The organism is Nonomuraea pusilla, from assembly GCF_900109355.1.
GTDB classification, from domain to species: domain Bacteria; phylum Actinomycetota; class Actinomycetes; order Streptosporangiales; family Streptosporangiaceae; genus Nonomuraea; species Nonomuraea pusilla.
In genome coordinates this window covers 111,280-224,057 of the sequence record NZ_FOBF01000007.1, presented here as the reverse complement: position 1 = coordinate 224,057, position 112,778 = coordinate 111,280, and the positions used below count along the sequence as shown (strand labels likewise).

At 72.8% G+C, this 112,778-nt stretch carries 102 protein-coding genes and 2 pseudogenes (1 of these 104 running past the window's edge); 47 read left to right on the top strand and 57 right to left on the bottom strand.

What is annotated here, in order from left to right:
- Together BMX74_RS17395 and BMX74_RS17390 are read right to left on the bottom strand one after the other, a co-directional pair.
- Positions 1 to 85 carry the start of an ABC transporter permease gene (locus tag BMX74_RS17395; protein WP_256256998.1) on the bottom strand. 1,061 nt of this gene lie to the left of the window's left edge, so 85 of the gene's 1,146 nt are visible here — the first part of the coding sequence; its start codon is at positions 83 to 85; its stop codon lies off the left edge, out of view.
- A 12-nt stretch (positions 86 to 97) separates the two neighbouring features.
- A complete protein-coding gene (locus BMX74_RS17390; protein WP_091101443.1) occupies positions 98 to 1,675 on the bottom strand; it encodes an ABC transporter substrate-binding protein in 1,578 nt (525 codons plus the stop codon).
- 107 nt (positions 1,676 to 1,782) lie between these two features.
- On the opposite strand from BMX74_RS17390, the gene BMX74_RS17385 reads away from it, so the two are divergent.
- The gene (locus tag BMX74_RS17385) at positions 1,783 to 2,421 is read left to right on the top strand and encodes an Lrp/AsnC family transcriptional regulator (RefSeq protein WP_337959852.1); all 639 of its coding nucleotides are present in this window, start codon (positions 1,783 to 1,785) and stop codon (positions 2,419 to 2,421) included.
- Between the two features lie 119 nt (positions 2,422 to 2,540).
- Here BMX74_RS17385 and BMX74_RS17380 read toward each other — a convergent pair whose 3' ends face one another.
- Positions 2,541 to 2,891 carry an avidin-fold protein gene (locus BMX74_RS17380; protein ID WP_236714642.1) on the bottom strand — a complete coding sequence of 117 codons (351 nt, stop codon included), beginning with the start codon at positions 2,889 to 2,891 and terminating at the stop codon, positions 2,541 to 2,543.
- A 242-nt stretch (positions 2,892 to 3,133) separates the two neighbouring features.
- Here BMX74_RS17380 and BMX74_RS17375 point away from each other — a divergent pair, with 242 nt between their 5' ends.
- The 8 genes from BMX74_RS17375 (at position 3,134) to BMX74_RS17340 (ending at position 13,429) form a co-directional block, all read left to right on the top strand.
- A complete protein-coding gene (locus BMX74_RS17375; protein WP_055502586.1) occupies positions 3,134 to 3,892 on the top strand; it encodes a bestrophin-like domain in 759 nt (252 codons plus the stop codon).
- A gap of 2 nt (positions 3,893 to 3,894) precedes the next feature.
- On the top strand, positions 3,895 to 4,686 hold the full coding sequence (locus BMX74_RS17370) for a hypothetical protein (RefSeq protein WP_091101440.1): 792 nt from the start codon (positions 3,895 to 3,897) through the stop codon (positions 4,684 to 4,686).
- A gap of 186 nt (positions 4,687 to 4,872) precedes the next feature.
- The gene (locus BMX74_RS17365; RefSeq protein ID WP_055502584.1) at positions 4,873 to 6,051 is read left to right on the top strand and encodes a sensor histidine kinase; all 1,179 of its coding nucleotides are present in this window, start codon (positions 4,873 to 4,875) and stop codon (positions 6,049 to 6,051) included.
- Positions 6,048 to 6,716, top strand: coding sequence for a response regulator transcription factor (locus tag BMX74_RS17360; protein WP_055502583.1), 669 nt, complete (start codon positions 6,048 to 6,050; stop codon positions 6,714 to 6,716). Before BMX74_RS17365 ends, BMX74_RS17360 begins: the two co-directional genes overlap by 4 nt.
- Positions 6,717 to 7,148: 432 nt before the next feature.
- Positions 7,149 to 10,295 (top strand): efflux RND transporter permease subunit, encoded by a 3,147-nt coding sequence (locus tag BMX74_RS17355; RefSeq protein ID WP_091101437.1) that lies wholly within the window; start codon positions 7,149 to 7,151, stop codon positions 10,293 to 10,295.
- A 24-nt stretch (positions 10,296 to 10,319) separates the two neighbouring features.
- Positions 10,320 to 11,132: a phosphotransferase gene (locus BMX74_RS17350; RefSeq protein WP_091101434.1), complete on the top strand. Its 813-nt coding sequence runs from the start codon at positions 10,320 to 10,322 to the stop codon at positions 11,130 to 11,132.
- Positions 11,133 to 11,214: 82 nt separating this feature from the next.
- Positions 11,215 to 12,279, top strand: coding sequence for an FAD-dependent oxidoreductase (locus tag BMX74_RS17345; RefSeq protein ID WP_091101432.1), 1,065 nt, complete (start codon positions 11,215 to 11,217; stop codon positions 12,277 to 12,279).
- 163 nt (positions 12,280 to 12,442) lie between these two features.
- Positions 12,443 to 13,429, top strand: a complete 987-nt coding sequence (locus tag BMX74_RS17340; RefSeq protein WP_177227383.1) for a coiled-coil domain-containing protein — start codon at positions 12,443 to 12,445, stop codon at positions 13,427 to 13,429.
- 79 nt (positions 13,430 to 13,508) lie between these two features.
- On the opposite strand, the gene BMX74_RS17335 is transcribed toward BMX74_RS17340, so the two are convergent.
- A complete protein-coding gene (locus BMX74_RS17335; RefSeq protein WP_143078683.1) occupies positions 13,509 to 14,927 on the bottom strand; it encodes a hypothetical protein in 1,419 nt (472 codons plus the stop codon).
- 184 nt (positions 14,928 to 15,111) lie between these two features.
- Here BMX74_RS17335 and BMX74_RS43050 point away from each other — a divergent pair, with 184 nt between their 5' ends.
- Positions 15,112 to 15,516, top strand: coding sequence for a hypothetical protein (locus BMX74_RS43050; protein ID WP_143078682.1), 405 nt, complete (start codon positions 15,112 to 15,114; stop codon positions 15,514 to 15,516).
- Positions 15,507 to 16,091, top strand: coding sequence for a hypothetical protein (locus BMX74_RS17325; RefSeq protein WP_091101425.1), 585 nt, complete (start codon positions 15,507 to 15,509; stop codon positions 16,089 to 16,091). Before BMX74_RS43050 ends, BMX74_RS17325 begins: the two co-directional genes overlap by 10 nt.
- A gap of 17 nt (positions 16,092 to 16,108) precedes the next feature.
- Here the strand turns inward: BMX74_RS17325 and BMX74_RS17320 are convergent, their stop codons facing one another.
- Positions 16,109 to 17,590 carry a sugar ABC transporter ATP-binding protein gene (locus BMX74_RS17320; RefSeq protein WP_256256997.1) on the bottom strand — a complete coding sequence of 494 codons (1,482 nt, stop codon included), beginning with the start codon at positions 17,588 to 17,590 and terminating at the stop codon, positions 16,109 to 16,111.
- A gap of 74 nt (positions 17,591 to 17,664) precedes the next feature.
- Positions 17,665 to 18,465: a DeoR/GlpR family DNA-binding transcription regulator gene (locus BMX74_RS17315; protein WP_256256996.1), complete on the bottom strand. Its 801-nt coding sequence runs from the start codon at positions 18,463 to 18,465 to the stop codon at positions 17,665 to 17,667.
- Positions 18,466 to 18,628: 163 nt separating this feature from the next.
- Between BMX74_RS17315 and BMX74_RS17310 the strand changes: the two genes are divergently transcribed.
- The 5 genes from BMX74_RS17310 to BMX74_RS17290 are packed head-to-tail and all read left to right on the top strand — an operon-like array spanning position 18,629 to position 25,818.
- Complete coding sequence (locus tag BMX74_RS17310; protein ID WP_218153981.1) at positions 18,629 to 21,139, top strand: PA14 domain-containing protein; 2,511 nt, start codon at positions 18,629 to 18,631, stop codon at positions 21,137 to 21,139.
- Positions 21,140 to 21,155: 16 nt separating this feature from the next.
- Positions 21,156 to 22,223, top strand: a complete 1,068-nt coding sequence (locus BMX74_RS17305) for an ABC transporter substrate-binding protein (RefSeq protein ID WP_055502578.1) — start codon at positions 21,156 to 21,158, stop codon at positions 22,221 to 22,223.
- A gap of 1 nt (position 22,224) precedes the next feature.
- Complete coding sequence (locus BMX74_RS17300) at positions 22,225 to 23,931, top strand: sugar ABC transporter ATP-binding protein (RefSeq protein WP_256256995.1); 1,707 nt, start codon at positions 22,225 to 22,227, stop codon at positions 23,929 to 23,931.
- Positions 23,924 to 24,853 (top strand): ABC transporter permease, encoded by a 930-nt coding sequence (locus BMX74_RS17295; protein WP_091101418.1) that lies wholly within the window; start codon positions 23,924 to 23,926, stop codon positions 24,851 to 24,853. The genes BMX74_RS17300 and BMX74_RS17295 overlap by 8 nt, the downstream gene beginning before the upstream one ends.
- The gene (locus BMX74_RS17290) at positions 24,850 to 25,818 is read left to right on the top strand and encodes an ABC transporter permease (RefSeq protein ID WP_055502576.1); all 969 of its coding nucleotides are present in this window, start codon (positions 24,850 to 24,852) and stop codon (positions 25,816 to 25,818) included. Before BMX74_RS17295 ends, BMX74_RS17290 begins: the two co-directional genes overlap by 4 nt.
- Before the next feature lie 65 nt (positions 25,819 to 25,883).
- Here BMX74_RS17290 and BMX74_RS17285 read toward each other — a convergent pair whose 3' ends face one another.
- The 3 genes from BMX74_RS17285 to BMX74_RS17275 all read right to left on the bottom strand — a co-directional run bounded on the left by BMX74_RS17285 (position 25,884) and on the right by BMX74_RS17275 (position 28,864).
- Positions 25,884 to 26,798, bottom strand: a complete 915-nt coding sequence (locus BMX74_RS17285) for a pirin family protein (protein ID WP_091101416.1) — start codon at positions 26,796 to 26,798, stop codon at positions 25,884 to 25,886.
- Positions 26,799 to 26,856: 58 nt separating this feature from the next.
- Positions 26,857 to 27,987: an MBL fold metallo-hydrolase gene (locus tag BMX74_RS17280; RefSeq protein ID WP_177227381.1), complete on the bottom strand. Its 1,131-nt coding sequence runs from the start codon at positions 27,985 to 27,987 to the stop codon at positions 26,857 to 26,859.
- 88 nt (positions 27,988 to 28,075) lie between these two features.
- Positions 28,076 to 28,864: an SDR family NAD(P)-dependent oxidoreductase gene (locus BMX74_RS17275; protein ID WP_091101412.1), complete on the bottom strand. Its 789-nt coding sequence runs from the start codon at positions 28,862 to 28,864 to the stop codon at positions 28,076 to 28,078.
- 113 nt (positions 28,865 to 28,977) lie between these two features.
- On the opposite strand from BMX74_RS17275, the gene BMX74_RS17270 reads away from it, so the two are divergent.
- Positions 28,978 to 29,562 carry a TetR/AcrR family transcriptional regulator gene (locus BMX74_RS17270; RefSeq protein ID WP_218153979.1) on the top strand — a complete coding sequence of 195 codons (585 nt, stop codon included), beginning with the start codon at positions 28,978 to 28,980 and terminating at the stop codon, positions 29,560 to 29,562.
- Here the strand turns inward: BMX74_RS17270 and BMX74_RS17265 are convergent, their stop codons facing one another.
- The 3 genes from BMX74_RS17265 to BMX74_RS17255 all read right to left on the bottom strand — a co-directional run bounded on the left by BMX74_RS17265 (position 29,563) and on the right by BMX74_RS17255 (position 32,135).
- Positions 29,563 to 30,303: a DUF3152 domain-containing protein gene (locus BMX74_RS17265; RefSeq protein WP_091101410.1), complete on the bottom strand. Its 741-nt coding sequence runs from the start codon at positions 30,301 to 30,303 to the stop codon at positions 29,563 to 29,565. It lies immediately after the preceding gene.
- 40 nt (positions 30,304 to 30,343) lie between these two features.
- Positions 30,344 to 31,606, bottom strand: coding sequence for an NAD(P)/FAD-dependent oxidoreductase (locus tag BMX74_RS17260; RefSeq protein ID WP_091101408.1), 1,263 nt, complete (start codon positions 31,604 to 31,606; stop codon positions 30,344 to 30,346).
- Positions 31,607 to 31,703: 97 nt separating this feature from the next.
- Positions 31,704 to 32,135 (bottom strand): type II toxin-antitoxin system PemK/MazF family toxin, encoded by a 432-nt coding sequence (locus BMX74_RS17255; RefSeq protein ID WP_091101405.1) that lies wholly within the window; start codon positions 32,133 to 32,135, stop codon positions 31,704 to 31,706.
- Positions 32,136 to 32,318: 183 nt separating this feature from the next.
- On the opposite strand from BMX74_RS17255, the gene BMX74_RS17250 reads away from it, so the two are divergent.
- Positions 32,319 to 32,681: a VOC family protein gene (locus BMX74_RS17250; protein WP_091101402.1), complete on the top strand. Its 363-nt coding sequence runs from the start codon at positions 32,319 to 32,321 to the stop codon at positions 32,679 to 32,681.
- A 53-nt stretch (positions 32,682 to 32,734) separates the two neighbouring features.
- Here BMX74_RS17250 and BMX74_RS17245 read toward each other — a convergent pair whose 3' ends face one another.
- Together BMX74_RS17245 and BMX74_RS17240 are read right to left on the bottom strand one after the other, a co-directional pair.
- Complete coding sequence (locus BMX74_RS17245) at positions 32,735 to 33,661, bottom strand: helix-turn-helix domain-containing protein (RefSeq protein WP_082534784.1); 927 nt, start codon at positions 33,659 to 33,661, stop codon at positions 32,735 to 32,737.
- Between the two features lie 56 nt (positions 33,662 to 33,717).
- Complete coding sequence (locus BMX74_RS17240; RefSeq protein ID WP_091101400.1) at positions 33,718 to 34,830, bottom strand: epoxide hydrolase family protein; 1,113 nt, start codon at positions 34,828 to 34,830, stop codon at positions 33,718 to 33,720.
- A 110-nt stretch (positions 34,831 to 34,940) separates the two neighbouring features.
- Between BMX74_RS17240 and BMX74_RS17235 the strand changes: the two genes are divergently transcribed.
- Together BMX74_RS17235 and BMX74_RS17230 are read left to right on the top strand one after the other, a co-directional pair.
- Positions 34,941 to 35,885, top strand: a complete 945-nt coding sequence (locus BMX74_RS17235; RefSeq protein ID WP_055502566.1) for a helix-turn-helix transcriptional regulator — start codon at positions 34,941 to 34,943, stop codon at positions 35,883 to 35,885.
- A gap of 4 nt (positions 35,886 to 35,889) precedes the next feature.
- The gene (locus BMX74_RS17230; protein WP_256256994.1) at positions 35,890 to 36,657 is read left to right on the top strand and encodes a thioesterase family protein; all 768 of its coding nucleotides are present in this window, start codon (positions 35,890 to 35,892) and stop codon (positions 36,655 to 36,657) included.
- Between the two features lie 16 nt (positions 36,658 to 36,673).
- On the opposite strand, the gene gndA is transcribed toward BMX74_RS17230, so the two are convergent.
- Together gndA and BMX74_RS17220 are read right to left on the bottom strand one after the other, a co-directional pair.
- Entirely contained in the window at positions 36,674 to 38,098 is a 1,425-nt protein-coding gene (gene gndA / locus BMX74_RS17225) for an NADP-dependent phosphogluconate dehydrogenase (protein WP_091101398.1), read from the bottom strand.
- Positions 38,099 to 38,193: 95 nt separating this feature from the next.
- On the bottom strand, positions 38,194 to 38,886 hold the full coding sequence (locus tag BMX74_RS17220; protein ID WP_055502563.1) for an HAD family hydrolase: 693 nt from the start codon (positions 38,884 to 38,886) through the stop codon (positions 38,194 to 38,196).
- A 23-nt stretch (positions 38,887 to 38,909) separates the two neighbouring features.
- Between BMX74_RS17220 and BMX74_RS17215 the strand changes: the two genes are divergently transcribed.
- Positions 38,910 to 39,551, top strand: a complete 642-nt coding sequence (locus tag BMX74_RS17215) for an SDR family oxidoreductase (protein ID WP_055503939.1) — start codon at positions 38,910 to 38,912, stop codon at positions 39,549 to 39,551.
- Positions 39,552 to 39,656: 105 nt separating this feature from the next.
- Positions 39,657 to 42,158 carry an ATP-dependent Clp protease ATP-binding subunit gene (locus BMX74_RS17210; RefSeq protein ID WP_055502562.1) on the top strand — a complete coding sequence of 834 codons (2,502 nt, stop codon included), beginning with the start codon at positions 39,657 to 39,659 and terminating at the stop codon, positions 42,156 to 42,158.
- A gap of 925 nt (positions 42,159 to 43,083) precedes the next feature.
- Here the strand turns inward: BMX74_RS17210 and BMX74_RS17200 are convergent.
- The 6 genes from BMX74_RS17200 to BMX74_RS17180 all read right to left on the bottom strand — a co-directional run bounded on the left by BMX74_RS17200 (position 43,084) and on the right by BMX74_RS17180 (position 48,064).
- Complete coding sequence (locus tag BMX74_RS17200; protein ID WP_055502560.1) at positions 43,084 to 43,482, bottom strand: hypothetical protein; 399 nt, start codon at positions 43,480 to 43,482, stop codon at positions 43,084 to 43,086.
- Positions 43,482 to 44,291 carry a heavy metal-binding domain-containing protein gene (locus BMX74_RS17195; protein WP_055502559.1) on the bottom strand — a complete coding sequence of 270 codons (810 nt, stop codon included), beginning with the start codon at positions 44,289 to 44,291 and terminating at the stop codon, positions 43,482 to 43,484. Before BMX74_RS17195 ends, BMX74_RS17200 begins: the two co-directional genes overlap by 1 nt.
- A complete protein-coding gene (locus BMX74_RS44990; RefSeq protein WP_055502558.1) occupies positions 44,288 to 45,034 on the bottom strand; it encodes a heavy metal-binding domain-containing protein in 747 nt (248 codons plus the stop codon). Before BMX74_RS44990 ends, BMX74_RS17195 begins: the two co-directional genes overlap by 4 nt.
- Before the next feature lie 319 nt (positions 45,035 to 45,353).
- The gene (locus BMX74_RS17190) at positions 45,354 to 46,937 is read right to left on the bottom strand and encodes a succinic semialdehyde dehydrogenase (protein ID WP_091101394.1); all 1,584 of its coding nucleotides are present in this window, start codon (positions 46,935 to 46,937) and stop codon (positions 45,354 to 45,356) included.
- A gap of 28 nt (positions 46,938 to 46,965) precedes the next feature.
- Complete coding sequence (locus tag BMX74_RS17185; RefSeq protein ID WP_091101392.1) at positions 46,966 to 47,526, bottom strand: TetR/AcrR family transcriptional regulator; 561 nt, start codon at positions 47,524 to 47,526, stop codon at positions 46,966 to 46,968.
- A 7-nt stretch (positions 47,527 to 47,533) separates the two neighbouring features.
- Entirely contained in the window at positions 47,534 to 48,064 is a 531-nt protein-coding gene (locus BMX74_RS17180; RefSeq protein ID WP_177227379.1) for a hypothetical protein, read from the bottom strand.
- 93 nt (positions 48,065 to 48,157) lie between these two features.
- Between BMX74_RS17180 and BMX74_RS17175 the strand changes: the two genes are divergently transcribed.
- Complete coding sequence (locus tag BMX74_RS17175) at positions 48,158 to 49,510, top strand: flavin monoamine oxidase family protein (RefSeq protein ID WP_091101390.1); 1,353 nt, start codon at positions 48,158 to 48,160, stop codon at positions 49,508 to 49,510.
- A 132-nt stretch (positions 49,511 to 49,642) separates the two neighbouring features.
- On the opposite strand, the gene BMX74_RS17170 is transcribed toward BMX74_RS17175, so the two are convergent.
- Positions 49,643 to 50,305 carry a hypothetical protein gene (locus BMX74_RS17170; protein WP_091101387.1) on the bottom strand — a complete coding sequence of 221 codons (663 nt, stop codon included), beginning with the start codon at positions 50,303 to 50,305 and terminating at the stop codon, positions 49,643 to 49,645.
- Positions 50,306 to 51,040: 735 nt separating this feature from the next.
- Here BMX74_RS17170 and BMX74_RS17165 point away from each other — a divergent pair.
- Positions 51,041 to 51,663 (top strand): annotated as a pseudogene (locus BMX74_RS17165) (IS5 family transposase); the annotation flags it as partial.
- A gap of 482 nt (positions 51,664 to 52,145) precedes the next feature.
- On the opposite strand, the gene BMX74_RS17160 reads toward BMX74_RS17165, so the two are convergent.
- Positions 52,146 to 53,213 (bottom strand): flavin-containing monooxygenase, encoded by a 1,068-nt coding sequence (locus tag BMX74_RS17160; protein ID WP_091101385.1) that lies wholly within the window; start codon positions 53,211 to 53,213, stop codon positions 52,146 to 52,148.
- A 53-nt stretch (positions 53,214 to 53,266) separates the two neighbouring features.
- Between BMX74_RS17160 and BMX74_RS17155 the strand changes: the two genes are divergently transcribed.
- The 3 genes from BMX74_RS17155 (at position 53,267) to BMX74_RS17150 (ending at position 55,321) form a co-directional block, all read left to right on the top strand.
- Positions 53,267 to 53,608 carry an ArsR/SmtB family transcription factor gene (locus tag BMX74_RS17155; protein WP_055502552.1) on the top strand — a complete coding sequence of 114 codons (342 nt, stop codon included), beginning with the start codon at positions 53,267 to 53,269 and terminating at the stop codon, positions 53,606 to 53,608.
- Between the two features lie 116 nt (positions 53,609 to 53,724).
- A complete protein-coding gene (locus BMX74_RS44110; RefSeq protein WP_177227377.1) occupies positions 53,725 to 53,880 on the top strand; it encodes a hypothetical protein in 156 nt (51 codons plus the stop codon).
- A 25-nt stretch (positions 53,881 to 53,905) separates the two neighbouring features.
- Positions 53,906 to 55,321, top strand: coding sequence for an FAD-dependent oxidoreductase (locus BMX74_RS17150; RefSeq protein WP_091101382.1), 1,416 nt, complete (start codon positions 53,906 to 53,908; stop codon positions 55,319 to 55,321).
- Between the two features lie 90 nt (positions 55,322 to 55,411).
- On the opposite strand, the gene BMX74_RS17145 is transcribed toward BMX74_RS17150, so the two are convergent.
- Both BMX74_RS17145 and BMX74_RS17140 read right to left on the bottom strand, forming a co-directional pair.
- Positions 55,412 to 55,804: a MerR family transcriptional regulator gene (locus BMX74_RS17145; protein WP_091101627.1), complete on the bottom strand. Its 393-nt coding sequence runs from the start codon at positions 55,802 to 55,804 to the stop codon at positions 55,412 to 55,414.
- Between the two features lie 48 nt (positions 55,805 to 55,852).
- Positions 55,853 to 56,881, bottom strand: coding sequence for an NADP-dependent oxidoreductase (locus BMX74_RS17140; RefSeq protein WP_091101380.1), 1,029 nt, complete (start codon positions 56,879 to 56,881; stop codon positions 55,853 to 55,855).
- 197 nt (positions 56,882 to 57,078) lie between these two features.
- Here BMX74_RS17140 and BMX74_RS17135 point away from each other — a divergent pair, with 197 nt between their 5' ends.
- Complete coding sequence (locus BMX74_RS17135; protein WP_218153977.1) at positions 57,079 to 57,828, top strand: GNAT family N-acetyltransferase; 750 nt, start codon at positions 57,079 to 57,081, stop codon at positions 57,826 to 57,828.
- A 5-nt stretch (positions 57,829 to 57,833) separates the two neighbouring features.
- Here BMX74_RS17135 and BMX74_RS45685 read toward each other — a convergent pair whose 3' ends face one another.
- Positions 57,834 to 59,924, bottom strand: a complete 2,091-nt coding sequence (locus BMX74_RS45685; RefSeq protein WP_256256993.1) for a putative PEP-binding protein — start codon at positions 59,922 to 59,924, stop codon at positions 57,834 to 57,836.
- A gap of 667 nt (positions 59,925 to 60,591) precedes the next feature.
- Here BMX74_RS45685 and BMX74_RS17120 point away from each other — a divergent pair.
- On the top strand, positions 60,592 to 61,482 hold the full coding sequence (locus tag BMX74_RS17120; protein WP_091101376.1) for a D-alanyl-D-alanine carboxypeptidase family protein: 891 nt from the start codon (positions 60,592 to 60,594) through the stop codon (positions 61,480 to 61,482).
- 27 nt (positions 61,483 to 61,509) lie between these two features.
- On the opposite strand, the gene BMX74_RS17115 is transcribed toward BMX74_RS17120, so the two are convergent.
- The 5 genes from BMX74_RS17115 to def all read right to left on the bottom strand — a co-directional run bounded on the left by BMX74_RS17115 (position 61,510) and on the right by def (position 64,934).
- On the bottom strand, positions 61,510 to 61,863 hold the full coding sequence (locus BMX74_RS17115; RefSeq protein WP_055502547.1) for an MmcQ/YjbR family DNA-binding protein: 354 nt from the start codon (positions 61,861 to 61,863) through the stop codon (positions 61,510 to 61,512).
- A gap of 31 nt (positions 61,864 to 61,894) precedes the next feature.
- Positions 61,895 to 62,311, bottom strand: a complete 417-nt coding sequence (locus tag BMX74_RS17110) for a CBS domain-containing protein (protein ID WP_055502546.1) — start codon at positions 62,309 to 62,311, stop codon at positions 61,895 to 61,897.
- Positions 62,312 to 62,373: 62 nt separating this feature from the next.
- The gene (locus BMX74_RS17105; RefSeq protein ID WP_091101374.1) at positions 62,374 to 63,777 is read right to left on the bottom strand and encodes a pyridoxal phosphate-dependent decarboxylase family protein; all 1,404 of its coding nucleotides are present in this window, start codon (positions 63,775 to 63,777) and stop codon (positions 62,374 to 62,376) included.
- Positions 63,770 to 64,387, bottom strand: coding sequence for a helix-turn-helix domain-containing protein (locus BMX74_RS17100; protein ID WP_236714640.1), 618 nt, complete (start codon positions 64,385 to 64,387; stop codon positions 63,770 to 63,772). Before BMX74_RS17100 ends, BMX74_RS17105 begins: the two co-directional genes overlap by 8 nt.
- Before the next feature lie 7 nt (positions 64,388 to 64,394).
- Complete coding sequence (gene def, locus BMX74_RS17095) at positions 64,395 to 64,934, bottom strand: peptide deformylase (RefSeq protein ID WP_055503933.1); 540 nt, start codon at positions 64,932 to 64,934, stop codon at positions 64,395 to 64,397.
- Positions 64,935 to 65,094: 160 nt separating this feature from the next.
- On the opposite strand from def, the gene BMX74_RS17090 reads away from it, so the two are divergent.
- Positions 65,095 to 65,889 carry a class I SAM-dependent methyltransferase gene (locus tag BMX74_RS17090; protein WP_055503932.1) on the top strand — a complete coding sequence of 265 codons (795 nt, stop codon included), beginning with the start codon at positions 65,095 to 65,097 and terminating at the stop codon, positions 65,887 to 65,889.
- A 35-nt stretch (positions 65,890 to 65,924) separates the two neighbouring features.
- On the opposite strand, the gene BMX74_RS17085 is transcribed toward BMX74_RS17090, so the two are convergent.
- Positions 65,925 to 66,440, bottom strand: a complete 516-nt coding sequence (locus BMX74_RS17085) for a hypothetical protein (protein ID WP_091101369.1) — start codon at positions 66,438 to 66,440, stop codon at positions 65,925 to 65,927.
- A 26-nt stretch (positions 66,441 to 66,466) separates the two neighbouring features.
- Positions 66,467 to 67,393, bottom strand: coding sequence for a hypothetical protein (locus BMX74_RS17080; RefSeq protein ID WP_091101367.1), 927 nt, complete (start codon positions 67,391 to 67,393; stop codon positions 66,467 to 66,469).
- Between the two features lie 130 nt (positions 67,394 to 67,523).
- On the opposite strand from BMX74_RS17080, the gene BMX74_RS17075 reads away from it, so the two are divergent.
- The 3 genes from BMX74_RS17075 (at position 67,524) to BMX74_RS17065 (ending at position 73,163) form a co-directional block, all read left to right on the top strand.
- Complete coding sequence (locus BMX74_RS17075) at positions 67,524 to 68,453, top strand: GNAT family N-acetyltransferase (protein ID WP_055503931.1); 930 nt, start codon at positions 67,524 to 67,526, stop codon at positions 68,451 to 68,453.
- Between the two features lie 81 nt (positions 68,454 to 68,534).
- Entirely contained in the window at positions 68,535 to 70,400 is a 1,866-nt protein-coding gene (locus BMX74_RS17070; protein ID WP_055502542.1) for a propionyl-CoA synthetase, read from the top strand.
- A gap of 42 nt (positions 70,401 to 70,442) precedes the next feature.
- Positions 70,443 to 73,163: an NACHT domain-containing protein gene (locus BMX74_RS17065; RefSeq protein ID WP_091101366.1), complete on the top strand. Its 2,721-nt coding sequence runs from the start codon at positions 70,443 to 70,445 to the stop codon at positions 73,161 to 73,163.
- Here BMX74_RS17065 and BMX74_RS17060 read toward each other — a convergent pair.
- Entirely contained in the window at positions 73,148 to 74,305 is a 1,158-nt protein-coding gene (locus BMX74_RS17060) for a sensor histidine kinase (RefSeq protein ID WP_091101363.1), read from the bottom strand. The two genes, BMX74_RS17065 and BMX74_RS17060, sit on opposite strands and share 16 nt — an antisense overlap.
- The gene (locus BMX74_RS17055) at positions 74,302 to 74,958 is read right to left on the bottom strand and encodes a response regulator transcription factor (RefSeq protein WP_091101362.1); all 657 of its coding nucleotides are present in this window, start codon (positions 74,956 to 74,958) and stop codon (positions 74,302 to 74,304) included. Before BMX74_RS17055 ends, BMX74_RS17060 begins: the two co-directional genes overlap by 4 nt.
- Positions 74,959 to 75,205: 247 nt before the next feature.
- Between BMX74_RS17055 and BMX74_RS17050 the strand changes: the two genes are divergently transcribed.
- Together BMX74_RS17050 and BMX74_RS17045 are read left to right on the top strand one after the other, a co-directional pair.
- Complete coding sequence (locus tag BMX74_RS17050; RefSeq protein ID WP_256256992.1) at positions 75,206 to 76,093, top strand: hypothetical protein; 888 nt, start codon at positions 75,206 to 75,208, stop codon at positions 76,091 to 76,093.
- Positions 76,094 to 76,161: 68 nt separating this feature from the next.
- Entirely contained in the window at positions 76,162 to 77,094 is a 933-nt protein-coding gene (locus tag BMX74_RS17045) for a hypothetical protein (RefSeq protein ID WP_177227375.1), read from the top strand.
- A 201-nt stretch (positions 77,095 to 77,295) separates the two neighbouring features.
- Here the strand turns inward: BMX74_RS17045 and BMX74_RS17040 are convergent, their stop codons facing one another.
- Positions 77,296 to 78,750, bottom strand: coding sequence for a UDP-N-acetylglucosamine--N-acetylmuramyl-(pentapeptide) pyrophosphoryl-undecaprenol N-acetylglucosamine transferase (locus BMX74_RS17040; protein WP_337959851.1), 1,455 nt, complete (start codon positions 78,748 to 78,750; stop codon positions 77,296 to 77,298).
- Between the two features lie 4 nt (positions 78,751 to 78,754).
- Positions 78,755 to 79,539, bottom strand: a pseudogene (locus BMX74_RS17035) (formylglycine-generating enzyme family protein).
- A gap of 299 nt (positions 79,540 to 79,838) precedes the next feature.
- Between BMX74_RS17035 and BMX74_RS17030 the strand changes: the two are divergent.
- On the top strand, positions 79,839 to 81,062 hold the full coding sequence (locus BMX74_RS17030) for a cytochrome P450 family protein (RefSeq protein WP_091101360.1): 1,224 nt from the start codon (positions 79,839 to 79,841) through the stop codon (positions 81,060 to 81,062).
- A 42-nt stretch (positions 81,063 to 81,104) separates the two neighbouring features.
- On the opposite strand, the gene BMX74_RS17025 is transcribed toward BMX74_RS17030, so the two are convergent.
- The gene (locus tag BMX74_RS17025; RefSeq protein ID WP_055502536.1) at positions 81,105 to 82,301 is read right to left on the bottom strand and encodes an RNA-guided endonuclease InsQ/TnpB family protein; all 1,197 of its coding nucleotides are present in this window, start codon (positions 82,299 to 82,301) and stop codon (positions 81,105 to 81,107) included.
- 180 nt (positions 82,302 to 82,481) lie between these two features.
- On the opposite strand from BMX74_RS17025, the gene BMX74_RS17020 reads away from it, so the two are divergent.
- Together BMX74_RS17020 and BMX74_RS43040 are read left to right on the top strand one after the other, a co-directional pair.
- The gene (locus BMX74_RS17020) at positions 82,482 to 83,441 is read left to right on the top strand and encodes a Ppx/GppA family phosphatase (RefSeq protein WP_055502535.1); all 960 of its coding nucleotides are present in this window, start codon (positions 82,482 to 82,484) and stop codon (positions 83,439 to 83,441) included.
- Between the two features lie 58 nt (positions 83,442 to 83,499).
- Positions 83,500 to 84,195, top strand: coding sequence for a hypothetical protein (locus BMX74_RS43040; RefSeq protein ID WP_143078681.1), 696 nt, complete (start codon positions 83,500 to 83,502; stop codon positions 84,193 to 84,195).
- A gap of 156 nt (positions 84,196 to 84,351) precedes the next feature.
- On the opposite strand, the gene BMX74_RS17015 is transcribed toward BMX74_RS43040, so the two are convergent.
- Positions 84,352 to 84,783, bottom strand: a complete 432-nt coding sequence (locus BMX74_RS17015; protein ID WP_055502533.1) for an ATP-binding protein — start codon at positions 84,781 to 84,783, stop codon at positions 84,352 to 84,354.
- Between the two features lie 87 nt (positions 84,784 to 84,870).
- Entirely contained in the window at positions 84,871 to 85,416 is a 546-nt protein-coding gene (locus tag BMX74_RS17010; RefSeq protein ID WP_091101358.1) for a TetR/AcrR family transcriptional regulator, read from the bottom strand.
- A gap of 108 nt (positions 85,417 to 85,524) precedes the next feature.
- On the opposite strand from BMX74_RS17010, the gene BMX74_RS17005 reads away from it, so the two are divergent.
- Both BMX74_RS17005 and BMX74_RS17000 read left to right on the top strand, forming a co-directional pair.
- Positions 85,525 to 87,099, top strand: a complete 1,575-nt coding sequence (locus BMX74_RS17005) for an MDR family MFS transporter (RefSeq protein WP_055502531.1) — start codon at positions 85,525 to 85,527, stop codon at positions 87,097 to 87,099.
- A gap of 186 nt (positions 87,100 to 87,285) precedes the next feature.
- On the top strand, positions 87,286 to 88,215 hold the full coding sequence (locus BMX74_RS17000) for a GNAT family N-acetyltransferase (protein ID WP_055502530.1): 930 nt from the start codon (positions 87,286 to 87,288) through the stop codon (positions 88,213 to 88,215).
- Between the two features lie 12 nt (positions 88,216 to 88,227).
- Here BMX74_RS17000 and BMX74_RS16995 read toward each other — a convergent pair whose 3' ends face one another.
- The 5 genes from BMX74_RS16995 to BMX74_RS16975 all read right to left on the bottom strand — a co-directional run bounded on the left by BMX74_RS16995 (position 88,228) and on the right by BMX74_RS16975 (position 93,747).
- Positions 88,228 to 89,526 (bottom strand): AAA family ATPase, encoded by a 1,299-nt coding sequence (locus BMX74_RS16995; protein ID WP_256256991.1) that lies wholly within the window; start codon positions 89,524 to 89,526, stop codon positions 88,228 to 88,230.
- Positions 89,523 to 90,950 carry a hypothetical protein gene (locus BMX74_RS16990; protein ID WP_055502528.1) on the bottom strand — a complete coding sequence of 476 codons (1,428 nt, stop codon included), beginning with the start codon at positions 90,948 to 90,950 and terminating at the stop codon, positions 89,523 to 89,525. The genes BMX74_RS16995 and BMX74_RS16990 overlap by 4 nt, the downstream gene beginning before the upstream one ends.
- 67 nt (positions 90,951 to 91,017) lie before the next feature.
- Entirely contained in the window at positions 91,018 to 92,151 is a 1,134-nt protein-coding gene (locus BMX74_RS16985) for a hypothetical protein (RefSeq protein ID WP_256256990.1), read from the bottom strand.
- Complete coding sequence (locus BMX74_RS46300; RefSeq protein WP_091101354.1) at positions 92,148 to 92,945, bottom strand: hypothetical protein; 798 nt, start codon at positions 92,943 to 92,945, stop codon at positions 92,148 to 92,150. The genes BMX74_RS16985 and BMX74_RS46300 overlap by 4 nt, the downstream gene beginning before the upstream one ends.
- Before the next feature lie 109 nt (positions 92,946 to 93,054).
- The gene (locus tag BMX74_RS16975; protein WP_218153976.1) at positions 93,055 to 93,747 is read right to left on the bottom strand and encodes a class I SAM-dependent methyltransferase; all 693 of its coding nucleotides are present in this window, start codon (positions 93,745 to 93,747) and stop codon (positions 93,055 to 93,057) included.
- A 67-nt stretch (positions 93,748 to 93,814) separates the two neighbouring features.
- Between BMX74_RS16975 and BMX74_RS16970 the strand changes: the two genes are divergently transcribed.
- Positions 93,815 to 94,243, top strand: a complete 429-nt coding sequence (locus tag BMX74_RS16970; protein ID WP_091101350.1) for a hypothetical protein — start codon at positions 93,815 to 93,817, stop codon at positions 94,241 to 94,243.
- A 77-nt stretch (positions 94,244 to 94,320) separates the two neighbouring features.
- A complete protein-coding gene (locus BMX74_RS16965; RefSeq protein WP_091101347.1) occupies positions 94,321 to 94,977 on the top strand; it encodes a TetR family transcriptional regulator in 657 nt (218 codons plus the stop codon).
- Here the strand turns inward: BMX74_RS16965 and BMX74_RS16960 are convergent.
- The 6 genes from BMX74_RS16960 to BMX74_RS16935 all read right to left on the bottom strand — a co-directional run bounded on the left by BMX74_RS16960 (position 94,883) and on the right by BMX74_RS16935 (position 100,375).
- Complete coding sequence (locus tag BMX74_RS16960) at positions 94,883 to 95,731, bottom strand: ABC transporter permease (RefSeq protein ID WP_055502523.1); 849 nt, start codon at positions 95,729 to 95,731, stop codon at positions 94,883 to 94,885. The two genes, BMX74_RS16965 and BMX74_RS16960, sit on opposite strands and share 95 nt — an antisense overlap.
- Complete coding sequence (locus BMX74_RS16955; protein ID WP_091101345.1) at positions 95,728 to 96,447, bottom strand: ABC transporter ATP-binding protein; 720 nt, start codon at positions 96,445 to 96,447, stop codon at positions 95,728 to 95,730. Before BMX74_RS16955 ends, BMX74_RS16960 begins: the two co-directional genes overlap by 4 nt.
- A gap of 140 nt (positions 96,448 to 96,587) precedes the next feature.
- Positions 96,588 to 98,198 carry a monocarboxylate uptake permease MctP gene (mctP, locus tag BMX74_RS16950; RefSeq protein ID WP_055502521.1) on the bottom strand — a complete coding sequence of 537 codons (1,611 nt, stop codon included), beginning with the start codon at positions 98,196 to 98,198 and terminating at the stop codon, positions 96,588 to 96,590.
- The gene (locus tag BMX74_RS16945) at positions 98,195 to 98,404 is read right to left on the bottom strand and encodes a DUF3311 domain-containing protein (RefSeq protein ID WP_055502520.1); all 210 of its coding nucleotides are present in this window, start codon (positions 98,402 to 98,404) and stop codon (positions 98,195 to 98,197) included. Before BMX74_RS16945 ends, mctP (BMX74_RS16950) begins: the two co-directional genes overlap by 4 nt.
- A gap of 151 nt (positions 98,405 to 98,555) precedes the next feature.
- A complete protein-coding gene (gene mctP / locus BMX74_RS16940) occupies positions 98,556 to 100,166 on the bottom strand; it encodes a monocarboxylate uptake permease MctP (RefSeq protein WP_091101343.1) in 1,611 nt (536 codons plus the stop codon).
- Positions 100,163 to 100,375 (bottom strand): DUF3311 domain-containing protein, encoded by a 213-nt coding sequence (locus tag BMX74_RS16935; RefSeq protein ID WP_055502518.1) that lies wholly within the window; start codon positions 100,373 to 100,375, stop codon positions 100,163 to 100,165. Before BMX74_RS16935 ends, mctP (BMX74_RS16940) begins: the two co-directional genes overlap by 4 nt.
- Positions 100,376 to 100,598: 223 nt before the next feature.
- Here BMX74_RS16935 and BMX74_RS16930 point away from each other — a divergent pair, with 223 nt between their 5' ends.
- Positions 100,599 to 101,489: an SDR family oxidoreductase gene (locus BMX74_RS16930; protein WP_055502517.1), complete on the top strand. Its 891-nt coding sequence runs from the start codon at positions 100,599 to 100,601 to the stop codon at positions 101,487 to 101,489.
- 68 nt (positions 101,490 to 101,557) lie between these two features.
- Here the strand turns inward: BMX74_RS16930 and BMX74_RS16925 are convergent, their stop codons facing one another.
- Both BMX74_RS16925 and BMX74_RS16920 read right to left on the bottom strand, forming a co-directional pair.
- Complete coding sequence (locus tag BMX74_RS16925; RefSeq protein WP_091101340.1) at positions 101,558 to 102,571, bottom strand: helix-turn-helix transcriptional regulator; 1,014 nt, start codon at positions 102,569 to 102,571, stop codon at positions 101,558 to 101,560.
- The gene (locus BMX74_RS16920; RefSeq protein WP_055502515.1) at positions 102,553 to 104,142 is read right to left on the bottom strand and encodes a CocE/NonD family hydrolase; all 1,590 of its coding nucleotides are present in this window, start codon (positions 104,140 to 104,142) and stop codon (positions 102,553 to 102,555) included. Before BMX74_RS16920 ends, BMX74_RS16925 begins: the two co-directional genes overlap by 19 nt.
- 82 nt (positions 104,143 to 104,224) lie before the next feature.
- Between BMX74_RS16920 and BMX74_RS16915 the strand changes: the two genes are divergently transcribed.
- Positions 104,225 to 104,995 (top strand): SGNH/GDSL hydrolase family protein, encoded by a 771-nt coding sequence (locus BMX74_RS16915; protein WP_091101337.1) that lies wholly within the window; start codon positions 104,225 to 104,227, stop codon positions 104,993 to 104,995.
- A gap of 35 nt (positions 104,996 to 105,030) precedes the next feature.
- Here BMX74_RS16915 and BMX74_RS16910 read toward each other — a convergent pair whose 3' ends face one another.
- Positions 105,031 to 106,470: a glycosyltransferase family 39 protein gene (locus BMX74_RS16910; RefSeq protein WP_091101336.1), complete on the bottom strand. Its 1,440-nt coding sequence runs from the start codon at positions 106,468 to 106,470 to the stop codon at positions 105,031 to 105,033.
- Positions 106,471 to 106,750: 280 nt separating this feature from the next.
- Between BMX74_RS16910 and BMX74_RS16905 the strand changes: the two genes are divergently transcribed.
- From BMX74_RS16905 to thyX, 3 genes are all read left to right on the top strand, one after another.
- Positions 106,751 to 108,880 carry an anthranilate synthase component I gene (locus BMX74_RS16905; protein WP_055502512.1) on the top strand — a complete coding sequence of 710 codons (2,130 nt, stop codon included), beginning with the start codon at positions 106,751 to 106,753 and terminating at the stop codon, positions 108,878 to 108,880.
- A gap of 246 nt (positions 108,881 to 109,126) precedes the next feature.
- On the top strand, positions 109,127 to 110,323 hold the full coding sequence (locus BMX74_RS16900) for an amidohydrolase family protein (protein ID WP_091101333.1): 1,197 nt from the start codon (positions 109,127 to 109,129) through the stop codon (positions 110,321 to 110,323).
- Positions 110,324 to 110,458: 135 nt separating this feature from the next.
- Positions 110,459 to 111,241: an FAD-dependent thymidylate synthase gene (gene thyX, locus BMX74_RS16895; RefSeq protein ID WP_055502510.1), complete on the top strand. Its 783-nt coding sequence runs from the start codon at positions 110,459 to 110,461 to the stop codon at positions 111,239 to 111,241.
- Between the two features lie 77 nt (positions 111,242 to 111,318).
- On the opposite strand, the gene BMX74_RS16890 is transcribed toward thyX, so the two are convergent.
- Both BMX74_RS16890 and BMX74_RS16885 read right to left on the bottom strand, forming a co-directional pair.
- On the bottom strand, positions 111,319 to 111,630 hold the full coding sequence (locus BMX74_RS16890) for a ubiquitin family protein (RefSeq protein ID WP_055502509.1): 312 nt from the start codon (positions 111,628 to 111,630) through the stop codon (positions 111,319 to 111,321).
- A 3-nt stretch (positions 111,631 to 111,633) separates the two neighbouring features.
- Positions 111,634 to 112,713: a WD40/YVTN/BNR-like repeat-containing protein gene (locus tag BMX74_RS16885; RefSeq protein WP_091101331.1), complete on the bottom strand. Its 1,080-nt coding sequence runs from the start codon at positions 112,711 to 112,713 to the stop codon at positions 111,634 to 111,636.
- Positions 112,714 to 112,778 lie beyond the last annotated feature (65 nt).

The window sequence follows — 112,778 nt, the reverse complement described above, 5'->3', positions numbered from 1 at the left end:
CGGGGCCGGGGGACACCGGTTCACCGCCGCCGTCGAGTGGGGTGGCGGGGCGCGGCGGCAGCGCCGCGCCCTCCTGCTCCTGCACCTCGCCGGGCCCTTACTTCGCGCCCAGGTCGGCGACGTCGACCGTCCACACGGGGTGGTACTCGAGGCCGGTCACCGAGGCGGCGGTCACGATGTTCTGGCTCGGCTGGATCAGCGGGACGAACGGGCCGGTCGCGTTGAGCGCGGTCTGCATCTCGGCGTACGCCTGCTTGCGGGCGTCGTCGCCGATCGCGGCCGCCGCCTTCTCACCCGCGGCCTCGACGGCCTTGTCCGCGCCGGCCTTCCACCCGGCCCGCAGGCCGACCGTCTTGCCGGGCAGGAACGCCAGGTAGTCGCTCGGGTCCGGGTAGTCGGGGCCCCAGTACCACAGGCCCAGCTCCTCCTTGCCGTTGCGGTAGTTGTCCAGCGCCGTCGTGATGGGGGCGGGCTGGAGGTCCACCGTGATGCCGACCTCCTTGAGGTTGGCCTGGACGCGCTCGGCCAGCGGCTGGAACGACAGGCCGTTGACGGTCAGCTCGCTCGGGTACTCCAGCTTGACAGTCGGGTTGGACACGCCGCTGGCCGCGAGGGCCGCCTTGGCGCCCTCGACGTCCCGCTTGGGGGCCTGGGCCGGGTCGAGCGCGCCGAGCAGCTGCGACGGGATGATGCCCGGGGACTGCGTGGCGCCCTCGCCGGCCAGCTCCAGCAGGCCCTGGTAGTCGACGCCCTTGCGGACCGCCTCGGCGAACTTCGGGTTCGAGGTGGTCTTGCTGACGCCCGGGTCCTGGTTGGCGAGCAGGAAGATGACGTTGGCCGAGGCCGTCTTCTTGATCTGGAGGGTCGCCGGCATGCCGGCGACCTGGTCGCTCGACAGGTTCAGCGCCACCTGGCTGTCGCCGCGCTGCACGTTCAGCTTCTGCGTGGCGGCCTCGACGTTGCGGATGACCACCTTGTCGTACGTCGGCTTGGTGCCGTAGTACTTCGGGTTGGCCTTGAGCACGACCTGGCTGCTCACGTTGAACGAGTCGATGAGGTACGGCCCGGAGCCCGCCGAGTTGGAGTTGAGGTACTGCTCGGCCTTGTCCTGCGGGTCGGCGGTCGCGCCGTGCTCCTTGGCGACCTTGCTGTTGATGATGCCGAGGGCCGGGTTGGGCAGGATGTACGGCAGCGCCGGGTTGGCCGTCTTCGACGTCAGCGTGATCGTGGAGTCGTCGGTCTTGGCCACCTCGACGCCGTCCAGCAGGAACGACGGCGTGCCCTTCATGTCGCGCACGCGGGTCAGCGAGAACACCACGTCGTCGGCCGTCACCGGCGAGCCGTCGGCGAACGTCGCGCCCTTCTTCAGCTTCAGCGTCAACGTCTTGCCGTCCCCGGACAGCTCGTACGACTCGGCCAAGGCCGGGACCGGCTTGGTCACGTCGGCGCCGTCGAAGGTGAGGAGCGTCTCGTAGACCGCCTTGCCGACGATGAGGCCGGTCGGCTCGTACGTCCGGCCGGGGTCGGCGGTCTTCAGGTCGAAGGAGGTGTCGATGACGAGGGTCTTCCCGCCGCCCGACGCGGTGGAAGCCTGGGGGGTGCCGCCGCTTCCGCAGGCGGCGAGGGCGAGTGCACCGGCGAGCAGCACAGCCGCCGTCTGCGAGCGGGTCGCCATGGTTAGGTCCTCCAATTGGACGTTCGGAAGAAGGATGTCGAGGATTGTCAGGCAGAACGTCCAGGGTCTGTGCGCGCGCCGAGACGTATATTTACGGTCGAGAGGTAATGATGAGTGATATTTCCAGAAATGGTGGGGGTGGCGGCACTCCCCCTGGACGGATCGGCATCGGTCTCGAACTCGACGCGATCCACATGAAGATCCTGGAGATCCTGCGGGAGAACGGCAGGATCTCCGTCGCCGCGCTCGCCGAGCGCGTCGGCATCTCCAGGGCGAACGCCTACACCCGCTTCGAGGCGCTGCGCGCCGACGGCACGATCAAGCGCTTCACAGCAGAGATCGACCACGTCAGGGCCGGTCTCGGCATCACCGCGCTGATCTTCGTGACGGTGCGCCAGCAGATGTGGAAGCAGTTCAGGGCCGAACTGGCCAGGATGCCCGAGGTGGAGTACTGCGCCATCACCACCGGGCAGCACGACGCCATGATCCAGGTGCGGATGGCCGACGTGGCCGAGGTGCACGCCATGGTGACCGACCGCCTGGCCAACATCCCCGCCGTCAAGGCCACCGAGACCGTCTTCATCCTGGACGAGGTGCTCAGACGCCCGTACGTGCTGCCCAGCGACCGCGACCAGGCCCGCCCGTCCCGCCGCCCCCCGCAGGAGTCGCAGGGGGACGTGCCCCTGGGCAAGATGCGCTTCGTCGGCGCCGCCGAGGGCCGGGCCGCCCTCCGCAAGGACACCTGACCCGCCCCGCGACCCCCGATCCCCGGCCCGCTCGCCCGCCACCGGAACCCCCGCCCGACACCCTGTCCCGAACGCACGAGACGCCCCCGGCATCCGCCGGGGGCGTCCTTCTTCCCACGTCAGGAGGGGACGACCTCCCTGCAGACGCTCACATGCGGCGTGTCGTCGCCCTCGAAGCTGAACTCCTCCACCAGGCGCAGCAGCCCGTCCTCGCCGGTCTCGATGCGGCTGCTGCTCCGCCCGCCGGCCCGGCCGCCCGCCTTCAGGGCGTGCACGTACGAGATGGAGACCTGGTCGCCGTCCCTGGTGCCGACGAAACGGCCGGTGGTGACGGTGTCGCCGGTGTAGCCGCCCCACACCACCCCGTCCGACTCCCAGTACTCGAACTCCGTGGGACTCTGCTGGTCCACCTCGCTCGCCGTCGAGCTCACCATGACGAATTTACGGCCGTTCAGATTCACGTCAGTCATGGTCCCGAAACTTACCGACCTTCCGCACTCCCGCTGGACATATCGTGTGAAAGCCCAGCCAAGATCAACATTCCGTCCAGCCCGTGCGGGCGCGCCCCGGCTCGGCCCCGGTTCTCGGTCCAATCGCCCCGCTCCGGTCACGGGTGTCCCCGCCGCGCCGCGTGCGGGGAAAGGGAGCGCCATGGATGCGTAGTGTGATAGTTGTGTAACCCTACGTATTCAGTCAGGTTCGGGAGATCTCCATGCTGGCGTACACGCTCTCGGTCGTGGCGGCGGTGGGCGTGGTGGCCCTCGCCGCGCTCCTGTTCAGGAGCGGCGGCGAGGACCGCGACCCGGGCGGGCCGTCCGCCGGCCACGCGGGCGCGATGCTGTCCGCGCTGTTCCTGCTGGTGTTCGCCATCGCGATCATCGTCCCGTGGACCACCGCCGACGCGGCGCGGCAGAACGCCCGCGCCGAGAGCCAGTCCGCCGTCAACGCCTACTGGGCGGCCGACGGCCTGCCCGGCACGGCGCCCGAGGCGGTGCGGGCGGGGCTGCGCGACTACGTCACGTTCGTGGTCAAGGACGAGTGGCCGCTCATGGCCGACGGCAAGATGGACCCCGTCGGCGCCGCCCGCCTCGACGCGCTGCGCAGCCGCGTGACCGGCCTCAAGACCGAGGGCGACGCGGAGCAGGACGCGAGGAACTCCGTCCTCGACCACCTCACCGCGCTCGCCGACGCCAGGTCGCAGCGCGGCGCCGACGCCGCGGCCACCCCGCCCGGCGGCCTGATCGTCCTGACGGCCCTCACCGGCGTCGCCGTGATCGTGTTCCCGTTCCTGGCGGGGGCCAGGCCGCGCGGCATCACGCTCGCGCCGCTGGTGGCGATGGCCGCCATGCTCGGGTTCGGCGTCTACCTGACCTGGGACATGACGCACGCCTTCGCCGGGCCGCTCGCCGTGGGCCCCGAGGCGTTCGAGGGCGCGCTGCGGGAGTTCTCGCGCATCGCCGGGGGGATGTGACGGTGGGCGCCGCCCGCGCGCCGCTGCTGCTCGCCGGGGTGCTCGCCGTGGTCGCCACCGGCGGCCCGGCGGCCGCCGACAGGGAGCCACGGCCGGTCGTGTCCGAGCCGGGGGTGCGCGTGTGGCGTCCCCCGGCGCCCAGGGTGTCGGTGGCGCCTCGGGTCCGGCCACCCGCGTTCCCGCGCGTCCCGTCCCCGCGAGAGGTCGCGCCGCGGGCCCGCGTGCCGAGGACCGTCCCGGGCATCCCCAAGACGGTCCCGCGTGTTCCGAAGACGGTGCCGGGTGTTCCCAAGGCGGTTCTGCCGCCCGGCGTGCCCGACACGGTGCGGCGGCGGCTGCCCGCGCCCGTGCGGCCCCGCATCCCGCAGCCGGTCATGCCGGGGCAGGGGGTTCCAGGCCGAGGCGTCTCAGGACAAGGCGTTCCGGGGCCGGTCGTCCCGGGGGCGCCCGGCGGCCACCCGGCCCTGCCGCGGGTGCGGGGGAACGAGGTGTGGATTCCCGGCCTCGACGGGCCCGGGGTGCGCATAGGAGGCGCCTCCGTGTGCGTGGGCGGCGCCGTCCAGGTGGGGGCCTGCCCGCCGCCCGCCGCCCGGCCCGCTCCCCGGCGGGTACCGCTGCAGGCGCCCGCCGCCCGTGAGCCCGTACGCGCCGAGCCCACCCCCACGCCGTCGGCGGCCCCGCGGTCGCGCTACAGGCACGCCGTGGCCGCGCCCGCCCGCAGGACGAACCCCCTCACCACCGTGCTCGTCCTCGTGGTGCTGGTCACCGCCGTCGCCTTCGGCGGCTTCCGCTGACCCACCCGATCCAGCCCGTCGCCTCCGGCTCCCGGCAGCCGCCCCGCCCCGCCCCGCTCCGGCCGGCCGACCGCCCGAGCTGACCCGGCCGCCGGACGGCCGGCGGTGACCTTACCGCGAGCGCAGTAGGCCGGGCTCGTACCTGGGGAGGAAGAAGGAGCCGCAGGCAGGGCATACCGTTGAGGCGTGAGCGCGCTGACCGAGATGAGACGGAGGCTGCGCTCTCACCCCTGGCTCGGGAACGCGGCACTCGGGCTGACCCTCTACACGGGGACGCTGGTGTCCTGGTCGAAGTCGCCCGACCACGCGCCCTGGGCGTACGCGCCCGTGCTCGGCGCCCTGATCTGCGGCACCCTGCTGCTGCAGCGGCGGTGGCCGTGGGCCGCGCTGGGGGCGTCCGCGGCCGGGCTCGCCGTCCACTTCATGCTCGGCGGCCAGCGCAGCTCGCTCGACGCCGTCCCCGTGGTCGTCATGTACACCCTCGCCCTGCGCCTGCCGCGCCGCCGCGCCTGGGCTGTCGGCATGGGCGTCGCGCTCCTCATGGGCGCCGTCCGGGCGATCTCCTCCGGTCAGTCATGGCTGGCGCCCGACGTGCTCGGCCAGGTCGCCTGGTTCGGCATGGCGACCGCCATCGGCGACGCGACGCGCAGCCGCCGCGCGTACGTGGCCGCCGTGGAGGAGCGGGCCCGCCGCGCCGAGGAGACCCGCGAGGAGGAGGCGGAACGGCGGGTGATGGAGGAACGGCTGCGCATCGCACGGGAGCTCCATGACGTGCTGGCCCACCAGATCGCACTGATCAACGTGCAGGCGCAGGTGGCGGCGCACCTGCTGGACGCCGAACCCGAGCAGGCCCGCCAGGCCCTGGGGCACGTCCGCCACGCGGGCAGGGAGGCGCTGGGCGAGTTGCGCGCCACCGTCGGGCTGCTACGCAGGCCGGGCAGCGGCGAGGAACTCGTCGCCGAGCCCTCGCCCAGCCTGGACCGGCTGCCCGACCTGCTCGGCTCCTTCACCGGCGCCGGGCAGAAAGTGGACTACCTGCTGATCGGGGATGCGCGGCCGCTGCCGGCCCCCGTGGAGCTGGCGGCGTTCCGCATCGTCCAGGAGGCGCTGACCAACGTGAGCAAGCACGCGCCGGGCGCCGAGGCCGACGTCCGCATCACCTACGGCGCGGGGAAGGTGGTCGTGGAGGTGAACGACGACGGCGCGGGACGCGACGGCGAGATCGCCCTGGGCGTCGGCCACGGGCTCATCGGCATGCGCGAGCGAGCCCTGTCGGTCGAGGGGACCTTCCGGGCGGGCCCGCTGCGCGGGGGCGGCTTCCAGGTGCGCGCCGTCCTGCCGGTCCCCGGAGAGGAGGCGGCGTGAGCGTCCGCGTCCTGCTCGCCGACGACCAGGCGCTGGTGCGGACCGGGTTCCGCGTGCTGATCGACACCGCGCCGGATCTGGAGGTCGTCGGCGAGGCGGCCGACGGCGAGGAGGCGGTACGCCTGGCCCGGGAGACCGCCGCCGACGTGGTCCTGATGGACATCCGCATGCCCGGCACCGACGGCCTGGCCGCCACCCGGCAGATCACCGCCGATCAGGACATGGCCGGGGTCCGCGTGCTGGTCCTGACGACGTTCGAGATCGACGAGTACGTCTTCGCCGCGCTGCGGGCCGGTGCCAGCGGCTTCCTGGGCAAGAGCGTGGAGGCCCACGAGCTGCACGAGGCGATCCGCGTGGTGGCGCGCGGGGAGGCGCTGCTGTCACCGGCGGCGGTCAAGGGACTGATCAGCCGGTTCCTGGCGAGCCCCGGCGCGGGCGGCCACCCGCCGAAGGACCTCGCTGTGCTGACCGAGCGCGAGCTGGAGGTCATGACCCTGGTGGCGACCGGGCTGACCAACGAGGAGATCGCGGGCCGGCTGGGCATCAGCAGGATGACCGTCAAGACGCACGCCAACCGGGCCATGCTCAAGCTGGGCGCGCACGACCGCGCCCAACTGGTGATCATCGCCTACGAGAGCGGCCTGGTCCGCCCGCGCACCCTCTGAAGGCCGCGCGCCGTCTGAAGGCCGCGCGCCGTCTGAAGGCCGCGCGCCGTCTGAAGGCCGCGCGCCCGGTCACAGGCGTGGAGGGCGCCGGCCTGCCGCATGCGGGCGCGGTAGTGCGCCGCCGTGACCTACCGCGAGCGCCGTAAGCCAAGACCCTTCGCCGGTCGGAGGCCCGCCGCCCGGAGACCCGAGAGGCTTGAAACGCGTGTCCGGCGTGCCGCCCGCCCTGCTCCGAGCGGGGCGGCGTCGGCCGACTCTCCGGGGGCGAACGCGCCGGCACCTCGCCGGCGTGACACCCCCGGCGGCCGGCGCCGCGCCGGCGTCCCGCCCCCCTGGCGGCCGGCGCGCGGCCGCCGTCTTCCCGCCCACCGCATCAGGCGAGGGGCACCTTGGCAACCCGCGGCGATTCGCCGCCGGAGGAGAAACCCGACGATGTCGTTCCTGACCAGAGCGAGCCTCGCCAACCGCGGGCTCGTCGCGATCATCACGCTCGCGGTGGCCGCCCTGGGGGTGTTCACCATCCCGGCCCTCAGACAGCAGCTGCTGCCCTCGATGGACGTCCCCCAGGTGTCGGTCCTGGCCGTCTACCCGGGCGCCGGCCCCGAGATCGTCGAGGACCGGGTCACCGTGCCGCTGGAGGAGAGCGTCCGGAGGCTGGACGGGGTCACCGGCGTGACCTCCACCTCCCGCGACTCCCACGCCTCGATCGCGGTGGCCTTCGACTTCGGCGTCGACATCGAGAAGGTCAGGAGCCAGATCCAGCAGGCCGTCGACCGGGTCGCCCTGCCCGACGGCGTCGAGCCCAGGACCCTGGTGGGCGGCACCGACGATCTGCCGGTCATGCGGCTGGCCGCCGCCTCCGACCAGGACCAGCGGCAGCTCGCGGAACGGCTCGACAGCCAGGTGGTGCCCGTGCTGACGGGCATCGAGGGCGTCAAGGAGGCCACCGTCAGCGGCGTCCGCGAGCAGGTCGTCACCATCACCCCGGACCTGGACGCCCTCAAGGCCAAGGGCCTGGACGCCGGGGCGATCGCCGCCGTGGTCAGGAACGCCGGCGCCCCGATCCCGGCGGGCGCGCTGACCCAGGCCGACACCACGCTCAGCGTCCAGGTCGGCGGCGCCTTCACCTCGACCGCCGACCTCGAGAACCTCTACCTCACCCCCGCCGCCGGGCGGTCGCAGGGAGCGGGCGCCGAGGCGGGCGCGTCGGCCGCCGCGGCCCGGCCCAAGCCGGTGCGCCTGGGGGACGTGGCCGACGTGAAGCTGCAGCCCGCCGCCTCCACCACCCTGACCCGTACCGACGGCCTGCCCAGCCTCGGCGTGTCGATCACGATGACGCCCGACGGCAACGCCGTGTCGATCTCCCACGACGTCCGGGCCGAGCTGCCCGCTCTCGCCAAGTCGCTGGGCGCGGGAGCCGCGCTCACCGTCGTCTCCGACCAGGCGCCCGTCGTGGAGAAGGCGGTCGAGAGCCTCACCACCGAAGGTCTGCTCGGCCTCGCCATGGCCGTCCTGATCATCCTGGTCTTCCTGGCCTCGATCCGCTCCACCGTCGTGACGGTGATCTCGATCCCGCTGTCGGTGCTGATCGCCCTGATCACGCTGTGGGTACAGGACTACTCACTCAACATGCTCACCCTGGGCGGCCTGACGATCGCCGTCGGACGGGTGGTCGACGACTCGATCGTCGTGCTGGAGAACATCAGGCGCCACCTCTCCTACGGCGAGCCGCGCCGCCGCGCCATCGAGAACGCCGTACGCGAGGTCGCAGGAGCCGTCACCTCGTCCACCCTGACCACGGTCGCGGTGTTCCTGCCGATCGCCTTCGTCGGCGGGCTGGTCGGCGCGCTGTTCGGCCCGTTCTCCGTCACCGTGACCGTGGCGCTGCTGGCCTCCCTGCTGGTGTCGCTGACCGTGGTGCCCGTCGTCAGCTACTGGTTCATGAAGCCGTCCGAGGCCGGCGCGGGCCAGGACACGCGCGCCCAGGCCGAGGACAGGGAACGGCACAGCCGGATCCAGCGCGCCTACGTCCCGGTGATCCGCTGGGCCGTCCGGCGCCGGCTCAGCACCGTGGCGGCGGCCGTGGCGATTCTCGCGGGCACGTTCGCGCTGGTGCCCCGTCTGGAGACCGGCTTCATCGACGACGCCGGCGAGACCACCATCAGAGTCACCCAGACCCTGCCCGCCGGCACCTCGCTGGCGGCCACCGACGCCAAGGCCAAGCAGGTGGAGCAGGTCCTGGCCGGCGTCAAGGAGATCGACTCCTACCAGGTCACCGTCGGCGGCAGCGGCCCGGCCCTCCTCAACGGCGGGGAGGACGCCGCGCGCGCCGACTACTTCCTGTCCCTCAAGGAGGGCGGCGACGCCGCCGCGGTCAGAGCCACCCTGGGCGACCGGCTGAACGCCCTGCCCGGCATCGGCGAGATCACCATCAAGAAGACCGGCGGCTTCGGGGGCGACGCCCTGCAGGTCGTGGTCAAGGCCGACGAGCAGGAGACCTTGCGCACCGCCACCCGGGCGGTGCAGCAGGTCATGGCCGCGCTGCCCGCCGTCAGGGAGGCCACGAGCAGCGTCGCCGAGACCGCGGCCCGCGTCCAGGTCAGCGTGGACCGCAAGGACGCCACCGCGCACGGCCTGTCGGAGGTCGCGATCGGCCAGGCCGTCTCCCAGGCGTTCCGCGGCACCACGATCACCCAGATGTCCTTCGACGACACCACGGCCGACGTCGTCCTGCGGAACGGGGAGGCGCCCGCCTCGCTCGGCGAGCTTCGCGCGCTGGAACTGCCCGGCGGCGTGCGGCTGGACGACGTCGCCGACGTGCGGCAGGTCGACGGCCCGGTCTCGATCACCCGGATCGACGGCGCGCGCAGCGCCACCGTCTCGGCCACCAACACCGGCTCCGACCTGGGCGCCACCACCGCCGAGCTGCGAGCGCGGCTGGCCGGGCTGACCCTCCCCGCCGGTGCCACCTACTCCATCGGAGGGGTCAGCGCCGACCAGGCTGAGGCCTTCGGCAGCCTGGGGCTCGCCATGGGGGCCGCGGTGGCCCTGGTGTTCCTCGTCATGATCATCACGTTCCGCAGCGTGGTCCAGCCGCTGATCCTCCTGGTGTCGATCCCCTTCGCCGCCACCGGCGCCATCGCGCTGCTGCTGATCACCGGCACCTCGCTCGGCCTGGCGGCGATGATCGGCCTGCTCATGCTGGTCGGCATCGTGGTCACGAACGCCATCGTGCTGCTGGACCTGATCAACCAGTACCGCCGTCAGGGCATGCCGCTGCACGAGGCGGTCGTGGAAGGCGGCCGCAACCGGCTGCGGCCCATCCTGATGACCGCCCTGGCCACGATCTTCGCGCTGCTGCCGATGGCACTGGGCGTCACCGGCGGGGGCGGCTTCATCTCCACCCCGCTGGCCGTCGTGGTCATCGGCGGCCTGATCAGCTCCACCCTGCTCACTCTCGTCCTGGTCCCGACGCTCTACACGATGGTCGAGTCCCGCAAGGAGCGGCTCCGCGCCCGCAGGGACGGCCAGGGCGACCCGCGGCCCGCACCCGAACCGGCGGCCGGCGCTTCCCGGTGACCGTACGCGGCGGGAAGGGCGATCATGGGGGAGGAGGTGAGGCCGGTGGAGGTCGGGCGTGAGGAGGTTCTGGCCGGCGGCGGGGTCAATCAGGTGGTCAGGGCCGGTGACACCGTTCGCAGGCCCTCCGGCCGGTGGACGCCCGCCGTGCACGCGCTGCTCCGCCACCTGGAGACGGCCGGGTTCGCGGGGGCGCCCCGCTGCCACGGCCTGGACGCCGCCGGGCGCGAGGTGCTCGGTTTCGTGCCGGGGGAGGTGCCCGGCCACCCGGTGCCCGCGTACGTCCGCTCCGACGCCGCGCTGACGGCGGCGGCTCTGCTGCGGGCCTACCACGACGCCACGGCCGGGTTCGCCGCTCCCGGCGACGCCGCCTGGTACTTCCCGCCGCGCCGCCCGGCGCAGGTCGTCGCGCACGGTGATGTCGCGCCCTACAACACCGTGTTCCGTGACGGGCTGCCGGTCGCGTTCATCGACTTCGACACCGCCCATCCCGCGCCGCGCGTCTGGGACGTCGCCTATGCGGCGTACCGGTTCGTCCCGCTGGAGGATCCGGCGCGCGGTGCGGGGCGTCCCGTCGTGGAGCAGGCGCGGGGGCTGCGGCTGTTCGCGGACGCGTACGGGCTGGGCGCGGCCGACCGGCGCGCCCTGCCGGGCACCGTGATCGAGCGCCTGGAGCACCTGGTGGGGCACATGCGTGCGCGGGCCGGGGCGGGCGAGGAGGCGTTCGCCGCGCACCTGGCCAGGGGCGACCACCTGCTGTACGGGGCCGACGCGGACCACCTCGCCCGCCACCGGGCCACGTTCGAGCGCGCCCTCCTCGTGCCGTCCGGCGCCTGAAGGGGGAAGCCCGGCGGCCCAGGAAGCACGGGGGCAGTGAGCGGGAGGGAAGACGGGGGCGGCGGTGGCGGTTGGTCCGAACGTGGACGAGACCGATGTGGTGGTGATCGGCGCCGGGCAGGCGGGCCTGTCGAGCGCGTACTTCCTGCGGCGCTTCGGCCTCGGCCCGGTCGTGCTCGACGCGGCCGACGGCCCCGGCGGGGCGTGGCGGCACCGCTCGCCGTCGCTGACCATGGACAAGGTCCACGGCGTGTTCGACCTGCCCGGCGTCCGCAGGGAGGCGGGGCAGGAGGGCGGGCGGCCCGCCGCCGAGGTGGTGCCCGCGTACTACGCCCGCTACGAGCGCGACCTCGGCCTGGCCGTGGCGCGTCCGGTCAGGGTGACGGCCGTGACCGGCTCCGGCGACGGGCGGCTCGTCGTGTCGTCAGGGGCGGGGGAGTGGGCGGCGCGTGCCGTCGTCAACGCCACCGGCACCTGGACCCGCCCGTACTGGCCGTACTACCCCGGCGCCGGGCGCTTCCGCGGCCGGCAACTCCACTACGCGTCGTACCGGGGCCCAGGGGAGTTCGCCGGTCGGCGGGTGGTGGTGGTCGGCGGCGGGGCGTCGGCCCTGCACGTCCTGTCGGAGATCGCGGGCGTGGCCGCCGCGACCACGTGGGTCACCCGCCGCCCGCCCGTCTTCCGCGGCGACGACTTCGGCGAGGACGCCAGGCGCGCCGCCGTCGCCCTGGTGGAGGAGCGCGTACGCGCCGGGCTCCCGCCGCAGAGCGTCGTCGGCGTGACCGGCCTCGGCTACACGCCGGTGGTCCGCGCGGCCATGGCCAAGGGCGCGCTCGACCGGCTCCCCATGTTCAGCGAGATCACCGAGGACGGTGTCGCCTGGGCGGACGGCACCCGTCTGCCCGCCGACGTCATCGTCTGGGCGACCGGCTTCCGTTCGGCGCTCGACCACCTCGCGCCGCTGCGGCTGCGCGAGCCCGGCGGAGGCATCCGGGTGGACGGCACGCGAGCGGTCAGGGAACCGCGTCTCCAGCTCGTGGGGTACGGCCCGTCGGCCAGCACCGTCGGGGCGAACCGGGCGGGGCGGACGGCCGCGGCGAACGTCCGCGCCCTGCTGACGGGCGACGCGACCGCACCCGCCGCCTGACGCCCGCCCGGCCGCGCTGTCCCGCCCACCTGGAGCGCCAGATGGGATGTCCGATACGTACCCGGGGCCGTGATCCCCTACGATCGGCCCCTGAAAGAGGGCGTCCCCCGGCCTGGATAGCTGCTGACCGGAATGCGCCCTGAGGCTCGGGCGAAGGAGGAGCGTGGCGCTGGGGAAGACCGTACGGGTCAGGACGCCCCTCGCCGCCGCGCTCGCCGCGCTGGCGCTCGCCGGGCACGCGGCGCTCCCCGGGTGGGCCGCGCCGAAGCCCACGGTGAAACAGCTGAAGAAGGAGCTGGCCACGCTGCAGAAGGAGTCGGACAAGCTCATCGCCGACTACTACAGCAGCCGCATCGCCCACCAGAAGGCGGAGAAGGCCGCCAAGGCCGCCGAGGAGAAGCTGGCCGCGGCGCAGGAGGTGTTCGACAGGGAGTCGGCCGAGCTGCGCGCCATCGCCGTCGCCCAGTACACCGGGGGCGAACCCAACCAGGTCGCGCTCCTTCTCGGCAGCCAGGAGCCGTCCGCCGTGCTGGGCGGCATGGCGCTCACCCAGTACCTGATCAGCGAGCAGGCCGCGAGCCTGCGCGGCTACGCCCGCGTGCGGGACGAGCGGCAGCGGGCGCAGGACGAGGCGTCCGCCCGCGCCGAGGAACTGGGCACGGCCGTGGCCGGCCTGGGCGAGCGCAGGACGAAGGCCGAGCGGACGATCGAGAAGATCAGGGACAGGATCGACCGGCTGTACGTCGCGCCCGGCGCGCGGCCCGACGGCACGTTCGTGCCCCAGCTGCCCGACGGCGCCGACAACATCACGCCCCGCATGCGGCTGGTCAAGCAGCTCGTCCAGGAGCGGTTCACGGTGCCGTACGGCATCGGCTGCTACCGCACCATCCAGGACGGCGGCGAGCACCCGCTCGGGCGGGCCTGCGACTTCATGCTGAGCCGCGGCGGCGCGATGCCGTCGGCGGAGGAGATCAGGCGCGGGAACGCCATCGCCGAATGGGCGATCAAGAACGCCAGGCGGCTGGGCATCATGTACATCATCTACCGGCAGCGCATCTGGCACGTCAGGAACGGCGCCTGGCGCACGATGTCCGACCGCGGCGGCACGACCGCCAACCACTACGACCACCCGCACATCTCCGTCTACTGACCGGACGCCCGCAGTGAGGTGGGCGAAAGCCGTCGCTCCCGGCGGCCCGCCATGAGCGCACCGCCCCTGCGGGTGACGCTCAGCGGGGCGGGCGTGACAGCTCGCCCGTCCTCAGGTCGAGGGCGCGGACCCGGTCGCTCGGCTCCAGCCGCACGAGGAAGAGCCCGCCCCGCGTCCATCGGAGAGGGGCGAGGAGCTCGCCGGCAGGGAGCGCGGGGACGACCCGCGACAGCCGCTCACCGGTCCGCGGGTCGTAGGTCTCCACCCGCTCCCCTCCGCCCCGCACGGCCACCAGGCGCCCGCCGTCCGGCCTGAGACGGTAGTCGTCGCCGGACTTCCTCGCGTGGGGGAGGCTCATCCGAGTCCTGCCCCGGTGGTCGACCAGGAGCATCCGCGTGGCCGTGGCGACGACGATCCCGGCCGGATTGACGTCGTGCAGGTGCCGGGCGCCCGGCACCCGCACCGTGCTCCAGGTCCTCGTGTCGGTGATCCGCGCGCCGTCTCCGACCAGGGCGACGTACCTGTTCTGCCCGGCGAACGCCGGTGTGGGGACCTCGCCGTCGCTCAGCGCGCCGGTGAGGTGGTGGACGCCCTTGGCGTTCTCGTACACCATGCGGCGGTCGTGGCGGTCCAGATAGACGAGGGCCCTGCCGTCCGGGCTGGGCTGGAACGGCGCCGTGCGGGGCGGCTCGCCCTCGGCGACGACGTACGGCGCGGCCTGCGGGAACGGCTCGCCGTTGACCAGCCAGTGCCGGCAGGGGGCGTCGAACTCGTCCGTCCACGGGCAGGTGGGCCGGTCGTGGCCGCGCACCCTGGTGAAGGCGGGCCTCTCCTCGGCGAGATCCCCGGGCGCCGTGTAGCCGTGTGAGGCGGCGTCGAGCGGCTCGCGGGGCTCCCGGGCAGGGCCGAGGAAGGCGGCCGCCACGACGATCGCCGTCGCCGCGAGGTAGAGCTGCCGCGCCGACCACAGGCGCAGCGCCGCCCGGACGGGCGCCGTCTCGGGCGGCGCCGCAGGCTGCGCGCCGCGCAGGCGCCGGGCGGCGAGCGGCACGGCCGCCGCCACGACGGCCACGACGGCGGCGTGCGCCAGCCGTTGCGGGGTCGCGCCCTGCCCGAGCAGCGGGTGGCCGCACACGGTCACGGCCGCGATCATGGCGAGCAGCCACACCCTCCGGTACGTCGTCACGTCGTCGCCGGGGTCCTGGGGCTGGACCGGGCGTGGCCGGGCGTGCCGGAGGACGGGGGCCGCGCACCAGCCCACCACCAGGTAGAGCGGGTCGCCGGTGAGACCGGTCAGGGGCGCGGTGACGGCGAGGGCCGCCAGGCGCCACCGCCGCAGGCCGGTGAAGTGGCCGATGACGTACGGGGCTTCGGCCGCCGTGACGGAGAGGCGGGTGAACGTGACGAACCGGGTGAGCCGCTCCTGCGTGACCGGCAGCGCCGCCGCGAGCAGGGCGAGGCTCGCGGTCACCCAGGAGATGATCGGGACTGTCGTCACGATTGGTCACCATATATGGTGGCCAATCGTGAATTCAGGAGAAATATGGCGGCAATTTGGAATTGTCGCCTGGCGTGACCGGCGCACGCGATCCCTGTTGCACGCGGCGGTTCTCGGCTGCCTGTCACTCGTTGTCGCGGCGACGGCGCTCACGGGCTCGGGATCGCTCACTCCGCACATCCGCGTGAGCGCTGTCGACGTCCTCCTCGCCGGGGTCGGCCCTGGCGGCGCGCTGTCCTCCGGCTTGACCGGCGAGCTGGAGAACGAGGGGTGGGCCGCGTTCACCCTGACCGGCGTGTCGGCGGACGTGCCGGGCCTGCGTCTCATCCCGGAGGACGAGCTCACCGTCGAGGGCGGGAAGACGAGGACGTTCAGCGGGCGGGTGGTGGTCACCGACTGCGCGGCGGTGCCGCGTGAGCCGCGGTCGATCAGGTTCACGTACCGCACCTGGCTGTGGTCCGGGTCGGTGGAGGTGATCCCGGACTCCTGGCGCCTGCCGGGAACATCCGGGGAGCCCGTCCCCGTCGCCTGGCAGCGGGGCGTCGCCGTCGAGATGTGCAACAGGGCGGTGAGCTCGGATTGGTCCTGACCGGCCCGTCGGCCTCTCACGGGCGGCTCGGGGGAGGGCGGCCGCTCGCGTGGGTCGCCACCGGGTTCGTCCTCGCCTTCGCCGCCGTCCGCCTGAACGGCTTCGACCTGCTGCTCGACCCCCTCGGCTGGGGGCTGTGCGCGGCCGGTCTGTCGCGGCTGGGGCGGACCGGCGAGGACCCGTTCGGCCGCGCCCGCACCTTCGCCGTCGGCATGGTGTGGGTCTCGGCCGTCGCCCTGGCCGCGAGGGGCGCGCTGACGGAGGACCTGCCGATGGACTCGTCCGTTCTGCAGGTGGTGGAGCTGGCCGAGCGGGCGGGCTCCTCCATCACCGTCTGGGTGATCGCCGACGCGGTCATCGGGCGGATCCGCCTGTTCGGGCGGCATGGCCGCGCGGCCTTTCTCGACGTCCTGCGATGGGCCGTGGCCGCTTTCGGGATTCTCGTCCTGCCGCCCGCACAGGCTTACCTGAATGACGGATATATCGTACTTATTGCATGGTTAATGGCGCTTGTGGTGCTTGTTTTGGAGTTTTATCGGCTGTCGCAGTTTCCGCCTTTCCTGGCTGAGGGGTGACGTGCCGCCGGGCGGTGTCAGGAGCGGGCGAGGGCGGCCAGGAGGCGGTCCTCGGTCACCTCAGGGCCGGTGAGCTGCTCGGTGATGGCGCCGTCGCGCAGCACCACGACGCTGTCGCAGTTCTCCACCAGCTCCGACACGTCCGACGAGATGAGCAGGATGGCCAGGCCGTCCACGGCCAGCTCGTCCAGGAGGGCCTGCATCTCCAGCTTGGTGGCCACGTCCACGCCGCGCGTCGGCTCGTCGAGGAGCAGCACCCTGGGATGGGTGGCCAGCCAGCGCGCCAGCAGCACCTTCTGCTGGTTGCCGCCCGACAGCTCGCCCGCGGGCTGGCGCGGCGAGACCGCCTTGATGCCGAGCCGGCGCATGAAGGTGGCGACGATGCGGTCGATCCGCGCGTCCGAGACGATGCCGGCGCGCGACAGGCGGGGGAGCGCGGCCAGCGCGATGTTGTCGCGCACCGACAGGGCGGGGACGATGCCCTCCCCGGCCCGGTTCTCCGGCACCAGCCCGATCCCGGCCCGGACGGCGCTCCTGACGGACCACCTGCGCGCGGGCGCGCCCGCCACGGTCACCTGACCGGCGTCCACGGGGAGGGCGCCGGCGATGGCGCGGGCCGTCTCGCTGCGCCCCGCCCCGAGCAGCCCGCCGAGCCCGACCACCTCGCCGGCGCGCATCGCGAGCGACACCCCGTCGAGGACGTGCCGCCGGGTCAGCCCCTTGGCCTCCAGGACGGGCAGGTCGGCCGGCGGAGAGGGCTCGCCGGTGACGCGCGGCGGCTCCACCGGGTGGAACGGCCTGCCGAGCATGAGCGAGACGAGCCTGAGCCGGTCGAGCCCGGCGAGCGGCCCGGTGTGGACGACGCGGCCGTCGCGCAGCACGGTCACCCGGTCGCAGATCTCGTACAGCTCCTCCAGCCTGTGGGTGACGTAGACGACCGAGCGGCCCTCGGCGCGCAGCCGGGCGACGGCCGCGAACAGGGTCTCCAGGTCGGCGTGCTGCAGCGAGGAGGCGGGTTCGTCCATGACGACGAGCCTGGCGTCGGCGCTGGCGGCCCTGGCGAGGGCGACGATCTGGCGGGCGCCCTCGCCGAGCGTGCCGAGCGGCCTGCGCACGTCGGCGCGCAGGCCGTACCCGGCGAGCACCTGCTCGGCGCGGTCGTGGACGGCCGCGGCGTCGATCAGCCCGAGCCGGCCGCGCGGTTCCCTGCCGAGCAGCAGGTTCCTGGCGATGCTCATGGTCGGGACGAGGTTCGTCTCCTGGTGGACGGTCGCGATGCCGGCGCGCCGGGCGTCGGCGGGGCCGGCGAACCGTACGGGCGCGCCGAGGAGGCGGAGCTCTCCCGCGTCGGGCTGGAGCGCGCCGGACAGGATCTTGACCAGGGTGGACTTGCCCGCGCCGTTGCCTCCGACCAGCCCGTGGACCTCGCCGGCCCGGACGGAGAGGGTGACGTGGTCCAGGGCCGTCGTGCCCTGGAAGGTCTTGAGAACGCCTGCCACCTGTAGCACGGTTGCCTCCGCCTCGATCGTGGACGGGGAAGGAAACAATCCAGTAACGAACCCGTCACATTCGATCAGAACTGGGCGACGTGCAGGCGGACCCCGCGGGCGCTCAGCTCGTCGAGCACGTCGCGTGGCGCGGCGTCGTCGGTGACGAGGTGGTCGATGCGCTCGGCGGGGACGGTCTGCACCATGGTGTCGATGCCGATCTTGGTGTGGTCGGCCAGCACCACGACCTCCTCGGCGGCCGCGGCGAGCGCCCGGTCGACGCCGGCGACCTGCATGTTGGGCGTGGACAGGCCGCGCTCGGCGGTCAGCCCGTTGCCGGAGATGAACGCCCTGCGCACCCGCAGCCCGGCCAGCGACTGCTCGGCCACGCTGCCCACCAGGGCCAGGATCGGGCCGCGCAGGGTGCCGCCGGTCATCATCACCTCGACGCGGGGCGAACCGGCGAGCGCCTGGGCGACCAGCAGCGAGTTGGTGACGACGGCCAGCTCGGAGTGCCGGGTCAGGCGGCGCGCGAGCTCCTGCGTGGTGGTGCCGGGGCCGACCACGATGGCGTCGCCGTCCTCGACGAGGGCGCAGGCCAGGTCGGCGATGGCGGCCTTCTCCGCCGACTCCAGCGACACCTTGTGCGCGTACCCGGCCTCGCGGGTCAGCTCGCCGGGCAGGCTGGCGCCGCCGTGGTGCCGGTTGAGCAGGCCCTCGGACTCGAGGGCCCGCAGGTCGCGGCGGACGGTCACCTCGGACGAGTGGACGGCCTGGGCGAGCTCGCGCAGCGACACGGCGCCGTTGGCGCGCACCAGCTCCAGGATGCGCTGGCGGCGCTCGGCGGCGAACACCGGCCTGCGGTTGTCCCCCTGCGTGTCGCTCACGGCCCGATCATAGTGGAGGGGTCGGCTTGCGTTCAGCTCTGACCGTTTCAGAACGAATCTGATCGAGAATCTTGACCGGGTCGGTCCGGCGGTGCTTACTTGAGGGCGAGAAAGGGTCAAAAGCTGCCCGAACCTGATCGACCTCTTTCTGAAAGGACCCCCCGTGCGCAAGCTCCTCGTGATGCTGCTGGCCGTGCTCATGGCCGCGTCATGGCAGCAGCCAGCCCCCGCCGGAGCCGCCGCAGAGCGGCACGGGCTGCGCGGCGACTACTACCTCGCCTCCGGCCCGGGGAAGTTCGACTTCGGCGAGCTCAAGGCGAGCGTCGTCGATCCCGGCCTCGAACTGACCGACCTCAACCCCGTGTTCAAGCTGCTCACCGGCAGGGAGGACGACGTCACGGTCCGCTGGACCGGCCGGATCACGCCGGAGTTCTCCGAGACCTACACCTTCTCGATCGTCGGTGACAACGGCTTCCGCCTCTGGGTGGACGGCAAGCCCGTCATCGACCACTGGGTGGACGACTGGGACAGGGAGCAGACCGGCACCCCGATCGTCCTGCAGGCCGGGAAGGCGTACGACGTCAAGGTCGAGTACTTCGAGCACTTCGGGGGCGCCAACCTGCGGCTGCGCTGGCAGAGCCCCAGTCAGCCGAAGGAGATCGTGCCGATGGAGGCGTTCACGCTGCCCGACGGGTTCGACCCGCCGGGGCCGCGCGACGCGCGGGTCGCGGCGGCGGGCGACGTGGCGACGCTGACGTTCGCCAAGCCGCTCGCGGCGCTGCCCGCCGACGCCGCCGGCAAGGTGGTCCTCACCGTCGCCGGGACCAGATGGCCCGTCACCTCCGCCACCCTGAAGAACCAGGACTCGCTGGAACTCGCCCTCCAGTACCCCATCCCGGCCAAGGCGGGTGAAAGCGTCCGTGCGTCCTACGACGCCGGCCTGACCTACGCCGACGGCACGCCCGTCGAGGCGTTCCCGTACGCGCTCGTCCTGAACGGCTCGTCCTACGTCCTGCGCACCCGCTGGGCGGCGGACGTGGACAGGAACCGGCCGCTGCCCGAGTACCCGAGGCCGCAGCTCGCCAGGGACCGCTGGCGCAACCTCAACGGCGTCTGGCAGTTCGCCCCCGCCAAGGAGGGCGAGGCCGCGCCGATCGGCCGCGACCTGCCCGAGCGCATCGTCGTGCCGTACCCGGTGGAGTCGCAGCTGTCCGGAATCGGCAGGCACGAGGACCGCATGTGGTACCGCAGGACCTTCGAGGTGCCGCGCTCCTGGCGGGGCGAGCGGGTCCTGCTGCACCTCGACGCGGTGGACTGGGAGTCCACCGTCTACGTCAACGGCAGGCAGGTCGGCACGCACAAGGGCGGCTACGGCCGCGTCACCGTGGACGTCACCGCCGCGCTCAGGACGTCCGGCCCGCAGGAGCTCGTCGTCGGCGTCTCCGACCCGTCCGACCGGGGCGCGCAGGCCCTGGGCAAGCAGCGGCTCGCCCCTGGCGGCATCTGGTACACGACGAACTCCGGCATCTGGCAGACCGTCTGGATCGAGCCGGTCGCCCGCGACCACGTCGAGCGCGTCGACACCGTTCCCGACCTGCGCGGCGAGGCCGTGTACGTCACCGTCCGCGGCACCGGAACCGGCCCCGTGACCGTCACCGCGAGGGACGGCTGGCGCGTCGTCGGCACCGTCACCGGCCGGGTCGGGCAGGAGCTGCGGCTGCCGGTGCCCGACCCGAGGCTGTGGTCCCCGGACGACCCGTTCCTCTACCGGCTCACCGTCCAGCTCAGGAAGGACAAGGTCGAGTCGTACGTCGGGATGCGCTCCATCTCCCTCTCCGGCAACCGGATGCTGCTCAACGGGCGGCCGGTGTTCCAGCTCGGCCCGCTCGACCAGGGCTTCTGGCCCGACGGCATCTACACCGCGCCCACCGACGAGGCCCTGCGGTACGACCTGGAGCAGACCAAGGCGCTCGGCTTCAACGCGGTGCGCAAGCACGTCAAGGTCGAGCCCGACCGCTGGTACTACCACGCCGACCGGCTGGGCCTGCTCGTCTGGCAGGACATGCCCTCCACCGTGCGGGCCGACGACAGGCCGCAGTTCGAGGCCGAGCTGCGCGAGCTGGTGGACCAGCACCGCAGCAGCCCGTCGATCGTCATGTGGGTGCCGTTCAACGAGGGCTGGGGCCAGTACGACCAGGCCCGCATCGCCGACCTCGTCAAGAGCTGGGACCCCTCGCGCCTGGTGGACAACATGAGCGGGATCAACTGCTGCGGCGCCGTGGACGGCGGCAACGGCGACGTCAAGGACTTCCACATCTACCCGGGACCGGGCAACCCGGGCAAGCCGTCCGGCGCCCGCGCCAACGTCATCGGCGAGTACGGCGGGCTCGGCCTGCCGCTGATCGGCCACACCTGGTCGGGCGGCGGCTGGGGCTACGCCGTGGAGCCCGACCCCGAGGCGCTCACCACCCGGTACGTGGACATGGCCAAGGCCCTGGAGCGGCTGCACGCCTGCGACCAGCTCAGCGCCGCCATCTACACGCAGACCACCGACGTCGAGACCGAGCTGAACGGCCTCATGACGTACGACAGGGCCGTCACCAAGCCCGACGTCGGCCGCGTCCGCGACGCGAACAGGGCGCTCACCGGCGCGATCAACCCGCCCTGCGCCTGATAGGAAAGGAACCGCTATGACCCCCCACGTCCGCATGGCGTCGCTGGCGTTCGCCGTGCTGCTCACGGCGGCGGCCTGCGCCAAGGCCGAGGAGCCGCAGGCCGCGCCGTCCGCGGCGAGCACCGCGGGACAGCAGGTCGTGCAGACCCCGTCGGGCGCGGCCGGCCCGACGTGCACGCTGCAGCAGTTCGGCGGCACGCCGTTCGACCTCAAGACCGCCGTCGTCGGCTTCTCCCAGTCGGAGAAGGAGGCCAACCCGTTCCGCATCGCCGAGACCAAGTCGATCAAGGACGAGGCCGCGAAGCTCGGCATCACGAACCTGAAGGTCACCAACGCCCAGTCGCAGTTCTCCAAGCAGATCACCGACGTCCAGCAGCTCATCGCCCAGGGCGCCAGGCTGCTGGTGATCGCGCCGCTGAACTCCGACGGGTGGGAGCCGGTGCTCCAGCAGGCCGCCGCCAAGAAGATCCCCATCATCACGGTGGACAGGAAGATCAACGCCAAGCCCTGCAGCGACTACCTGACGTTCATCGGCTCCGACTTCTACGAGCAGGGCAAGCGGGCCGCCGACCGGATGATCGACGCCGTGGGCGGCAAGGGCAAGGTGGCCATCCTGCTCGGCGCCCCGGGCAACAACGTCACGACCGAGCGGACGAACGGCTTCAAGGACCGCGTCAAGGAGAAGGCGCCCGGCATCCAGATCTCGTTCGAGCAGACCGGCGAGTTCGCCCGCGAGAAGGGGCAGCAGGTCACCGAGCAGCTCATCCAGTCCAACCCCGACATCAACGGCATCTACGCCGAGAACGACGAGATGGCGCTCGGCGCCGTGACCGCGCTCAAGGGCGCGGGCAAGGAACCGGGCGACATCAAGATCGTGTCGGTGGACGGCACCCGCAGCGCCGTCCAGGGCATCGTGGACGGCTGGCTGCACGCGGTGATCGAGTCGAACCCCCGCTTCGGGCCGCTCGCCTTCGAGACCGCGGCGAAGTTCCTGGACGGCGGCCAGATCCCCGACAAGGTGATCATCTCCGACCGTGACTACGACCAGGCCAACGCCAAGGACTCCCTGGGCGAGGCGTACTGACGTGGATCCGGTGCTCGAGGCCAAGGGGATCAGCAAGCGCTTCCCCGGAGTGCTCGCGCTCGACGGCGTGTCCCTCGCCCTTCACCCGGGCGAGGTGCACGCCCTCGTCGGGGAGAACGGCGCGGGGAAGTCCACGCTGATCAAGGTCTTCACCGGCGTGTACGCGCCCGACGGCGGCGAGCTGAGCTTCCAGGGCCGGCCCGCCGCCTTCGGCACGCCGCTGGAGGCGCAGCGCGCCGGCATCTCCACCATCTACCAGGAGGTCAACCTCGTCCCCATGATGAGCGTGGCCCGCAACCTGCTGCTGGGCCGCGAGCCGCGCGGCCGCCTCGGCGTGATCGACGCCGCCGTCATGAACGGCGAGGCCGAGCGGATCCTCGCCGGCTACGGCGTCGAGACCGACGTCAGGCGGCCCCTGCGGACGCTCGGCGTCGGCGCCCAGCAGATGGTCGCCCTGGCACGGGCCGTCTCGGTCGACGCCAGGGTGGTCATCATGGACGAGCCCACCTCGTCGCTGGAGCCGCGCGAGGTGGCCACCCTGTTCGAGGTGATCAGGCGGCTGCGCGCGGCCGGCATCGCCGTCATGTACGTCAGCCACCGGCTCGACGAGCTGTACCAGGTGTGCGACCGGGTGACCGTGCTGCGTGACGGCCGCGTCGCGCACACGGGCCCGCTCGCCGGGCTGGAGCGGCTGACGCTCATCTCGCTCATGCTGGGCCGCGAGCTGGACGAGGTCCGCTCCCGAGGCCTGACCAGCTTCACCCGCCGCCGCGCGGGGGCCGGGACGCCGGAGCCGGGCACGGAGCGGGCGCCGGAACCGCGCATGGAGCGGGCTGCGGAGCCGGGCACGGAGCGGGTGGCGGAGCCGGGCATGGAGCGGGTGAACGGGCAGGCGCCGGTGGTCGAGGCGCGCGGGCTCACCAGGCGGCACGTCCTGAGGGGCGTCGACGTCACCGTCCGTCCCGGCGAGGTGGTCGGGCTGGGCGGGCTGCTCGGCGCCGGCCGCACCGAGACCGCCAAGGCCATCGTCGGCGCGCTCCCGCTGGACGGCGGCCGGGTGCTCGTGGCGGGGCTGCCGCTGCGCGGCGGCTCCACGGCGGCGGCCATCAGGGCCGGCGTCAGCCTCCTGCCGGAGGACCGCAAGGCCGAGGGCATCGTCCCGACCCTGTCGGTGCGCGAGAACATCGCGCTGGCCGCGCTGCCGGCGCTGGCGCGGGCGGGCGTCGTGTCCGAGGCGAGGATCGACAGGGTGGTCGAGATCTTCATGCGCAGGCTGCGGATCAAGGCGGCCTCGCCGCACCAGCTCGTCTCCGAGCTGTCCGGCGGCAACCAGCAGAAGGTCCTGCTGGCCCGCTGGCTGGCGGTCCGCCCCAAGGCGCTGCTGCTGGACGAGCCCACCCGCGGCATCGACGTCGGCGCGAAGGCCGAGGTGCAGGCGCTCATCGACGAGCTCGCCGCCGAGGGGCTGGGCGTGCTGCTGATCTCGTCCGACCTGGAGGAGCTGGTCGAAGGGGCGGACCGGATCCTCGTGCTGCGCGACGGCGCGGTCGCGGGCGAGCTGTCCGGCGACGAGGTGACCGAGGAGAAGATCATGGCGACGATCGCGGAGCAGCCCCCTGAGCAGGAGCAGCCCCCTGAGCGGGGGCGGCCGGGGGAGCCGTCCCGCCAAGGGGCGCGGCCCCAGGTGGGGGAGCGGTCCCATGAGTGAGCGCGCCTACCGCTGGGCGCGGGACTACGGCGTCTACGCGGCGGTGCTGGTGCTGCTGCTGTTCAACGTGCTGTTCACCCCGCACTTCCTGGACGCGTCGAACTTCCGCACCCAGCTCGTCCAGGTCACCCCCGTCGTGATCGTGGCGCTGGGCATGGCCCTGGTGATCGGCACCCAGGGCATCGACCTGTCGGTCGGCTCGGTGATGTCGCTGGCCGCCGCCCTGGTCGTGCTCTACCTGGGCTACGGCTGGCTGCCCGCGCTGGCCGTGGCCGTGCTCGGCGGGGCCGTCGTGGGCGCGGCCGGCGGCGCGCTGGTGGCGTACGTCGGGGTGCAGCCCATCGTGGCCACGCTGGCGCTGCTCGTCGGCGTGCGCGGCCTGGCGAACGTGCTCGTGCCGCAGCTCGTCGAGTTCCGCAACCCCGACCTGATCGCGCTCGGCGGCAGCAGCGTGGCGGGCGTCCCGGTGATCGTCCTCATCGCCGCGGCGCTCACCCTGGTCGTGCTGTTCCTGGTGCGCCGCTCCACGTTCGGCAGGCAGGTCGTGGCGATCGGCGGCAACCGCCGGGCCGCCGAACTGTCCGGCCTGCCGGTCAAACGGGTCCTGCTCACTGTGTACGTGATCTCCGGCCTGCTCGCGGCGCTGGCCGGTGTGCTGGCCACGGCCCGGCTGCAGGCGAGCGACCCGACCTCGCTCGGGCTGTTCATCGAGCTGTCGGCCATCACGGCGGTGGTGGTGGGCGGCACGCCGCTGAGCGGCGGCCGGATCAGGGTCGTCAGCACCGTCATGGGCGCGCTGCTCATGCAGCTGCTGTCGGCCACCCTGATCAAGCACAACCTGCCGCAGTCGTGGACGCAGATGGTCCAGGCGGTCATCATCCTGGCCGCCGTGTACGCCACCAGGGAGCGTGGAAGGCGATGAACCGCGAACAGGCCGGCCGGCTGCTGCAGCAGCACGGGGCCGTCATGGTGCTGGCGCTGCTGGTGCTCGCCGGCAGCCTGGCCTTCGACTCCTTCGCCACCCCGGAGAACGCGGCCAGCGTCGTCGTCTCCTCGTCGTTCCTGGCGATCATCGCGATCGGCATGACGTTCGTCATCATCGGCGGCGGCATCGACCTGTCGGTGGGGTCGCTGTTCGTGCTGGGCGGCGTGCTGGCCGCGTACGGGTCGCGGCACGGGCCGCTCGCCGCGCTGGCGCTGCCGCTCGCGGTGTGCGGGACGGTCGGCCTGCTGCAGGGGCTGGTGATCGCGCGGACCGGCATGGCGCCGTTCATCGTCACCCTGGCCGGGCTGCTCGGGGTGCGGGGGCTCATGCTGGCGATCTCCGACGAGGGCGCCACCACGTACCTCGTGGAGGACCGCGCGTTCGCCGCGCTGGGCCAGGGCGAGCTGCTCGGGCTGTCCTACCCCGTGTACGTCACCGCCGGGCTCGCGCTGGCCGCCATGGTGCTGCTCCAGCGCACCGGGTTCGGCCAGAACGTCTACGCCGTCGGCGGCAACGAGCAGGCCGCCGCCCTCATGGGCGTGCCCGTCGCGCGCACCAAGGTCCTCGTGTACGTGCTGTCGGCCCTGCTGGCGGGCCTGGCCGGGGCGCTCAACGCGGCCCGGCTGTCCTCCGGCGTCACCATCCTCGGCATCGGGCTGGAGCTCGACGCCATCGCCGCCGTCGTCATCGGCGGCACCCTGCTGACCGGCGGCGCGGGCGGCGTCACCGGCACCGTGGCGGGCGTGCTGCTGCTCGGCGTCATCCAGAGCCTCATCAACCAGGTGGGCAGCCTGACGTCGGCGTTCCAGCAGGTGGTCAGCGGCGCGTTCCTGGCGCTGGTCGTGGTGGCGCAGCGCCTGCTCAGCAAGGCCCAACGCCTCGACACCGGCGGCCCACCCTAGCCGGCACGGGCGGCCCGCCCCTGCGGGCAGGGGCGGTGCGCCCTAGCGGGCAGGGGTGGTGTGCCCTAGCGGGCTCTGCCTCGGGGTTTGAGGCGGGTGGTGGGCAGTGCGGGCGCGGGCAGCGGCGTGCCGTCGAACCCCTCGACCACGCCGAACCCCTCGCCCTCCATCCACTCCTTGCGGAACGCGGCGATCTCGTCGTGGGAGCGGCCCACGAAGTTCCACCACATGACGATCTCCTCGCCGAACGGCTCGCCGCCGATCAGCAGCACCCGGCCGCGTCCCGACAGCCGCAGCGCGTCGCGGCCCGGCGGCAGGTACAGCAGGGGCCCGGCCGTCAGCGGCTCCACCTCGCCGTCGAGCAGCAGCAGGCCGTGCTCGTACGCCGGGTCGAGCGGGATCTCGGCCGGGCCGTCGACGGCGAGCTGCGCGGCGACGAGCGGGCTGTGCGTGGTCGCGGGGGAGAGCGCGCCGCCGAACGCGCCCATGACGACGGTCGCGGTGAAGCCGGGGCGCGACACCACCGGCAGGTCGGCGTGGTGCTCGAAGCCCGGCTCGACGTGGCGGCGGTCGCCGGGCAGCGCCACCCAGAGCTGCACGCCGTGCAGCACCTCCTCGCGCGACTCCTCCGAGTGGGAGATGCCCCGTCCGGCCGTCATCAGGTTGAGTTGCCCGGGGCGTACGCGCTGGAGGCTGCCGAGGCTGTCGCGGTGCAGCACCTCGCCCTCGACGAGCCAGCTCACCGTCTGCAGGCCGGTGTGCGGGTGCGGCGGGACGCGCATGGCGGCGACCTCGGGGCCGTAGGCGTCGACGAAGCACCAGGCGCCGATCATGCGGCGGTGGACGTTCGGGAGGGTCCTGCTGACCTTCATGGCCCGGGGGCCGCCCAGCGGCACCTCCCGCCCGGCGAGGACCTCGCTCCGCTCGCCCGCCTCGGTGCCGCAGCGGATCTCCTGCGGGTCTCGCTCCAGGTTGCTCATGCCAGCAATCTAACGCCGCGGCTCCGGCGCCCGGCTCCCGGGCGCCGGAGGAGGGACGTCAGCCGAGGGTCTCCCACCAGCTGTCCATGGCGGGGACCTCGGAGATGTCGACGGCCTGGCCGGGGCGCGGCACGGTGAGGGCGACGTCGCGGGCCTTGGCCTCGTGCCACAGCCGGTCGACCGGCTCGCCCCACGGGTGCAGCGCCAGCGTGAACGTCGCCCAGTGCACCGGCAGCAGCAGCCTGCCGCCGAGGTCGAGGTGCGCGTCGACGGCCTGCTCCGGGGTCATGTGGACGTCGGGCCAGGCCGGGCTGTACGCGCCGATCGGCATGAGCGTCAGGTCGAACGGCCCGTGCGCCGCGCCGATGCCCTTGTAGCCCTCGAAGTAGCCGGAGTCGCCCGCGTAGAACACCCGCCTGGACGGCCCCGCCACCACCCACGAGCCCCAGAGGGTGTCGTTGCGGGTGAGCGAACGGCCGGAGAAGTGCCGCGCCGCCGTCGAGACGAAGCGCAGCCCCGCCACGACGGCCTCCTCCTCCCAGTCGAGCTCGATGATCCGGTACGCGGGCACGCCCCACCGCTCCAGGTGGGCGCCGATGCCGAGGGGCACCAGGAACGGCGCCTTCTGCGTCCTGACCAGCGAGCGGACCGTCGCCCGGTCGAGGTGGTCGTAGTGGTCGTGCGAGATGGCGACCGCGTCGACCTGGGGCAGCTCGCCGATCGCCACGGGCACCGGGTGGTGCCGCTTCGGGCCGACCAGCTGCGACGGTGAAGGCCGCTCGCTCCACACCGGGTCGAACAGCACCCGCCTGCCCTCGATCTCCACCAGGGTGGAGGCGTGGCCGTACCAGACGGCGCGCAGGCCGTCGGCGGGCGGCGCGTCGGACGGCGGCACCCGCATCGGCACGGGACCGGCGGGGCGGCGCTGGTTCTTGTCCCTCGCCAGCTCGGCCAGCACGCTCACGGGCGGCCCGTCCACCAGGTGGGTGGGCTCCGGCATCGGGTTGACGAACGTGCCGTCCCTGAACTGCGGCGACCGCCGCATCCTGGCGGCGCGTTCCGGCCCCGAGTCCAGAGGCCGCACGCCCAGCTCGGCGGGCACCTCGCGCAGCACCCAGCCGGCCGCGGCGAGCGCCGCGCCGCCGGCGATGAACCGCGAGATCCGCCGTGCCGTCCGCATTCCTGCCATCGCCCACACTCCCCTTGGAAGTCCGTCATCCCGCACGTTCAGGCGGGACTCCCCGATGTTCCCGTTTCGTACGATATATCGCGATAGATCAGACCGTCTTGATCGTACCGCCGTCCACGACGTAGTCGGCGCCGTTCACACTCGCCGCGTACGGCGAGGCGAGCCATGCCACGAGGGCGGCGATCTCCTCCGGTGCGACGAACCTACCGGTCGTCGTCCCCATCGTCGAAGGCAGTCCGGCGAGCAGGTCCTCCAGGGGCACGCCGAGCCGCTCCGCGAGCGCCGCGCCGTACCCGCCGGGCCCGTTCCACAGCGAGGTGAGCACGGGGCCGGGGGAGACCGTGTTGACCCGCACCCCCTTCGGGCCGAACTCCTCCGCCAGCGCCTTGCCGAGCGCGGTGAGCGCCGCCTTGGCCGTCGTGTACGGGACCGGCCCGGAGTGCGGGACGCGGGCGCCGACCGACGAGAGGTTCACGACGCTGCCGCCCCGCTCCATCAGGCTGGGCAGCGCGGCCCTGGTCGCGCGCACGGCGCTGAAGAAGTTCAGCTCGTACGTCTGCCGCCACGTCTCGTCGTCGAAGCCGAGGAACCCGTCGAACTGGCCCGCGCCCCCGTCGCCGCCCCCGACGTTGTTGACCAGCAGGTCGATGCCGCCCAGCTCCTCGCCCGCCCTGGCGATCAGCTCGGCGGGGCCGCCGGGGGTGGACAGGTCCACGGCCACGGCGGTCGCGCCGGTCTCCTTCAGCTCGGGCGTGACGGTGCGGGCGCCGGCGACGACCCGCATCCCCTCGGCGGTCAGGGCCGAGACGATCGCGAGCCCGATCCCCCTGCTCGCGCCGGTGACGACGGCGGTCTTGCCTTCGAGTCGCAGGTCCATGGTGATGCCTTTCCGTTGAGTACGGCGTCAGCCGTGATGCGATGACCATAAGACTTGCAACATGGTTGATGCAAGTTCGGCTTGAACGGGCACGTTGATGTAACCTCGACGGCGTGAGCGAGACGACGAAGGCTCTGCGGTCCGACGCCGAGCGGACCGTGCGGGCCATCCTGGAGGCGGCCGAGCGCGTCCTCAGCAGAAACCCGTCGGCCAGCATGGAGCAGATCGCCGAGGCCGCCGGGGTCGCCCGCACCACCGTCCACCGGCGCTTCGCCTCCCGCGACGCCCTCGTCGCCGCCATGACCGCGTGGGCCACCCGGCGGTTCGCCGAGGCCGTCGACGCCGCCCACCCCGAGACCACGCCGCCCGTCGTCGCGCTCTACCAGGTCACGGCGAACGTGCTGCGCGTGAAGATCGACTGGGGGTTCGCGATGAGCCGCGCGGTGTCGGCCGACCCCGAGGCGGCGAAGGTGCACGCCGACGCGGAGGCCCGCTGCGACCGCCTCTTCCGCCGGGCGCAGGCCGCCGGGGTGCTGCGCGCCGACGTCGACCCGTCCTGGGCCAGGCGCGTCTACTACGCGCTCATCCACGAGTCCGCGCAGAGCCGCGACGGCGACCCCGACGCGCTGGCCGCGCGGCTCGTCGACACCCTGCTGCGCGGCGTCGGCCCCGGCCCCGGCCTCACCGCCGCCGGCTGATCAGGAGACCTCGCGATCCTCCCCGGGGAACGGCCAGGGGTTCGGGTCGCAGCCGCCCAGCGACTTCGTCTGCTGCACCATGACCGGCGCGGGCCGTCCCGGCCCCGGGCAGGCGCGGTGGGAGTGCCCCAGGCCGTGCCCCACCTCGTGGCTGATCAGATAGTTCCGGTACGCCACCAGGTCGCCGCCGTACTGCGGCACCCCCTCCGCCCAGCGCATCGCGTTGATGATCGAACGCCGTCCGTTCCAGCAGGACATCTCGCCGCCGGTCCGCAGCGGGCGGCACTCGCGGATCGTCAGCGCCGGGCTCGACAGCGCCACGCGCACCCGCACCGGGCCGTGGTCCACGCGCTCGAACCGGGCCCAGCCGCGCGGATCGTTCAGCGCGCCGTGCACCTCCGTCGCGAACGTCCGCGCGTCGAACGGCAGCCCGCGCTCCACCTCCACCAGGTAGCGGACCACCGGGCCGTGTCCCGGCCTGGGGGCGGCGCTCCCCGGCACGACCGCGTACGTCCCCGAGGCCCGGTACGGCGCCCGGACCAGCGGCCACGCCTCGCCCATGGCGCCCGCCGAGGTGTCTGCGGGGCGCGCGGCGGCGTCCGGGCCGGCCGCAGCTCCCGCGTCGGCGAGGCCGGCCGGGGGAGTGCTCCGCGGCGGTGCCGGGACCCGGTGGAAGGCGGCGGGAGCCGCTGCGCATCCGGCGGCCGTAACGATCAGGATCAGCACCGCGAATCGCGACATGTCCGTCCTCCCCACGAAATAACGGTGGGGAGGGCATCGATCATATGTGGGGCTGATATGGCGTGATGTCGAGGGGTGGGGTTTCGCCCAGGGCCAGCGCCGCCGCGATCATGCCGGTGAGCGGGCCCGCCGTCAGGCCGAACGCGCTGAGCCCCGTCGCCACCACCACCCGGTCGGTGAGCCGCCCGATGAGCGGCGGGCCGGGGGCGTTCACCGGGCGCAGGCCCACCCTGGTCTCGGCCAGCGTCGCCCCGTACAGGCCGGGCGCCACCCGCAGGCCCGCCCGCAGCACCTCGTCCAGGCCGCCCACCGTGACCCGCGGCGCGAACCCCACGTCCTCGACCGTCGCCCCCACCACGACCCGCGACCCGGGGAACCCCAGCAGGTACGGCCCCATCCTCGGCAGCACGATCGGCCACCAGGCGGTGTCCACGCCTTCGAGCGTGGCGTGCAGGATCTGGCCGCGGCGCGGGAAGACCGGCAGCTCCACGCCGAGCGGCCGGCACACCTCGCCCGACCAGGCCCCGGCGGCCACCACCACGACGTCCGCCTCCAGCGGCGCCCCGTCGCCCGCGCCTGACGGCCCCGCCTGCCCGCCGCCCCCGGTTCCCGCCGCCCCGGGGGGCATTCCAGGTGCGCCGGCGGGCGTGCCGGTGGGCGGCAGCGGGGCGGCCTGGCGCCAGGACGCGGCGTCGCCGTTCGCCGGCTCGGGCTCCTCCTGCCGCCACCGCACCGCGCCCGCGGGGATCTCGTCCCCCCGGACGTGCACCGACACCCGGCCCTCCGGGCTCAGCCTGGCGGCCCCGGCCCGCACCTCGGCGCCCTGCCGCTGGGCGGCGCGCAGCAGCGCGTCGCGCACCGAGCAGCCGTCCACGCGGGCGGCGCCGGGCACGAGGATGGCGCTGAGCCGGTCCGACAGCGGGGGGAACAGCTCCCACGGCGTGGTGACGTCCGTGACCTCACCCATCTCGGGGGCGTCGGGGTAGCGGCGGTGCAGCAGCCGGCGCACCGGCTCCAGGTCCACCGGGTCCTCGGCCACGACGAGGGCGCCCACCCGCGCGTACCCGATGTCCTCGCCCAGCGCCTCGACCAGCCCCGGGTAGTGGCGCGCCCCCTCGCGCGTCAGCCGGTACCAGTCGTCGTCCTTGGGGTGGTCCACCCAGGGGCAGACGATGCCGGCCCCGGCCTGCGTCGCCTCGCCGAGGTAACCGCCGCTCACGACGGTCACGTCGGCTCCGCGCCCGCTCAGGTAGTACGCGGCGGCGGCGCCGACGATCCCGCTCCCGATCACGACTACACGCATAGGACAATGGTCCCAGTTAACGCCGCCTGCGGATATATGGGGGTTCGTCCGCTTACCATCCGCATACCCGAGCCCGGCACGCGGCCCAGGGCGCGGGTCAGCCGTCGGCCGCCCAGCCGTGGGTCTTCATCAGGCGGGCCGCCACCCGGGCGAACCGCTCGCCGTCGAGCGCCGTGCCCTCCCTGCGGATGTCGTCCTCGTCCAGGACGAAGACGCGGTCCAGCCGCAGGTACGACACCCGGCCGTCGCGGCCCCACGCCCCGATCTCCAGCCACTCGGGGCCGTCGTCGCCCTTGCTGGACAGCATCATGCCGAGCAGCCTGCGCCCGGTACGCCCCACCACCAGCAGCGGGCGGTCCTTGCCCCGATCCGGGTCCTCCTCGTACGGCACCCACGCCCAGACGATCTCGCCGGGGTCGGCCAGGCCGTCGAGGTCGGGGGAGTAGGCCAGCGTGGCGGCGGCGTCGAGCGAGTGGATCTCGCGAACCGCGCCGCGAAGGGGCCGGGGGTCCTCAACTGGATCACGCACGCTCGGAGCTTACGGGACCGGCGGCCCGCCGGTCACCGTCCTCGAAGGAAGCGGCGCAGGACATCCTTCGCAAGCGCCGAGCCAGGCCCGGAACTCCTTCCGCCCCTCCGGAAGAGACGACAGGATGGGCATGCACGACACCGGACGGCAGCCGATGTGGCCCAAGCTGACAAGGGGACATCCATGATCACCCATATCAACGTCGCCGTCATGTACGTAGCCGATCAGCAGCGGTCGGTGGATTTCTACGTCGACAAGCTCGGCTTCACCAAGACCGTCGACGCCGAGATGTGGCCGGGCGCGCGCTGGGTGGAGGTCAAGCCGCCGCACGGACAGACCTCGATCACCTTGCACAGCGCGGAGGCGTTCGGGAAGAAGCCGGGTGAGGGCGCCTATCTCACCTTCGCCTGCGACGACATCGAGGAGACGGTGCGTCGGTTGCGCGAGGCCGGCGTCACGGTGACCGACCCGGTGGAGGAGCCCTGGGGCACCTACATCAAGGCCACCGACCCGGACGGCCACGAGGTCATGATCTCCAAGAAGTGACAGGCGGGGGGCGGATGCCCATGGGGGTGGCGCCTGGCCGGCCGCCAGGGGCTTCAGGTGAGGAGGCGGCGGAGGGCTGCCGGGGTGTGGCCCACGTGGCGCCGGACCGTACGGGTGAGGTGCGCCTGGTCGGCGAAGCCCAGGTCGGCGGCGAGCACGGCGAGGTTCGGCTCGCCGTGCTCCAGCCGGTCGAGCGCGCGGCCGACCCGGACCCGGTTGCGGTAGTGGGTGAGCGAGACACCGAGCTCCCGGGTGAACGCCCTGCTCAGCCGGTACGGCGACACCTGCAGGAGTTCGGCGAGCGACAGCAGCGCGGCCGCGGCGGGATGGTCGTCGGCGATGGCCTCCCGGGCGGCGTCGACGAGCCCGGCAGGGGAGACGCCGTAGGGCGGCCGGGCGGCACGACGAGAAGGCGCCCCGGGCGGACGCCCTCCGTCCCGGCCGCCTCGCCCCCTCGAAGGGACACCCGCGACGCCCCCCTCCCGGCCGCTCGCAGGCACGCCCGTGTGGGAGGTGGCAGGGGTGGGGGAGTCGGTCAGCCGGCCGAGGACGGTCGCGAGCAGGGGCAGCAGTGACTCCGTGAGCTCGTACGCCGGGTCGCCCGCGCGGGCGGCGGCCAGGACGCGGCGGTGCGCGAGGTCGAGCCGGGCGTCGACGTACACCGTGGACCGGGACGGCTGCGTGCCGTCGCCGGCGAGGGTCCGCCACAGCGAGGGGGACAGGGACAGGGCGGTGCAGACGTCGCCGCCGGCCGGGTGCGCGAAGTGCTCCTCCTCGCCCGGCAGCCCCAGGTAGGCGGCCGTCGCGTCGACGACCGCCGGACGGCCGCGCACCAGGCGGCGGAACCTGCCCCGCCGCACCAGCACCAGCCGATAGGCGGTGCCGGTCTCGGCGGGCGACCACCCGCGATGGTCGTCGACGCAGGTCACCTGGCTGAGCGTGAAGCCCGGCCCGGTGCCGAGCCGTACCGATGAGCGCACCCGCCGTACGGTACCGGGCGGCCACGACAACCCCGCCACCCGCACGGGCGCACCCGTCACGGCCCCGGCGTCGCGCTCGCGCCGGGGGAGACCGGGAAGCCGGAGAAGAACGCGCGGAGGTCCTCCACGAGGACGCCGGGCGCCTGGAGGGCGGCGTAGTGGCCGCCCTCCTGGAACTCGGTCCACCGCACCACGCGGTGCGCCCGCTCGGCGTACCTGCGCACGCTCGTGTCGCCGGGGAAGACCGCCACGGCCGTCGGGACGGTCCCCGGCGCGGAGGGGGGCTCCCAGTCGCCGGCGCTCTCCCGGTAGACGCGCGTGGAGGAGCCGGCCGTGCCGGTGAGCCAGGCGATGGCGACGTCGGTCAGGACGTCGTCGGGTGAGACCCCGGAGACGTCCGTGCCCCAGGACGCGAACACGTCGAGGAACCAGGCGAGCTGCCCGGCGGGGGAGTCGGCCAGGGCGTAGGCCAGGGTCTGGGGCCTGGTGCCCTGGACGGAGGCGTACCCGGAGAACTCCTGCCGCCAGCGGGCGACGCCGCGCGCCCGCTCGGCCTCCGCCTCGGTGAGGCCGGACATGTCGTCGGTGGGGATGGTGGTGAGCGCGTTCACGTGGACGCCGACCACCCGGTCGGGCGCGAGCCTGGCGAGCGCGGGGGAGACGAGCGCCCCGAGGTCGCCGCCGTGGACGCCGTAGCGGGGGTAGCCGAGGCGGCTCATCAGCTCGGCCCACGCGGCGGCCACGCGCCGCACGCCCCAGCCGGGCTCGTCCGTCGGCCCCGAGAAGGCGAAGCCGGGCACGGACGGGACGACCACGTGGAAGTCACGGCTGAGCGGCTCGGCGACGTGCGAGAAGTCGGCGAACGTGCTGGGCCAGCCGTGGGTGAGCAGCAGCGGCAGCACGTCCGGCCGCTGGGAGCGGACGTGCGCGAAGTGCACCCTCTGGCCGTCGATCACGGTGGTGTACTGGGGCAGCCGGTTCAGCCTGGCCTCGTGGCGGCGCCAGGAGTAGCCGTCCAGCCAGTACGCGGCCAGCTCGCGCACGGCCTCCGGGGGCACGCCGTACGACCAGCCGACGCCGTCGAGGGCGTCGGGCCAGCGGGTGCGGCTGAGCCGGTCCCGCAGGTCGTCGAGCCGTTCCTGAGGGATGTCGATGACGAAGGGTTCCATGACCGGTGACGCTAGCCGCGATCGCGGCCAGGACCAGGCCGCGATTCACGACAGCGGTCCGGGCGGCAACGAGGACCTGAACGGGCCGTGATGGGCGCGACAATGGACCTGTGCTGGACACCTCCGCGCGCCTGCTGCGCCTGCTGTCGCTCCTGCAGTCCCGCCCCGAGTGGCCGGGCCGAGACCTGGCCGAGCGCCTGGGCGTGGCGCGAAGGACGGTCCGCCGCGACGTGGAGCGGCTGCGCAGCCTCGGCTACCCGGTCAGCTCGACCCCGGGCGTGGCGGGCGGCTACCGGCTGGCGGCGGGGGCGCGGATGCCCCCGCTCCTGCTGGACGACGACGAGGCGGTCGCGGTCGCGATCGGCCTGCGCACGGCGGCGGGCGGCACGGTGTCCGGCATCGAGGAGACCTCGGCGCGCGCGCTGGCGAAGCTGGAGCAGGTGCTCCCGGCCCGGCTGCGGCATCGCGTGAGCTCGCTGCAGGCCCACACGGTACGCGTCCCGCGCGAGGTCCCGACTGTCGAGCCGGACGTGCTCGCCCGCGTCGCGGCCGCCTGCCGCGACCGGGAGCAGTTCCGCTTCCGCTACACCGACCACGACGGCAGGACGGCCGACCGCAGGACCGAGCCGTACACCCTGGTCAGCCGGGGCAACCGCTGGTACCTGGTCGGCTGGGACGTCGACAGGGGCGACTGGCGGACCTACCGGGCGGACCGGATCGAGCCGAGCACCCCGAACGGCCCCCGCTTCGCCCCCCGCGAACCGCCGGACCCGGACGTGGCGTCCTGGATGGAGCGCAGGCTGGGGCACGAGATGTGGCCGTACCGGGGGCGCTTCCTGCTGCGCGCGCCGGCGGAGCGGGTGGCGGGCCGCACGTCCGGCACGGTGGAGCCGGTGGACGAGCGCACCTGCGTGCTCACGCTGCGCGGCGAGGAGCCGCGGGCCATGGCGATCGTGGTGGCGTTCCTGGACGTCGACTTCGAGGTGCTCGAACCGGCCGAGCTGCGGGACGAGCTGCGGGCCCTCGGCCGCCGGCTGCTGTCCTCTAGAATTTGATTCTGTGACTCCTCCGTTCTTCACGCGCAAGCAGGACGAGTTCGTCCCCGCGCCGCACGCCCGCAGCCCGTGGTCCGCCGACATGCTGCACGGACGTCTGCTCGGCGGCCTGGCCGCCCAGGTGCTCGAGGAGCGGCACGGCCGCCCCGGCCTGCGCTTCGCCAGGCTCACCGTGGACCTGTTCCGCAACAGCCCGCTGCTGCCCGTCACCGTCGAGACGGCCGTGGTCAGGGACGGCCGCAGGATCAGGGTCGCCGACGCGACCCTCTCCACCGAGCAGGGCGTGATCGGCAGGGCGAGCGCCGTCCTGCTCAGGACGGGCGACCAGCCCTCCGGCGAGCACGCGCACACCCCCGCCTGGGACGAGCGGCCGCCCGCCGGGCCGCCCGACCGCGGCGAGTGGCAGCCGCCGTTCGACCTGTGGCGCCTCACCGAGTGGGGCGCGTCGGCCAGGCACCGCGCCTGGACGCGCGAGGCGTACCCGCTGGTGGAGGACGAGCCGCTCACGCCGTTCGTCCGGGTGGCGCTCGCCGGGGACTTCGCCAGCCCGCTCAGCAACATGGGCTCGGGCGGGGTGGCGTTCATCAACGCCGACTACACGCTGACGCTCGCCCGCCTGCCGGAGGGCGAGCTGATCGGCGTGGAGGCGACCGGCCACGTCAGCGCCGACGGGGTGGCCGCCGGGCAGTGCACGCTGCACGACACGGCGGGCCCCTTCGGGTTCTGCGTCGTCACGGCGGTGGCCAACCCCGTGGCCCTGACCGGCCGCTAGACGACGCCGGACGGGCTCAGGCCGGGTGCTCCGCGCGGTCGCCCGACCAGTCGGTGTGGAACGAGCCCTCCCGGTCCACCCGGCGGTAGGTGTGCGCGCCGAAGAAGTCGCGCAGCCCCTGCACCAGCGCCGCCGGCAGCCGGTCGCGGCGCAGCCCGTCGTAGTACGCGAGCGCCGAGGAGAAACCGGGCGTCGGCACGCCGATGCGCACGGCCGTGGTGACGACCCGCCGCCACGCCTCCTGCGCGGCGTTCAGCTCGGCCGCGAAGTCGGGGTCGGCCAGCAGCGTCGGCAGGGCCGGATCCGCGTCGTACGCGGCCCGGATCCGGTCGAGGAGCTTGGCCCTGATGATGCAGCCGCCCCGCCAGATGGTCGCCATGGCGCCGAGGTCGAGGTCCCAGCCGTACTCCTTGGACGCGGCGGCCATCTGGTCGAAGCCCTGCGCGTACGCCACGATCTTGGACGCGTACAGCGCCCGGCGGACGTCCTCGACCAGCTCGCGGCCCTCCACGCCGGACAGCGCGGGGCCCTCCAGCGCCGCCGCGGCGGCCCGCTGCTCGGGGTGGCCGGACAGCGCGCGGGCGAAGACCGCCTCGGCGATGCCCGTCACGGGGACGCCCAGGTCGAGCGCGCTCTGCACGGTCCAGCGGCCGGTGCCCTTCTGCTCGGCCTGGTCCACCACGACGTCCACGAACGGCTTGCCCGTGGCCGCGTCCACCTGGTCGAGCACCTCGGCGGTGATCTCGATCAGGTAGGAGCCGAGGTCGCCCTCGTTCCACTCCCTGAACACCCCGGCCAGCTCGGCCGGGCTCACCCCGAGGGCCTGGCGCAGCAGGTCGTACGACTCGGCGATGAGCTGCATGTCCGAGTACTCGATGCCGTTGTGCACCATCTTCACGAAGTGGCCCGCGCCGTCCGGACCGACGTGCACCGCGCACGGCACGCCGTCGACCTTGGCCGAGATGTCCTGCAGGATCGGGCCCAGCGCCTCCCACGACTCCCGCGACCCGCCCGGCATGATGCTGGGGCCGTTCAGCGCGCCCTCCTCGCCGCCGGAGATGCCGGTGCCGACGAAGTGGATGCCCTTCTCGCGCAACGCCGCCTCGCGCCTGCGGGTGTCCTGGTAGTGCGCGTTGCCGCCGTCGACGATCATGTCGCCCGGCTCCATCAGCTCGGCGAGCTGGTCGATGACGGCGTCCGTGCCGGCGCCCGCCTTCACCATGATGATCGCCCGCCGGGGCCGCTTCAGCGACGCCACGAAGCCGGCCAGCTCCTCCGACGGCACGAACGTGCCCTCGCCGCCGAACTCCTTGACCAGCTGGTGGGTACGCGCCGCGGTGCGGTTGTGCACGGCGACCGAGTATCCGTGCCTCGCCAGGTTCCGTGCCAGGTTGCGCCCCATCGTGGCCAGGCCGGTGACGCCGATGTCTGCCAAGTCCATCTCAAGCTCCTCTACGGGGGATACGCGTGATCCAGCCCGCCGGTCGCACGGGTTATTCCTCGGAGTCCCTCAGCAGGGGCCCTCAGCAGGGGGCCTCAGTCGCTCTGCCGCACGCCCAGCTCGTCGAGCCTGTCCAGCATGTCCGCCGGGTCGGCGTACACCCTGAACGCCCCCGCGCGTTCGAGTTCGTCCCTGCCGTACCCGCCGGACAGCAGTCCGATGCCCAGCGCGCCGGCCCGGCGCGCCGCCAGCAGGTCCCAGACGCTGTCGCCCACCACCATGGCGTGCCGCGGGTCGGCCCCGACGAGCGCGGCCCCGGCGAGGAACAGGTCGGGGTCGGGCTTGGCGCGCCGCACCCGGTCGCGCGTCACCATCGGGGCGTCGTCCGGCAGGCCCAGCATGTCCAGGGCGAGCCGGGCGGTGCGGGCGTACCCGCTGGTCGCGATGGCCCACGGCACGCCGCGCGCGGTCAGCTCCGCCAGCAGCTCCGGCGCGCCGGGCAGGGGGCGCACCGAGTCGATCTGCTCGGCGTAGTTGTCGGCGTGGACGGTCTGCAGCTCGTCGATCTGCTCCTGCGTCAGCTTCAGCCCGGTCTCCCGCAGCAGCGCGCTGACGAACAGCCCGCCGCTCATGCCGATCCTGCGGTGGATGCGCCACACCGACAGGTCGATGCCCATCCCGGACAGCGCCTGCCGCCACGCGATGACGTGCTGGTAGACGCTGTCGATGAGGGTGCCGTCGAGGTCGAACAGAAACGCGGGGGTGGGTACCTGCGGGAAGTCGTCCATGCGTCCATGACACCATGGCGGCCATGAGGATCGTCATCGCGGGCGGGCACGGGAAGATCGGGCTGCGGCTGGCGCAGCGCCTCGGGACGGGCGCGGTGGGCATCGTGCGCGACCCGGCCCAGGTGGCCGACGTCGAGGCCACCGGCGCCGAGGGCGTGCTGTGCGATCTCGAGCGCGCGGACGTCGAGGAGGTCGAGGGCGTGCTGCGCGGAGCCGACGCCGTCGTCTTCGCGGCGGGGGCGGGTCCGGGCAGCGGCGCCGCCCGCAAGGACACCGTCGACCGGGGCGCGGCCGTCCTCCTGGCGCAGGCCGCCGAACGGGCGGGTGTGCGGCGGTTCATCCAGATCTCGTCCATGGGGGCGGGCAAGCCGCCCGCGCCGGGCTCCGACGAGGTGTGGCAGGCGTACATCAGGGCCAAGACCGAGGCGGAGGACGACCTGCGCGGACGCGACCTCGACTGGACGATCGTGCGTCCCGGCCGGTTGACCGACGAGCCGGGCACCGGCCTGGTGCGGCTCGCGCCCGAGGTGCCGCCGGGCTCGATCCCCAGGGACGACGTGGCGGCCGTCGTGCTCGCCCTGCTGGAGGCGCCGGGCACGGCGCGCAGGACGTTCGAGCTGGTCGCGGGCGACACGCCGGTCATCGACCTGGTCGCCACGGAGTGACCGCACGCCCGAGCGGGCCCCCGGATGCTTTGCCGAACCCTGGCTATCTCGTGGCACGTCCCCGGCTAGGTCCCTCTTCAGTGCATAAATGAGGAGGAGCCTCCCATGTCGGATATGTCGTTCAGGTCGTTCTTCGGGGGCGACCCCTTCCGCGGGTTCGAGGAGCTCACCGGCAGGGTGTTCGGCGGCATGGAGAGCTGGCCGCCCTCACGGCCCGGCGTCCACCGGGTCGACGTCGGACGGCTGCTCAGCGCCTCCGCCAGGGACGTCCTCGCCACCGCCCAGGAGCGCGCCGGGCAGCGCGGCTCCCCCGACCTGGACGTCCTCGACCTGCTCGACGCGCTCGCCGACGCCGAGGGCGACCTGCTGCGCACCGCGGGCGCCGACCTCGACCGGCTGCGCGAGCGCATCGACGCCCTCGCCGGTCCCGGCGAACCCGGCGAGGCCCCCACCACGCTCTCGCCCTCCGCCAAGCGCGCCATCCTCGACGCCCAGCGCGTCTCCCGCGCTCTGGAGTCGTCCTACATCGGGCCCGAGCACCTGCTGCTCGCGCTCGCCGCCAACCCCGACTCCACCGCGTCCAGGCTGCTGCGCGAGCAGAACGTCTCCGCCAACGAGATCCAGCAGGCCATGCTCGCCCCCGCCGCGTCCCGCGGGCCCGCCACGCAGCCGGGCCGCCGCAGCGACACGCCCTCCCTCGACCAGTACGGCAGGGACGTCACCGAGGAGGCCAGGCAGGGCAGGATCGACCCGGTCGTCGGCCGTGAGGACGAGATCGAGCAGTGCATCGAGGTGCTGTCGCGGCGCACCAAGAACAACCCCTGCCTGATCGGCGAGCCCGGCGTCGGCAAGACCGCCATCGTCGAAGGCATCGCGCAGCGCATCGTCAACGGCGGCGTCCCCGACACGCTCAAGGACCGCCGCGTCGTCGCGCTCGACCTCACCGGCATCGTCGCGGGCACCAAGTACCGCGGCGAGTTCGAGGAACGCATCAAGCAGGTCATCGACGAGGTGCGCGCCCACGCCGACGAGGTCGTCGTCTTCATCGACGAGGTGCACACGCTCGTCGGCGCCGGGTCCGCCGAGGGCGGCATGGACGCCGCCAACATCCTCAAACCCGCCCTCGCCCGCGGCGAACTGCACGTCATCGCCGCCACCACGATCGACGAGTACCGCAAGAACATCGAGAAGGACGCCGCGCTCGAACGCCGCTTCCAGCCCATCCTGGTCGCCGAGCCGACCGTCGAGCAGACCGTCGAGATCCTCGCCGGGCTGCGCGACGCGTACGAGGCGCACCACCAGGTACGCATCACCGACGAGGCGCTCGACGCCGCCGCCACCCTGTCCGGCCGCTACATCAGCGACCGCTTCCTCCCCGACAAGGCGATCGACCTCGTCGACCAGGCGTCCGCCCGGGTCCGCCTGCGCTCGCGCACGCCCGGCAGCGACGTCCGCGAGCTGGAGGAGCGGCTGAACGCGCTGCGCCGCGACAAGGACCAGGCGGTCTCCTCCGACGACTTCGACCGCGCCAAGGAGCTCACCGCCGAGATCGACAAGATCCGTCCCGAGCTGGAACGCGCCCGGCGCGGCCAGGACGAGGTGCCGCAGGTCATGGTCGAGGACATCGCCGAGGTCGTCTCCCGCCGCACCGGCATCCCCGTCACCCAGCTCACCCAGCAGGAACGCGAACGCCTCATGCGGCTGGAGGAACGCCTGCACGAGCGCGTCATCGGCCAGGAGGAGGCCGTCTCCGCCGTCGCCGAGGCGGTGCGCAGGGCCAGGGCCGGACTGTCCGACCCGAACCGGCCCATCGGCAGCTTCCTGTTCCTCGGCCCGACGGGCGTGGGCAAGACGGAGCTCGCCAGGGCGCTCGCCGCCGCCCTGTTCGGCGGCGAGGAGCACATGGTCAGGATCGACATGAGCGAGTTCCAGGAGCGCCACACCGTCTCCAGGCTCATCGGCGCGCCCCCCGGCTACGTCGGCTACGAGGAGGCGGGCCAGCTCACCGAGGCGGTGCGCCGCCGCCCGCACGGCGTCGTCCTCATGGACGAGATCGAGAAGGCCCACCCCGACGTCATGAACATCCTGCTGCAGATGCTCGACGACGGGCGGCTCACCGACGGCCAGGGCCGGACCGTGGACTTCACCAACACCATCGTCATCATGACCAGCAACATCGGCGCCCAGCTCATCCTGGAGAGCGAGGCCGACACGGCGGAGCTGCGCGACGGGCTCATGGAGCTGCTGCGCCACTCGCTGCGGCCCGAACTGCTCAACCGCATCGACGAGACGATCATCTTCCACCGGCTCGACCGGGCGCAGCTGCGCGAGATCGTGGACCTGCTGCTCGAACGCACCCGCCAGCGCCTGCGCGGGCAGGACGTCGCCCTGGAGGTCACGGACGCGGCCAAGGACTGGCTGGCCGGGCGCGGCTACCAGCCCGAGTTCGGCGCCAGGCCGCTGCGGCGCACGGTGCAGCGCGAACTCGACAACCGGCTGTCCACCATGCTGCTGACCGGCGAGGTGGGCGAGGGCGGCACGGTCGAGGTGGACGTCACCGGCGACCACCTCACCCTCACCGCCCGCACCCCGGAACCGGCCACCTGACCCGGGCCGCGTCCGTCACAAAGAGCGATGCCACGACGATAATGACAGGTATTGCGTACATAAGGATCATCGTGAGTAACACGCTGGACTCCTCGGCTCCCACGAGCACTGGCTGTACGTTCGCCCGCTCTGATCGTCACGCGAAGCCTGGCTTCAGTGCGTGCGGCCCACAGCTGGATCTTTCCGTCACTGTCTGCTCTGCATGGGAATCTGACGGAACGACCACCTGAACCGGAAGGGCCACCTATCGCTTCATCGCTCTGTACCGCTTGAGGAGCGCCGTGACTTTGTCGTAGTCACGCGTGCCGTTCAGCTCGTCGAGCAAATCGTCAGGACATAACTGGTAGAGGTCGCCCCACCAGCGACGCGTCTTGTTGTCCCAGATCCGGTAGCCGCCGGGAACGCCTCTGGCGACGTAGCGCCTCCTCCCCATGGTTCCTGCAGCCCCCCGTTCAAAGTCGTCAAGCTCGGCGATCAGCGACGCTGCACCATGAGTCCCGGCCTGGTGTGCTGCCGCCGTCAGGGACCGGCCCCCAGGTCGCATGCACCGAAACCGTACCCGAGGCAGACCCTGGCCGCGATCGGGGCGATGAGCTGTATGCGCTCATCCACGGTGGAGCCGCGGCCTCTGCTGCGGGAGTTGGGCCGGCGTGGCTGGAACTGCCGCCTCGGGTGTTGGTGTGTAACGGGCTGGCCGATCCGGTCACCCGCCGCTGCTGCTCCGGGCGTTCACGTGTCTCCCACCCGTTACGCCGACCGCGCCGTCGATCGGATCCGCCGGCCACCTTTCCGCTCATTACCGCTGAGCCCTCTCGCTCACCGGACTCCGGCGCTTTGTCGTGACACCGGATGCCTTGGACGCCCACTGGCATGAGCCCACAATGGAAGGGCCGGTTCAAGAGGCGTCATGCTCAGCGCAAGAGGACTACTCCAGGTGTCCGCGATGGATCAGGCGGCGTAGTGCCTCAGCGGCAGCGGCGTCGGCGTCCGCTCGTCGTGCCAGCAACTCGGCCAGTAACTCCACCCACACGTCCAGCGTCACGGTACGCCGCGACAGCGTAACGCCATGGACCTCGTGCGCGACCTCTGCCATGGGGCGCCCGTCGGAAGCGGCCAGTGTCAGAACCCGATCGCCCAGCCGTACGGCAAGCGCACGGACCCGGCCATCGCGGCCGCGCAGCCGTGCCGTAAGCCCCTGCTCCCGTTGCACGCTGACACAATCGATGGGCAGCACCTCGCCCAGAGTGCCTAGAAGCACACCAACATAGGCGTCGATATCGGCGACGTCCCGGCGCAACGCCGCAGCGAGCTCGTGGAGGTCCATCAGCCATCCAACGGCAGCACCAGTTGCGGGCGCTCGATGATGTGGTCGGGCCGTAGCGGCCGTACGGCGGTACCGATGGCCAGGAACTCCATGGTGTGCGAACCCCATCTGTGGTTGTGCGTGTCCAGGACCACTCCGACGATGCCCTCCGCCTCCAATTCCTGGGCTTCGGCCTGCATCCTGGCCATCGCCAGTTCGCGGGCGTCGTAGAGCGCCTGGGTGTACTCGGGAATCTCTATGTTCTGCCCCAGGTTGCCTAGCACGGCGCCCAGCCGCCGATGGGCGACGTGGTACACGCACGTCCCCATCACCAGGCTCAGCGGTGCGTAACCGGCCCGGATGAGCGTCCAGAAGTCCTGGCCGGACAGGTCGGAGGTGAATGGCTGGTTCTTGTTGTTGCGCCACGGCCCGGGCTCCTCCGCTTTGACGGCGGTGCCCACGGCGACGAACTCCACGATGTTGTCACCGAACTCGTGGAACTCCAGCTCCAGTCGCACGCCGACCACCCCGTCGGCGCCAAGCAGGTCTGCCTCGGCCTCCATACGTGTCATGGCGTGCTCGCGGGCGTGGTACATCGCCTCGGTGAGCTGGGTGACCTCCATGTTCTTGCTCCAGCGCCCCAGCTGGATGCCCTGGATGCCGACGTGGTAGATCGAGGTGCCCAGCACCAGGCCGAGCGGGCGGAACCCCGCTTCCCGGACCAGGAGGAACTCGTTGACCGAAAGGTCACTGGTGAACAGCGGAGTATCGGCGTTGGGCCGCAGGGAGCGCAGCCGCTCGACAGCCGCGGCCGCAAGGTCGTGAGTCACGTCAACCTCATGATGGTCAGCGTCCGCGGTGGGGCCGGGTCGGCATGAAAAGGGATGATGGAGGTGCCCATCAGGGTGGCTACGACGACATAGTCCTCGCGATCCTCTACCTGAAGACATTCCTGTTCACGGATTCGGCGAGAGCGTTCGGCCAAGACGAAGCCCTGCCCGCCGCCTTGCCGGACGGCATCGGTCACCTGGCCGTGAGCCTCGCGCCACAAGCTCGCCATGGCGGTGGCCATCCAGCCGAGTTCCCCGCCCTTCCTGGGGTTGACCGAGTACTTGTGGATCACCTTCATCGCCGTGCCGGGCACCATGTCGACGGGCACCCATCCGGAGAGGATCAGTTTCGCGAAGTCCTGGCCGCCGATATGGGCCAGAAAGGGACGGTGGTTTCGTATTCCGGTGCGGGAGCGGAGCACGGTCCCCGTGGCAATGTGCTCCACAGCGGCACCATCGCCGAACGCGCGAGTGGTGACCGTGACGCCCACCACCCCATCACCGCCCAGCGCACTGCACCGACGGACGAGTGCCTTGAACACCTCACGCGTGCTCTTCCCCAGGGCCCTGGCGTGACTGCTGAGGTCCGCGTCCGTGGAGCAGGGTAGTCGCGTCTGCGCGCGCCATCCTCGGCTCAGCACGGTCAGGCCGGTGACCTGGCCCAGCGGCTCGAATCCCACTGAGCGGACGGCCACCAACCCGGCCGCCGGCAACCCCGAGGTGAACGACAAGGCCTCAGCCACGTGATCAAACTATCGATACCTGCCTGAGGCCACAACGGTGAGTTCGATCCTCGTCGTGGCCTGCTCAAGCTTTCACATCCGAGTTCGAGCACCTGGTGAGAGCGCTCGCCGACTCGCCGATTGAGTCACTGTCTGAAGCGGGCGCCGCAGGTTCGAATCCTGCCGGGGGCACCGCCACCCCGACAGAGTTTCCGCAGGCGAAGAGCCTGGTTCTCACGATCGAGAACTAGGCTCTTGATTGTTCGACCGTCATTTGACCGTTCGTCCGAACGCCCCTGGTGGGTACTGAGGGTGAAGTGCCGTTGGATTCGACGGGTGTTCACCTGATTCGGAAGCGCTTCATCGCCTTGATGGTTGAGGCCAGCATGTCGGCGTACCTTCCGTACGGCATCGAGCCCGGTGGCTCGAGATCCACGTAGTGCTGGCTGGCGATGGCCTGTACTTCGGTGTACTTCAGGATGCCCTCGGCGCCATGGCGGCGGCCCACGCCGGACTGCTTCACGCCGCCCATGGGGGCGTCGTAGGAGGCGAAAGCAGCCCCGTACCCTTCGTTGATGTTGACCGTTCCGGCGTGGATGCGGGCGGCCAGCCGACGCCCACGGGCGACGTCCCTGGTCCAGACGGAGGCGTTGAGGCCGTAGGGGGTGTCGTTCGCGTGGGCCACGACCTCGTCCTCGCCACGGTAGGAGTAGAGGGCGACGACCGGGCCGAAGGTCTCGCCGGCGCACAGCTCCATCTCGCCGGTCACGCCGGCCAGCACGGTCGGCTCGAAGAACAGCGGCCCGAGGTCCGGCCGCGACCTGCCGCCGGCCAGCACGTCGGCGCCCGCCCGTACGGCCTGCTCGACCTGGCGGGTGACTGTCTCCAATTGACGCTGGTAGGTCAGCGATCCCATCTGGGTGTCGAAGGAGAAGTCGGCCCCGAGCTTGATCGCCTTGACCTGGTCGACGAGCTTCGCGGCGAAGGCGTCATAGATGTGTTCATGGACGTACAGGCGTTCGATGGAGACGCAGAGTTGACCGGCGTTGGTGAAGCAGGCCCGGACGGCGCCGCGGGCGGTTCGGTCGAGGTCGGCGTCGTCCAGCACGATCATCGGGTTCTTTCCGCCGAGCTCCAGTGAGTAGCCGACCAGCCGGTCGGCGACCTTGGCGGCGATGGTTCTGCCGCCCCGGGTAGAGCCGGTGAAGGCGACGTAGTCGGCGTTGTCCAGCAGAGGGTCGCCGATCTCGGCGGGGTCTCCGACGATCACCTGCCACAGGTTCTTGGGCAGGCCGAGCTCGATGAGGAGATCCAGTGCCCAGAGGCTGGACAGGCAGGTTTGGGTGTCGGGTTTGTGTACGACGGCGTTGCCGGCCATCAGCGCCGGGACGATGTCACTGGTGCCCAGGCTGAACGGATAGTTCCACGGCGAAATCAACCCCACGACGCCCTTTGGATGCCGTAGCTCCCGGGTGCGGGTGACGATCGGGAGAGCGCCTTGACGCCGCCTCGGGCCGAGCAGCTTCGCGGCCCGGCGCGCGTAGTAGAGCGTGCACATGGCCACGTCGAGGAACTCCTCGTAGGCGTGACGGCGGGCTTTGCCGGTCTCCCACTGGATGATGTCCAGGATCTCCTCGCGCCGGTCGACCAGGGTGTCGACCATGCGGAGGAACGGTCGCACCCGGTCCTTGACCGGCAGGCAGGACCAGCCGCGCTGTGCCTCGCGTGCCGTGTCGAAGGCCCTGCGCACGTCCTCGTCGGTCGTCAGCGGGAGCTCGGCGAGCGCCTCACCGGTGAACGGGGCCGGGATCGTGATGGCACCTCCGGTGGCGGTGACGTGGGAAGCCAGCCGCTCCAGGAGCGCGGGAGCCAGAGCATGCTGGTCAAGGGTGGAGCTGGCCGAGGAGACAGCGGTGTTTGTCATGTGATGAGCCCTTCGAGAGTCATGCCGCTCATTTCCAAAGGCGTGACAGGAACAGGACGAGCACGTCGGCGAACTGGTCGAGCTCGTCCCGCTGTTCGAGAGCCCACGCGTCGAGACCCTGGAAAATGCTCATGGTCGCTACGGTGACCAGCTCGATGCTGGGATATGGGTTGATGAGGCCGATCCGCCGGCCATTGGCGATGAGGCTGTGGATCCAGGACTGGCCGTCTTGATGGGTGGGCGGCTGCGCGGAGAGGACCGCCTGGTCGTCCGGGTGTTCACGCAGGTACGCCACAAGCCGAGTAGCGCCGGCTTTGACCTGCTGCCACAGATCATCTTCGGCTTCCACGTCGGTCCAGAGGCCGAGCACGGCGACGACGCGGTCGGCGGTATCGGCGACCACCGCGCCGAAGAGGTCATCCTTGCCGTCGAAGTAGTGGTAAGCGGACGACTTGGAGATCCCGGCGTCGGCAATGATCTGGTTGAACGACGCGCCGTCCTTGCCGTCACGCGCGAAATGGGCGCGGGCAACGGCAAGGATGGCGGCTCTCGCGTCCACGGGCAGCCGGTCGAAGCGGGGCAGGGGCATGACTTCCTCAGAGGCTCGATGTGATGGGGACGGCCGTTCGCCAGGCGGCGAGCATGCGGTTCGCGCGGACCGTCATGATCCAGTGTGCGGCCCAGAGAGGAATGGCGATCGCTCCGCCGATGAATCCGGTGATCCCCGGGAAGAGCGACACGATCTGGAACACGCACCAGCCGTACCCCAGTGGCGCCCACCATCTCATGAAGGCGCTCGGCATGCGGGCGTCAGCCGTCATGGAGCTGGAGACGGTGTGCACGATGAAGAAGTCTTCGGTGAAGTTGAAGGGGATGGCGAACATCCACCACACCGATGCGGGAGCCGCGCTCCTGGCTTCAGGCCGCACGAGTGTCATGGTTGTTTGGAGGGCGCGGCAGTACAGCGCGACGATCAGGAAGAAGACGGCGACCACGATCAGCGCGCCGATCGTCCCCAGTCCCGCGATCTCGCCCAAAATGCCGCTTCCCCACTGCGGGGCCCAGAACGGGTAGCTGAGAAGGGCTATGACGCATGCGGTGCCCACGGTCTTGATGATGATTCGCATGCCGCGAGTGTACCAGTAGTACACACTATTGGTATGTTCTATCTGTATGCAGAGGCTGTGCATGGAGGCACGAATGAACAAGGTGAGCAGCTCATGACCGACGTCATCGTGGTCGGCGCAGGGGTCGCCGGACTGGTCGCCGCGCGAGATCTGGTGGCTCGCGGGCGGGAAGTGGTGGTGTTGGAGGCGCGGGACCGAGTCGGCGGGCGAACGCTCAACGCCGACCTGCCCGGCTCCGACGGCCAGATCGTCGAAGCCGGTGGTCAGTGGGTCGGCCCTACCCAGGATCGCGTGGCGAAACTGATCACTGAGCTCGGGTTGGAAATCTTCTCGACCTACGACATCGGCGACAAGATCGGTCATCTGGCCGGTCGATTCACCCGTTACGGCGGCCGGATCCCCCGGCTGAACCCGCTGGCCCTCGTCGATCTCGACCGGACCATGAAGCGCGTCGACCGCGCGGCACGGCGAGTGCCGCTGGAAGAACCGTGGCTCGCGCCGAACGCCCACGCCCTCGACAACCAGACATTCGATGAGTGGCTCCGGCACCAGGCTCCCACCAGCGTAAGCCGGACGTTCATGCGATTGCTCACCGAGTCCGTATGGTGCGCGGGCCCCGAGGAGATGTCCGCACTGTGGGCTCAGTTCTACATTCATTCCGGTGGCGGGCTCGAGTCGCTCATCAACGTCACCGGCGGCGCACAACAGGACCGGATCGTCGGCGGCAGTCAGCGGATCGCCATACAGATGGCCGCCGAGCTGGGAGATCGCATCCGCCTGCGGTCACCCGTTCGTGAGATCGTCCAGGACGGCGCCGCGGTCCGGGTGCGCACCACGGCAGGCGAGTCCCGAGCTCGCCGCGTGATCGTCGCGCTACCACCGCCGCTGACCGCACGGATCAGTTTCGACCCGGCGCTGCCCGCTGACCGGGATCAGCTGACACAGCGGATGCCGATGGGCTGGACGATCAAGGTCAATGTCGTCTACGACGAACCGTTCTGGCGCGCCGAGGGCCTGTCCGGTCAGGCCAACAGCGACAGCAGGCCGCTCGGCGCGGTGTTCGACAACAGCCCGCCCACGTCCGGCGCCGGAGTGCTGGTCGGATTCTTCGAGGCGAAGCATGCCGCGGCGGCGGCCAAACTCGATCCTGAGGCCCGCCGGGAGGTCGTCCTCAACGAACTGGCCTTCTACTTCGGCCCGCGAGCCCGCGACGCCGTCACCTACCTGGAGCAGGACTGGGCCGCCGAAGAGTACAGCCGTGGCTGCTATGGAGCGTTCGCCACGCCCGCGGCTCTCACCCGGTTCGGCTGCGCCCTGCGCCGCCCGGTCGGCGCGATCCACTGGGCCGGTACGGAGACCGCGACCCGCTGGGCGGGCTACATCGACGGAGCCGTGGAGTCCGGTGAACGCGCGGCCGCTGAGGCCGACGCCCTTCTCGGCCGATAGGGACAATCGCGGTCAACGGCACGTTCTTGACTTGCCAGGGGAGTGGCCGCCCGCCGTCGCCGGTTCCCGGCGCACCTCGCTGTCCCTGATCACGTACGCGTGTGCCGACGACGCGTGAATACCGACCACCCCTCAGGGGCGCCGGTTGAGGACCTCGGGCACCCGGCTGTGACGCCGCACCATGGTTGCCAACCCCGCGTCGATGTACTCGAGGCACCGCAGGATCGCATCGTGGTCGGCGACGAGGTGGCGGTGATGGATCGGTCCGTGATGAGCGATCTTGTTACGGAAGATCCTGAGGTGATCGACCTGACGGTGCAGGGGCTGGCGGCGGCCGCGGTAGGTAGGGAAGGCCCGGTACAGGGCGGTGCGCCATAGCCGCTGGTCATAGCCGTTGCCAGGCCCAAGCAATGAGACATAGAAGCCGAAAGGCAGCTCTTCGGTGACCATGTGCGGCGTGGGGGTCAGGCCGATGCGTCGCAACTGCTGCTCGGCCTCAGCGATGCGCTGGCGTCCGCCGTAGGTGAGCTGCGGGCGCGGGTCGTTCCACCAGTCCTCACGCCTCAAGTATCCGGTGAGCTCACGCGTCATGGCGCTACGCATGGCCACCTCCAGGTACTGCAGGGGCCCGTAGAACGCCTCGCTGATCTCCGTGTTCCAGCAGTGCAGCCGCAAGGCGGCAACGGCGTCGCCGCCACAGGCCAGTTGGTATTCAGCGAGGCGGAGGGGGGACAGTAGCGTACACAGCCGCGTGGCCTCAGCTTCCTGCATGTGGGCCGCCTTCTGGTTTCCCATGGTTTCCTGGCAACACAAAGGGTGGTACTGTCGAGGCATAAGCCCCGGTTCTGCCTCTGCACCGCATGCAGCCGGGGCATAGCCACGTCTGGACGCCGGGTCGCGTTCGTTCAGACCGCAGCGCGTCGACGTAGCTCACGTGCGGCCTGAGCGTGCGGCAATTCGTCGAGCAGTATCTCACTCCTTGGCCGCAGTGCTGCCCGTGCTGGCTGCGGCCCAGCTCTACGGCAACAGCCCTGACGGAGGCGCCCTCACTCCCCTCACGTCGCTGGGCAACTGGCGCGGCACGTGCCGCCCCTGCAGCCCTGCCCGTGGAAGTACACACCTCCGTGGACATCGCGCGCCTGGACCGCATCGCCGGAGGTACCCGACAGTTCTGAATGCGTGTTCCCGTCGCGTCCGTCACCACCGCCGTCCGGCCTCCTGCTCCACCCCACTGTCCATTTCTGTGGACGTGAATCTAGGAGAACTGTTGGTTGCGGGACGGAACGAGCGCCGCCCGGTTACGAGAAGAAAAGGCGGGTAGGCCTTCGCCGGCGGCGTAAAGTCCACGGATCACCGACCGGCATCGCTCCAAAACGGACGAATGCTCCCATGACAAGTGCTGGTGAACATTCGACAAAAGCGTAAAGGGCTGTAAAGAACTGTACGAGAGCGTGCTTGAACGTAATTCCAGTTCGCTAGATGTGTGTCGAATCAAGTGTGATGAAGCAGCGAAGTTCCTGCGGCTTGATGTTCGGCGCCTCCTGGCAGACGGTGCACCGCCGCGTCACCGAGTGGAGCGCCGCACGGGTGTGGGCCAAGCTGTACCGGATCCTGCTGGACGAGCGCGGCGCCCGAGGTGAGCTGGACTGGTCACGGTGCGCGATCGACTCCGTCAGTGTGCGCGCTATGAAAGGGGGGACCTGGCAGATCCGAATCCTGTCGATCGCGGCAAGAACGGGTGGAAGATCCACCTCATCACCGAGCGGAGTGGTCTGCCCATCTCTGTCGGGATCAGCGCCGCCAACGCCCACGAGAGCCTGGCGCTGGAGCCGTTGGTGCGCGGCATCCCGCCGATCCGCTCCCGCCGTGGGCCCCGCCGCCGGCGGCCCGCCAAAGTCCATGGCGACAAGGGCTACGACTACCAGCACCTGCGGGCCTTCCTGTGCGGCCGTGGCATCATCCCTCGTATCGCCCGCCGGGGCATCGAGTCCAGTCGGCGACTCGGGCGCCATCGCTGGGTAGTCGAGCGAACCGTCTCCTGGCTGGCCGGCTGCCGCCGCTTACACCGCCGCTACGAACGTCGAGCCGACCACTTCGGCTCCTTCGTCGCCATCGCCGCCGCCCTCATTTGCTACCGCGGACTGACCAAATGAGACGACCTCTTAAGAACAGCACCTTGCGATGCCGGCCTGCCCCTGATCGTCCGCGGACGATTCTGAGGTTCGACCCTGCTGGCCCTCGTGCTTGTAAGGGTGACGGGAAGCTTCTTGGCGAAGATGGGCGTCGCGTATCCCCGGAGCTCACAAGGCGGGGGATGCCGACCAGGCGAGGTTGCTTCAGCAACAGCAGCGAGTACGCCGACGCCCATCGAATGACAGAACGTAGGTGCTCGAGTGCGGCACCCCGCAGACGCTGCCTGCGCGGCCCCCGGTTTCGTCGCCCACCAAGGTCCGGTAGCCCCAGAAGATGTGCTCCGGCGAGGTCTGGTCGCTTGCCCGACGTACAGGCCCGCACTGCTCGACGAGCACACCGTCTAACGTTCCGCCGCTGCTTGTACGTCAACGTCCTTGTACGTGAACCGGGACTGCTTGGGGCCCCCAGTACTGTCACGTCCGTCGTGCGGCGCTGTCACTGCTCAGAAGCCGTAAGCCGCCAGAACACCGCCGGTGTAGGCGGCAATGGGTGCTGCTACGTGTTCGGCGTCGCGGTGGACGCCGCGCAGGGTGTTGGAGGCGAAGGAGCGCTGGAACTCCAGCCCGACGTAGCCGAGCCCGAGGTGGGTGGTGGACAGGCCGCCGACGTGCAGGGGCAGCCCTGTTTCGTCGAGGGCGCCGAGCGGGGCCAGGTAGTCCAGGTGCGGCAGGTAGCCGGTCGCGTAGATGACCGTGTCCGCGCTCTCGCGTTCGCCGTCGGCCCAGATGAGGTGGTCGCCGTCGAAGGCGGTGAACATGGGGCGGCGCTGCAGGCGGCCGTCGGCCAGGGCGGCGGCGTAGTCGCCGGTGTCCATGACCGGGGTGCCGGTGGCGACGCTGGCCAGCCAGGCGGGCGGGAGCTGGTCGAAGCCGGTGGTGGTGTGCCAGTAGTGCACGTCCTTGCCGCCGATGATCTGGGGAATGAGCTGCAGCGGCTGGCGTGAGGCGATCGTGACGTCGGCCACCGCCGCCAGTTCGTAGGCGACCTGAATGGCGGAGTTGCCGCCGCCGATCACCACGACGCGCTGCCCGGCGTAGTGCTTGGGGTTGCGGTAGTCGGCCACGTGCAGGGCTTGACCGGTGTAGCCGGCCTGACCAGGAAGGGTGGGAATGTAGGGGTTGCCGAAGGAGCCGCTGGCGGCGATCACGCCCATGGTGCGCAGGGTGTCCCCGGCGGCGGTGTGGATGAGGAAGCCGCCCGCGCCGTCGGCTTCCACCGCTGCGACGCGGGTGTCAGTGCGGATCTCGACGTTCAGGGCGGCGGCGTAGCGCTGGAGGTAGGCGACGACCTCGTCGCGGGTGGGGTAGTGGTCGCCGTCGCCGGGGAAGTCCTGGCCGGGCAGGGCGCTGTAGCGGGCGGGTGAGAACAGGGTGAGGCTGTCGTAGTAGCCGCTCCATGAGCCGGTGGGCGTGGGGCCGGCTTCGAGGATGACGGGGGTACGACCGGCGTCGCGCAGAGCGCGGGCGGCAGCGAGGCCAGATTGGCCGGCGCCGATGATGATGACGTCCATGCCGCCGGATCATATCCTCATATCCAGAAATGACAATACGGTAGAGTCGTGCCATGCAGACGGCAGGCAGTGGCATCCGGCTCACCGACGCGGCGCGAGGCTTCCTCAAGGCCCTGGCCAGCGACACCCGCCAGCAGATCCTGTTCCTGTTCGAGGGTGGGGTTGAGCTGACCGTGAGCCAGGTGGCCGAGCGCCTGTCGCTTGCCCAGTCGGCCACCTCCACGCACTTGGCGACACTGCGCGATGGCGGAGTGCTCACCTCGCGGCGCGAGTGGAAGACCGTCTACTACCGCGCCGACCCGGACGGTGTGCGGCGCGCACTGGCCGACCTGCAGGCCGCCTTGGCTGCGTGCTGCCCGCCGGGCGACGGGCCGTCTGCCGGCGGCTGTGGCTGACGGGGTGGAGATCGGCCTGTCCAGCGCAAATTAGGCACCCATCTAATGTGACATCTCTCTAATCAATGGTTCAGGCTCTGAGCTGTTTAGGTGAGTTTCTATTCAGAAGGTGTGCGATGCGCGCTCTGCTCACCCGCCTGCGCCCGCCCGCCGACGTCTCGGGCTTGACCTTCGACGAGGCGACCTCGGAGGTATGCGACCGCACCTGCCGCGCCGACGCCGCCATCGAACGCGCCCGCGCCTCCGCCCTGTCGTCCCTGTCCTTCCGCTAACCCGCACGCCACCTGGAGAGCCGTCATGAGTGACAGTTGCTGCGGCACCGTCGCCGTCGAGATCGACCAGTCCGCCACCCCTCAGCAGGCCGCCTCCGAGCCGACGAACGACCTGCCCGTCGTCGTGATCGGCGCCGGTCCGGTCGGGCTGGCCGCCGCCGCCCACCTGGCCGAGCGCGGCGTCGACTTCACGGTCCTGGAGGCCGGTGACCGCGTCGCCACCTCGGTGGCGCAGTGGGGACACGTACGGGTGTTCAGCCCGTACCGGTACAACATCGACGCCGCCGCCCGCCGCCTCCTGGAGGCCGACGGCTGGAGCGCCCCGGACGCCGACTGGCTGCCGACCGGCGCCGAGCTCATCGACGACTACCTCGCCCCGCTGGCCAAGCTCTTCGGCGACAAGGTGCGGCTCGGCGCGAAGGTGAGGGCGATCAGCCGCCTCGGCTACGACCGGGTCCGCACAGCCGGCCGCGACCAGGCCCCCTTCCTGATCCGCCTGGCCGACGGCACCGAACTGCAGGCCCGCGCGATCATCGACGCCTCCGGCACGTACACCAGCCCGAACGTGCTCGGCGCGAGCGGCCTGCCCGCCCACGGCGAGAACGAGGTGTTCGTCGACCACGCCCTGCCCGACGTGCTCGGCGCGGACCGCGACCGCTACGAGGGCAAGCGCGTGCTGGTCGTCGGCGCAGGCCACTCCGCCGCCACCACCCTGCTCGCCCTGGCCGAACTGGAGAACACCCCGATCACCTGGGCGATCCGCTCCGGCGACGCCACCCGCACCTACGGCGGCGGCGAGGCCGATGCCCTCCCGGCCCGCGGCGCGCTCGGCACCCGCCTGCGCGTCCACGTCGAATCGGGCCGCATCCAGCTGCTGACCGGCTTCTTCACCCACCGCGTCAACACCACCGACCAAGGCGTCGAGGTGATCAGCCGCACCCCGTCGGGCCACGAGCAGACCGTCACCGTGGACCGGATCGTGTCGGCCACCGGCTACCGCCCCGACCACTCCATCGCCTCCGAACTCCGGCTCGACCTCGACCCGGTGCTCGGCTCCACCCGCGCCCTGGCCCCGCTGATCGACCCCAACCGGCACTCCTGCGGCACCGTCCCGGCCCACGGCGTGGACGAACTCGCCCACCCCGAGCCCGGCTACTACGCGGTCGGCGTCAAGAGCTACGGCCGCGCCCCGACCTTCCTCATGGCCACCGGTTACGAGCAGGTCCGCTCCGTGGCCGCCGCGCTGGCCGGGGACTGGCAGGCGGCCCACGACGTCCAGCTCGACCTGCCCGAGACCGGCGTGTGCTCCTCCAACCTGGCCGAGGCCCAGGAGCAGCGGGTCGGACCGGCCACCGGCATCAGCGGCGGCCTGCCGGCGGCCCCGCTCCCGCTCACCACCGTCGGAGCTCCGGCCGAGTCCGGCGGCGGCTGCTGCGGCTGAAGGGAAGCACCTGATGTCCTACGGCTACCCCACCGCCGCCCAGAAGGAAGCGCTGCGCCTCATCTGCGAGGCCGGGCGGCGCACGGCTGATCAGGTGACCTGCTCGCCCGCGGTGTCGCCGGGCCCGGCCAGCCAGGGCATGCGGTGGACGAGGCTGTCGCGCAGCCGGGTGAGAGCGGCGATGCGCTCCTCCAGCTCAGCCACCCGCCGGGCGGCGACGGCGCTACTGGCGGCGCACGGCGGCGCGTGGCAGAACACCTCGGGCAGCTCAGCGTCGAGGTGGTCCAGGAACGACTTCACGTCTTCGACGGTGAACCCGCAGGCCAGCAGCACACGAATGTTGCGGACGCGGAGGGTCGCGGCGGGCTCGTACACGCGATACCCCGCGGCCGTACGGCCGGACTCCAGCAGGCCCTGCTCCTCGTAGTAGCGCAGGGCACGGGTCGTGGTCCCGGCCTCCGCGGCCAGTTCACCGATGAGCATCACAGGCACCTCCGAGTCCAACCGCACGGCTTCGCGTACACGTCAAGGTCAAGTCCCGAGCCGGACCACCGTCTTCCCGGTGTACGCGCCCTTCACGAGACCGAGGAGGGCCTGCGGCGCGTTCGCGAGCCCGTCGATCACCGTCTCGTCGTGGACGATGGCGCCTTCGCTCAGCCAGGTACGGAACTGCGTGTCGAACTCAGGAGCACGGTCAGGATGATCGCTCATGGTGAAGCCGCGCAGGGTGAGGCGCTTGCCGATCACGCCGAGCAGGTCGCCCGGCCCGTCGTCAGGGCGGCTCCCGCCCTGCCGGTCGAGGGCTCCGCACAGCGCGATGCGGCCATGCGGGTTCATGACCTCGATCGCGGCACGCAACTGTTCGCCGCCCACGTTGTCGAAGTAGACGTCGATGCCGTCGGGGGCGGCCTCGCGCAGTCTGTCCACGATCGGGCCGTCGTGATGGTCGAAGGCCGCGTCGAACCCGAGTCTGCCGGTCAGATGGGCGACCTTCCCGGGTGATCCGGCGCTGCCGATCACCCGGGACGCCCCCTTGAGCCGGGCGATCTGACCGGCCATGTTTCCAGTCGCTCCAGCCGCGCTGGAGACGAAGACGGTGTCGCCGGGCCGCAGCTCCGCGGCGTCCATGAGCCCGACATACGCGACCAGCCCGGAGCCGAGGTGGGTGGAAGGCGTCGAGTAGGCGTCGCGGTCGACGCGGCGGAACAGCCCGGCCCGCGCCACGGCGTACTCGCGCCAGCCGAACCGATGCAGCACGAGGTCGCCCGCGCCGAGCGAGGGGTCGGCGGAGGCCACCACTTCACCGATGGCGGCTCCGTACATGACCTCGCCGATCTCATAGCGGGGCATCGGCAGACCGGGCACCCCCGCGATCGACATGAGCATGGCGGGTTCGAGCGACATGAAGAGATTGCGGACCAGTACCTGGCCCACCGCGGGGTCGGGGACGGCGACCTCGGCGATCTCGAAGTCGCCGGGAGCGGGCAGGTCCGCCGGGCGTGCGACAAGCCTGACCTGCAGGCCGGTGCGGGAGGTCGTGCTTTTCGAAGGTGCGTCCATGCCGGCGACCGTAGGGGTTGACCCATGCGTGAAGGTCAAGCCGTTCGTCCGGTGACGACCCGAAGACATGCCAGAAACTCAGGCGGATCCCGGCCTCCACGGGGCGTAGCCGACTGCACGACCCCGAGACCACGTACCCGTACCAGCTCCCACCTCAGCCGGGCCGCCTGCCTGCGGGGCCTCTTAGGGTGTCGGTCATGACGACCGCGCCCGCCCGCTCCGCAGCGGGCATGACCGATCTCCACCTGGCCACCCGCAACGCCGCCGCCCTGTGGGAGGCGCTCGGGGAGACCCGCGGGCAGGAGGTGACCCGCCGTCCCGGCCTGCTCGGGGTCGGCGGGGGACGCAACGGGCTGCGCGTCATCCTGCTGTCGCCCGAGCCCGCCCCGGCCGACCTCGCCCTGGTGCCGGAACTGGTGCGGGCAGGGGGCCGGGTGACCGTCGAGGACCCGTTCAGCGCGCACGACTTCACCGAGCTGCGACTGACGCCGCGCACGCTCCCCGTCATGATCCGCCGCCCCGGCCCCGCACCCGCGCCGGTCCCCGCCGGGCTGGAGGTGACCAGGGTGACGACCGCCGCGCAACTGGAGACCGCGGCCCGCGTCGTCGTCGAGGGCTTCCCGCTGAGTCACTTCCAGCCGTACCGGCCGGGCGAGGTGTTCCCCACCGGCCTGCTGACCAGGCCGGGGACCGAGCTGTTCCTCGCCGTACGCGACGGTGTGACCGCCGGGGCGTGCGTGAGCGTCGTCCAGGACGAGGTGAGCGGGCTGTACTGGGTCACCACGCTCCCGGAGCACCGGTCGGCCGGGGTCGGGAGGGCGCTCATGCACGCGCTCCTCGCCCGGCGCGGGGACCGGCCCGTCACGCTGACGTCCTCGACGGCGGGCAAGCCCCTGTACGACTCGCTGGGCTTCGAGGTGATCGGCGACGCCACCTGGTGGTCCTGACCGGGTCAGCGGGCCGGGTCCATGGCCGTGCGGGCGCGTTCGCGGCACTCCTCCAGCGTCAGGCCCGCCAGGGCGTCCCGGACCAGGGGCACGCACACCGGCGCCATCGACAGGCTCGTCACCCCCAGCCCGACCAGCAGCGGAGCCACCAGCGGATCACCCGCCGCCTCCCCGCAGACCCCGACCGGCTTGCCCGCCTCCAGGCCCGCCCGCGCGCACATCTCCACCAGGGCCAGCAGGGCGGGCTGCGCCGGGTCGAGCAGGCCGGCCAGCCCGGGGTGCTGCCGGTCCGCCGCGAACGCGTACTGCGCGAGGTCGTTGGTGCCGACGCTCAGGAAGTCCACCTCCCGCAGGATCCAGGACGCCCGCAGGGCCGCCGCCGGGACCTCGACCATCACCCCCACCCGCGCGAACCCCCTGGCACGGGCCCGGCCGGCGAAAGCCGCGGCCTCTCCCGGGGTCGCCACCATGGGCGCCATGACGCTGACGTCCGCTCCGGCCCGGCGGGCGGCCTCCGCGATCGCGTCCAGTTGGGTGTCGAGGACGCCGGGCAGCAGCCGGTCCACGCGCAGCCCCCGGACGCCCAGGGCCGGGTTCGGCTCCTCCGGGAGGCGGAGGAACGGCAGCGGCTTGTCCGTGCCCGCGTCCAACGTGCGCACGACGACCGGCCCCGCCTCCCGGGGAATCTCGGCGAACACCTCGGCGTAGGCCGCCACCTGCTCCTCGTACGAGGGAGCCTCCGTCCGCCCCAGAAACAGAAACTCCGTACGGAACAACCCCACCCCTTCCACATCCCCCCAGATTCCGCGGCTGAGGCCGCGCTCCTCCCCAGCGGTCGGGGAGCTGTGGGCCGGGTCGGGATCCTTTCCTGCGGCTTGGGGGATGTGGACCGATCCGGGCTCCTCCCTGCTGCTCTGGGGGGTGGGGGCGGAGCGGGCCTCCTGGCGGGGGCCGGAGCCCTGGGCGGATTGGGCGTCCTGGCTGGTCCTGCGGGAGTCGTGGGTGGAGCAGACGTCCTGCCCCGGTCTCTGGAAGTCGTGGGCTGAGCCGATGTTGAGCAGCAGGGTGACCGGGTGGCCGTCACGGGTCCTGCCCCGGCCTCTGGCGGCGGCCAGGCGGGCGCGCCTGGCGCGCTCCTCCCGTACGATCCGGCCCGCGTCCTCCTCGGTCAGGCCGACGACCACCTCGCCGGTCGCGCCGTCCACGCCGATCACCGTGCCGTCCGCGAGCGCCGAGACGCCCGCGCAGGCCACGACGGCGGGCAGGCCGCGCCCGCGCGCCAGGATGGCCGTGTGGCTGGTCGGCCCGCCCCGCTCGGTGACCAGGGCCAGCACGTCGGGGCCCAGGCCCGCCGTGTCGGCGGGCGAGAGGTCCTCGGCCACCAGGACGAACGGATGCCCGGGCGCGGGGACCCCTGGCACGGGCAGCCCGAGCGCGAACGCCACCGCCCGATGCCTCAGGTCCTCCAGGTCGGCGGCGCGCTCGGCCAGGTAGCCGCCCAGCCCGGCCAGGGTGGCGGCGTGCGCGGAGAAGGCGGCGTCGAGCGCGTGGACGGCGTCCGAACCCTGGCGGACGTACCGCTCGGCGTCCTCCCGCAGCACCGGATCCCCGGCCATGACCGCCAACGCCTCCAGGACCTCGACCCCCTCCACGTCTCCACCATCGTGGTCGGCCGCCTTGTCGCTGGGGGTGGTGTTGCCGGGTGGCCGGTCGCTGTTCGTCGGGCCGTCGGCTGCCTCGCCGCCTGCCCTCTCCCGACCGCCTGCCTCTCCACCCGGGGCCGGGGTGCCGGGTGGCGGGTTCGGGTGGGGTGCGGCTCCTGGGCGGGTTCCTGGCGTGAGGGCGGCGGCGCGGTGGGTGAGGTCGGCCACCAGGGCGTCCAGCGCCTGGGCGATGGCGGCGAGTTCGGCGGGCTGGTCGGTCACGGGACGGGGCGGTGGGAGCACCGGCGGACCGGCCATGCGGATCACCGGCCCCGCGGCGCGTCCGTGGCTGACCCCGAGCCCGGTCAGCCGCCGCTCGCCTCCGCCCGCAGCCGCCGAGCCTCGGCCGGCTTCGGGCCCGGTGGACGGACCGGACGCGACGGGCTCACTCATCCACGGCTCCTTCCCGCCCAAGGCCCTCCTGCCCAAGGCCCTCCCAGAGGGTTCGGCGGGGGGTTGGACGGCGGCGGGACGGAAGGCCCGGACCGGAGGACGCGGGGCGGGGAGATGGGGACGTCCGGCCGGCGGATGCAGTGTGCGGTGAGGGGGAAGGCCGAGGGCGTCGAACCAGGCGTCCAGGTGGCGGGCGTGGCCGGCGAGGCGGACGCGCGGCGGGCGGGCCGGGAGCTGAGACGGAGCCGCCCGTGCCCGGGTGTTCTCGTCCCAGGGTGTCGCCGGTCGGATGGCGCCGTCGCCGTCGCCGCGGCCGGTGCTGTCGTGGTCGCCACCACCGTCGCTGTTCGTTGCGCCATCGCGAAGCCTCCTCCGGCTCGATCGGAACGTGACGGCCGCGCCCGCCTGGCGCCTCGCCGCCGCGGTGGCGCCCGCCCCGGGTGTCGCGGTGCGGTGGGGCCGGGCCGCAGCTCTTCGGCGCCGACGATCGTGAGGTCACGGTAATCCATGAGGGGCGGGTCGAGGCAGGGCCGCCGCGCGCCGGGCGTCCGAAGGGGCGGCCGCCGTGTGGGACGCGAAGGTGATTCGGAGGGGTTCGTCGGCTTTCGTGCTGATCGCCCCGATCTGGAATGGCCTGGCAGTCGAAGGGGGATCAAGGAGGAAGGGGGTGTCTGGTAGTTATAGGCGGGTGCGTACCAAGCTGCCGGCCGCCGTCGCAGTGGCCCTGCCTCTCGTCCTGGCCGGCCCTCCGGCGGCCGCCGCCGCGCCCCCGCAGGTGCCCGCGGGCACGACCGCCGCGTGGCTGGTGTTCGACAGGAAGGCCGGGACGTTCGTCGCCACCAGGAACGCGCACAGGAAGTTCCGCTCCGCCTCGATTGTGAAGATCCTCATCGCGATCGACTACCTGGAGCGCCGCGCGAGCGTGCCCGCGGCCGACGCGAGGCTCCTGGAGATCATGCTGCGCTCCAGCGACGACGACGCCGCCTCCACGTTCTGGGACCGCGGCGGCAAGGGCCAGATCGTCGTCCGCACCGCCCGCAGGCTCGGCCTGGCCGACACCACCCCGCCGCCCCCGTCGAAGCCCGGCTTCTGGGGGTACACCTCGCTCAGCGCGTACGACGTCGTGCGCACCTACCGGTACCTCCTGGACAGGGCCGACGCCAGGGTCAGGGACACGATCCTCGGCCACCTGCGCCACGCCACCCCGTGCGGCACCGACGGCTTCGACCAGACGTTCGGCATCCCGGACGCGCTGCCCAGGCCGTGGGCCGTCAAGCAGGGCTGGTCGGGCTTCGGCACGACCCCGCCGACGCGGTGCAGGACGGGAGGCGACGCCAGGGCGGTCGGGGCGCCCATCTCCTGGATCGCCCAGCGGGCGGCCGGCTCGGGCGTGCCCGACTACGGACGCCCGGTGCTGCACACGACGGGCCTGGCCGGCAAGGACGACAGGTACGTGATGGCCGTGCTCACCGCCCATCCGGCGGGCAGCACCTGGAGCGCCTCGGTGCGGCGCATCACCACGCTCACCGCCCGGCTGCACCGCTCGCTGCCGGTCTGACCCGCCGCCCCCGCCGCCGGGAGGGGGTCAGGGGCGGGCGGCCTGGCGCTGCTGCTCCAGGCGCACCTTCTTGGGCACGCACATGCGCCACGCCTCCAGGACGAGTTCGCGCATCTCGGCCTCGTCGACGGCGGACGTCCTGACCTCCACCCAGTGGTAGCGCAGGTCGGACTCGCGAGGCATGAGGAACTTCTCCGGCTCGGCCGCCACCAGGGCCGCGCGTTCCTCCTTGGGGAACCCGAAGCCCATCACCGTCTCGTCGCGCGAGAACGCGACGTACACGATGCGGCCCACCCGGAACTTCACCCGGTCTCTGATCAGGTGCTCGGAGGTGCGCGGCAGCGTCAGCGCGAACCGCCGGACGTCGTCGACTGTGATCACGCCGCCACGCTAACGCCCGGGTACGACAAGGTCAGCGGTTGCCCTCGGCCGCGGAGATGTCGGCGAGGGCCGATCCGGGGTCGCGCTCGATCGCGAGGTCGCCGAGGCTCACGATGCCGACGGTGCGGCCGTCCTCCAGCACGGGCAGGCGACGCACGGCGTGCGAGCGCATGAGCCGTACGGCCTGCTCGATGCTGGTGTCCGGGCAGACCGCCTCCACGTACGCGCTGCACGCCTCGCGCACCGGCGTGTCGGGGCCGCGCCCGTCGGCGATGACGCGGACGGCGATGTCGCGGTCGGTGAGGATGCCCATCATCCTGCCGCCCTCGTTGACGATCACGGCGCCGGTGTCCTTGTCGCGCATCAGCGCGGCCGCCGCCGAGACCGGCTGGTCGCACTCGACCGTCGCGGGCTGCCGCGTCATCACGTCTGCCACGGTCCTTGCCATGGAAGCCTCCTGCTGGTTCGGTCCGGCCGACCCACTACCCGGGGGCGGCGGCCGCTCACTCGTCACAGGTCCTTGGCGGCCAGGCGGAGCTCGTCCAGGAGGACGGTGAGGTCGTCCTCGGTGGTGCCGGGGTGGAGGAAGCAGGCGCGCAGGGCGTCGCGGCCGCCGAGCCTGGTGCCGGTGAGGAAGGCGTTGCCGCGGCGCTGCAGGGCGGCGGGCAGGGCGCGGTTGAGCGCGTCGAGGCCGTCCTCGCGGGGCGTGTGGCGGAACGCGGTGATCGACGTCTCGACCGGAGCGAGCAGCTCGAAGTCGGGGGCCTGCTCCACCATGGCGGCCAGCGTGCGGGCCAGGCCGGAGGTGTGCTCGACCAGGCGGGTGACGCCCTGCCTGCCCAGGTGCGACAGGGTGGCCCAGGTCTTCAGCGCGCGGAACGGCCGGGTCTGCTCGGGGCCGTACTCGGAGAACCAGCCGAGGTCGTCGGCGTGGTCGTCCACGAGGTAGGCGGGCACGAGGCTGAAGGCGGCGCGGGCCGCGGCCGGGTCGCGCAGCAGCGCGCACCCGCAGCCCACCGGCACGCCGAGCCACTTGTGCGGGTCGAGCGCCAGGGAGTCGGCCCGCTCCATGCCGGCGTAGCGGGGCGCGGCGCCGGAGGCGAGGACGCCGAGCGCGCCGTACGCGCCGTCGACGTGGAACCAGAGGCCGTGCTCGGCGGCGACGTCGGCCACGGCGTCGAGCGGGTCCACCGCGCCGGAGTTGACCGTTCCCGCGCTGGCGGCGACGCAGAACGGCCGCAGGCCGGCCGCGCGGTCCTCGGCGACCATGGCGCGCAGCGCGGCGACGTCCATGCGGTGGCGCGCGTCGACGGGCACGACGCGGACGTGGCGCGCGCCGACGCCGAGGAGCTGCGCGGCCTTGTGCAGGCAGCTGTGCCCTTCGGCGGAGACGTACGCGACCATGGGCGGGCGTCCGGACAGGCCGTCCTCGCGGGCGTCCCAGCCGTCGGCGCGGGCGGCGCGCTGGCGGGCGGCGGCCAGGCACACGATGGTCGCCATGGACGCCCCGCTGGTCAGGAGCCCGCCGCCGGGCGGGTGCGGGAAGCCGACGAGGTCGGCCAGCCAGCGGACGACGGTGCGCTCCAGCAGCGGCCCGGCGTGGTCGCCGCCCGCGCAGCTCGGGTTGAGCGCGGCGGCCAGCGGTTCGACCAGCACCCCGGCGGGGGAGGGCGAGGAGTTCACCCAGCCGAAGAAGCGCGGGTGCCCGTTGCCCATGGGGTTCGGCAGGATGCGGGTGGCGGCGTCCTCCAGCAGGTCCTCCAGGGGGCGGCCGGTCTCCGGCAGTTCCTGCCCGGACAGCCAGGCGCGGTCGGCGTCGGGCACGGGCCGCCAGACGGGCCCGTCGGCGACGCCGGCGAGGTGCCCGGCGGCGAGGGCGGCCGCCCGCGCTCCTGCAGTGCTCAGCTCATCCATGGGAGGTCTCCTTCGTGGGTTCGCGGTGCTGTCCGCCCAGCTCCATGGCCAGGTAGAACACGCAGGGCGCGGCGTCGCCGGCGGCGAAGGCGTGGCGGAGGTCGCCCGGGTAGTACGCCGAGTCGCCGGCGTCCAGCTCGTACGGGGCGCCGTCGATGGTCAGGAGCAGGCGTCCGGTCTCGACGGCGACGTACTCGCGGGAGCCGGGGGCGTGCGGCGCGAACTCGCCGGCGTCGACGCCGGGGCCGAGCGTGGTCCGCATGAACTCGAACTCCACGTCGGCCAGCACGGGCGACAGCACGCGCCGTTCCCACCCTGACGGGTCGCGCAGCACCCGCTGCCCGGCCCGGCGCAGGACGCGGGGGACGCCGCGCGAGGGCTCGTCGAGCAGCCGGGCGATGGACGTGCCGAGCGCGGTGGCGAGCCGGTCGAGCACCAGCACGGTCGGCGTCTTCGCGCCGCGTTCGACGTCGGACACCATGCTGCGGCTGATGCCGCTCAGCTCGGCCAGCCGCTCGATGGACAGGCCGCGCGCCCTGCGTTCGGCCTTGACCCGCCGCCCCAGCTCGCCCATGGACAGGCCGCTGGACAGCACCCCTTCGCTCGCCATTCCTCCACTATAGCGGTGATACGTCCTCTTTAGTGGATCTGCTCGCCTCGTACGCCGCCAGGACCTGCTTGCGGCGCTTGGCGGGGAGCCGGTCGATGTACAGGTAGCCGTCGAGGTGGTCGGTCTCGTGCTGCAGGCAGCGGGCCAGCAGCCCGGTGCCCTCGACCGTGACCGGCTCGCCCGCGGCGTCGAAGCCGCGCACGGCCGCCCGGTCGGGGCGGGGGAGCGGCGCGTACTGGCCGGGGACCGACAGGCAGCCCTCGTCGCCCGGGTCGAGCCGGCGCTCGCTCAGGCCGGGCAGCTCCAGCACCGGGTTCACGACGACGCCCTTGTGGTGCTCGCCGGCGTCGTCGGGGCAGTCGTAGACGAACACCCGCAGCGCCACCCCGATCTGGTTGGCGGCCAGGCCCACGCCGTCGGCCGCGTACATGCTCGCGAACATGTCCTCGACCAGCGCCGCGAGTTCCTCGTCGAACCGGGTCACCGGCTCGCAGGGGTGATGCAGCACCGGATCACCGACGTGCACGATCGGCCGGACCTCTCCCACGACCAACGCCTTTCCGCAGATGCCAACGTGTCGCGACAAAGTGTACGAGCGCCGCGTCGATGCGCCTTGTCGTCTCACTATACAAGACGCATTCTTCTGAATAGTGAGACAGGCGCTACGGTTGACGGCATCCGACGTGATCGAGACGAAGGGCCTTCCCATGGACGCGGTCTACACCCACGGCCACCACGAGTCCGTGCTGCGCTCCCACCGGTGGCGCACCGCCGAGAACTCGGCCGCCTACCTGCTGCCCCACCTCAAGCCCCACATGACGGTCCTGGACGTCGGCAGCGGCCCCGGCACGATCACCGCCGACCTGGCGGGCAGGGTGGCGCGCGTCACGGCGTCGGAGGTCACCGAGGAGGCGCTGGGGCTGGCCAGGGCCGAGGTCGCCGCCCGCGGGCTGGGCAACGTCGAGTTCGCCGTCGCCGACGTCCACGCGCTGGATTTCCCCGACGACACGTTCTGCGTCACGCACGCCCACCAGGTGCTCCAGCACGTCGGCGACCCCGTGCGGGCGCTGCGCGAGATGCGCCGCGTCACCAGGCCCGGCGGGTACGTCGCCGCCCGCGACAGCGACTACGGCGCCTTCGCCTGGTACCCGCTGCTCCCCGCGCTGGACGAGTGGATGGCGCTGTACCAGAAGGTGGCGCGCGGCAACGGCGGCGAGCCCGACGCCGGGCGGCGGCTGCTGTCGTGGGCCCGCGCGGCGGGCTTCGAGGACGTCACGGCGACGTCGTCCACCTGGTGCTTCTCCACGCCGGGCGACCGGGCGTGGTGGGGCGGCATGTGGGCCGACAGGGTGCTGCACTCGGCCATGGCGGAGCAGGCCCTCGCCACCGGCGCGGCGACGCGGGACGACCTGCGGCGCATGTCCGACGGCTGGCGCGAGTGGGCGGACACGCCCGACGCCTGGCTGTCGGTGCTCCACGGCGAGATCGTCGCCCGCGCCTGACCGGCCCGCCCCGCGTCATGGACGCCGGGGCCGGGTCAGAGACCGAGCGTGCGGGCGCGCTGCCAGCGCGGGTCGCGGTAGAGGACGAGGTCGGTGCCGAGCAGCTCGTCGGGCGCGGACAGCATGGTGATCTCGCCCATGGCCTGCAGCTCCAGCAGCAGGTCGCGCACCCGGGGCCCGACCGGCAGGCGGCCGGGCGGCAGGTCGAGCCCGGCCCGCACGGTGTCGGCGATCTCCGACAGGTGGAACGGCCCGTCGAACCCCGACACGATCGCGCGCACCATGCTCAACGTGATGCGGTGCTCGGCCTCGGCGTGGGCGAGCTGCCAGGTGATCTGCTCCTTGCGCCGCCCGCTGCCGACGCACGCCGTGCAGGGACGGTTCAGCCCCGGCACCACCTGCTCCTCGCCCGAGCCGAGGCACACCGTGCACAGGCCGTTCTCGGTGGCGTGCAGCTCGGCGGCCATCCGCCCGGCCAGGACGGAGCCGCACGCGCAGGCGAACCCGTCGCCGAGGATGCCCGCCCTGGGGACGATCGTGTGCTCGTTCACCGTGCCGACTCTACCGGCGGGGGAAATCAGGCGCGCAGGTCGGCGAGGCCGCGCAGGCGGCGCAGGGCCTTGCGGGCGGCGGCCGACACCCGCTCGTCCGGGTGGTGGTCGATGAACACCCGCAGCACCCGCTCGGTCTGCGGGTGGTCGCCGAAGGCGAGGACGGCGACGGTGCCGGCCTGCTCGGCGGGGTCCATGCCCATCGAGATCGACTCGACGACCTCGCCCGTCTCGCCGCCGAACTCCAGCAGCGCCGCCGCCATGTCCACCAGCACCCAGGCGATCTCGTCGGGCGCGGGTGGGCGGTCCTCCCTGCCGAGCCTGGCGGCGATCACGGCGCCGAGGCGGAACTCCTCCAGCAGCCTGTCGAGCTCCCTGGCGCCCTCCGCGCCGAACTCGGTGGCCAGCAGCTCCACGCCGACGGCCCTGGCCAGCGGGCTGGCCCCGGCCAGGGCCGCCGCGAGGTCGGCGACCGCGCCGTCCCTGTCCCTGCCCGCGAGCCAGCCGGCCAGCTCCTCGCCGCGCTCGGGCTCCGGGTAGGCGCGCAGCCCGTGCAGCAGCCCGGCCGCGTCGCTGTCGGCGAGCGAGCCCATGACGGGGATCTCCTGCCCGGTGGTCTCGGCCACGATCCCGCGGGCCACCCACAGGCCGAGCCACGTCAGTGTGACGGGCTCCTCCCGGCGCACCAGGCCGAGGCCGGTCAGCGGCGCGGGCACGTCGCCGGTGACCGGCTCGCGCGACAGGAACATCCGGATGAAGCGCAGCAGCAGGACCTCGTCACCGGCCAGCCGCTCGCGGCAGGCGTCCGCCCAGAAGGCCAGCACCTCGGCGTCGCCGCCCTCGGGTCTCAGCTCGGCGGCGAGCGGGGCGGCGCGCACCGCCGCCGCGAGCGTGGCCTCGGCGGGCAGGCGGATGGGGGGCTGCAGCGGCAGGGTGTCGTCGTTGGACCTCACAGAGCCATCCTGTCGCGATATTTCACGCTAGAGTGCCGCTGGCACCGAAAAGTCGGAAGAAAGGAGGCGCTGAGGTGATCTGTGTTGGTTGGGCGCCGATCGTGCCCGTTTCCCGCTCTTCGGAGGAACCGTGCTTTTCCGCTCCACGGTCGAGGCCGACCTCGACCGCCTGCTCCGCTGCGTCGTGGACGAGCCCGTCAGCTCGGCCCACCCCGGCCGCCTGCTCGACCATCTGAGGTCCGGCGACTACCGCCACGACCGCGTCTGGATCGCCGAGCAGGACGGCGAGATCCTGGCCCGCGCCGTCTGGTGGGGCTTCCCCGGTGGTGACAGGCCGCTCGCCCTCGACTGCGTCTACGTCCACCCGTCCGTCCGTGACCGGGTGGGCCTGGCCGCCGACCTGCTGCGGCACGCCCACGACGCGTACGGCGCGCGGCCCGACTACCACCTGTTCCTCGCGCCCGGCTGGCGCGACGACGAGGAGGCCGCCGCGGCGGTCGCCTGGCGGCAGGAGGCCGCCGCCCGCGCCGGGCTGACCGACGCGCTCGAACGCCACCGCTACGAGTGGACGCCCGGCGCGCCGGTGCCCGCCCCCTCGCGCAGGCTCGTCTTCCGGCCCGAGGACGACGACGAGGCGTTCGTCCGCGCGTTCATGCGGGTGGCCGAGGGCTCGCTCGACGACCACACCAGGCGCGCGGCGGCCGTCATGGGCGCCGAGGCGCAGGCGCGCGAGGACGTCTCCGACTACCGCTCCATGCCCGGCGACCGGTCGATGTGGCGGCTGGCGTACACGGAGGACGGCGACCTCGTGGGGGTCGCCCTGCCGTCCGCGAACGGCGGCGGTCCCGTCGTCGGCTACCTCGGCGTCGTGCCGGAGCACCGCGGCCACGGCTACGTGGACGACCTGCTCGGCGAGATCACCCGCCGGCACGCCGAGCGCGGGGCCGAGCGGATCGTCGCCGACACCGACACCGGCAACGTCCCCATGGCGAGGGCCTTCGAGCGCGCCGGCTACCGCGCCTTCGCCGTCAGGCTCGTCATCTCCCCGTCCGCGTCCTGACCCGCACGCGGGAACGCCGGGGTCCCGGCGTTCCCGCCCGTCACCCTTGCGTTCATGGGGGACGGCTGATCTGATCGACGGGTGGCCGGTTATGACGAGGTGTACCAGAGGAGCATCCGCCAGCCCGAGGAGTTCTGGGCGCAGGCGGCGCGGGCCGTCGAGTGGGACGTCCCGCCCCCGCGCGCGATGTCCGAGCACGGCTGGTTCGCCGGCGGGCGGCTCAACACCTGTCACAACGCCGTCGACAGGCACGTCCACGCGGGACGCGGCGACCAGGCCGCCCTGGTGTACGACAGCCCGGTCACCGGCACGGTGCGCACGCTGACGTACGCGGACCTGCTCGACCGGGTGGCGCGCACGGCGGGTCTGCTGCGCGACCTCGGCGTCGGCGCGGGCGACACCGTGGTGATCTACATGCCGATGGTGCCGGAGGCGGTGGTCGCGATGCTGGCCTGCGCCCGGCTGGGCGCGGTGCACTCGGTGGTGTTCGGCGGGTTCGCGGCGGCGGAGCTGGCCGTGCGCATCGACCACGCGAGGCCCAAGGTGGTGCTGTCGGCGTCCTGCGGCATCGAGCCGTCGCGGCTGGTGGCGTACAAGCCGCTGCTGGACGAGGCGCTGGAGCGGGCGTCGCACCGGCCGTCGGCCTGCGTGATCCTGCAGCGCCCGCAGCGCCCGGCCGAGCTCACGCCGGGCCGCGACCTCGACTGGGACGACGCGGTGCGCGGCGCGGCCCCGGCGGCCTGTGTGAGCGTCGCCGCCACCGACCCGCTGTACGTCCTCTACACCTCCGGCACCACGGGCGCGCCGAAGGGCGTGGTGCGCGACAACGGCGGCCACGCGGTGGCGCTGCGCTGGAGCATGGAGAACGTCTACGGCGCCGCGCCCGGCGAGGTGTTCTGGGCGGCCTCCGACGTCGGCTGGGTCGTCGGCCACTCCTACATCGTGTACGGGCCGCTGCTGGCCGGCTGCACGACCGTCCTGTACGAGGGCAAGCCGGTGGGCACGCCCGACCCGGGGGCGTTCTGGCGGGTGGTGGCCCAGCACGGCGTCAGGACGCTGTTCACCGCGCCGACCGCGATCCGCGCCATCAAGAAAGAGGACCCTTCCGGAAGCTACGCGAAAAAGTACGATCTGTCGGGCCTGCGGTACCTCTTCCTGGCCGGCGAACGGCTCGACCCCGACACCTACCACTGGGCGTCCGACCTGCTCGGCATCCCCGTCATCGACCACTGGTGGCAGACCGAGACCGGCTGGCCCGTCGCCGCCAACTGCGTCGGCATCGAGCCCCTGCCCGTCAAGCCCGGCTCGCCCACCAAGCCCGTGCCCGGCTACGACGTGCGCGTCCTCGACACCAACGGCGACGAGGTGCCGCCCGGCGTCGAGGGCGCCGTGACCGTCAGGCTGCCGCTGCCCCCGGGAACGCTGCCCACGCTCTACCGCGACCACGACCGCTTCGTCTCGGCGTACCTGTCGCGCTACCCCGGCCACTACCTCACCGGCGACGGCGGCTACCTCGACGCCGACGGCTACCTGTTCGTCATGGGCCGCACCGACGACGTGATCAACGTGGCCGGTCACCGCCTGTCCACCGGGGCCGTCGAGGAGGTGCTCGCCTCCCACCCCGACGTCGCCGAGTGCGCCGTCATCGGCGTCGCCGACGAGTTGAAGGGCCAGCTCCCCATGGGGTTCGTGGTGCTCAAGGCGGGCTGCGGGCGCGACCCCGCCGAGGTGGAGCGCGAGCTGGCCGCCCTGGTGCGCGAGCGCATCGGGCCGGTCGCTGCCTTCCGCAGGTCGGTCGTCGTGCCGCGGCTGCCCAAGACCCGCTCGGGCAAGATCCTGCGCGGGACGATGCGCGACATCGCCGCGGGCCGTCCCTACACCGCCCCGTCCACCATCGAGGACCCCGCGGCGCTGGCCGAGATAGCCGAGACCATCAGGGAGACCTGACCCCACGGACGCCCATGACCCCCGACGAGGAGCGCCCGCGCGATGATCGAGACGCTGAGCTACGCCGACGCCCTGAGGGTGCTCGGCTGCAAGGACGCCCGGCTGACCAAGGTCGTCAGGTTCGCCTCGGCGGCCGAGCGCACCGGGTGGGCCCTGGCCGGAGGGGCCGGCCTGGGCACGAGCCTGGCGGACCTGCGCGACGCCGTCGTCCGCTACGGCGGGGAGCTGGCGGGCCGCCTGCCCGAGCTGCGCGACGGCGACAGGTTCACCCGCACCCGGCGGCTGGCCGCCGCCCACGCCGTGGTCGTCGTCTCCGCCTACTTCGAGGCCCTCGGCGAGTCCGCGCTGCCGTTCACGCTGGAACGGCTCGACCACGGCGGCGGCGGGCGCTCGACCGCGGTGCCCGTGGCCGAGCGGTTCGCGGCGCTCGTGTCACGCCTGCTCCTCGAACGCCTGCCGGCGCCCGAGCCGCACCGGACGCACGCCGAGACCCGCGCCGACGTCGAACGCGCCTACCTGCGGATGTCGGAGGCCGTCGCCGGCTACGCGGGCGGCATGGCCGTCTGGGACGAGCTGAGCGTCGAGGAGCAGCTCATGCTGCCCCGGCTGCTGGCCGAGGGGCCGCCCGCCCGCGCCGTCCGCCTCTACGACGAGGGCTACCGCGCGCTCGCCCTGGACAGCCACGAGTTCGGCGTGCGCGACCTGGTCACCGAGGAGCAGCCCCCCGGCACGGGCCTGTCCCGGGTGGCCTGGCTGCTCGCCGAGCTGGCGCCGCCGCGCCTGGGCGACGCACCCGTGGTCCACCGCGTGCGGATGGCCGCGAGCGGGCTCGACCGGCCCCTCCTGGCGGGCGACGAGCCGCCGGGCGACGTCGTCCTTCCCCTGCTCGGCGAGGGGTACGTCCGGCCGCGCTGCAGGGTCGCCGCGCTGGCCCGCGACTCCGCGCCCGCCGACCCCGGCTGGTGGGCCGACCAGCGGCTGCTGCCCGACGTGGAGGCGTTCCTCGCCGGGCACCTGACGTCGCTGCGCGCCACCCAGGAGCCGCTGCTCGTCCTCGGCGAGCCGGGCTCGGGCAAGTCCACGCTGACCGAGGTGCTGGCCGCGCGGCTGGCCAGGTCGGAGTTCCTGCCGGTCAGGGTGGAGCTGAGCCGCGTGCCGCCCGACGCGCCCGTGACGGAGCAGATCGAGAGCTCCCTGCGGGCGGTGCTGGGGGAGGAGCTGCGCTGGCCCGGCCTGGCCGAGGCGGCCGGAGGCGCGCTGCCCGTGCTGCTCATCGACGGGCTCGACGAGCTGCTGCAGGGCTCCCGCACCCGCTACGACTACCTGGAACGAGTCCGGGAGTTCCAGGCCGCCGAGGCGGCGCTCGGCCGTCCGGTGGCGGCCGTCGTCACCAGCCGCACCGTCGTCGCCGACCGGATCAGGTGCCCGGAGGGACTCGTCGCGCTGCAGCTCCAGCCGTTCGACGACGACCAGGTGCGCCAGTGGCTGGACATCTGGGACCAGACCAACCGCGCCCCGCTCGCCAGGCGCGACCTCAAGCCGCTCCCCGCCGACGTGGCGCTCGCGCAGGGCGAGCTCGCCCGCCGGCCGCTGCTGCTCATGCTGCTCGCGCTGTACGACGCCGCGGGGAACGCGCTCCAGCGCGAGCCCGCCCCGATCGGCCGGGCCCGCCTGTACGAGACGCTCATCGGGCACCACACCGACGGCGAGCCGCTGCGCCAGGCCGCGGCGGCGCTCGCGCTGTTCGCGAGGGGTCGCCAGGTCGCCCCCGAGGAGGAGCTGGCACGGGACGTGGCCGCGCTGTGCGGCGAGGGCGGCCCGCCGGGCGGGTTCTTCCTCGTGCGCCGCGGCGGGCTCGGCTTCCTGCACGCCACGTTCGGCGAGTTCCTCGTGGCCTGGCTCACCGTGTACGCGCTGCGCGACCTCGACCGCAGGCACCGCCTCGCGGCGGCGGAGCCGCTGGCGCTGGGCCAGGGCGTCGACGACGACCTGCTGCACGCCGTCACCTCGTTCTCCTGCCTGGCCGAGCGCGGCCCGGCCGTGGGCTTCACCCTGGAACTCCTCGACGACCTGCCGCCCGCCGTGCGCGCCCGCTGCCTGACGCTGCTGACCGGCCTGCTGCGCGAGTCGCTGCACGGGCGGCGCCGCCGCGCCTTCACCGCGTTCGAGCCGGTCCGGCACACCGTCACCCGGCGGCTGGCGGCGTACTCGGCGAACCTCACCCTGCTCGCGCTCGGCGTGGCGGGACGGCCCGTCGCGGTCTCGCGGCTCCTGCCGGGGCTGGAGGAGTGGGCATCGCTCACCCATCTGTGGAAGGGCCACCTCGGGCGGGAGGGCTGGACCGGCCTGGTCGCCGCCCTGTCGGCCCGGCGCGTGGTCGAGGGGGGCGGGGAGGACGTCGTCCTCGGCTCGGGGGAGGGCGACGGCATGGGCGACGTCGTCGCCGTCGCCACCGGACGCGCGCCGCGCCAGCGCCGCCTGCTCGACCTGCTGCTGCGGTCGCTGGCGGAGGGGCGCGACCTGCCGTACCACGAGCGGGTGGCGCTGCTCGGCGAGCTGCTGCGCGCCGGCGCGGCGTCACCGGCGGCGCACCGGGCGCTCGCCGCGCTGTGGACCCGCGAGGGGGCCGACCGGGCCGCGCTGCGCCCGCTGCTGCGCCTCCTGCTGTCCGACCCCGCCGAGCGGGCCGCCACCTGGGAGGACCTGCTGCGGGCCGGGATGCGCGAGGAGGACCTCTGGGAGGCCGATCAGGGCGCCGACTGATCCGCGGGCAGCTCCACGGTGACGGTCAGGCCGCCCTCGTCCCTCGGCCTGGCCACGACCGCGCCGCCGTGCGCGTCGGTGATCACGCGCACGATCGACAGGCCGAGCCCGCTGCCCCGGTCCGACCGCAGCCGGTCGCCGTGCAGCCGGCGGAACGGCTCGAAGATCGTCTCGATCTCGTACGGCGGCACCGGCAGCCCCGTGTTGGCCACGACCAGCTCCACCCAGTCGGCGCGCCGCCGCGTGGTGACCCACACCTCGCCCTCCGGGTGGTTGTGCCTGATCGCGTTCTCCACGAGGTTCTGGACGAGCCGTTCGACCAGCACCGTCTCGCCGCTGGTCGGCGCCGAGTCGAGCAGCCGGTGGATGGTCACCTCGCGCTCGGCCGCCTCCGCCGCGGCCTGGTCGAGCACGTGCTCGGCGACGTCCGTCAGGTCGAACGGGCGCCGGTCGAGCACCGCCTGCTCGCCCTCGGCCAGCGCGAGCAGGCCGTCGATGAGGCGTTCGTGGCGGGCGTTGACCACCAGCAGCGACTCGCCGAGCCGCTTGACGTCCTCGGTCGCGTCGGGGCGCCGCACCGCGACGTCCACGAGCGTCCTGTTGATGGTCAGCGGCGTGCGCAGCTCGTGGGAGGCGTTGGCGACGAAGCGCCGCTGCCCGTCGAACGACCGTGCCAGCCGGCCCAGCATGGTGTCGAAGATGCCGGTCAGCTCCAGCAGCTCGTCCCGCGGGCCGCGGTAGTCCATGCGGGCCGTCAGGTCGTGGCTCTGCGCCACCTCGCGGGCGGTGGCGGTGACCGCGCGGAGCGGGCGCAGCACCCAGGCCGCGGCCCGCCAGCCCACCGGGAACGCCAGGGCGGCGGCGGCCAGCACGACGAGCGCGCCGGTCGTCCTGACCGCGGCGAGCGTGTCGCGCTGGTAGACGGTGCGCACCCGCATCGCGTTGGCCCTGGCGACCTCGTAGTAGTCGTCGTGGCGGGGGAAGTACCGGCCGCCGAGCACGGTGATGGAGTCGGGGGTGAGCAGGTCGGTGCGGTACTCCAGGTTCTGGCGGACGAGGAGGTAGACACCCGCCACGGCGAGCGCGCCGAGCAGCAGCGACACCCCCGAGCAGGCCAGGGCGAAACGCAGGCGCAGGCTCATGGGATGCGGTACCCCGATCCCGGCACCGTCTCGATGATCTGCGGCTCGCCGAGCTTCTTGCGCAGCTTCATCATCGTGGTGCGCACGGTGTTGGTGAACGGGTCGATGTGCTCGTCCCACACCTTCTCCAGCAGTTCCTCGGCCGAGACCACGGCGCCTCGCGCGCGCAGCAGCTCGGCGAGCACGCCGAACTCCTTGCGGGCCAGCGGCACGTACCGGCCGTCGCGGAAGACCTGCCGGTGCCGCCAGTCCAGCCGCACGCCGGCCCGCTCCAGCATCGGCGGGTCGGCGGGGCGGGAGCGGCGGCCGAGCGCGTGCACCCTGGCCACCAGCTCCTCGAACGCGAACGGCTTGGTCAGGTAGTCGTCGGCGCCCAGCGACAGGCCCTCGACGCGGGAGCGCACGTCGCCCGCGGCGGTCAGCATGAGCACGCGCACCATCCCGCCGCGCCCGACGACCTCCCTGCACACCTCGTCCCCGTGCACGACCGGCAGGTCCCTGTCGAGGATCAGCACGTCGTAGTCGTGCACCGCCAGCCGCTCCAGCGCCGCGTCGCCGTCGTAGGCGACGTCCACGGCCAGGGCCTCCCCGCGCAGCCCCTCGGCGATCGAGTCGGCGAGCATGCGCTCGTCCTCGGCGACCAGAACACGCACTCCTGCCCCCAGGAAAAGATCGTAAATGGCGCCAGTGTCGGCCATGCCGCATAACGCGGGCATAACCGAAATGGGTGACGTTCAGGGTATCGGTCACCCGCCGGATCGCCGCGAACCGTCCGCCGGACCCCCGCCGCCGGCCGGACGGCCCGCAGAGCTGTCCTTCAGGAGGCTGACGTCCGCGCGAAATGCACCGTAGTATCCGGTCATCACGAGCGTTGGGGGCGCCAGGGTGCCAGGGCAGAACGTGGGTGTGGTAGTCGATCCGGGAGTGCCGCCGGAGATCGCAGGGATGCTGCGCGCCAACGCCCCGCTGCTGTCCAGGATCAGGGCCGGCTGGTCGCCGCCGCCCTCCACGCGTCCCGGCAGGCGCAGGAGCCCGTCCAGCGTCGCGCTGCTCGCCGCCACGCCCGTCGTCATCGCGCTCATGGCGGTGCTGGCCGGCACCACCCTCGCCCCGGCCGGGTTCGTGATCCTCGGCTCGTTCGTGTTCGTGGTGCTCGTCAAGGTGGCGTCCATGAGCGAGGCGCCCGAGGAGGAGCGCCCGCAGCTCAGGCGGCTCTATGAGCAGGCCCGCTGGTACGACGGCCGCTACCTGCTGCCCGAGGACTTCGACGAGGAGGCCGCCCAGGTGCTCGCCAGGGCGCAGCGGGCGATCGGCGGCGTGCTGCGCTCCCACGTCAACGCGGAAGGGCTGCTCGACGACGCGCGCAACGCCATGATGCTGCCCGCCCAGGAATGGGAGATCGCCCGCCTGCTGGCCAAGCTGTCGGCCCTGCGCGCCGAGCACAGGCAGCTCCTCGCCTCCGGCGTCGCCCCCGAGGTGGCCGCCGTCCTCGAACCGCTCGAACGCGCGCTCGCCGGCAGCGAGGCCGCCGTCGTCGCCCGCGTCGAGGCGCTCGAACGCTACGCCGGGCACGTCGCCGAGGCCGAGCGCGCCTACCACGCGCGCGGCCAGATCGAGGAGCTGCGCGCCCGGCTGCCCCGCTACGAGGAACTGCTGGCCGAGTCGGGCGCGGACTCGCTGTCGGTGCCCGAGCTCGACCGGCTGGCCGAGGACGCCGACCGGCTGGAGCAGACCCTACGGCGCAGCGTCCACTCCGCCCACGAGGCGTTCCGCCACCTGGAGGGCTGACGCGGAAAGCCCGTCCCGGCAGGGAGTTTCGCCCCGTGCGACGCCGATTCCGCATAGGATCCGGATTTGTGGCGGACGTGGTGGTGGATCCGGAGATACCGCCCGACGACGCCGCGCTGCTCAGGGATGGCCGCGACGTCCTGCTGAGGATGCGGCAGGGCTGGGCGCCCGAGGAGCGGCGCGGAAGGAACGTCGCCGGCACCGCTGTCGTCGCGGGGATCATGGCGTCGTTCGGCCTGCTGGTGGGGGTCGGCCCGTTCGGCAGGGGCGCCGGCCTGCTGATGCTCGCGCTCATCGGCTTCCCCGTCCTGGTGCTGCTGTTCGTCCGCGACGACCCCCATGACGACGACCCGGGCGAGCGTGAGACGTACGAGCTGCTGCGCTGGTACGAGGGCCGCTACGTGCTCGCGGACGACCTCGACGAGTCCTCGCGCAGGCTGCTCGGGCGAGCCCGCAACGCCATCGCCGCCGTCACCCGCTCCCAGGTCAACGCCGAAGGGCTGCTCGACGACGTGCGCAACGCCGTGATGCTGCCGGCCCAGGAGTGGGAGATCGCCCGCCTGCTGGCCAAGCTGTCGGCCCTGCGCGCCCAGCACCGCGAGACCGTCACCGGCGGCATGACCCCCGAGGTCGCGGCGGTCGCCGCGCCGCTCGGGCGGGCGCTCGACACCAGCGAGGAGGCTGTGCTCGCCCGCGTCGAGGCGCTCGAACGGTACGCCGCCAACGTCGCCGAGGCCGACCGGGCCTACCGGGCGCACCACCAGATCGAGGAGCTGCGCGGCCGGATCCACCAGTACGAGGAGCTGGTGGCCGAGTCGGGCGCGGACGCGTTCGCCGTGCCGGAGCTTTCGCGCCTGGCCGAGGACGCCGACCGGCTGGAGCAGGCGCTCAGGCGGAGCATCGGCTCCGCCCGCGACGCCTTCCGCCACCTCGACCCGCCACCCGGCCCCGACCCGCGCTCCCGCCCGAACCCCTCCACGAACCCCCGCCCGAACCGGTAACCGAACCCTCGCCCGAATCCCGGCATGCACCCCGGCGCGAACCTTGAGCCGAACCGCCGCACGGGTCCCGGCATGCACCCCGGCCCGAGCTTTGGGCCCAACCGCCGCCCGGGTCAGGGAGCCCGGCCGCTGAGCCCTGCTGCTGTGTCCGGCTGCTGTGTCCGGCCGCTGAGCGCCGCCCAGCGGCCGCGGGTGCCTGGCCTACCGGCCGTACGGGCCCGGCTGCCCGAACTGCCCGGCCTCGCCCGGTCCGCCCGGGTGGGGGAACTGCCCCGGCTGCCCGAACGGGCCGGGGTGGGTGTGCGGCTGCGAGCTCTGGCCGGGATGGGCGGGTGGCTGCGGGGGCGGGCCCGGCCGGGGGGACGGCTGAACCGCCGGGCCCGGCTGCGCGTGGCCCGGGTACGAAGGCGGTTGCGCGTGCCCGCCAGGGTGCGCCTGTGGCTGCGCGTGCTGGTCCGGGTGCGCGGGCGGCTGCGGGTGCTCCGCGGAGTGCGCCGGTGGCCGCGGGTGCCCGGACGGGCCGGGCGGGCCGAACTGGGCGGTCTCCAGCAGCAGGTCCGCCAGGACGTCCGCCGCGTCGATCCGGCCCAGCCTCGCCGCCGCCTGCGCCATCGACAGCCGCAGCCCCGGGTCGGCCAGCAGCGGCATCAGCTCCCCGAGCAACTGCTCCGACGTCGGGTGCGGTTCGAGCAGCGCCCGCGCCGCCCCCGCCGCCACCAGGTACGAGGCGTTCTTGCGCTGCTCGTCGCCGCCCGTCGGGATCAGCGGGATCAGCACCGCGGGCTTGCCGATGGCCGTCAGCTCCGACACCGTGCCCGCGCCGCTGCGCGCGATCACCACGTCGGCCGCGGCGTACAGGTCGGGCAGCTCGCTCCCCACGTACGGCACCGGGTGGTAGCGGTCGGCCAGCTCCGGCGGCAGCGACACGGCCCGCATCTGGTCGATCCAGGCCGGGCCGCACTGGTGCACCACCTGAGCGTGACCGAGCAGCCGCGGCAGGATCTCCGCCACCAGCGTGTTGATCTGCTTGCTGCCCTGCGCCCCGCCCGTCACGTAGATCAGCGGCACCTCGAACGTCAGCCCGAACAGGTCGTAGGCCGCCGCCCTGTCGCCGTGCAGCAGCTCGGGCCTGATCGGGTTGCCCGTCACCACCGCCTTCGCGCGCGCCGACGCCGGCAGGTACTCGAGGGACGACTCGTGCGACAGCGCGATGCGGGTCGCCAGCCGCGCCAGGATCCGGTTGGCCAGCCCCACCACGGTCGTCTGCTCGTGCATCACCAGCGGGCGGCGGATCAGCTTGGCCGCCACGCCGATGGGCACCGCCACGTACCCTCCGGTCGAGAGCACGACGTCCGGCAGGTAGCGGGCCGCGTGCCCGATGGCCTGGAACACCCCGACGGGGATGCGGAACACGTCGGCGATGTTGGTGCCGAGCTCCTTCAGGTTCGGACGGCGCCGCAGCTTGCCCGTGGTGATCGCCTTGAAGGGGATGCCGTGCTCGGCCGTGATCCGCGCCTCCAGGCCGTTGGCCGTGCCCACCCACAGCACGTCGTGCGGCACCTGACGGCGCTGGACGGCCGACAGGGTGGTCAGGGCCGGATAGGTGTGACCGCCGGTGCCGCCGCCGGTGATCAGCAGTCGCAGGGTTCGTGACATGCGATCAGGGTATGGCCGCGCAGCGGAAACCGGTGTGCCCGGTGGCCGAGTCGGGGGTGTTCGCGGTGCGTGCCGCCACCCGGTACCGGTTGCAGTAGGAATCGTGGCACATGTACGACCCGCCCCTGATCACCTTCGCCGTACCGTCCGCCGGACCTGCCGGGTTCTCCGCGTACGGCTCCCACCGCGTGCCCCACCAGTCGGCCGTCCACTCCCAGACGTTGCCCACGACGTTGTACAACCCGTACCCGTTGGGCTGGAACGACTTCACCGGCATCGTCCCCCTGCCCGGCGCCGTCGGGAAGGGGCCCTGCCAGATGTTGCAGCGCGGACGGCCCTTCGGCGCGAGCTCGTCGCCCCACGGGTAGCGGGCCCGCTCCAGCCCGCCGCGCGCCGCCGTCTCCCACTCGGCCTCGGTCGGCAGGCGCTTGCCCGCCCAGGCGGCGTACGCGGCGGCGTCGTTCCACGAGACGTGCACCACCGGGTGGTTCTGCCTGCCGCCCACCGACGAGCCGGGACCCTCGGGCGCGCGCCAGGACGCCCCCTCCACGCCCGCCCACCACGCGCCTCGGGCACGGTCGCGTCCATGATCCCGCCGGTGGCGAACGGGCGGAACACGAACGACCAGCCGATCCGCTCGGACTCCGTGACGTAGCCCGTCTCCTTCACGAAGGTGGCGAACTGCGCGTTGGTCACGCAGGCGGGGTCGATGAGGAACGGGTCGAGCCGCACCCGCCGCACCGGGCCCTCGCCGTCCTCGGGGTGTCCGTCGGGGTCGTCGCCGCCCATGAGGAACGTCCCGCCGGGCACCCGCACCATGCCGCGCGGCGGACCGCCTCGCCGCCCCGCCGGCCGCACACCCTCCGCACGGGCGGGCGCGTCCGCGGTCAGCGCGGCCTCTCCGCTCAGCGCGGCCTCTCCGCTCAGCGCGGCCTCTCCGCTCAGCGCGGCCTCCCCGCTCAGCGGGGCCTGTACGGGCGGCGGCGCCTTCTCGGCCGGCTCGACGGTCGCATTCCTGGCCGGACCGCAGCACGCGCTCACACAACCCCCAAACGTGTCACGACACCACGGAAGGGTAGTGCCTCAGCATGCCCACGATCACCCGCCTGCCCCGCCTCACCCCCAAGGAGACCCTCGCACTGGCACTCAAGCTCGTGGTGCCGACCCTCGCCCAGGGCGTCGTCCTGCGCCGGCCGCTGATCGTCCGCCTGACCGCCCTCCTGGACGCCGACACCCGCGCCGTCCGCCTGCTCGACCGGCTGCGCGCCGAGCACGGCGACGGGCCGCTGCTCGTGCGCGTGCCCTTCCGCGGCTGGGCCGTCCTGCCCCTCGCGCCGCGCGACGTGCGGCGCGTCCTCGACGACCGGACGCTCACCCCCGCCACCAGGGAGAAACGCGGCGCGCTCGGCCACTTCCAGCCGGAGGGCGTGCTCATCACGGCCGACACGGACCTGCGCGACCGGCGCCGCGCGCTCAACGACCGCGTCCTGCACACCGACTTCGCGCCCTTCACCCGGGTCGTCGAGGAGGAGGCGGCCACCCTGCCGAGGCACGGCGTGCTCACCTGGCGGGAGTGGCACGCCGCGCACGGGCGGGCCGTGCGCCGCATCGTCCTCGGCGACGGCGCCCGCGACGACGTCACCCTCATGCGGCAGCTCGGCCGGCTGCGCCGCGACGCCAACTGGTCCTACCTGCGCGGGCGGCGCACCGACGTGCGCGCCGCCTTCCGGCGCAGGCTCTCCGCGCACCTCACCCGCGCCGAGCCCGGCAGCCTGGCCGCCGCGCTCGCCCAGACCTCCTCCGAGGCGGACGTGTGCCCCGAAGGGCAGGTCCCGCACTGGCTGTTCGCCTTCGACGCCGCCGGCATCGCCGCCTACCGGGCGCTCGCGCTGCTCGCCGCCCACCCCGGGCCGCGCGACGCCACCCACCTGCGCGCCGCCGTGCTGGAGTCGGTGCGGCTGTGGCCCACCACGCTCGCCATCCTGCGCGAGACCACCGGCCCCACCGAGTGGGACGTCCCCGAGGGCAGCGTCGTCGCCCTCTACAGCCCGTACGTGAACCGCGCGGAGCCCGGCGACTCCTACCGGCCGGAGCTGTGGCTCGACGGCCGCGGGGAGTGGGCGGGCGTGCCGTTCAGCGACGGGTTCGCCCGCTGCGCGGGCGAGGACCTCGTCCTGTCCACCGCCGCGGCGTTCCTCGGCGCGTTCCTGCGCGAGCGTTCTGTACGTCCCTCGGTGCCCATGACCGACCCGCTGCCCGGCACCCTCGACCACTTCAGGCTCCGTTTCGCCGTGAAAGCGGCAGCCCGTTGACGTGCTCCCCGACCTGAGGCCGGGAATTCAGCCCGTGCCGAGTCATGCGGCACCTCTGCGGCTTCCTGCTTCCTCACGCTGTGCCGGGGCAGGCCCCGGTCTTACCCGCGCTCCACAGGCGTTCAGCCTGTCCGCCCGTCCGGCGGCCAGGATATTGATCGCGGCGTTGAGGTCCCGGTCGTGGACCGCCCCACAGGGGCAGGCCCATTCCAGGACATTCAGCGGCATGGACGTCGCCGGTGCCCCGCACGTCGAGCAGAGCTTGGAGGAAGGAAACCACCGGTCGACGCGGTGGAAGGCCCGCCCGTACAGGGCGGCCTTGTATTCCAACATGGCGACGAACTGCGACCAGCCCGCGTCGTGCACGCTCTTGGCCAGCCGGGTGCGCGCCAATCCCTTCACAGCCAGGTCCTCCACGACGACCGCTTGGTTTTCGCGGATCAGCCTCGTGGAGAGCTGGTGGTGGAATTCGCGGCGCGCGTCGGCGACCTTCGCGTGCTGGCGGGCAACCTTCAGACGGGCCTTGGCCCGATTGTTAGACCTCTGCTGCTTGCGGGACAGCGCCCGTTGGAGCTTCTTGAGTCTCCTCTCGGCGCGGCGCAGGAAACGCGGGGCGTCAATCTTCCGGCCGTTCGACAGTACGGCGAAGTGCCGCAGCCCAAGATCGATCCCCGTCTCGGCCTCGACCGCAGGCAGAGGCTGTTCGACGGCTTCGACCACGAACGAGGCGAAGTACCGCCCGGCCGCGTCCTTGACCACCGTCACCGACGACGGTTCCGTGGGCAAGGCGCGCGACCAGCGCACCGGCACGTCTCCGATCTTCGGCAGGCGAAGCTTCCCACTCACTGTGATGGAGAACCGGGCGTTCTTGGTGAAGCGGATCGCCTGCCGGCCGTCCTTCTTCGAGCGGAACCGGGGCGGGGCGGCCTTCACTCCTTTCCGCTCGCCGATGATTGAGTCGAAGAAGTTCCGATACGCCTTGTTCAGGTCGGCCAGCGCCTGCTGCAACACCACGGCGGACACTTCGCTCAACCAGCAGCGTTGCCCGGTCCTTTTCGCCTCGGTAACGACCCGCTTGGACAGCTCAGCATCCGAGATGTACGGCAACCCCTGCTTGTGGGCTTCCTGCCTTGCGCGTAGTCCGTCGTTGAACACCACTCTGGCGCAGCCGAACGCGCGGGCCAGCGCGACCCGCTGACCAGCGGTCGGGTAGAGACGAAAGCTGTACCGGAGTTGCACGCCATGATCCTGCCATTGATCCAGGGCCCGACATGTCAGAACCAGTAAGCGCTGGTTTTCATCCTCCACGCTCACTTGGGCGTTCAAGATCTGCTTTCCCTGTTCCACTGAGCGAGAGAGTCCGCTGCACCTCCGATCTGAAGAACGGGGCGCTCCGGACGAATCCGGTAGCGTCATGCCATGCGACTCGGCGTGCTGGACATCGGCTCGAACACCGTGCACCTCCTCGTGGTCGACGCCCACCGGGGCGCCAGGCCCATCCCCGCCTACTCCCACAAGGAGGAGCTGCGCCTGACCGAGTACCTCGACGACGCCAACAGGCTGGCGCGCGAGGGCATCGACAGGCTCGGCGCGTTCGTCGAGGAGGCCGTGCGCCTGGCCGAGGACAAGGGCGTCGAGGACTTCCTCGCCTTCGCCACGTCCGCGGTGCGCGAGTCCGCGAACGGCGACGAGGTCCTCGCCGAGATCGACGAGCGCTGCGGCGTGCACATCCAGGTGCTGTCGGGACGTGACGAGGCCAGGCTGACGTTCCTCGCGGTGCGCCGCTGGTTCGGCTGGTCGTCCGGGCGGCTGCTCGCCTTCGACATCGGCGGCGGCTCGCTGGAGATCGCGTCAGGTGTCGATGAGGAGCCCGACGTGGCCGTGTCGCTGCCGCTCGGCGCCGGGCGGCTCACCCGCGACTGGTTCACCGCCGACCCGCCGTCGCCGGAGGAGGTGCGCAGGCTCCGCAGGCACGTACGCACCGAGATCGCCCGCACCGTCGGCGACGTCGTGCGCTTCGGCGCGCCCGACCGGGCGGTGGCCACGTCGAAGACGTTCAAGCAGCTCGCCAGGATCTCCGGGGCCGCGCCCTCCAGCGAGGGCCCGTACGTGTCGCGCTCGCTGTCGCGCCGGGCCATGGCCGACTGGGCGGTCAAGCTCACCACCATGGACTCCGGCGCGCGGGCCCAGCTGCCGGGGGTGTCGGAGGCGCGGGCGGCGCAGCTCGCGGCGGGGGCGCTGGTCGCCGACGCCACGATGGACCTGTTCGAGGTGGAGCGGCTGGAGGTCTGCCCGTGGGCGTTGCGCGAGGGCGTCATACTGCGCCGGCTCGACGCTCTCCCCGGGCGGCTGGACCAGATTGGCGGACTTTCCGAGTAAGGATGATTTATCGGCATCAGTCGGCATAAGTGAGTGATCAGCGGGCATCTTTCGGCGAATGGTGGCAGTCCTCAGCGTGATCGCCTGCCTGGTGATCGTCCTCGTCCTCTGCGTCCTGGCCCTGCTCCTCGTCTCGGTGGCCGTCCTCGCCGCCTTCGGCCTCCTGGCCGCCTCCACCGCCGACTGGCGCGCCGTACGAGCCCGCCTGCACCGCCTCCGGACCTCCGCCCGCCGCGACCCGCCGCCCCAGCCGTCCTCCCAGCCGTCGTCCCAGCCGCCGGAGACGCCGGCGACGGACCTGCCGGCCTCCTCGGCCCCGCAGCCGTCCCGAGGGAGGCCTGAGCCGCCGGGCGGGAGGCCCGGCCGTTCGGACGTGACGCCCTCGCCGTCCAGGGGGACGCCCGTGCCGCTCAGGAAGGACGCCGCGCTGCCAGGAAGGGCAGGCCGCCTCTCGCCGAGAGGGGACGGGAGAGGGATCGCCCTGCCCCGGAGGGGAATCGGGCTTCCCGCCAGACCAGCCGCCCTTCATGGGGGCGTTCCCGGTGAGGCCGGTGGTGGCCTGCCGGGGAAGGGGAGCCGGCTGCTGGAGATCGCTGTCCGAGGCTCGCGGCGCGGCCCGGGGTCGTCCGGGCGCGTGCCTGCGGTGGTGCGGCGGTTCCGGCTCGGTGAGGCGCGCCGGGCCCGGCCCGACGGACGTCCCCGCCCGCAGGAGCCGGCCCCGCCCGACCGCCACCCCCAGGGAAACCCCACCTGACCCGGGCCGCCGCTCAGGCGGTGTGTCGGCGTCAGAGCGTCGTCCCGGGAGCCCCACGGCCGATCACGGGGGCCGTTCCGGGGCGCGGCCGCGTCGGGTCGTCGTCCCCGGGGAACTTCCGTCCGGCCCCGGGCCGGCTCGGGTGGCGTGTCGGTGTCACATGGTCATGAGGTTCACTCCGGCTGCCCCTGGGCTGAACTGGAGGCGTTTCTCCAGGCAGACGATCGCCCCGTCGTCGCGTCGGTTGGTGAAGCGGATGTCGTCGGCGAGCGCCCGCATGATCTGCAGCCCGCGCCCGTGGTCGGCCCCGGGGGTGGGGTCGGTCACCTCGTCGGGGTCGAACCCCTGGCCGGTGTCGACGACTCTGATCACACAGAGGTGGTTCTGGACGGACGCGCTGACCGTGTAGTCGTCGCTGGGGACGGCGTGCTTGACGACGTTCGAGCAGGCTTCGGTGAGCATGAGCTCGATGTCGTCGCGGATGTGGGGCACGACTCCGAGCGACCGGAGCGTGCCGTCCAGCATCTGCCTGATCAGCGGGACGCTCGCCGCATCCCTGGGCAGTCGGAGCGCTATCGTGGCCTCCACTGCGTCTCCTCCCGTCTGGATGCGTGACGGTCCCCCTGCCCGCTATCGCCCGTGCCATGCGTGGTTTCGGACGCTCGCGGGCCGGGTTCAGGGCTCCAGGAGCCGGAGGGAGACCTCCATGCAGGCCTTGTCCACCTCGTCCTCGGGGGCGTCCTCCTCCTGCGCCAGCCACTTGCCCGCGTGCAGGGCGAACAGGGCGAGCGAGCGGCTGAGCCGGGTGCCGAGGGGGGTGCCCGGCTCGTTCATCTCCTTGGTGAGCTGCACCATGGTCTGGCGCATCTTGACGAGCTTCGGGTGGTCGCGCAGCGCGGTCTGGTTGCGTTCGAGGAAGCGGGCGATCTCGACGTACCGGGTGTGGGCGAGCGCGGTGGCGTAGCGTTCGACCAGCTCGCGCCGCATCTCGGGGGTCTTGGGCTGGGTCCGGGCCCATTCCAGGAGTTCCTCGATCTCGGCCACGCGGAGATCGACCAGGCTGCCGACGATGTCGTCCTTGGTCTTGAAGTGGTAGTAGAGGGCGGCCTTGGTGACGCCCAGCTCCTCCGCGATCTCTCGCAGCGAGGTCGCCTCGTAACCCTGCTCGTTGAAGAGCTTGAGCGCGATCTCCTGGATCCGGGTCCGAGTGTCTTCCCGCACTTTGCACCTATTTCGACTTGACGGCCGGCAGGTAAGTACCTACCTTATTCTATGCTTGCCGGGCGGCAAGTAAGCAAGATCTCTTCGCAGGATCTCAGGGGGGTACAGGTGGCAGAGCCAGTCGGACGTCGCCGCGAAGTGATGGTCGTCCTGCCAGGGCTGATGTTAGCGATGGTCCTGGCGATGCTCGACAACATGATCGTCGGTACGGCCATGCCGCGCATCGTGAGCGAGCTGGGCGGCCTGAACCACATGTCGTGGGTCACCACAGCTTATGTCCTCGGCACGACCGTCTCGACGCCCATCTGGGGCAAGATCGGCGACCTGTACGGCCGCAAGAACATCTTCATCACCTCGATCGTCATCTTCATGATCGGGTCGGCGCTCTGCGGCATGGCGGGGTCGTCCCTGCTGGGCGGCACCGTCGACGGCATGGGCGAGCTGATCGCGTTCCGCGCGCTCCAGGGCCTCGGCGCGGGCGGCCTCATGGTCAACGTCATGGCCATCATCGGCGACCTCGTCCCGCCCCGCGAGCGCGGCCAGTACCAGGGCATCATGGCCGGCGTCATGTCCCTGGCGATGATCGCGGGCCCGCTCGTCGGCGGCTTCATCACCGACAACCTCGACTGGCGCTGGGCCTTCTACGTGAACCTCCCCGTCGGCGCGGTCGCCCTCGTCCTGCTCGTGCTCAGGCTGCACCTGCCGAAGAGGGAGGCCGGCGAGGTACGCATCGACTGGCTCGGCGCGGCGCTGCTGTCGGTGGCCATCACGGCCATGGTGCTCATCACGACCTGGGGCGGCAGCGAGTACGCCTGGGACTCCTGGCAGATCCTGAGCCTGATCGCCGTCTCCGTCGTCCTCCTCGTGGCGTTCGTCCTCGTCGAGCGGCGCGCGGCCGAGCCGATCATGCCGCTGCAGCTCTTCCGCAACCGCAACTTCTCGCTGATCTCGGCCGTCGGCTTCCTGCTCGGCTTCGCCATGTTCGGCGCGATCACCTTCCTGCCGCTGTTCCAGCAGATGGTCCAGGGCGCCTCGGCCACCAACTCCGGCCTGCTCCTGCTGCCGATGATGGCCTCGTCCATGGTGGTCTCGCTCTTCGTCGGCAAGGCCATCACCTCCACCGGCAAGTACAAGGTGTACCCGGTGATCGGCGGGGTCGGCATGGCGGTCGGCATGTGGCTGCTGTCGACCATGGACGTCCACACCGCCTCGTGGCTGACCGGCGTCTACATCGCCGTCCTCGGCCTCGGCATGGGCTTCCTCATGCAGACGACCATGCTCATCGCCCAGAACAGCGTGGAGCAGAAGGACCTCGGCGTCTCCAGCAGCGCCGCGACCTTCTTCCGCTCGATCGGCGGCTCGTTCGGCGTGTCGCTGTTCGGCGCGATCTTCAACAACGGGTTCAAGTCGGAGCTGACCACCCGCCTCGGCCCGGAGGCCGCGGACAAGCTGGCCGCGGGCGGCGGCAGGATGGACGCCTCGGCGCTCACCCATCTCGACCCGCGGGTGCACACCGGGCTGCTGGAGTCGCTGGCGACGGCGCTGTCCGGCGTCTTCTGGTGGGCCGTCGTCTTCGCGGTGATCGTGCCGTTGGTGGCGGCGTTCGTCAAGGAGGTCCCGCTGCGCGGCGGGGGCCCGGTCGACCCGGCCAGGGCCGAGGCCGTCACCCCGGCCGCCGGCTGACGTCCCTCCCCGGCGGCGGGCCTCCCGCCGCCGGGAAAGCCGGGAAAGCCGGGAAAGCCGGGAAACCCGGGGAAACCCGAGGGCCGGGGGAGCCGGCGAGGCCGGGGGGCAGGTGAAACGGCGCGCGGGTGGAGCGGTCCAATAAATCGGAGGCGCGCAGGGGGCGTTTTGTGGAGAATCCTCCGCATGAACACCATCAGCCGCCCACGGGTGGACGACGCCGCGACCATTCACGAACTGGTCGCGGCCTATGACACCGAGGTCATCGGTTCCCCCGACATGACGCTCGACGACGTCGCCGACATGCTCGCCGAGCCCGGCGCCGACCTCGACAAGGACGGGTGGCTGGTCCACGACTCCGAGGGCAGGCTCGTCGCGTGGGCCTGGGCCCACCGTGTCGGCCTCAGCGACCTCGTCGACGCCGACGTGATCGTCCGGCCCGGCGTGGAGGGCCTGGCCGACGAGCTGTGGACCCTCGTCCTCGACCGCGCCCGCGAGCTGGCCGCCGAGGCCGGCCACGACGCCGCCACCGTGGACGTCGGCGTCTACCGCGGCGACGCCGCCAAGGAGGCGCACGCCAAGGAGCACGGGTTCGAGCCCGGCACCAGCTACCACCGCATGCGCATCGACCACGACGGCCCCGTCGAGCCGCCCGCGCCGCCGCCCGGCCTCACGCTGAGCACCGGCGAGACGGAGGAGGTGCGGCGCAAGGCCCACCAGGTCCACCAGGCGGGCTTCGCCGAGCACTACGGCTTCGTCAAGGTCGACTACGACCACTGGTACGAGCGCCGCCAGTCCCAGAGCTCCACCGACTGGAGCCAGCTCGTCCTCGCCGAGCTCGACGGCCGCCCCGCCGCGGTGCTCATCGGCAACAACCAGTTCGTGCCCGACGAGGACTGCGGCTACGTCGCCACCCTCGCCGTGCTGCCGGAGTTCCGTGGCCGCGGCCTCGGCCGCTTCCTGCTGCGGAACGCCTTCGCCGCCGACGCGGCGCGCGGGCGCAAGGGCACGATCCTCATGGTCGACTCCAACAACACCACGCCCGCCCTCGGCCTGTACGAGTCCGCGGGCATGCGCAGGGTCCTGGCGATCGACGTCTGGCGGCGCAGGCCCTGACCGCCCGGCGGGTCAGACGCGGTGGGCGGCCAGGTGCTCCAGCACCGACTGGTTGGCCTCCCACCCGTCGGGGAACTTGACGGGCACGCCGAGTTGCACCGGCTCCGCCGACGGGTGGGCGTCGAGCAGCTCGGCGATGCCCGCCCTGGCCACGACGACGCAGGCGTGCCGGTGCCGGGAGGCGAGCACGCACAGGCGCCCCGACTCCAGGTGGAAGGCCGTCGCGTCCCTGCGGCCCGACAGCGGGTGCAGCACGATCGTCACGTCGTACTCGCGGCCCTGCAGCCGGTTGGCGGTGTCCACGGTGATCTCCGGGGGCAGCCCGGCGTTCCTGATGGCGGCCACCTGGTCGCGGTGCGCCGCGCCGACGGCGATGCGGTCGGCCGAGACGGGCCGCTCGCCCTGCTCCGAGTACGCGACCGCGCCGCGCTGGAGCAGCCGCGCGGCGAGCAGCGCGACGGCCTGCACGGCCTCGCCGTCGGTGCGGACGGTGTGCCGGTTCGGCAGCTCCAGCAGCGCCCAGCCGGACCGCGCCGCCTCCTCCAGCGCCCGGTCGTGCACCGTCCCCATGCCCTGGGTGGCGAGCTCCAGCCGCCGGTCGTCCGGCCCGGTGCCGGACCTGAACCCGGTGAACGGGTAGAACGCCCGCGACACCACCGGCGCCGCCGAGGCGGGCAGCCGCCACGACACCGGCAGCCGGTGCACCGGCAGGTCGGGGTTGTGCCGCAGCAGCACCGACACCGCGCTCTGCAACGGGTCCCACGACAGGCCCGACCAGCGGTCGCCGTCGACGATGGAGAACGGGTCGAGCTGCCCGGGGTCGCCCACGAACAGCGCCCGCTCGAACAGCCCGGCGATGCGCAGCAGCTTGTCCGAGCGCATCTGGTACGCCTCGTCCACGATCGCCCACGGCCACACCCGGCCGGAGATCCACGCCCACTTGTCGGCTGTCGCGATGACGATGTCGGGGTCGCCGAGGTCCTGCACCCGCGCGCCGACCGTGACGCCCGGCAGGTCGAGCAGCCGGCGCGGCGGCACGTAGCCGCCCGCCGACAGGCGCCCCACGGTCAGGCGCGGGTGCTTGTCGCAGATCCGCGTCACCAGGTCGTCGACCTGCTCGTTCGTCTGGGCGACGATCATGAGCGGCTCGCCGGTGGCGGCGATGTGCGCCGCGGCCCGCACGACCAGCGTGGACTTGCCCGCGCCCGGCGGCGAGTCGACCACCACGCCGCGGTGCCGCGGCAGGTCGGCCAGGACGTCCGCGATGACCTGTTCGGGGCTGCGCGTGTCGGCGTCCTGCTGGACGGTCACGACCACTCCTCCTGGGCGTCGTCGTCGTTCGGCACGTACTCCTGCGGCGGGCCGCCGTGCGTCCACGGCGTGGACTCCGACTCCGGCAGGGCCGGCGAGCCCTGGAAGTCGTCGGTCAGCGACGTGTAGCAGACCCGCTCGCCCACCTCGGGCACCGCTCCCGGCGCCGGCGTCCGGCCCCGGCCCATGCCCTTCGTGATCTTCACGGTGACCAGGCCGCCCGCCGCCGACACCAGCTCCGCGCCCTGGCCGCGGCGCTGCGGGGTGCCGAGCGCGGTGCCCGCGGGCAGGCGTACCGGGTCGTCGGTCTTGACGACCACGAGCGGGCGGAGCTTGCGCGAGCGGCCCTCGCCCTCCGTGTGCCCGGGGTCGGTCTCCACCACCTCGCCGGCGAACGCCTCGCCGGTCAGCCGGAACTCCGCCATGACCAGCGGGTCGTCGTAGGCGCGCTGCACGTCGTAGGCCGCCTGGGCGCGTTCCATGCGGGCCAGCCGGGCGGCGGCGGCCACGGCGCCGTCGCGCCTGGGCTGCGGCGGGCCGCCCTCGGCGATCGCCGCCGCCATGCCGCTGAACGAGGCGCGGTCCTGCTCCCACCGCTGGGCGACGCTCGCCCCCTCGGGCAGGCCGGCCAGCAGGTCGATCGCCCGCCACATCAGCCGCCAGGTGGGTTCGAGCTGGGTGCGCAGCGCCTCGGTGACGCGTTCGGGCGAGCCGCTGTCGATGGCGGGCGCGAGCACCTCGGCGTCGAACCCCGGATCGGTCGCCGGGCCCGCGGGCGGCCAGATGAGGGGGTCCTCGGCGTCGTCGGTGGGGCCGTCGGTGATCCAGTGCAGCAGCGCAGCCAGGTTCGCGTCCTCCAGCCCGCTCTGCCCGGTGGCCCAGTGCCTGCCCAGCTCCTCGGTGGCGGCCGGCATCAGAGACGAGCCCGGGTAGGAGGCGCGCTCGCCCAGGTACGTCAGCCACCGGCCGAGCAGCGGCACCTCCTCCGGCACCGGGTAGGGGCCGTCGGTCCTGCGGAACCGGGTGGAGCGGCCGAGCAGCCTGGTGAAGGCCACCGCCCCCAGGTTCGGCACGACGAGCTGCGGAGCGTCGAGCGCCCGCTCGTACGGGTCGGCGTTCCTGCGCTCCACCGTCTCGGTGTCGGCGAGGAAACTCTCCACGTACGGCAGCAGCACGCCCGCCAGCTCGGCCGCCCAGGCGAACCGCTGGTCGCGGTTGCGCGGCTGGGTCACCACCAGCAGCCGCGGACGGTCCCTGTCGGTGCCGAGCATCGCGGCGAGCGGCGCGGCGGCCTCGCCCGACAGCTTCAGCGGGATGAACACCATCGGCCGCCGCGACAGGTGGCAGTGCCTGACGGTCGCGATCGGCTGCGCGACACCCTCGTGCAGAGCGCGCAGCCGGGCCAGCGAGGTGAGCAGGCTCACGTACGGCGCTCCCCGGGGTCGGCCGCGGCGCCCGTGACGGCTCGGGGGGACCGGCGGCGGTCGGCGGTCATGCCAGGCACTCCTTGCGCAGGCGCTCGGCGTTGCGCAGCAGCCGGGCGATCTCCTCCTGGCCCTCGGCCGGGTGGCGGGTGCCGTCGGCCAGGCCGAGCGCCTCCTCCACCGAGGCGACGCCGCCCAGTTCGTCGCGCACCTGGCGGCCCAACAGGTCGGAGGCGCCCTCCTGGCGGGCCTCGTCACGGCAGAAGAAGCACAGGTCGCAGGCCGACAGGCAGTCGGGCGCGTAACGGGCGTCGGTGCGGCGCAGCGCGTCGGCCAGCTCCGCCGGCGGGCGCGTGGGCAGCCCGTCCTCGCCCGGCGCCAGGTCGAACGTCAGGTCCTCCGGCAGGTCGTCGAGCAGCCGGTCGAGCGCGGTCATCCTGGTGAGCTGGCGGCGCAGCACCGCGAGCTGCCTGCGGACGTCCACCAGCGTCGCGACCGGCCGGTTGGCGAAGTTCTCCGGGCAGACCAGCACCACGTCGTGCGAGACCTTGAGCGGGTCGTGGCCCAGCTCCTCCAGCAGCGCGCGCAGCGCCAGCACGTACACGGCCGCCTGCCTGGCCGCCGCGGCCACCGCCGACGGGTCGGCCTGCCCGTCGATCACCGCGAACGACTTGATCTCCACGATGTGGAAGCGGCCGCCGAGCTGGAACGCCACGACGTCCGGCTCCAGGTACGCGGTGCTGCCGGCGATCTCCAGGCTGAGCAGCGGGTGGTCGTACAGGGTGCCGGCGCCGGGGGCGCCGGCCGCGGCGCGGTCGATCAGCGCCCTGGTGTGCGCGTGCCGCAGGTGCGCGCCGACGTTCTCCACGTCGTGGTAGGCCACCTCGGCGATCGGCAGGCCGAGCACCTCGCGCAGCATGCGCAGCAGCTCGGCGCAGCCGTCGGCCTTCACCAGCGACTCGAACGCGTTCCCCCGGGTGATGGCGAACGGCGACTGGCCGAACGGCGCGGGGAAGCCCAGGTGCCGGGCGGCGGCGTCCTTGTCGATGCCGGCGCCGTCGAGCAGCGCCCTGCGGGCGCAGCCCGGGTTGGCGGCGAGGGCCGCGATGGCGCGGGCGTCGTGGGGGCTCTGCGGCGTCGTGCCGCGCAGCGCCGCGAGGCGCTCGCCCGGCCCGCTCGTGGACCGCTTCAAGCCGCTCACCTGGCTTCCTCCTTGACGATCGTGCTCAGCGTAGCGGCGCCGAACAGCCTGGCCACGTCACCGAGCTGGGATGTCGCGCGTTGTGCCAGCTCGGCGCGGTCCCGCGTGTCGCGCTCGGCGTGGACGGCCAGCTCGGCGCGGGCGGCGGCGGCGACCCGCTCGGGGTCGGGCGGGGCGACGTCGCCGTCGGCGCCGCCGGGGATGTTCCTCGCCAGGCCGGCCAGCAGCCGGGTCGCCCGCTCGTCGGGGGCCGCGGCGCCCGCCGCGGCTGTGGCTGCGGCTGTGGCGATGGCGATGGCGCAGGTCAGGAAGTCGACGCGCGGGCTCAGCGGGCCGATGACGCGGCGTTCGAGCGGCCAGGCGCTGAGCGTCAGCAGGCCGCGCGCGGGGGAGAGGCGGTCGGTCAGCGCCGCGCACAGGTAGTAGGGCCGCCCGTACGGCGACGAGCGGAAGGAGCGCGCCTCGTCGCGGCGCAGGCTGGTGAGCTGGGCACTGCGGATGGTGCCGCCGAAGAACGCGCCGCTCACCGCCACGATCAGCCGCGGCTGGGCGGGGGCGCTGAGCAGGTGCAGCGCCTGGTGGACCTGCTCGCGCACGGTGACCAGCCGGGGCGCGGGCGGCTCGGGCGGGCCGGCGGGGACGGTGCTCACGAGGGCGTCCCAGGCGCGCTCGGCGTGGCGCAGCTCGGCGCGCAGGACGCGGGCGGTGCCGGTGTCCCTGGCGCGCATGGCCCTGCGGACGGCCGAGCGCAACTCGTCGATGCGCCGCTCCAGGTCGTCCAGCCGGTCACTCATGGCGCGAGGCTACCAGTGGTTCCACTAATTACCAGCAATATCAGGATATTGGTGGCCAGTTCGTAATCTACAATGTAAAGGCCCCCGCAGAGCGGGGGCCGATGGGACGTCAGGCGGCCGGTACGGCGAGGACCCAGGCGCGGTCCTCGGTCAGGAAGCGGTCGAGACGCAGCCCGGACGCCTTCAGCTCGGCCGCCAGGTCCTCGTCCGTCAGGCGCCTGGACAGGAACGGCTGCCTCCAGACCCGGTCGCCGTGGGTGTAGCGCATCGCCGCGTCGAAGACGTCCGGCCGGATCTCCTCGAACCTCTCCAGCGTGACCGTGAGGCCGTCCTCGGTCCTGCCGCGCCCCACCCGGCCGGGGTCGTGCCGCTCCGGCGGCAGCCACTGGATGAGCACCGAGCCGCCCGGCCGGACGTGCCGGGCGCAGGTGTCGAGCAGGCCGCGCCGGTCGGCGTCGTCCGGCGTGTTGACGAGCTGCGACGCCAGCATGACCGCGTCGAAGCGCCGGTCGAGCCGCAGGTCCTGGACCCGCGCGAGCACGGTCTCCGCGCCGCGGACGTGTGCCAGCATCTCGGGCGACTCGTCCACGGCGACGACGGAGAACCCGTGCTCGACGAGCGCGTGGGTGACGCGGCCCACGCCGGAGCCGAGATCCAGGACGCTGCCGCCGGGCGGGGCCACCCCGGCGACGAGCTGGGCCTCGCCGGCGGGCTTGAGGAGGAGGTAGAACTCGACTGGTGAACCGTCGGGGGTGATCGAGCCGGGGCCCGTGCCGCTACTCTCCATGCCAGTTTTGTCCATGAAGGCACGGTAACCGTGGAACGCGCGGATCGACATAGGCAAGTGGCGCGCGGGGCAGGATGCCGGCGTGACCAGCGAGACCCGTCGGGTGGTGGGGGCGGCCGCGGGGCTGGCCGCGTTCCCCCTCGTCTACCACCTCACCGAGGCGGGCGCCCGCGCGCTGCGCCAGGCGTACGCCTCCTTCGGCCCGGCCTGGGCGGGCGCCCTCTGGCTGGCCGCCGTGGCCGTGCTCGTCGCCGTGCTCGGCGCCTGGCCCGCGGCCGCGCTCGCCTGCGGGCTGCCGCTCACCGCGGCCGGGCTGCTGTTCGCGCTGGACGCCGACACGGCCCTCGGCCTGGCCGACGCGCTGCGGCCGGTCTCCGCCCGGCCGCCGTGGCCGGAGGCGGGTGAGCCGCCCGGGGCGGTGGCGGGCACCACCGGCCTGTACGTCCTCGTGGGAGCCCTGCTGCTGCTGTCGGCCGTGCGCCGCCACCCGCGCGCGACCCTCCGCCGGTAGGTGTAGAAGGCCCGAACTATCCGGGGATGGGCGACCCGCCCGGGTAAGTCCGAAAGGCCGGAACTATCCTGTGGCGCGTGACCCGACGCGACCCAGGCCGCCGCAGGGCCCTGCTCGACGCCGCCGACCGGGTCATCACGCGGGTGGGCCCGGAGGCGTCGATGGCGGAGATCGCCGCCGCGGCCGGCATCACCAAGCCCGTCCTCTACCGGCACTTCGGCGACAAGAGCGGGCTGTACCGGGCGCTGGCCGACCGGCACGTCCGCACCGTCATCGCCCAGCTGCGCCCCCACCTCACCGCGCCGGGCGCCGACCTCCGCGCCAGGGCGAGAGCCGCCATCGACGGCTACCTCGACCTGGTCTCCGCCAACCGCGACCTCTACCGCTTCCTGTTCCACCGGGCCGGCGCCGAGGACACCAGGGTCCGCTCGCACATGACGGCGCTCGTCCGCGGCCTGGGTGAGGAGGTGGGCGACGTGCTCGCCGCCCAGAGCGCGGTGCCCGACCCGGTGCGGGCCCAGGTGCTCGGCCACGCGTTCGTCGGCATGGTGCAGGCCACCGCCGACTGGTGGCTGGAGCACCCGGAGGTCGACCGCGAGCAGGTGGTCGAGGGACTGGTGGACGTCGTCGCGGCCGGAGTCAGTCCCCGAACCGGGAGAGCCGCCCGTGGCGGCGGGCGTACCGCAGCGCCCCAGCGAACAGCGCCAGGGTCGCGGCCAGGTACACGGCGTTGAGCGCGGCCGCCCACGCCATCCGGTCCCACGGCACCGCGCCTCCCGCCATGACCGTGCGCATGCCCTCGAAGACGTGCGAGGCGGGCAGGAACCACGCCACCGTCCGGAGCGGCGCGGGCAGCACCGAGATCGGGTAGAAGATCCCGGCGAGCGGCTGCACGACGAACACCAGCGACCAGGCGATCACCTGCGCGTTCTCGCCGAAGCGGAGCACCGCGGCGATGCCGACCAGGCCGAGCGACCAGCCGAGGACGAGCAGCAGGCCCACGAACGGCACGAGGCCCACGCCGAGACCGGTCACCCCGAACCCGTACAGCGCGAACGCCAGCCCCGCCATCACGGCCACGGCGAAGGCCACCTTCCCCAGCGAGAACAGCACGAGGCCGAGGAGGTACTCCACGCTCGACAGCGGGCAGACCTGCACGTTGAGCAGGTTGCGCGACCAGATGTCCTCCAGGAAGGCGATGGAGATCTCGTTGCTGGCCTTCTGCAGCACCTGCCACAGCAGCACCGCCCCCAGCAGGAACGTCACCACGAACGGCACCCGCTGCGTCTGCAGGAACAGCGTGACGAACCCCCACAGCAGCAGCTCGACGGTGGGCCAGAACAGGACCTCGAACATGCGCATCGGGCTGCGCCGCAGCGCGGCGAAGTCGCGCCGCACCACGCCCATGATCCGCATGCGGCGGGCCGCCAGGCTCAGCGGCGGCAGCGTCAGGGCCTGCGGGGCCGACGGGGGAGTGGCGGCGGTCATCCGCGTGCCACCTTCAGGAACACCTCTTCCAGGTCCTCGGCGCCGTAGTGCCCGGCCAGCTCCTTCGCGCTGCCGGAGGCGACGATCAGCCCGTGCGACATGAAGCAGATCCGGTCGCACATGCGCTCGACCTCGCGCATGTTGTGGGAGGTGATCAGCATGGCGCTGCCGTCCTGCCTGGCGAGGGCCGACAGCAGGCCGCGGATGCGGTCGCCCGCGTCGGGGTCGAGGTTGGCCGTGGGCTCGTCGAGCACGAGCAGCCTCGGCCGGTTGAGCAGCGCCTTGGCGAGCTGCACGCGGGTGCGCTGGCCCGACGACAGCGTCATCACCTTCCGCTTGGCCAGCGGCCCCAGCTCGAACAGCTCGACCAGCTCGGCGACCCGCTCGCGGGGGCGGCGCACCGCGTACATGCGGGCGAACGCGTCGAGCACCTCGTGCACCCGCAGCGCGCCGGGCAGGTCCACGTAGCTGGCCGCGAAGTTGATGCGGCTGAGCACCTCGACGCGGTGCCGGGCCAGCTCCTGGCCGAACAGCACGATGCTGCCGGAGTCGGGCGTGATGAGCCCGAGCACCATGTGCAGGGTGGTGGACTTGCCCGCGCCGTTGGGCCCGAGGAGCGCCACCACCTCGCCCTCGCCGACGGTGAGGCTCACGTCGTTCACCGCGGTGACCGGCCCGAAGCGTTTCACCAGACGGGTGGCCTCCAGAATGGACACCGCACCAGCGTGCGTCCCGCCCCCGCCCCGAGGCAATGGATTTTCACCGAGCCGCGCCGGACTTTGAACCGCGTCTGTCGCAAGCGTGGCCCCGCCCCTGGCGCGAAGGGGCGGGGCCACGCTTGCGCGCGGTCCTGCCGCTAGTGCGAGCCGGCCAGGTCCAGGTCCTTCACCCGGGGGTCGCCCTCGTCCGCGAAGTAGTCGTCGCGGGACGTGGCGTCCTCGCCGTCGCGCACCTTCAGCGCGCGGAACAGCAGCGTGCCGAGCACGGCCACGACCAGGTTGACGATCAGCGCGAGGAAGCCCGTGTAGATCGTCATCGGGGTGTCGAGGCCGAGGTTCTTCAGCGCGAAGGCGGAGCCGCCGAAGTGCAGCTTGCCGTTGGCCGGGTTCGGGGTGAGGTACAGCATCCACAGGCCGGCCGCCAGGCCCGCCGCCCAGCCCGCCATGAGGCCGCCCTTGTGGAACCAGCGGGTGTAGAGGCCGAGCGCCACCGACGGCAGCGTCTGCAGGATGATGACGCCGCCGATGAGCTGCAGGTCGATCGAGAACTGCGGGTCGAGCAGCAGGATGCACAGCACGGCGCCCACCTTGACCACGAGCGACACCAGCTTGGACACCTTCGCCTCCTGGGCGTCGGTGGCGTCGCGGTTGATGTACTCGCGGTAGATGTTGCGGGTGAACAGGTTGGCCGCCGCGATGGACATGATCGCCGCGGGCACGAGCGCGCCGATGCCGATGGCCGCGTACGCCACGCCGGCGAACCAGTCGGGGAAGAGCTGGTCGAACAGCACCGGCACGATGGTGTTCGAGTCGGCCTTGCCGCCCGGGCCGACGATGGGCTTGGTGCCCGCCGCGATGGCCATGAAGCCGAGCAGCGCGATGAGGCCCAGCACGAGGCTGTAGGCAGGCAGCGCCGACATGTTGCGCTTGATGACGTTGCGGTTCTTCGAGGCCAGCACCCCGGTGAGGCTGTGCGGGTACAGGAACAGCGCGAGCGCCGAGCCGAACGCCAGCGAGACGTACTGGAGCTGGTTGGCGCCGGTGAGCAGGATGCCGTCGGCGGGGGCGGGGGTCTTGGCGAACTTCGCCGCCGCCGAGTCGAAGATGTGGCCCCAGCCGCCCAGCTTGGCCGGGATGTAGACGACCGCGGCGATGATCACGATGTAGATCAGCGCGTCCTTGACGAACGCGATCAGCGCCGGGGCGCGCAGGCCCGACTGGTAGGTGTAGGCGGCGAGGATCGCGAACGCGATGACGATGGGCAGGTGCCCGGTGATCCCCATGGCCTTGAGCACTGCCTCGATGCCGACGAGCTGCAGCGCGATGTACGGCATGGTCGCCACCAGCCCGGTGATCGCGATGATCAGCGCCAACGTGGGCGACCCGAAGCGGGCCCTGACGAAGTCGGCCGGGGTGACGAACCCGTGGACGTGCGACACCGACCACATGCGGGCGAGCACGAGGAACACCAGCGGGTAGACGACCACGGTGTACGGCAGCGCGTAGAAGCCGAGCGCGCCCGCGCCGAACACCAGGGCGGGCACGGCGACGAAGGTGTAGGCCGTGTAGAGGTCGCCGCCGACGAGGAACCAGGTGATCCAGCTGCCGAAGCTCCGGCCGCCGAGGCCCCACTCGTGCAGGCTCTCGATGTTCTCGGGCCGCCTCCACCTGGCCGCCACGAACCCCATCACGCTGACGGCGAGGAACAGCACCGCGAAGACGACCAGCTCGGTCGTGTGCGCGTTCACTTGGTCATCCTGTAGACGATCGTGGTGCAGGTGACGCCGACCGCGATGAAGGCGATCTGGAGCCAGTAGAACAGCGGAAAGCCCAGCAGCCGCGGCTCGTCGGAGTTGAAGAGGAACGTCAGCAGCGGCAGCACGATCGGCACCACCAGCAGCCAGTTCCAGGGGCTGCGGTCGGTGCGCGGCCGCCCGGGTTCCCGGGTTGTCATCGAACCCTCCAAGAAAGGGATCAGGAGCCGGTTCGGCGCCGGCTCCTGACAGTTCGTCAATGGGGGGAGATTAGCTTTCAGGAGTATTACCTGAAATGTCGGCTATATTACAGTTTGAGTAAAATGTGGCGTTTGTCCCAGAATATGAGACTCACGTTGAGCTGGAGAGGTCGAGGTCCTTGACGCGAGGGTCTCCCTCGTCCGCCGTGTACTGGTCGGGGCGGGTGCCGTCGGGCCCGTCGGGGGCGCCGAGCGCCCTGGCCGCCAGCGTGGCGAGCGCCGCCACGACCAGGTTGACGATCAGCGCGAGGAAGCCCGCGTAGACCGTCATCCTCGTGTCGAGGCCCAGCTTCGCCAGCGGGAACGCCGAGCCGCCGAAGTGCGCGTGCTTGGTGGCGGGGTTCTCGATGACGTACAGCATGGCCAGGCCCGCGCCCATGCCCGCGACCCAGCCCGCGATCAGCCCGCCCCGGTGGAACCACCGGGTGAACAGCCCGAGCGCCACCGACGGCAGCGTCTGCAGGATGATGACGCCGCCGATGAGCTGCAGGTCGATGGAGAACTGCGGGTCGATGAGGAGGATGAACAGCACCGCCCCCACCTTGACCACGAGCGACACCAGCTTCGACACCTTCGCCTCCTGGACGTCGGTGGCGTCGCGGTTGACGTACTCGCGGTAGATGTTGCGGGTGAACAGGTTCGCCGCCGCGATCGACATGATCGCCGCGGGCACCAGCGCGCCGATGCCGACCGCCGCGAACGCCACCCCGGCGAACCAGTCGGGGAACATCCGGTCGAACAGCTGCGGCACGACGGTGTTGACGTCGGTGCCGATCGGCTTGACCCCCGCCGCGATCGCCATGTAGCCGAGCAGCGCGATGAGCGCGAGCAGCAGGCTGTAGGCGGGCAGCGCCGACATGTTCCGCTTGATGACGTCGCGGTTCCTCGACGCGAGCACGCCGGTGACGCTGTGCGGGTACAGGAACAGCGCCAGCGCCGACCCCAGGGCCAGCGTGACGTACTGGAGCTGGTTGTTCGCGTTGAGCAGGACGCCGTCGCCGGGCGCCGGGGTCGCGGCGAACTTGGCCTGCGCGTCGCCGAAGATCGCCGGCCAGCCGCCCAGCCGGGCCGGGATGTAGACGACCGCGACGAGGATGACCAGGTAGATGAGGATGTCCTTGACGAACGCGATCAGCGCGGGCGCCCGCAGCCCCGACTGGTAGGTGTAGGCCGCCAGGATGACGAACGCGATGATCAGCGGCAGGTCGCTGAGCAGCCCGCTGCCCGAAACCCCCATCGTCTTCAGCACCGCCTCGATGCCGACGAGCTGCAGCGCGATGTACGGCATGGTGGCCACGATGCCGGTGATCGCCACCAGCAGCGCGAGCGTCGGCGAGCCGAACCGCAGCCGTACGAAGTCGGCGGGCGTGACCAGGCCGTGCACGTGCGACACCGACCACAGCCTGATCATGACGAGGAACACGATCGGATACGTGATCACGGTGTACGGCAGCGCGAAGAACCCCGCCGCGCCGGCGCCGAACAGCAGCGCGGGCACGGCCACGAACGTGTACGCCGTGTAGAGGTCGCCGCCGATGAGGAACCAGGTGATCCAGGCGCCGAAGCTGCGCCCGCCGAGCCCCCACTCGTGCAGGCTCAGCAGGTCGTCGGGACGCCGCCAGCGCGCGGCGACGAACCCCATGCCGCTGACCGCGAGGAACAGGGCGGTGAAGACGACGATCTCGGTGACGTGGTCGCTCACGGCCGCCTCCTGCCGCGCCTGGTGACGCGGTAGACCAGCGTGGTGGTGGCGACGCCGAGGGCGATGAAGGCGATCTGGAGCCAGTAGAAGAGCGGGAAGCCGAACAGCCGGGGCTCGTCGGCGTTGTACAGGAACGTCATCAGGGGGATGGCGATGGGCACGAGCAGCAGCCAGTTCCAGGGGCTGCGGTCACTCTTGTCATCGGGCACGGCGGTCTCCTCGGGGGTGGGTTCCTGGCTGGCGTACTCCTCACGACATGCGTCCGCCGGGGTGCGGCTCTTCCACCGCAGAGTAATGACGCCACGACCACGCCCACGTCACCGATCGCCGAGCGGTCTGCTCCTCGCGGCGAACGGTCGCCCGCCGGTCCTCCGGCAAGGCGCGGGGAAAAGGTGACATGAGGTGTCGGGTTTTCCCGGCAGCATCACCGGCATGATTGCTGTGGTTGCGGGCGCGACCCGCGGTACGGGACGAGGCATCGCCGTCCAGCTCGGCGCCGTCGGCGCCACCGTCTACTGCACCGGCAGGAGCACCCGGGAAGGGCGTTCCGAGGTGAACAGGGCCGAGACGATCGAGGAGACCGCCGAGCTGGTCACGGCGGCCGGAGGCACCGGCATCCCCGTACGCGTCGACCACCTCGACCCCGCGCAGGTCGAGGCCCTGGCGGCGCGCGTCGAACGCGAGCAGGGCAGGCTCGACGTCCTGGTCAACGACATCTGGGGCGCCGAGCACCTGTGGGAGTGGAACACCCCCGTCTGGAAGCACGACATGGACAAGGGCCTGCGGCTGCTCAGGCTGGGTATCGAGACCCACGTCGTCACCAGCCGGTTCCTCCTGCCCGTGATGATCAGGAACCGGGGCGGGCTGGTCGTCGAGGTGACCGACGGCACCAAGGAGTTCAACGAGACGCGCTACCGGGAGAACGTCTACTACGACCTGGCCAAGACGTCGGTGAACCGGCTGGCGTTCGCCTGGGCCGCCGAGCTGCGGCCGTACGGCGGCACGGCGGTCGCCCTGACCCCCGGGTTCCTGCGGTCGGAGGCCATGCTCGACCACTTCGGCGTGACCGAGGAGAACTGGCGCGAGGCCGAGGCCGACCCGGCCTGGGCGGTGTCGGAGACGCCCGCGTACGCGGGGCGCGCGGTCGCCGCCCTGGCCGGCGACCCGGACAGGGAGCGCTGGAGCGGCCGCTCGCTCACCAGCGGCGAGCTGGCCGAGGCGTACGGGTTCACCGACGTCGACGGCAGCAGGCCGCAGGTGTGGCGCTTCATCACGGAGGTCATGGAACGGGGCGGGACAGCCGACCCGTCCACCTACCGCTGACCCTGCCCCGCCCTCGCACCCCTGGGTAGGGTGTGCGGGCTGGGGGCTACGCCGAGGTCCGGGGTCGGTCAGGAGGGGGGCGTGGGGTCCGGGGCGGAGGCGTACAGGGCGGACAGGCGGGCGGCGGCCTCGGCGGCCATGGCCCGCAGCTCGGGCGGCCCCAGCACCTCGGCCTCCGGCCCAAACCTGAGCACCTGCGAGTACGCCACCGCCAGCGACTCCACGGCCAGCCGCACCGTGCCGTCGGGCCGCAGCGACTCCAGCGCGGCGGGCAGGGCGGCCGGGTCGGCGACGTGACGCAGCATCCGCAGCCCCGCCGGGGTCAGCCGCAGCGTGACCTCCTCCCTCAGCAGGGAGCGGCCGAACGCGGCCGCCTGCTCCGCCCAGAAGCCCGCCAGGTCGAAGCCGGGGTCGCGCTCGAACGGGACCTCGCCCAGGCGGACCTCGCCCACCCGGTCCACCCGGAAGATCAGGAACCCCCGCCCCTCCGTGCCGCGCCCCTTCGTGCCCCCCTTCTTGCCGGGGCCGGTGAGGCGGGCGGCCAGGTACCACACGCCCGCCTTCAGCACGAGCCCGTACGGCTCCAGCTCCCGCACCCGCTCCCTGTACGCGACCGTGACAGGCAGGTCGCTCCACACGGCCCTGGCCAGGGGGCCGAGCGCCGCGGGCGGCGGGTCGTCCCCGGCGAACCACCCGGGGGCGTCCAGGTGGAAGCGCTGCGCGGCCGCGTCGGGGGCGTCGCGCAGCGCGGGCGAGAGCGCGGCGGCCGCCTTGAGCCTGGCCGTCTGCGCCACGCCGGCGAGCCCCATCTCGCGCAGCGCGGCGGGCACGCCCGACAGGAACAGGGCCTGCGCCTCGGCCCGGTCCAGGCCGGTCAGCCTGGTGCGGTAGCCGTCGAGCAGGCGGTAGCCGCCGCGCCGCCCCCGGTCGGCGTACACGGGCACGCCCGCCTCCGACAGCGCGAGCACGTCCCTGTGGACGGTGCGCTCCGACACCTCCAGCTCCTCGGCCAGCTCGGCCGCCGTCATCGCGCCGCGGCCCTGCAGCAGCAGGACCAGCGACATCAGCCGCGCGGCGCGCACAGCGGCAGCACCACCCCGGACGGGTACGCGGGGGAGTGGAAGACCTCCACGTCGGCGGGCACCATGGGGCCGTCCTCGCCGAGGGGGCGGCCGGTGCCGGGGTTGCGGGCGATCGTCGGGTACGCCCCCGCGGCGACGTGGACGCGGACGCGATGGCCACGTCCGAAGCGGTGCCCGATCGGCCACAGGTCCACCTCGACGCGGCGCACCTCGCCGGAGGGCCCGTCGAGCGGGCCGAGCCGCCGCACCCCCTCGCACAGGTTGAACGACCTGCCGTCGGGGTGCACGTCGCACACCCGCACGACCACGTCCACCCAGGGGGTGCTGGAGCGGACGTACAGCTCGGCGCGCACCGGGCCGATCGCCTCCACCTCGGCGTCGAGCGCGGGGGAGCTGTAGACGAGGACGTCCCTGCGGGCCTCCAGGCGGCGCTGGTCGCGCGGGCGCGAGTCGGCCAGCAGCACGGGCCCGCCGATGACGGGCGTCGGGTGCGCCGGGTGGTAGCGGAAGCGGTCGGGCCCGGACTCGCGCGGCTCCCCGGGCTCCAGCCCGAAGCCCGGCTGCAGGTGCCAGCGCCGCTCCCGCGCGCCGGGCACCGGCCAGTCGGGGTAGCCGCGCCACTCCCCGGCGCCCGTGACGTACAGCCGCACGGGGTCGCGGCGCAGCAGGGACGTCTCGCCGAGCAGGTGGGCGCGGAACCAGGTCACGGCCTCGGCCATCGAGACCCGCCCGTGCCTGCCGTCGACGTGGTACCAGGGGCCGATGGTCAGGTGCGGACGGCGTCCGGCCGCGCGCATCGCCAGGTAGTCCTTGAGCTGCCACGGCAGGAACACGTCGTACCAGCCCCCGAGCATGGTGACCGCCGCGTTCACCTCGCCCACCCTAGGGGAAAAGTCCCGTTTGTCCCAGTACGGCACCGCGGGGTCGGCGTGGTGGGTCACCAGGTCGCGGAAGAACGGCAGGGGCCGCCCGGCGCTGGCGAGGTCCATCTCGGCCACCGGGCGGGCGGTCAGCACGGCCCGCCTGGCCGCCCTGGGCGCGACGAACGCGGCGGTCGTCCCGCCGAAGGGCCGCGACATGCCGTCGGTCAGCGTGGTCCAGCTCAGCGCGGACTCCAGGGCGAACGCGCCGCCGAGGTACGCGGCGTCCCTGAACTGGGAGGCCGTGATCTGCGTGGCCATCGCCTTCAGGTCGGGCCCGGCCTCGGCGGCGACCGCCCACTGGGCGTAGCCGAGGTAGGAGGGGCCGTACATGGCCAGCGAGCCGCCGTACCAGGGCTGGGCCCGCAGCCAGTCGAGGGTGGCCAGGCCGTCGTCGCGCTCGTCGCCGAGCGGGTCGAGCCTGCCGCCCGAGCCGAAGCCGCCCCGGCAGCTCTGGATCACCACGTGGAAGCCCTGCCGGGCGAAGCCGCGCCCGTACACCAGGCCGAACAGCCCGCGCCTGCCGTACGGCGAGCGCATCAGCACGACCGGCGCGGGCCCTCCGCCGGGCGGGGCATAGTGGTCGGCCAGCAGCGTCACGCCGTCGGGCATCGGGACGGGCAGGTCGCGCCTGAGCCGGACACGTCTCATGCACCAACCTGTAACAGATGCGGCGCGGGGGAGGGTAGTTACGGTCGCGTAGGGGTGTCCCGCCTTGGCAAACTATCCGGTCATGGGACGAATCACCTCGTACGTCGCCTTGGGGGACAGCTTCACGGAAGGACTGGAAGACCCGGCCGAGCACGGCTTCCGCGGCTGGGCGGACCGGCTGGCCGAGCACGTCGACGCCGCGCAGCCAGGACTGCGCTACGCCAACCTCGCGGTACGCGGCCGGCTCATCGACGAGATCGTCTCCGAGCAGGTGCCGAAGGCCGTCGAACTGGGCGCCGACCTCGTGTCGCTCTGCGCGGGCGGCAACGACATCCTGCGCCCCGGCAGCGGGCCCGCCGCCGTCGCCCGCCGCCTGGAGGAGGGGGTCAGGACCCTCACCGAGGCGGGGGCCAGGGTCATGCTCTTCACCGGGTTCGACCTGCGGCACGTCCCGGTGATGCGGCTCGCGCACAGCAAGATCGAGATCTACAACCTGCACATCCACGACATCGCCCGCCGCCACGACGCCGTGCTCGTGGACCTCTGGCCCATGACGGTCTTCCGTGACGCCCGCGCGTGGAACGCCGACCGGCTCCACCTCAGCCCGGACGGCCACCGCCGGGTCGCGCTGCGCGCGGCCGAGGTGCTCGGCGTCCCGGTCGAGCAGGACTGGCGGGAGCCGTACCCGCCGCGCCGCCCCCCGATCTGGACGGCCGCCCGCAAGGAGGACCTCCGCTGGGCCAAGGACCACCTCCGCCCGTGGATCACCCGCCGCCTCCAGGGCCGCTCCTCAGGCGACGGCGTCCGCCCCAAACGCCCCGAGCTCGCCCCTCTCGCCACCAGCTCCCGCTGACCACACCGGTCACTGCGCTGCTCCTTCCGCGACGGCTAGCTGTAGTGCTGGAAGCGGGGCCAGAGGGCGGGCCAGGGCTGGGCGGGGGTGCGGCAGAGGTGGACGGGCAGGCCCTGCTCCTCGTTGTCCACGCCCACGCCGTTGTCGACGCGGGCGCGCTCCTCGCAGGAGGCGAACAGCGCCCGGCCGCGGGGGCCGATGTTCACCACGACGGCGATCGTCGCGTCGGCGGGCGGCGGGCCGTACTCGTGGAGCTGGTTGTGGCCGGAGTAGACGCGGGTCAGCCCGGCCCGGCGCAGGGCGCCGTACTCGCCGTAGCTGCCGGTCAGGACGACCGCGCGGGCCCTTTCGCTCTCGGGCAGCTCGTCCAGGACCCGCCGCACGGTGGCGGCGAACCGCGGCCAGCCGACCGACTCGCGCGCCGTCTCGTTGATCGCGGGCACCGGCGTGGCGGCGAGCCGCGCCTCGGGGATGACCGGCAGCGCGATGACGGCCGACAGCAGCCCGGTGGCGGCCAGCCCCGCGTACGCCGCCCGCACCCGCGCCCTCCCCGCCGACTCCACCGAGACGCAGCCCGCCGCGAACAGCATGGCGATCAGGCCGCCCGTGTAGTCGAAGCGCCCGCCGCTCGCCAGCGTGAGGGCCGCGGCCACCGGGTAGGCCACGGCCAGCGCCCGCACCCGCCGGTCGCGCCACATCCGGGCGAACCCGAACGCCGCGATCACCGCCGCCGCCGGCCCGAACAGGACGACCTGCATCGGCACGAACAGCGCCCGCATCTCGCCGCCCTTGGTGTCGCTGAGCGCGGCGGCCATGGCGAGCTGCGGCCAGCCGTGGGTGGCCTGGTAGACGAGGTTCGGCACGGCCAGGACGACGGCGAGCAGCGCGCCGCCCCACAGCCAGGGGCTCGCCAGCGTCCGCCGCGGCCCCGCCAGCAGCAGCCCCGCCGCCAGCCCGAGCACCAGCAGCGCGATCAGGTGCTTGTTGTACGTCGCCACCCCCACCACCGCGCCCGCCGCGAGCCACCAGCGCGGCTGCCCGCGCGTCAGCGCCCTGAGCATGAACAGGACGGCCGCCGCCCACAGCGGCAGGTCGTAGCTGATGGTCAGCGAGAAGTGCCCGGCGATCAGCGGGTACGTCCCCGTGGCCGCGCCGAGCGCCGCCAGCACCTGAGCGACCGCCCCGCCGCCCAGCTCGCGCGCGATCAGCGACACGAGCACGACGAGCACCGCGGCGGCCAGCGCGGGGAACACCCGGATCCCGGTCTGCGTGTCGCCGAACAGCGCGATGCCCGCCCTGGTCAGCAGCGGTGTCATCGGCGGCTGGTCGACGTACCCCCAGGCGGGGTGCCAGGCGAGGACGCGGAAGTACAGCTCGTCGCGGTGGTAGCCGTAGCCGGTGCTCGCGGTGAGCAGCGCGGCAGGCAGGAGGAGCGCGATCAGCGTGACGGGCCGCCACGCCCAGGACCGTCCCATGAACGCCCAACCTAGATCACGCCGGGCGTCTCGTGAAGCCCGCGGGCCCCACCCGTGGGAACGAGCGCGGGATTCACGGGCGGCGGCGGCCGGCGCGTTCGCGTTGCGCGATCTTGATCCAGGGGGTTAACCTGTCGGCATGCGAAATCACGCTCAGCTCCAGTGGTGGCGCCGCTCCTAGGCGGCGCGTGTTTCGCATTCCCAAGGACGGCCGCCCCGGATGGCGGCCTTTCTCGTGTCCGCCCCCGGGGCATGATCTTTATGACATGAGGGGCAGCAAGTGGAGACGAGCGGATATACGACCGCCGGGGGCATCAAGGTCGAGCGCGAGGCGCGCGACGTCCCGGAGGCGGCGCTCGAGGAGATCGTCACGGCGCTCGGCGAACGCCGCGGCGGCGCCTTCTCCTCCGGCATGGACTACCCGGGCCGCTACAGCCGATGGGCCTTCGGCTACGTCGACCCCTGCCTTGAACTGGTCGCCAAGGGCCGCGTCATCGCCGCCACAGCCCTGAACGAGCGCGGCCGCGTCCTGCTGCCCGCCGTCGCCTCGTGCCTGCTGGCCGCCGGCAAGCCGGTCTCGCCGCCCACCGCCGAGCGGGTCGAGGTGTACGTCCCCGAGCCGGGCGACGACCACCTGCCCGAGGAGATGCGCAGCCGCAGGCCGACCGTGTTCACCGCGATCCGCGAGGTGATCGCCGCCTTCCGCGGCGACGACCCGCACCTCGGCCTGTACGGCGCCTTCGGCTACGACCTGGCCTTCCAGTTCGAGCCCATCAGGCAGGAGCTCGTCCGCCCCGACGACCAGCGCGACCTCGTCCTGCACCTGCCCGACCGGCTCGTCGTCATCGACAGGCAGCGCGAGACCAGCGTCGAGTACCGCTACGAGTTCACCGTCGACGGCGCCACCACGCGCGGCCTGGAGCGCACCGGCTCCTCCGTCCCGCAGGTCACCCCCACCGACATCCCGGAGAACCCGGTGAGGGGGGAGTACGCCAAGGTCGTCGCCGCCGCCAAGGAGAGGTTCAAGCGCGGCGACCTGTTCGAGGTCGTGCCCGGCCAGGTGTTCCACGCCGTCTGCACCGACCCGTCCGCCTTCTACCGCGGGCTGCGCCACAGCAACCCGGCGCCGTACGAGTTCATCATCAGCCTGGGCGAGGGCGAGCACCTGGTCGGCGCCTCGCCCGAGATGTACGTCAGGGTCACCGGCGACCGCGTCGAGACCTGCCCCATCTCCGGCACGATCGCCCGCGGCAGCAACCCGGTCGAGGACGCCGAGGCCATCCGCACCCTCCTCACCAGCGTGAAGGAGGAGTCGGAGCTCACCATGTGCACCGACGTCGACCGCAACGACAAGTCGCGCATCTGCGTGCCGGGGTCGGTGCGCGTCATCGGCCGCCGCCAGATCGAGCTGTACTCCCGCCTGATCCACACCGTCGACCACATCGAGGGCCGCCTGCGCCCCGAGTTCGACGCCCTCGACGCCTTCCTCACCCACATGTGGGCCGTCACCGTCACCGGCGCGCCCAAGACGTGGGCGATGCAGTTCATCGAGGACCACGAGGCCACCACCCGCCGCTGGTACGGCGGCGCCATCGGCTTCATCGGCTTCGACGGCTCCATGAACACGGGCCTGACGCTGCGCACCGCGCAGATCAAGAACGGCGTCGCCGCGGTCAGGGCCGGGGCCACGCTGCTGTTCGACTCCGACCCCGAGGCGGAGGAGCGCGAGACCGAGCTGAAGGCGAGCGCCCTGCTCGGCGCGCTGGCCGCGGTCAACCAGCCGCAGGAGCGGCCCGTCGCCGAGGTCAGGCCGCAGGCGGGCGTGGGCATGAAGGTCCTCCTCGTCGACCACGAGGACTCCTTCGTCAACACGCTGGCCGACTACTTCCGTCAGGAGGGCGCCGAGGTCGTCACCCTGCGCCACGGCTTCCCCGTCCACCTGATCGACGAGATCGCGCCCGACCTGGTCGTGCTGTCGCCCGGCCCCGGCTGGCCGTCCGACTTCGGCATGTCGGCGCTGATCGACGAGGTCTACGCCCGCGACCTGCCGGTCTTCGGCGTCTGCCTGGGCCTGCAGGCGATGGTCGAGCACGCGGGCGGCACGCTGGAGCTGCTCGGCTACCCCGAGCACGGCAAGCGCGGCCAGGTGTCCCGCCTGGGCGAGAGCGCGCTGCTCGACGGGCTGCCTGAGCAGTTCACCGCGGCCCGCTACCACTCGCTGCACGCCAAGCGGCCGGGCGTGGTCGGCTTCACGGCGACGGCGCTGACGCCCGACGGCAACGTCATGGCGATCGAGGACCCCGAGCGGCGGCGTTTCGCCGTGCAGTTCCACCCGGAGTCGATCCTCACCCAGGAGGGCGGCGCAGGAGCGAGGATCATCGCCAACGTCCTGCGCCTGTGCCGCCGCTGACCGGCCACCGCCCGGGGCCGGGCCCGCGCACCCCGGGCCGTCCTCGCGCGTTCCGGCCGCCCGTCACCTCGGGCCGTTCTCGCGCGCCCCGGCCTCCGGTCACCCCGGGCCGTCCTCGCGCGTTCCGGCCTTCCACGACCCCCGGCCGTCCGGCTTCCCGCGACCCGGGAGCTCCGGCGGCCGGGCTGTCTCTGGCGTAGGCAAAACGTCCGCGGGGGCGTGCGGCGACCGCCTAGAGTCTGCCGCATGCTCCCCGTAGACCTGCCAGGCACGGTGCGTGACGCGCTGCTCGCCCCGCTCGTCGACCACCACTGTCACGGGGTCCGCCGCGACGACCTCGGCAGGGCGCAGTTCGAGGTGCTGATCACCGAGGGCGGCGCGCCCGCGCCGCCCGGCACCACGCACTTCGACACGCCGTTCGGCGCGGCCGTGCGCCGCTGGTGCGCCCCGCTGCTGGACCTGGAGCCGCACGCGCCGCCCGCCGTCTACCTCGCCAGGCGGTCCGAGCTCGGCCCCGCCGAGGCCAACACCCGGCTGCTGCGCGGCGCGGGCGTCGTGGCGTTCCTCGTCGACACAGCGCAGGACACAGCGCAGGACACAGCCCAGGACACCGACGCCCGGAACACCAGGCTCCACGGCGGCGACACCCTCACCGCCGCCGAGATGGGCCGCCTCGGCGGCGCGGCGGCCGACGAGATCGTCAGGATCGAACGGATCGAGCAGGACGTCGCCGAGACCGCCCAGATCGCCGTGGACTACCTCGACGGCGTCGCGGCCGAGCTGTCGGCGCGGGCGGCGCGGGCCGTCGGGCTGAAGACGGCCATCGCCTGCCGGGCCGGACTCGGCTTCGACCCGGCGCGGCCCAGCAGGGGAGCGGTGATCGCGGCGGCGAACCGGAGGCTGGCCGACCCGAAGCAGCCGCTCGCCGACGAGGTGCTGCTGCGCCACCTGCTCTGGAGCGCCGTGGACGTCGCCAGGGAGCGCGGCCTGCCGCTGCAGGTGCACGCGGGCGCCGTGGACGTCCCGCTCGGGCCGCACCTGGCCGACCCGGCGAGGCTGGCCGGGTTCGTCGGGGCGCTGCAGCCGCTCGGCGTGCCGGTCATCCTCCTGCACTGCTACCCGTACCACCGGCAGGCCGCGTACCTGGCCGGGCTGCACCCGCACGTGTACGTCGACGTCGGGCTCGCCCTGCCGCACACCGCGGCCGCCGCCGCCCGGGTCATGGACGAGCTGCTGGAGCTGGCGCCGTTCCACAAGCTGCTGTTCAGCTCCCACTGCAGGGGCGTGGCCGAGAGCGCCTACCTGGGGGCGCTGTACTACCGGCACGCCCTGGCCCGCGCGCTCGGCGCCCGGCTGACGCTGGGCGAGTGGAGCACCGCCGACGCCGCCCGCATCGCCCACATGATCGGCTCGGGCAACGCCCGCCGCGTCTACCGCCTCTGAAACCCGGCTCCGGCGCGGCGCGCGGGGGCTGACCTGGGCGGCCTGCCGGTACGCGACCGGGGGCCGGAGTCGCGCGCGGGCGCGCGAGCTGGTTTGCTTGGGCCGTCACATCACCGACCCGAGCGGGGGCTCTTCATGCGCACTGTCGAACCCGAGGTCTTTGTCGTCGCCCGTCCGAAGCTCGACTACGACGAGCTGGCGCGCTACCTGGGCGAGGTCGGCGGCGAGAGCTGGCTGGAGCGCCTCGACCGCGGCGAGCTCGACGCGCAGAACCTCGCCGAGTTCGCCGGCCGGCTCTGCTACCGCTCGTTCGAGCCGGGGCTCAACCCGAACGTCGTCCGCATTCGCGAGAACCAGGACGACTACCTGCGCAACATCCTGGCCAGCGCGCACGGCTCCGTCCTCGAGCACGTGAGCTTCAGCTTCGTCCTGCACAACGTCAGCAGGGTGCTCACCCACGAGCTGGTGCGGCACCGGCCGGGTGTGGCCATCTCGCAGGAGTCGCTGCGCTTCGTCCGCCTGGACGAGCTGCCGTTCTGGTTCCCCGAGTGGGCGCGCGAGGACGCCGAGCTGATGAAGCGGGCCACCGCCGTGCTGGAGCAGCTGGAGCAGTTCCAGCTGTGGATGGCCGACCACTTCGGGCTCGACGAGGAGGGCGTGCCGTTCTCGGAGAAGAAGCACCGCACCTCGTTCATGCGCAGGTTCGCCCCTGAGGGCCTGGCCACCGGCCTGGTCTGGACGGCCAACGTGCGCACCCTGCGCCACACCATCGAGGCCCGCACGGCGGTCGGCGCGGAGGAGGAGATCCGCCTGCTGTTCCAGCGCATCGGCGAGCTCATGCGCGAGGAGGCGCCCGCGCTGTTCGGCGACTACGTCGTCGAGGACGGCGCGTGGATCCCCGGCTGGCGCAAGGTCTGAGCCCGGCGGAGCGGGGTCTGGCCCACGTCCCGGCCCCGGAGCCCCCGCCGGGGCCGGATCGAACCAGGACCTGCGGTCTAGGCCGACAGGGCGGGGAGCACGTACACCTGGGCGCCGGGCGGCAGGGCGCAGTCGAGCTCGCCCAGGCCCCCGCTGTTCTCCCCGCACACCACCATCGCGATGTGTCGCCGGATGCGGCCGTACTCGTCGCGCAGGCGGGCCTCCAGCTGCGGGTGGGTGCGGCGCAGCCGGTCGAGCGCCGCGCGCAGGGTGGGCGGCGACTCCCGGTCGGCGCCCACGGCGAACACCTTCACCTCGGCCCGCCCGCTCACCCACCGCCGCAGCGGCCCGGGCAGGACGAACACCACCATCGTCACGTACGGGGCCATGGGCTACAGCACCGCCGAGCGCACGGTCAGGACGTCGGGCAGGTGGCGGCCGACGAGCGTCCACGTCTCGCCGTCGTCGCGGGAGCCGTACACCTCGCCGTCGCGGGTGCCGAAGAACAGCCCGGCGGGCGACATGTGCATGGCGTCGCGCAGCACCGACGCGTACACCGGCTCCTGCGGCAGGCCCTGGCCGAGCGGACGCCAGGTGCCGCCCGCGTCGTCGCTGCGGTGGACGCGGTAGCGGTGGCCGACGGGGGTGCGGTCGACGTCGGCGGTCAGCGGCAGCACGTAGACGGTGCCGGGCCGCGACGGGTGCGCCACGATCGGGAAGCCGAAGTCCGACGGCAGCGAGCCGCCGATGGGGTGCCAGTCGCCGCCGAAGTCGTCGCTGCGGTAGACCCCGAAGTGGTGCTGCAGGTAGAGCCGCTCGGGCCGGGCGGGGTCGACGGCGACCTTGTGCACGCACTGGCCGAACTCGGGGTACTGGCTGCCCTCGGGGAAGAACGGCGCCCGGATGTTGCGGTTGGCGGCCTCCCACGACAGGCCGCCGTCGTTCGTGCGGTAGAAGCCCGCGGCCGAGACGGCGACGCCCAGGACCTCGGGGTCGGTGGGGTGGGGGACGATCGTGTGCAGGCACAGCCCGCCGCCGCCAGGCTGCCACTGCGGCCGGTGCGGGTGCTCCCACAGCCCCTCGACCATCCGGTACGTGACGCCGCGGTCCTCGGAGCGGAACAGCGCGGCGGGCTCGGCCCCCGCCCAGACGACGTCGGGCTCGGACGGCGACGGCGTGAGCTGCCAGACCCGCGCCAGGGTGGCCCCCGTCTTCTCGGGGAAGGCCACGGGCGGCGCGCCCGCCTCCTGCCAGGTCTCGCCGAGGTCGTCGGAGTACATGACGGACGGCCCGAAGTGGCCGTACTCCACCCCGGCCAGCAGGCGGGGGGCGGCGCCGCGCGTGTCGACGGCCACCGACGGCACCGCGACCGTGGAGAACTGGATCGGCTGGAGCTCGAAGGGGCCGCCGCCCGACGAGCGGGCGAGGAACAGGCCCTTGCGGGTGCCGATCGCGAGCACCGCGTCACTCATAGCATGGCTCCCAAGGTCGCCTCCGACGGTGAGGTCTTCCGGCTCGTGTCTTGCGGCCATCGTGT

What these genes read in the sequence shown, in the direction of transcription:
- BMX74_RS17145 (WP_091101627.1), bottom strand. Translation starts at nt 55,804, where the DNA reads ATGCTCATCGGTGAACTGGCCGCGGAGGCCGGGACCACGACCCGTGCC.
- BMX74_RS17180 (WP_177227379.1), bottom strand. Translation starts at nt 48,064, where the DNA reads ATGCGAATCATCATCAAGACCGTGGGCACCGCATGCGTCATAGCCCTT.
- BMX74_RS44110 (WP_177227377.1), top strand. Translation starts at nt 53,725, where the DNA reads ATGCGCGCTCTGCTCACCCGCCTGCGCCCGCCCGCCGACGTCTCGGGC.
- BMX74_RS17350 (WP_091101434.1), top strand. Translation starts at nt 10,320, where the DNA reads ATGGGGGAGGAGGTGAGGCCGGTGGAGGTCGGGCGTGAGGAGGTTCTG.
- BMX74_RS17110 (WP_055502546.1), bottom strand. Translation starts at nt 62,311, where the DNA reads ATGGCAAGGACCGTGGCAGACGTGATGACGCGGCAGCCCGCGACGGTC.
- BMX74_RS17275 (WP_091101412.1), bottom strand. Translation starts at nt 28,864, where the DNA reads ATGGACCTGCGACTCGAAGGCAAGACCGCCGTCGTCACCGGCGCGAGC.
- gndA (WP_091101398.1), bottom strand. Translation starts at nt 38,098, where the DNA reads ATGGACTTGGCAGACATCGGCGTCACCGGCCTGGCCACGATGGGGCGC.
- BMX74_RS16885 (WP_091101331.1), bottom strand. Translation starts at nt 112,713, where the DNA reads ATGAGTGACGCGGTGCTCGCGATCGGCACCCGCAAGGGCCTGTTCCTC.
- BMX74_RS16900 (WP_091101333.1), top strand. Translation starts at nt 109,127, where the DNA reads ATGCTCCCCGTAGACCTGCCAGGCACGGTGCGTGACGCGCTGCTCGCC.
- BMX74_RS17220 (WP_055502563.1), bottom strand. Translation starts at nt 38,886, where the DNA reads ATGGACGACTTCCCGCAGGTACCCACCCCCGCGTTTCTGTTCGACCTC.
- BMX74_RS16930 (WP_055502517.1), top strand. Translation starts at nt 100,599, where the DNA reads ATGATTGCTGTGGTTGCGGGCGCGACCCGCGGTACGGGACGAGGCATC.
- BMX74_RS16975 (WP_218153976.1), bottom strand. Translation starts at nt 93,747, where the DNA reads ATGGACAAAACTGGCATGGAGAGTAGCGGCACGGGCCCCGGCTCGATC.
- BMX74_RS17390 (WP_091101443.1), bottom strand. Translation starts at nt 1,675, where the DNA reads ATGGCGACCCGCTCGCAGACGGCGGCTGTGCTGCTCGCCGGTGCACTC.
- BMX74_RS17355 (WP_091101437.1), top strand. Translation starts at nt 7,149, where the DNA reads ATGTCGTTCCTGACCAGAGCGAGCCTCGCCAACCGCGGGCTCGTCGCG.
- BMX74_RS45685 (WP_256256993.1), bottom strand. Translation starts at nt 59,924, where the DNA reads ATGAGTGAGCCCGTCGCGTCCGGTCCGTCCACCGGGCCCGAAGCCGGC.
- BMX74_RS17065 (WP_091101366.1), top strand. Translation starts at nt 70,443, where the DNA reads ATGATCGAGACGCTGAGCTACGCCGACGCCCTGAGGGTGCTCGGCTGC.
- BMX74_RS17105 (WP_091101374.1), bottom strand. Translation starts at nt 63,777, where the DNA reads ATGGATGAGCTGAGCACTGCAGGAGCGCGGGCGGCCGCCCTCGCCGCC.
- thyX (WP_055502510.1), top strand. Translation starts at nt 110,459, where the DNA reads ATGCGCACTGTCGAACCCGAGGTCTTTGTCGTCGCCCGTCCGAAGCTC.
- BMX74_RS17285 (WP_091101416.1), bottom strand. Translation starts at nt 26,798, where the DNA reads ATGAGCAACCTGGAGCGAGACCCGCAGGAGATCCGCTGCGGCACCGAG.
- BMX74_RS17380 (WP_236714642.1), bottom strand. Translation starts at nt 2,891, where the DNA reads ATGACTGACGTGAATCTGAACGGCCGTAAATTCGTCATGGTGAGCTCG.
- BMX74_RS17295 (WP_091101418.1), top strand. Translation starts at nt 23,924, where the DNA reads ATGAGTGAGCGCGCCTACCGCTGGGCGCGGGACTACGGCGTCTACGCG.
- BMX74_RS17260 (WP_091101408.1), bottom strand. Translation starts at nt 31,606, where the DNA reads ATGCGTGTAGTCGTGATCGGGAGCGGGATCGTCGGCGCCGCCGCCGCG.
- BMX74_RS16920 (WP_055502515.1), bottom strand. Translation starts at nt 104,142, where the DNA reads ATGAGACGTGTCCGGCTCAGGCGCGACCTGCCCGTCCCGATGCCCGAC.
- BMX74_RS17160 (WP_091101385.1), bottom strand. Translation starts at nt 53,213, where the DNA reads ATGGACGTCATCATCATCGGCGCCGGCCAATCTGGCCTCGCTGCCGCC.
- BMX74_RS17305 (WP_055502578.1), top strand. Translation starts at nt 21,156, where the DNA reads ATGACCCCCCACGTCCGCATGGCGTCGCTGGCGTTCGCCGTGCTGCTC.
- BMX74_RS17030 (WP_091101360.1), top strand. Translation starts at nt 79,839, where the DNA reads ATGCCCACGATCACCCGCCTGCCCCGCCTCACCCCCAAGGAGACCCTC.
- BMX74_RS17135 (WP_218153977.1), top strand. Translation starts at nt 57,079, where the DNA reads ATGACGACCGCGCCCGCCCGCTCCGCAGCGGGCATGACCGATCTCCAC.
- BMX74_RS17170 (WP_091101387.1), bottom strand. Translation starts at nt 50,305, where the DNA reads ATGGGAAACCAGAAGGCGGCCCACATGCAGGAAGCTGAGGCCACGCGG.
- BMX74_RS17280 (WP_177227381.1), bottom strand. Translation starts at nt 27,987, where the DNA reads ATGGCAGGAATGCGGACGGCACGGCGGATCTCGCGGTTCATCGCCGGC.
- BMX74_RS17385 (WP_337959852.1), top strand. Translation starts at nt 1,783, where the DNA reads ATGATGAGTGATATTTCCAGAAATGGTGGGGGTGGCGGCACTCCCCCT.
- BMX74_RS17175 (WP_091101390.1), top strand. Translation starts at nt 48,158, where the DNA reads ATGACCGACGTCATCGTGGTCGGCGCAGGGGTCGCCGGACTGGTCGCC.
- BMX74_RS16910 (WP_091101336.1), bottom strand. Translation starts at nt 106,470, where the DNA reads ATGGGACGGTCCTGGGCGTGGCGGCCCGTCACGCTGATCGCGCTCCTC.
- BMX74_RS17020 (WP_055502535.1), top strand. Translation starts at nt 82,482, where the DNA reads ATGCGACTCGGCGTGCTGGACATCGGCTCGAACACCGTGCACCTCCTC.
- BMX74_RS17140 (WP_091101380.1), bottom strand. Translation starts at nt 56,881, where the DNA reads ATGGACGCACCTTCGAAAAGCACGACCTCCCGCACCGGCCTGCAGGTC.
- BMX74_RS17215 (WP_055503939.1), top strand. Translation starts at nt 38,910, where the DNA reads ATGAGGATCGTCATCGCGGGCGGGCACGGGAAGATCGGGCTGCGGCTG.
- BMX74_RS17265 (WP_091101410.1), bottom strand. Translation starts at nt 30,303, where the DNA reads ATGTCGCGATTCGCGGTGCTGATCCTGATCGTTACGGCCGCCGGATGC.
- BMX74_RS17155 (WP_055502552.1), top strand. Translation starts at nt 53,267, where the DNA reads ATGCAGACGGCAGGCAGTGGCATCCGGCTCACCGACGCGGCGCGAGGC.
- BMX74_RS17150 (WP_091101382.1), top strand. Translation starts at nt 53,906, where the DNA reads ATGAGTGACAGTTGCTGCGGCACCGTCGCCGTCGAGATCGACCAGTCC.
- BMX74_RS16960 (WP_055502523.1), bottom strand. Translation starts at nt 95,731, where the DNA reads ATGACCGCCGCCACTCCCCCGTCGGCCCCGCAGGCCCTGACGCTGCCG.
- BMX74_RS17190 (WP_091101394.1), bottom strand. Translation starts at nt 46,937, where the DNA reads ATGACAAACACCGCTGTCTCCTCGGCCAGCTCCACCCTTGACCAGCAT.
- BMX74_RS16945 (WP_055502520.1), bottom strand. Translation starts at nt 98,404, where the DNA reads ATGACAACCCGGGAACCCGGGCGGCCGCGCACCGACCGCAGCCCCTGG.
- BMX74_RS17290 (WP_055502576.1), top strand. Translation starts at nt 24,850, where the DNA reads ATGAACCGCGAACAGGCCGGCCGGCTGCTGCAGCAGCACGGGGCCGTC.
- BMX74_RS17060 (WP_091101363.1), bottom strand. Translation starts at nt 74,305, where the DNA reads ATGAGCCTGCGCCTGCGTTTCGCCCTGGCCTGCTCGGGGGTGTCGCTG.
- BMX74_RS46300 (WP_091101354.1), bottom strand. Translation starts at nt 92,945, where the DNA reads ATGAGTGACCGGCTGGACGACCTGGAGCGGCGCATCGACGAGTTGCGC.
- BMX74_RS17210 (WP_055502562.1), top strand. Translation starts at nt 39,657, where the DNA reads ATGTCGGATATGTCGTTCAGGTCGTTCTTCGGGGGCGACCCCTTCCGC.
- BMX74_RS17000 (WP_055502530.1), top strand. Translation starts at nt 87,286, where the DNA reads ATGAACACCATCAGCCGCCCACGGGTGGACGACGCCGCGACCATTCAC.
- BMX74_RS16915 (WP_091101337.1), top strand. Translation starts at nt 104,225, where the DNA reads ATGGGACGAATCACCTCGTACGTCGCCTTGGGGGACAGCTTCACGGAA.
- BMX74_RS17200 (WP_055502560.1), bottom strand. Translation starts at nt 43,482, where the DNA reads ATGGACCTCCACGAGCTCGCTGCGGCGTTGCGCCGGGACGTCGCCGAT.
- BMX74_RS17375 (WP_055502586.1), top strand. Translation starts at nt 3,134, where the DNA reads ATGCTGGCGTACACGCTCTCGGTCGTGGCGGCGGTGGGCGTGGTGGCC.
- BMX74_RS17100 (WP_236714640.1), bottom strand. Translation starts at nt 64,387, where the DNA reads ATGGCGAGCGAAGGGGTGCTGTCCAGCGGCCTGTCCATGGGCGAGCTG.
- BMX74_RS17090 (WP_055503932.1), top strand. Translation starts at nt 65,095, where the DNA reads ATGGACGCGGTCTACACCCACGGCCACCACGAGTCCGTGCTGCGCTCC.
- BMX74_RS16890 (WP_055502509.1), bottom strand. Translation starts at nt 111,630, where the DNA reads ATGGCCCCGTACGTGACGATGGTGGTGTTCGTCCTGCCCGGGCCGCTG.
- BMX74_RS17040 (WP_337959851.1), bottom strand. Translation starts at nt 78,750, where the DNA reads ATGTCACGAACCCTGCGACTGCTGATCACCGGCGGCGGCACCGGCGGT.
- BMX74_RS43040 (WP_143078681.1), top strand. Translation starts at nt 83,500, where the DNA reads ATGGTGGCAGTCCTCAGCGTGATCGCCTGCCTGGTGATCGTCCTCGTC.
- BMX74_RS17250 (WP_091101402.1), top strand. Translation starts at nt 32,319, where the DNA reads ATGATCACCCATATCAACGTCGCCGTCATGTACGTAGCCGATCAGCAG.
- BMX74_RS17240 (WP_091101400.1), bottom strand. Translation starts at nt 34,830, where the DNA reads ATGGAACCCTTCGTCATCGACATCCCTCAGGAACGGCTCGACGACCTG.
- BMX74_RS17185 (WP_091101392.1), bottom strand. Translation starts at nt 47,526, where the DNA reads ATGCCCCTGCCCCGCTTCGACCGGCTGCCCGTGGACGCGAGAGCCGCC.